This is a genomic window from Phycisphaerae bacterium (assembly GCA_035275405.1).
GTDB lineage: Bacteria > Planctomycetota > Phycisphaerae > UBA1845 > UTPLA1 > DATEMU01.
Genome location: DATEMU010000014.1, coordinates 1 through 115,343, shown reverse-complemented (window position 1 = coordinate 115,343; position 115,343 = coordinate 1). Strand labels below are relative to the sequence as shown.

Sequence of the window (115,343 nt, the reverse complement as noted above, 5' to 3'; positions counted from 1 at the left end):
ACCCGCACCCCCGGCGCTCGCCGCGTCAGGCGCACCGACACGTCGCCCACACCGCGCTCCAGCACGACGTCGATTCGTTGTGTACCGACCGGCAGATTCCGCATGTGTACACGCTGCAGGAACTCCGGCAGCGTCGGCTGATCGAATACGACCTCCCTCCGGTCTGCCCGAACGCGCAGGCCCATGCACGCCTGCAGCATCAGAAACACGGCCCCTGCCGCCCACGATTGCGGTGAGCAGGCCAGCGGATAAAGGATGGGCCCTTCGCCCCCGCGGCGTTCAAACCCGCAGAACAATTCCGGCAACCGATGCGACTCCACGAAGAGGGAAACATCGAGCATGGCGCCCAAAAGCCGAGACGCCGCCTCCGTCTGCCCATACCGCGCCAACCCTAGCGCGATCAGCGAATTGTCGTGCGGCCAGACCGATCCGTTGTGATACGACATCGGGTTGTACCGCGCCTGATCGTCCGCCAGCGTCCGCAAGCCCCATCCGCTGAACATCGGGCGATCCATCAACCGTTCGGCGATCCGCTGAGCATGCTCGGGCCGGGCGATCCCCGTAAACAAGCATTGCCCCGCATTGGACGCCGCGACTCGGCAAGGTCGCTTCTCCCCGTCCAGCGCCAACACGTACAGTCCCAGTGTGTCATCCCAAAATGTCCGACAAAACCGCTCGCGCAGTTCCTCCGCCCGCCGGCTTAAGCTCTCTGCCCGCGTCCGGCACTCCAGCGCCTCGCACATCTCAGCCGCGCGATCGAGTGCGGCATACACGTAACCTTGTTCCTCGCACAGCGCAATCGGCCCTTCCGCCAGGGTTCCATCCGCGTGAAAAATGCAATCCCCGGAGTCTTTCCAACCCTGGTTTCTCAAGCCCCCCGGAGAATGCGACGCGTACTCCACGAACCCGTCGCCATCGGCGTCGCCGAAGCGATCGATCCACTCCAGCGCCCGCTCCACGTGCGGCCACAGCCGCGCGCAAAACTCCCGATCCCCCGTCGCTCGATAGTATTCACCCGCCAATACGATAAACAACGGCGTCGAATCCACGCTCCCGTAGTAACGCCCATACGGGACCTCTCCGGTCGCCGCCATCTCTCCCCGGCGAACCTCGTGGATGATCTTTCCCGGTTCCTCGTCCAGTACATCGACCACGCGGTCTCCTTGCGTTGCCGCCAGATAGGAGAGCACCCCGCGCGCGATATTCGGATCCAGCCACATCGTCTGTAGCGCCGTCACAATCCCGTCGCGCCCGAACACCGTGCTGAACCAGGGGATGCCGGCGTACGGGTACGGCCCGTGGTTCATCTCCGTCAGCATCAGAAGCAAGTCGCTCCGCGATCGATACAGCCAGTCATTAAACTGCTCGTTCGACGTGGTGACCTCGCACGTCGCCGAGAGGTGCGACCGCATCTCTTCCACGGAGCGCGACAGCGACCGATCAAACCCCTCGTCGCGCGCTGCCCAGACCTCTGAGGCCGTGCACTGAATCTGCAACTCCAGCACCCGCTCTTCCCGCGCGCCCAACTGCACGTCAAACTCCATTCCCTCGTCCGACATGCGATCCGGCGGCGGCTCGCAGGAGACGCGCGTGAAACGCCGCACGCCGTCCAATCCCTCGTACCCCAGCGTGAGCGCATCGTCCGTCACCGCCGGAGAAGAGAGTCGCCCCCGCCGCGTCCGCTCGATCCCTCGAATCTCAAACATATCCGCGTAATCCGCCGCCATCCGCAAGGCCAGCAAAAAACTCACCGGTTGCAGACCGAAATTTCGCAACCGCAGTTGCTCGTAGCACGTCGCATCGCGGATCAGGCGCGATCGCAAAACGTGTACGCTGCCGCGCGGGATTGCCGCCGAATGGTCCCCGTTCGCGAGATCGGGGTTCATCAGGTCCGCCGTCAGGACCAGGTTGTCTTCCCCCACGTTCGAACTAAGGAGCAGCGGACGCGACGTTCCCAGGAAAAGTTCGTACCGCGAGAGATAGCGCGTCCCCTCGTGATACAGCCCCTGTTCTCCGATTCCGGCCGGCTGCACGTCGCCATACCGATCAAATACCCCGAACGTGTCGCCATGCTTGAGCACGCGCGTGCGATCGTCCGCCCGCGACGACGCGGCCAGCACGTAAAACTGCTCATCCACGAGGATGATTTCCTGCCGATCACGCCGCAGTCGTGCTGTATTCATGGAGACTGCACAGCCTCGCGTACACGTTCAGATAATCCCGCGCCATCCGCTCCGCCGTGAAATGGCCCTCGAAATAATCGCGGCAGCGCCGTCGGTCGACCCGATCCAGCCGCCGCACCGCCTTGACGGCGCCCTCAATATCCTCCACCAGGAACCCTGTCACGCCGTCGACGACCACCTCCGGCGTCGATCCCCGCCGATACGCGATCACCGGCGTCCCGCACGCCAGCGCCTCGATCATCACCAGTCCAAACGGCTCCGGCCAGTCGATCGGGAACAGCAGCGCCGCCGCGTCCCCGAGAAACTCCTCCTTTTGATCTTCTCCGATTTCCCCCACAAACTCCACGCCCGGCGTCGTCAACAACGGCGCGATCTCCTTCTCGAAATACGCCCGATCGGCGGAATCGATCTTGGCCGCCACTCGCAATTTCATTCCCACGCGCCGCGCGATCGTGATCGCCCGGTCCAGCCGTTTCTCGGGAGAAATCCGACCCAAAAACGCAAGGTACCCTCCGCTCCCGTCGCGAAATTGATACAGGTCCGGCAAACCGTGGGGCACGGTGTCCACCCAGTTCACCCACGGTAGCGGCGCCTGCTGGGCGTCGGAGATCGACACGACCGGCATCTCCGAAAATTCCCGATAGATCGGGACCAGATCGGCGATATCCAGCCGGCCATGCAGCGTCGTGACCGTCTGCGGCCCAAACCGCCGTGAGAGCGGAAAGTGCAGGTAGTCGATGTGAAAGTGAATCACGTCGAATTGAGCCGCCCGCTGAAACACCATCTCCAGCATGACGAACAGATGCGCCAACGGGTCAGCACAGCCATTCCCCAGCCGCAGCGCCTGCTCGCAGGGCGATACCAGGCGGGCCCGCGTGTTTGAATCACCGCTGGCAAACAGCGTCACCTCATGCCCCAATTCAACCAGGGCCTCCGTTAAATAGGAAACTACGCGCTCCGTCCCGCCGTACAGCTTGGGGGGAACGCTCTCAATCAACGGCGCCACCTGCGCGATCCGCATCCCGGCTCCTCGGTTATCGAGAAGTTACACAGGCTCGCGCACGGGCTACTCGCCGCGCGCACCATCATCACTATAGGAACCTCGATCGTCCGGCCCGCTGTGACTTAGAATACGTTCGCACCGATGTCGGGATGATCGCTTAGCGATCGCCCTCATCAGATGCCAACAGCCCCGAAAGGCTGCCAACCGAAAATGTGTTTCCCGAAACCATCATCCCGCCATCGTCAACTTCGATCGACCCGTTGGTGTTGAAATCCATCGAAAATGACACGAAGTCTCCCATGGCCGTGGCGTCGATGGTCAGCGTTCCCGTGGACGAAGTCGTCTGCATGATCCCCATAAAGCCGGGGGCCGTCCCTGTCAGCGTAAATTCCACAGTCTGCGTCGTCGCGTAAACGACCCGAAAATGATCCGCTGATAACGTGGACTCCATGACGGTCAGCCCGATAGATTCATTCGCCAGGCCGGTAGTCGTGTCCGCCACCCCGTCGGGGTCGGTGAATTCAGTAATCTCCGGAATGGTTTGCGTCTCGCCGACGTTAAAGGCGGTCACCGCCTGAAGTGAGAACGAGGGCTCGAAGACCCCAACGGGAAGAAGCAGCGCCACAGGCAAACCGGCTTGCGTGAATTGGATCGTGAGGCGCTGTGACACTGGAATTACCAGATCAACGTTGAGAGGGTTCGGGTTTGGCGGATCCGGTGCATTGATATGGAGAATCGACGTCACGTCACCGCCGACTTGCCCCGTCCAAAGTCCGGCCAGGGATGACGCGGGAAGCCCGGCAGTCATGTCCGGCGGACACGCCTGGCCGGAGGCCGCGACGAGCGCCGCGGCCGCGATAAACGCCGACCACTTGCCAAGAAGTCGATGGGGGTTGTTCATGGCTCGACTCGCTTTGTAGCTGAACGATCGTCCATTTCTCTAATCCGCCGCCAGCGTCCCGGAAAGACTGCCCACCGAAAATCCGTTACCCGTCGTCATGACTCCCATCGATTCAAACTCGACGGTCCCGGTGTTGTTGAAGTCCATGGAGAACACTACGTGACCGCCCGTCGCCATGGCGTCGTACGTGAGCGTTCCCGTCGAGGAAAACAACTGTGACGATGGCATGAACCCAACGGCCGTCCCGGTAGTCGAGAACATCGTCGTCGCGGCGGTGGAGTACACGACGCGGAAATGGTCGGCCGTGAGGATCGATTCCGTCACCGTCAACGTGGTGGAATTCGTTTGTTCACTGGTCACGGTATCCGTCGCGCCGGTGGGACTAGTCACCGTGGTGGTCGAAGTGATGGTTTGTGTCTCGCCGGGGTTGAACGCCGTCACCACTTGTACGTCCAACGAAGTACCAAACGCGGAATTGACGAGCGGAAGAGTCGTGGGTCGCCCGGCGGGGTCAAACACAATCTGCACTTCTCGCGTAATATGAACTGTAGATTCCGAAGTTTGTGAATTGGGATTGGGAGGATCCGGCATGTTGAGGAGCGTGTTCAACGTGACATCGCCACTGATGGATCCTGTCCAAAGCCCGGGCAGGGATCCGGCATTCGGCATCTCCGGCGGACAAGCCTGACCGGAGGCGGCAAAGAGCGCCGCAAGTACGCTCAACGCCGACCCCTTACCGACACGAGACAGCCTCTGACTCTTCATCGCTTACTCCTTCATCCGTCGGACGAGCGGACGGAGGGCCGCCCGCACTACCTTCTTTCATTCTGCGTGCTCATCCGCCTACGAACTCGCCGCAGTGTACCAATGAGGCTCCAGATGGCAAATCTGCTTCCCAGGTTCGTCGCCGCACCGACGGTCGCCTAGTTGGCCTCCAGCGTTCCCACGACACTCCCGACGACGAAGCCGTTACCCGTACGGATGCTCATATTGGAAACGTTTGTAGAGGTCCCATTGATGTTGAAATCCGCCGAGAACATCAATTGGCCATCGACCACCGTGCCGTCAAAGGCGAGTGTACCGATGGACGAAGTCGTCGACGACGACGACGGGAAATTAGGGGCCGTCCCGGTCTGGTTGAAAATCCCAACATTCGCCATCTCGTAAACGACATGAAAATGATCCATGGTCGCCGTGGACTCGACGACGGTGAAGGTCGTCGTAAAGGTGAATTCAAGGGTGTTGGTGTCCGCCGTACCGGAAGGAATCGTGTCGCTGGATGAGTTCGAGACCGTTTGCACCTCCCCGACATTAAAGACCGTCACTGATTGTTCAGAAAATGAACCGCCGAAAGCCGAAACCACCAGGGGAACCTTGACAAGCCGTAAGCTGTCATCGAACACAATCTGTACGCTCTCTACGGTTTGTGCCGTGCTCTCAGAAGTCTGATCATTGGGATTGGGTGGCAGGGGCGGAAACCTGGTGTTCCCCGTCGCCTCGCCGCTGACCGGTCCCGTCCAAACCCCGGTCAGGGACGGCACCGGAACCGGCATCTCCGGCGGGCACGCCTGACCCGATGCCGCCCACAGCGCAAGGGCAGCGCATAATCCCGACCACTTGCCCAAACAACCGTACATCCGATTTTTCATGACCTCGCTCCTTCAGTTCTGCTGGGGAACGACGCCGGTCCCCGGCAGCAGCGTCCCGCTCAAGCTCCCCACCGCAAAGCCATTGCCCGTCGAGGTGTTCCCCGACAGGGTTCGTACGGAGGTTCCGTTGTTATTGAAATCCATCGAAAACATCACCACGCCCCCGTCTGCCGTGGCCTCCACGATGAGCGTTCCGGTCGACGATTGGGCAAACTCCTGCGGATCGATCGCCGGGTCGGTGAAAGTCGTCATTTGATCCGTGATATTCGTTGTCGCGTACACCACCCGAAAATGGTCCGACGTCAGGACCGATTCTGTGACCGTCAGTGTTGTCGTGAAGGTTGTTTCGCTGGTGATAGCGTGCATTGCCCCGCTGGGAGACGTGGAATTGCTGGAAAATGAGATCGTCTGCATCTCGCCGGCGTTAAAAGCCGTGACCGGCTGCGATGAAAAAAATGAGCCGAATGCCGAAACCGCCAGCGGAAGGGTCGTCGGCAGTCCTGCGTCGTTGAACCCGATGACCAGGTTCGATGAAGTAAAGCCGGTCTGGTCGAGGGTCTGATCGTTGGTATTCGGAGGCGAGGGCGCGTCTTGGATCGTGGTGACCGTCGTCTCGCCGCCAATCACTCCGGTCCAAAGCCCTGCCAAACTCGTTGCCGAACCCGGCATCTCCGGTGGACACGCCTGTCCGGACGCCGCGATGACCGCGAGGGCGGCGCAGATTGCCGACCACTTCCCAAAGCAACGAACTTGACCATTCGTCATACTCATCTCCTCAGACAGGCTGTTACGATTCGCGGCGAATCCTACTCCGCTCTCTGTCCGCACCCAAACGCATCGGACGAGGATATGCTTGGCTCGGTTGATAGGCAAGCAAGACTGGCGATGTGGTGCTTCGATTGGAATCGGGAGCGAGTTCTCCCGGCGTAAGTGTTTTACGCCATCCGCAATACTTCATTCACCAGCTTTCGTATCCCCTCAAACACCTCCGCCGGTCCCCGCCCCAACATATACGCCGGCGTCGACACAATCTTGTGCTGCTCATCCGTCACCATCTCGGTGACCGCGCAGTCGCAGTGCTGCGCTCCCATCGCGTTGATCGCCGCCGCCGTGTCCTTATCCGTCCCGATGGTCAGCTTCGGGTGCAGATCTTTCTTCCCCACGATCCGCGACAGCAGCGCCGGCGCAATGCAGATCGCCCCGATCGGCTTTTTCGCGTCGAGCATCTCCCCCGCCAGCCGCTCCACGCCGGGATTCACTGTGCAGTTCGCCCCCTGCTCGGCGAACGTACACAGATTCTTCGCCGCCCCGAACCCGCCGGGAAAAATCAGCGCATCAATATCCGCCGCCCGCACCTCCTTGATGTCCTTGATCTCCCCCCGCGCAATCCGCGCCGACTCCACCAGCACATTCCGCCCCTCCTTCGCCGGTCGCTTCGTCACATGATCGATCACCCCCGCCTGCGCCACATCCGGCGCGCAACACACCGCCTGCGCCCCCGCCTGATCGATCGCCAGCAACGTCAGCACCGCCTCATGAATCTCCGCCCCATCCAAAAACCCGCACCCGCTCAAACACACCGCGATCTTTTTCATGGCACTCCTTCCAGGTAGCGGCCGGCGCCCCTGCCGGCCGTGAGTATTGAACTAATCATTCGAGGCCCGTGAAATCACCTGTCATGAGTCAAAAGTGTAATTCCACCACGTTCTTATCCGTCAACACATGCGTCGCATGCACCTGCTGCCCATCGTGCACCGTCCCTCCCCAGATCCGCGCCCCCTTGAGCTTCTCCGCCAGGTCCTTATGCACAAGGTGCGCCATGTCGTGAACCGTCGCTCCCACCGGCAGTATGAACGGCGCCTCTTTATCCACCGGCTTGCCCGGCTTCTTCGCATACACGCGAATCACGTTCAACAGCGCGAACAACTCCGCCATCATCCCCCCCAGCCCCTCGCCCGTCGTCGCCGAAACGGCAACCGTCTTCAAATCTTCTCCGCAGAGTTCGCGCATGCCCGCAAGATTCTCCGCCGCCTGCGCCGTGTCGCACTTGTTCGCCGCCACAACCACGCGCTTCGGAAGAGCCGCCTCCTCATCTTCCTCCAGTTCAACCGTCGCCGTCGACACCGCCCGCAATCGATGTTCGCGCAAGTACGCCAGCGGCTGTTCATACTGATCGAGCAGCTCAATCGCCGACAGATCAACGACCACCAGTACAACGTCCGCCGACCGATACGCCGCCGACATCCCCGGCGGGGCGTGCCCGGTCATCAGCGGCGGCATGTCCACCAACTGGATCGGGACATCCTCATGATGCGCCATGCCCGGCACCGCCACGTGTGTCGAATACGGAAACTCCGCGATCTCCACCTTCGCATGGGTCAATGCCCCAACGATGGAACTCTTCCCCACATTGGCAGCCCCGAGCAAGACGACCTGCCCCGCCCCTTGTCGCGGCACGTGAAAGAGGTCGTGTTGCCCTCCGCCCCCCTTGGCGTGCGGTCGCTGCGTCTCTTCCCGCGCGGCCTTGAGCTTCTGCTTGAGCGACGCCTGCAACTTCTCGCTCGCCTTATGCTTCGGCACCAGCCGCAGCATCTCCTCCAGCGCCGCCACCCGCTCCGCCGGGCTGCCCGCCGAGCGATACCGCTCCTCGGCCTTCTGATACATCGGCGACTGGTTAACGGCCATTTCGGTGCAGCTCCCTCCCAGCCATCATCATATCACCTCCCCATATCTCCCTGTGAATTCTTGCCTGACGCCTCGATTCCAGGTCTTTGTGGTTGCGTCCGGGCTCTATTATTTCTCAATTGACGACTAGCCACCGGCCGCCGGCCACCTTAGTATCTCCGCCATCGCACCCGCTCGTGTCGAGCCGGGGCCACGGTGGCAGGACGCGTGGAGCACGACCTGCCGGATGTACCCACGAATCGAGTCAACTCAAATACGGAGGACCTTGTCTATGCAAAGATTTTTCACACTTGCTCTGCTTTCAGCATCGGTGGCCTTCAGCTCCGGCTGCACCACCATGGCCAAACGCGCCTTCAAGGAAGCCAAAGGCGCCGGTTCCGACGCCGAGCCGGTACCGGGTTCCGGCGGCGGCGCCTTTGCCCAGTTTCAGGGAGTGAACATCGCCGCGCCGCGGACCGACTTGGGCGGACTCGTCAATGCCGGTTTCATGAACATCCTGCCTACCGAACTGCGGAAGCACCTGACTCAGGAGAAGGACGCCCCCTTCAAGGGCAGCGGCGCGACCCTGTCCATCGAACCGGAAGTCCGCTATTTCCATAAAGGCGGCGGCCCGTTCCCGACCAAGATCGCAGTCGTCCTCTACTGGCTCAAGGCCGACGGCGCCGACTACGGTCGCATCCAGGTCGTCACCAAGAGTGAGGCGACCGGCACGGGCGACGACGACTTGGCCGCCTCCAGTGCCAAGGAACTGGCCAGTTACCTCGCAAAGCGAAAACAGGGCAAATAGCCAATCCGTTACGGGCACTGAGCCTGACCAAATTCTTGAAAATACCGAGACAGCCCCAGGCATGCCGCTGGGGCTTCTTTTTTTGCCGACGTATACTCTTAGGAAGAGTTAGCTCGGCCCCATTCCCGCACGAGCCGAAAAAACCAAGAGACCTCCCGGCCTTTGGCCAATAGCCAAGGGCTAATGGCTCATGGCATTCGCAATGGCTGGTATCCTCCCAATCCTGTTCGGACTGCTACCGGTATTTGCCGATCCTCCCCCTGAACGCCCTGCCGATCGAAAACCCGACGCGGCGGATGCCACCTATTTCAACATCAGCTTCCAGGCCCAGGAGGCCCTCGACCGCGCCGAGCAGAACCTGCCCGCCGTGGCGGGCGCCCCCGATGCCGACTGGGCCGACGCCGCCCGCGCCTTCCACGAAATCGGTGAGAAATTCGGCGCCAGCCTGATCGCCGAGCCGGGCGCGCCGTCGCGCCTCTACATCAGTGTCCGCGAGTTCGTCAACCGCAAGATCGCCGACTGGCCGGCGGAGGGCCTCGCCGCCTACCGCGCCGCATTCGAATCCTCCGCCGCGGCCGCGCTCGCCGAACTGCAGAACCCCGCGGACATCGACGCCCGCGTCCGACTCGCCGAACGCTTCTACGCGACGAACGCCGGCGCGCAGTCGCTCGACCAGGCCGCCGAACTGGCCATGGAAAACGCCGACTTCGAAGCCGCTCGCCGCTGGTACGAGCGTCTCCTCGCCGACCATCCTGACCGCGAACAATTTGAATCGCACTGGAAAGCCAAGCTCGCCCTTTGCCTCGCGCATCAGGGCGACCTCGCCCCACTCGAAAAACTGATCGCGTCCTTGCCGCCTTCCGACAATCTGCGTGCATCGGCGCCATCTGTGGATAAATCCGTCGACTGGGCCGGCAAGTCCCAACCACTCAGCGACTTCCTCCGTTTAACACTCGACCAGTGCCGCCGCGACGGCACTCCCGACCCGGTCTCCGCTCGCCCCGAACTCCTCGGCGGCGCACCCCATCGACGCGGCCAATTCCCCACCACCGCCTCCGCCGAAGCCCGCTGGTGGCGCTTCAACGCCTTTGGCCGCCTTCTCACCGGCGAAATCGCCGAAGGCTACGAATCGCGAATCGCCCGACTCGAAGCCTACCACCGCGCCCTCACCAGCGGCCGCCTCCTCGCCTCCCAACCCGTCGCGGCCACCGAACCCTTAATCCCTCAATCCCTTAATCCCTCAATCCCTCTTATTTTCCTGCACGACGCACGCAGCGCCTGGGCCATCGACCCGCAAAACCCCGACCGGCCCGTCTGGCAATTCGATCTTTCCCAGGTCCTCCCCGCCCCCGCGCCGTGGAATGCCGAGGAATCCGCTCCCCCGCTCTACACCAGCCTCTATGCCAACGGCCGTCTCTATGTCCATTTTGAGCGCGAAATCACCGACACCGGCAGCGACCACATCACCGCCGCCTCCACGCTCGTCTGCCTCGACGCCGCCAATGGCTCACTGATCTGGCGAAACGACCTCGACGGTTTCGTCTCTCCCTTTGAGGAGGCCCGCCTCGACGGCGCGCCCATCCTTCACCGTGCCGCGCTATACGCTGTCGCCCGCCGCCGAAAACCCTTCGGCTTCGAAGCCTGCTACCTGATCCGCCTCGACCCCGCCGATGGCCGACTCGTCTGGTCCGTCCATCTCGGCGAAGCCGCGACCGGCAGCTACGGCTACTCCCGCGCCACCCTCACCTTCCCCGCCGCGCAGGGTGATCTTGTCTTTGTCCCCACCAACCTCGGTGGAGTCGCCGCCGTCTCCACTTCCACCGGTCGCGTGGCCTGGGCCCATCAATACGATTCGCGATTCGGCGCGAACGAAGGCGCCGTCTGGCCCGATACCACGACCCGACCCTTGCGCGCCTGGCATTACAACAGCGCGATGCTCTGGAAAGACGCCGTCGTCTGTATGCCACTCGATAATGACGCGATACTCGTCCTCGCGCAGGATGACGGCCGCGAACTCTTCAAGATCCCCGCCGACTCCATACATCGCCCGCAAACGCTCGTCGGACTCGCCGGAAACTGGCTCTATACCGCCGGAACGCAGGTCGTCTGCTACGACCTCGCCGCCCGGAAAATCGCCTGGCAGCGCCCCCTCGAACTCGGCCAGCTCTTCGGCCGCGGCGCGCTCACCACCACCGGTCTCTTTCTGCCGACTGACCGCAGTCTGCTCCACTACCCCCTCGACGGCGGCCCCGCCCGCCACTACCGCTGGTCGATCGAAGACGCCGGAAATCTTCTCGTCCTTCCCGACCAGATCGTTGTCGCCGCCCCGAACTCGGTCTTCGGACTCGTCGCCCGACAGGACGCCTTCGCCCGACTCGATCGACGAATGCAGGAGCGACCCGATGATCCCCTCATCGCCTTCTCCCTCGCCGAACTCGCCTTCAACACCGGCGAGTACCAGCGCGGTCTCGACGCCGTCCACTCCGCCGTCGACCGCGTCGGCGGCTTCGCCCGCCTCACCGACGAACCCCTCCGCCGCCGTTTCTTCAAAACCCTCACCCAATTCGCTACGGCTCTTCTTGAAGACGCGCCGGATGAACGCGACTCTGACGCAGCCCCCTCAATCCCTCAATCTCTTAATCCCTCAATCCCTCGCCTTCAAACCGCCGTCACCCTCCTGAAACTCGCCGGCCAATGCCCGCCCGGCCCCGCCGACCGCGCCACGCAGTGCCTTCTGCTCGCCCGCGCCCTGCTCGAATCCAATGACCAGCCCGGCGCTGTGCAGGCCTATCAAAGAATCCTCGCCGATCGCGGCCTCCGACGGCTCAAGCTCGAACTCCGTCCCGTCTTGCGGCCGCCCTGGCGCGCGCGCGACGACGACGCGGAGCGACAATCAGACGACGCCGATGGCCCCACCGTGGACCTCGCGCCCGCCGTCACCAGTTGGATCGCGAGGATCATCAAGCTCCACGGCCCCGAAGCCTACGCCGCCGTCGCGCGCCAGGCCGCCGACCGGCTCGAAATCGCCCAATCGCAAATCCAGCGCGGCGGCGCGAAGACCGATGCCTCGAACCTGCTCGAAGTCGCCGATGCCTTCCCCAACAGCCCCGCCGCGCTCGAAGCCCTTGTGACCCATGCCGACTATATGACGAAGCGCCTCGACTGGCCCGCCGCCGCCCGTTCCTACCGCCGCGCCCTGACGAGCGCGGAATCCAAAAGAGTTTCCGAAGACGACGACCCTTCGGCGCATTCTGAAATGACCTATCCCGACCTGATCCGCCGCTACGCCGACGTATTAATCGCCGCCGACCGCCCCGCCGACGCCGCCGCCTGGCTCCACCGCGGCGCCCGAGATTATCCAAATCACCGCTTCGCCTCCTCTTCCCCTCAATCCCTTAATCCCTCAATCCCTCAATCCCTCGTCTCCTTCTCCGTCTACGGCCGCCTCCGACTCGGCGATCGCGACTTCACCGATCCCGCCAACAACATTGAACTGCCGCCGATCACCGACACTTACCACCGCCTCTTCCCCGACCGCGTCTCCGTCCTCGAACCCCTCTTCCCCGACCTCCCCGACACGCGCTGGGACGCGCTGCTGACCTACGCCGGCCGTCAGGTCGAAGCTCGCCACCCCGCGACCGGTCGAAGCCTCTGGTCCAAGCCGTTTCCCAGTTCCGCCCAACCCGTCCTGGTCGGCATGGACGCGGACCGCTATGTCTTCGCCACGCCGTACCGACTCTTCGCGCTGACGCGCACCAGCGGTCAACTCGCATGGCAAGTCGGTGAGGAGCCGCCCGACGACGTCCACGCCGACCCCGAGTCGCTGCCCGCTTATGCTCAATACTTCTTGACTCCGCGCCGACTCTTCGCCGCCACGGACCGCGGCGCGCTCAACTGCACAGACGTAAAAACGGGCAATCTCGTCTGGGAAAACAAATCCGCCGGTTCTCCCTCCGGCCAGCTCCTCGCCGACGACGATTCTTGCTGCTATGGCGTCTGGCAGGGAGGCAATCATTCCATCAACGTTCTCGACGCCGCGACCGGCCGCCTCATTCGCCAACTCACGAGCGATGAAAAAGGCCCCGCCCAGTCCCTGCACTGGACCACCGACCTCGGCCCGCGCGGTCTGCTCGTCGTCCGCTCCTCGACAATCGAGCGATACGATCTCGCCTCCGCGAAGCCCGTCTGGAGGATCGCCGTCCCCGAACATTTCGTCGCCGCGACGTTGCAACTCAATGCCGATAGCCTCATCGTCAGCGCCGACGGCCGCCGCCTGACCTGTTTCGACCTCGCCGACGCCGCCGTCCGCTGGCGCTCGTCGCCCTTTGCCGGGGAAGCGGGCTCCCTCTGGTGTCGCCAGGCCGCAGGCGTGCTCTACGTCGCCTCCGACGTCGCCCTCCTCGCGTTGGACGCCGACGACGGTCACACCCTCTGGACCGCGCCTTGTCCCGCCGCCCGAGCCGTGCAGCCACCGCGCCTCCTGAAAGATCGGATCATCGTCATCACCCCGGAAGCTCCTCCGAAATCAAAAAACCGCCGCCGCGACAAAGCGCCCGAACTCGATGACGGCGAAGCCGCGCAATACCATCTCCAGGCCTTCCACCTCGACAACGGCAAACCCGCGCCGCTCGAAGGCAAGCACCCCATCGAGTCTCCGAACGCCGTCGGTCCCATCGTGACCGAGCCCATTGCCTCCTTCGGCGGTCTCTTCCTCCGCGACAACGCCCTCCTCCTTCTCGACGCCAACCGCCTCATCGGATACGTTGCGAAGAATGACGAGTGATGTGCAAATCGCGGCGTTCGTCGAACCTTCCTTCGGCGAAAACGCCTACGTCGTCTGGCGCCGCGATGCCGGGCCCTGCTGGATCATCGATCCCGGTCTGCCGCCCTCGGCGAAGGGAATACTCCGCCACATCGCCGAAAAAAAACTCCAACCCGACGCCCTCGTCCTCACCCACGGTCACGCCGATCACATCGCCGGCATTCCCGAAATCTTTCAGGCCCTCGGCCCGCTCCCCGTCTGGATCGCCGCGGAGGAAAAACAGGCCCTCACCGATCCGCGCTTCAACCTCTCCGCCGACATGGGCCTGCCCTTCGCCCCCAATGTCGAGAGCGCCCGCGACCTCGCGCCGGGCACGACGCTTGATCTCGATGACACCACCTGGCACATCCTCGACGTTGCCGGTCACTCCCCCGGCGGCCGCGCCCTTTACTGCGCGACGGCCGGGCTCGTCATCGTCGGCGACGCCCTCTTCGAAGGCTCCATCGGCCGCACCGATTTCCCCACCAGCGACCACGACACCCTCATCCGCAACATCAAGCAAAACCTCTTTACCCTCCCCGATGAAACGAAGGTCTACTCCGGCCACGGCCCCGTCACCACCATCGGCCAGGAACGCCGCTACAACCCGTACTTGCAATAGACAAAAAGATTCAAATCTGAAGTGATTGCTCACCGCGACTACTCAAACCGCAACGCCTCAATCGGATCCAGCCGGCTCGCCCGCCACGCCGGATAAAACCCGAAGAACACCCCCGTCGCGAACGCGAACCCCAGCGCAATCCCCGCGATCCAGTACGAGAACGCCGTCTCGTAGCCCTTCCACGACGTCAGGAAAAAGCTGAACCCCCATCCTCCAAACATCCCCACGATCCCGCCGAGCGTGCACAGCACAATCGCCTCGATCAGGAACTGCATCATGATCTCCCCCCCGCTCGCCCCGATCGCCATCCGCAGACCGATCTCCCGCGTCCGTTCCGTCACGCTCACCAGCATGATGTTCATGATCCCGATCCCCCCGACGATCAGCGACACGCTGGCAATCATCTTGAGCAGCCACGTAAAGGACTCGCTCGACTGCTCTTTCACCGCCGCCGACTCCGACAACGCGAAAATGCGAAAATCGTCCGGCTCCTCTTCGCTCAACTTATGCCGCTCGCGCAAGAGCCGCCGGATCTGATCCTCCGCGACCTTCGGATCCACCCCAAACGCCGCCGCCGCCAGGAGCGTCTGCGAGACCTCCGCCCCCGCGATCCGCCGCTCAAACGTCGAATACGGAAACAAAATCACATCGTCGTTGTCGCGCCCGTCGCTCTGTCCTTTCGACTCCAGCAGCCCCACAACCGTGAACCGGCTGTTCTTGACCGAAATCTCCTCGCCCACCGGATCGATCGACCCGAACAACTCCCGCGCCGTCGTCTGTCCCATCACGCACACCGGCTTCTTCGCCGTCTCGTCCGTCTCTTCCATCCGCCGCCCGGACACCACCTCCCAGCGCCGGATGTCGTGATAATTCGGATAAACCCCCTGCACCGACGCCGAATAGTTCCCGAAGCTCGACCGCACCTGCAGCGTCATGCGATTGGACGGCGTCGCCGCCCGCACCGCCGGGCATTGCTCATTGATCGCGTTCGCATCGTGCTTGGTCTGCTGGGGCTTGCTCTCCTTGTCCGCCACCCGCAGGCCCTGCGTCTGCGCCCCGAAGTTGCGGATGAACATCCAGTCGTCCCCCAGCCGGGCGATCTCGTCCTCAATCCGCATCTTCGTCGCCTGCCCCATCGCCACCAGCGTAATCACCGCTCCGACGCCAATGACGATCCCCAGCATGGACAGCGCCGTCCGCACCTTGTTCTTCCCCAGGCTGATCCACGCCTCGGCAATTAATGTCGATGGATTCATGTCACACCAGACTATGCAGCCCGCGCCTCTTCTTTCGCTATTCGCTATTCGCCATTCGTCATTTTAGTACGACCACCCACTCTTCCTAGTATGAACGTACGCCCGCCCCGCCTCCTTCGCGCTCGCCTCCACCACCTCCCCCACATAAATCACATGATCCCCCGCCTCGCATCGCCCCCGCACTCGCACCGACAACCGTGCGACCTGATCGGCAATCTCAATCCCGCACGCCACTTCCTTCACCGCCAACCCCGCAAACGCATCCTGCCCCAGCTCAAACCCCTTCCCAAAATGCCTGAACATCGCCGTCGGATCCTCCCCCAGCAAGTTGATCACGAACTCCCCCGACGCCTCAATCAACCCCTCGATCGGTCGCCCCCTCCGAATCGCCACGCTGATCATCGGCGGCTCAAACCCCGCCTGCTGCACCCACGACCCCAGCATCCCCGTGCACTTTTCCCCCGACCGCGCCGTCACAATCGCGCACCCGCTCGGTATCCGCCCCAGCGCCCGCCCCACCTGTTCCCGCATCGCCTCATCCATAAACACTCCCACCTGTCTTAGCCGCCCGCGCCTCCCTCTCCCTCTTGGAAAGAGGGCCGGGGTGAGGGTCCGAACACCACGTGCACTCTCCGCGCGCTAACTCTTCCGCAGCTTGTACACCAGTACTTCGCCTTCCTCTTCCTTCCTCCATGTCCGCAACGGCGCGTCGGCACTCTTATGCCTGCGAAAGTCCGCCAACAATGATTTCTCTATTTCTGTCGCCCGGCTCATTTCTGGATCATCCACGACCCATACCTGTGCCCTGTTCACAGGTCGCATCGCCACCGCAATCCCCTCACTGACCGGCCAACGCCGTTCCAACCCTGCGTAAAACGCCACTGGCGACCGCTGCGGTGCCGCCAACACGACATCGCCCTTCGCCGCCTGCCCCGCAATCCACGCCCCTGCCTCCCGCTGCCAATCCGCACCTTCCTTCGCCGGTCGTAAGTCATAATACGCCATCGGCCCAATCGCAATCAGAGCCGCGACCAGTAGCGGCCGGCGCCCCGTAGTGGCCGGTGCCCCTGCCGACCGTAGTCTACCCAGTGCCTCAGCCTCGCGCATGGCTCGCGCCTCACCTTTCGCTATTCGCCCTTCGCTATTCGCCATCCTTTCCGCCATCCATAGCGCCACCGCCACCAACCCCGCCGCCGCCCACGGAATGGCGAGCGCAGCCGGGATCATCAAATACCGCTCGCTCACCACCCCATACTGCATCCCCCGCGCCTGCGCCGCGATGACTTGTAGCAGCGCCGCGATCACCACCAACCGCCGCACCGCCCGGTCGCTCCGCGCCGACCCCGGCCAGAAAAACCCCACCAGCGCCAGCGTCGACAGCACATACCGCCCCGACCGGCTCCACCCCCCCAGCATCTTGATCGGTGCATCCCACCACGTCACCGGCCCTGCAACCTGAGTTCGTTGATGCACCTCTCGGTTCTTCCATTCCGCATTCTGCATTCCGCATTCCGCATTTTCCCACCATCTGCGTCCATCTGCGCCATCTGCGGATTCCGTCTCTTCCGTCCCCCAAAACAAATCCTTGATCGACTTGTTCGGCATCACCTTCCCCACGGCAATCGAATACGGCGCCACCACAATCACAAACGCCGCCACGACCACCCCCACCCGCGCCACTCGCCGCGAAAGCACCACCCGCGCCGCCGGCCACAGCAAACAAACCACGACGGCCGCCACCGCCCCCAGCGCCTCCTGCCGCATCCAATACGCCAGGCCACAAACCGCCCCGCAAGCAACCAGCGACCTCCATCTCGTCCTCTGTGCCTCTGTGCCTCTGTGGTTCAGATTTTCTTCGATTCGCCGGTTCGTTTGGCCCATCGCCCGAACCCCCAGCAGCAACCCGCCCAAATACAACGCCAAATGCGGCGCATCCGACAACACATCACTCGACACCGAAACGAGCTGCGGCCAGAACGCCGCCAACAGCGCCGCCACCAATGCGGTCCGCGCATCAAACAACCGCCGCGTCAGCAAATAAATCAGTCCAACGACCGCAACGCCCCCCAGCACCGCAATAATCTGCCCGCAAACCTCCCACGAAACTGCCGCGTTCTCGGAAATCGACCGACCAATCAACGAATGCAACCCCAACAGCAAAATCGAATACCCCGGCTGCTTCGTCTGCCCCCGCAACTGCACCAGCGGCTCAACCGCCAGCTTCTCCGCATACTCAACGAAAAACACGCCATCCCGGCTGATGCACGGCAGCCGCGCAGCCCCCTGCACCATCACCGCCGCCCCGACGATCATGCATAGCGCAAGCATCCCGCGCCGCCACCCCGCGCCCGTCTCCACGCGATCCGGTTCCGCATTCCGCATTCCGAATTCCGAATTCCGCATTTGAACTGATCCTACCCACACCACCGCGCGCCATCCACCACGCGACCGGTGCTTTGGCGATTCGGTGACCTGACTTTTTTTTATTTTTCTTCATTCCCCTAACCCCCGACCCGGTCGCAACATGACCGGTTTTCCTGGGAAAAACGCAAATCCGCGCCTTGCCTTCCCCGACCGCGCGCCTATTCTCGAAATGCATTGCGGGCTGTCCGCGGCGCCAGATCAGAACCACGCCCGCGAGGGCGTGTCGAGTGGCGCTCGAATGTCGCGTGGCCTGGCGATCGCAAGAAAGGGCCGCACCCTGACAAAGTAGGTCAGGCCGATTCCGGTGTGCCGGGAGAGACCTGCTATCAAGGCTGCGAAGAAAGTCTGCGCACAGGACCAGAGAAAAGGAGGACCCCATGGATCCGTCGACCCAACCCAACGACCAACAGCAACAGGACCGCGCCCTGCTCGACGATTTCCAGCGCGAACTGGTGATTGAGATGCGCCAGCGCCTGAAGGCCGGCAATCTCGACAACGCCGATCTCTGCAAGTTCGCCGACAAGTGCGCCGTATTTCAAAAAATCGCCAACGACCGTGACAAAACCGCCATCGCCCGCGATCGGCAGGTCGACGGTCGTGAGCGGCTGGCCGTTTCGCGCGAACGGGTGCTCGTCTCCCACCAGCGCGTGTCCGCCATGTACCACATCGCCCGCGCCCGCAATGACACGCAGCTCGAAATCGCCCAGCTCCGCGCCGAGGCCGCCAAGTCGAAGCATCGCCCCGACCATCCGCAAAGGGACGAAGACGACCCCCTCGCCCCCTTCGGTCGCAAAAAGGATGGCACGCCCTACACCGAAGCGGAGTTCGACCAGTCCCTCAACGAGGCCATTCGCGGCATCTGGGGCCTGAAGCCCATTAATCCGAAGTCCTACATGCCCTGGGAAATGAAACGCGCCCCCGACGGCACCCTCGTCGCCCCCGATGATCCCGCCGTCACACAGATCCGAGCCCCGAGCGCCAGTCGCAAATCGGCCGTGGCGAACGATGGGTCCGACAACGAAGTATCACCCGATTCGGCTTGCCGTTTGGCGGATTGTTCATCACCAGACGAGCCGATTCCGCGCGAACCTTGCCCCTCGCGATCGGATTTCGCTATTCGCCATTCGCCATTCGCTATTGAACCCGCTACGACTGGCTCTTCTTCCAGTCGCTCAGAAACCGCTCCAGCCCGATATCCGTCAGAGGATGGTTGAGCAGTTGCTTGAACACCCCGTACGGCATGGTCCCGATGTCCGCCCCCGCCTTCGCCGCCTGCACGACGTGCAGCGGATGGCGCAGGCTCGCCGCCAGGATCTCGGTCTTGAAGTTGTAGTTGTCGTAAATGCAGCGGATCTCGTCGATGAGGGCCATGCCGTCATGCCCGATGTCATCCAACCGCCCGAGAAACGGCGAGCAGAACGTCGCCCCGACCTTCGCGACGATCAGCGCCTGCGTCGGCTGGAAGATCAGCGTACAGTTCACCTTGATCCCCTCGGCGACGCAGATCTTGAGCGCCTTGACGCCCTCCGGAATCGTCGGCAGCTTCACGATGATGTTCGGCGCGATCTTCACCAGCTCCCGCGCCTCTTTCATCATCCCGTCGCACTGCGTGGACACGACCTCCGCCGACACCGGCCCGGGGATGATCTCGCAGATCTGCTTGACGAGCGTCTTGAAGTCCTTGCCCTCCTTGGCCACAAGGCTTGGATTCGTCGTGATCCCATCCACAATCCCCAGCGCCGCCCCCGCCTTGATCTCGTCCAGATTCGCCGTATCCAGGAAGAACTTCATGACGCCTATCCTTCTACTTTCGTCATTCGTAATTCGTAATTCGACATTCGCCCTACGCCGTCTGCCCCAACGTCGCCAGTTCGCGCTCGACATCCTCCGCGCTCAGCGCCTCCCCCCGGTTCAGCCGCGCGACAATCTCCGCCACCCGCCGCTTGCCCTCCTCCTTGCGCCCGTCCCCCAGGAACCCGTCGAAAAAATGCTCCCCCGCCATCGCCCGGTTGATCTCCCGCTCCTTGTTGTGCTCGTCCAGCTCCGTGAAATACACGACGCGATACTGCCGCGCGTAATCCGCCTCGCGGTAGATCTCAAACATCGTCCGATCGCTCGCCGTCGCCATGCCAATAGGTTAGTCCGAATGACGGGCTCGAACAAGCGCAGACCACTCCCCTCGGCTCTCTGCTCTCTGTGCCTCTGTGGTGATTATCTGCGGTCTTGGCGTTTCGACTCTTCAGCCGCGATACTGGCTGCGGATGATGTCGCTCGCCTGATTGCTCGGCAGGTCCAGCGCCCCCAGCGCCTGCGAGGCCGCCGTCCGCAGGACGAGGTCCTTCTCGTTCTTGGTGAACTCGATCAGCCGCGCGACCAGATCCGTCTCCCCAAGCAGATTGGCGTTGCGCCGGCCGGACTCGGCCAGCGCCGCGAACTTCGCCACCCGCTCCGCCTGCGCGTGGGCCGCGTTGAACGCCGCCTCACCCAGCGCCGCCTGCGCGTCGGCGCTCGACGCCAGCGACAGCACATTCGCACTGCGAACCCGCAGGGCCTCCGACGGGCTGCCCAGCGCGGTGATCAGCGCCGGCGTCGCCCGCGAAATGTCGTAGACCTTCGTGTTGCTCAGGCCGATCATTCGCAGCACGTCCGCCGCCTGCAGCGCCAACCCCATCGACATATCCCGCGACAGCGGGCTCATGCCCAGCGCCTGCGCCGCCCGCCCCACGCGGGCCAGCACCTGCTGATTGATCTTCTCCGCGTCCCCGAGCTGCGTCACTTCCGTCGGCAGGATCTCCACGCCCGCCCCGGCCCGGCTCGCCGCAATCGCCCGGTTCATTTGTCCTTCCTTGGCGACGATCAGAATCGGCGTCGTCACCGTCGGCAGGTCCTTCCGCAGCGACTGAACCGTCTGCACCGCATCGGGCTCCGTCATGTCGCTGGCCAGCAGGATCAGATCAAACGACGAAAGATTGGCCTTCAGCCCATGCTCGCGGGCTTTGTTGTAGTCCGCGCCGACCGCCGACTCGAAACCCAGGCCGGTCAGGATCGCCGCGAAGGCATTGCCGCTGGAAGCGTCGGGATCGACGACCAGCGCCGACTGCCGGCCCGATTGGGCCAGCGCCTCGGCCAGCACCGGCACGACGTTGTCCGCGCCCTGGAAGCTCGTGGTCGGAAGCGCGCGCCCCAGGGCCAGCGCCGCCTTGATCCGCACCTGTTTGCTGGGGAAGGCCAGCGTCTGTACGAGCGGTTGCTTGATATCTTCCGCGCCAACCAGGCTCGGTGCGCCCGCCGTCTCCGACAGCGCCGCGATCGCGCCCAGCGCCACGCCCGCATCGCGGTCCTTGAACGCCTGTTGCAAGACGAGGTGGTTGTACTTCGGACCCGCCGCCCGCGCAAAGTAGATCGAGCGCGGATACCCTTCCGGTCGCGTGCCATCCTTGGCGGCCAGTTCGTCGGGCAGTTCGCTTTCGACGTTCAGGCCGAGCTTGGCTTCGCGCCGGAAATTGGCCGCGATCCACAGGGCCGTCGAGTCCGTATTGTCCGGATGGGCAAGGAGCGCCTCTTCGCAGGACCGCATGGCCATGATGTCGTTGAAGATCGGCGCCGGCACTTCGATCAGCCGCAATTCGCCCTCGCGCAAGTACCAGATGTTCGCGGTGTCGCGCCGCGCATCGGCCCGCAGCGATTCGATGTTGTTGTAATAATTGGCCGCCAACTCGTGGAAGAGTTGCGAGCGATTGCCGGACGTATCCCCCAGCGTCGCCATCGCCTGCTTCGCCGCGGCGCGAGTCTCGGCGGTCGCCTTGGAGTCGTCGGCCACCTTGGCCAGATATGGCAGCGGTTGGCGATAGCCGATCTGCGCGGCCGCCGCGATCAGGACCTGCCGCGTGATATTGTCTTCCATCTCCAGCGCAATGCACAGCGGATTCAAGGCCGCCCGGCCGATCTGCGGCAGGAGTTGGATGACCGCCGGGTGCAACGAGCGCTTGTCGGGGTTCTGAAGAATCTGAATCAGGTGCGGGACTGCGTACTCGCCCGATTCCTTCAGGCGGCTCGCGGCGTTAAAGGCCACGCGCGGCGGACCGGCGAGCTTGGCGACGTTGGACGCGATCTCATACGGATCCATCCGCAGCATCTCCTCGCCGCGGCCCAGGATTTCGAGAAAGCGCTTGGCGGATGCACCCACTTCCGCGTTCGAGATCAGCTTGATAAGGATCGCGTGACGATTTTGGTTGGCCCGCGCCAGTTCCAGCAGCGCGACCGGATCGGGGTTCGATTCGTCGAGGGCCTTGAAGTTCGCGTCGGCGTAGGCAAAGCGGCCGATCGCCGCGAAGTGCCAGCCATCCTCCGCAAGCGTCTTCTGTTTGCGGCCTGCCAGGACCTTTTCCATGATCGCCTTGACGGCGGCGGGCGCATCCTCGCTCTTGGCCCACGCCTCCAAGCGCAGCGAGCCGGTCCGATCGGCCATCAGCGCCAATCGAAGCTCCGAGAGGTTCATGGCGGCGACCGCCTCAAAGCCCTTGGCGGCAGCGTCCTTCTCATCGCGCTCCAGCGACCGACTGGCGCCCTGCCATTCGGTCCATGCCTGCTCGCTCTGACCGACCATGTCCTCGGTCAGTTCCTGCCCCATGACAGGAGTAGTAATGATGAAGGCCGTGCTCAGAAGGAGCGCGGCGACAACGCGATGCGCGAAGCTGAATCGGACCAACATGACAATACCTCCGCTGATCTTCTTCGGACGGACGGCGTGACGACTAGCCTTTGTGGCACCGGCAATCCTGCCGGTGCATCGCTTAGGCTGGTAGCGTATGTTTCCAGGACCCCACCCGGTCCTGCAACTCGGCGGGCGCCGGCGGTCTTCGACCACCGGCGCGAACAAGCGCCCGAAGCATCTTATTATACAGAACTTAAGGGGCTAATCAAGCGGAGAGGGTGCTCGTCGACGAGAACCGTAACTCCTAGTCCTAGAACGTTTAGCTTAGGGTCGTGGCAAGCAAATCTCTCAACGCGGCCGGCGCTTTGGGGCGCACAGCGCTTTGGCGAGCGCGGCGAGGTGGGCGGGGGTGGCGCCGCGGCGGCCGGCGAGGATGTTCGCACCGGCGGCGACGACGGTCTTGGCGCGGGCGGCGAAGTCTTCAGGGGATTCGGGGTAGACGGCGCGGTTATCGATGAGTTGCGGGTGACCGGCGTCGAGGGCGCACCAGATCGGAATGTCGGGCGCGGATTGGCGGAGGAGGGCGACGACTTTTGCGGCCGAATCGGGGGACTGACCGTCGCAGCCGAGGGCGAGGAGTCCAGAGGGATTGGCAGGCAGGGACGCCTGCCCCACTTGGGACACCTGCCCCACTGGCTCCATCAGCGCTGCGCACATTTGCGGGACACTCACGCCGAGCGTGGTTTCGGTCTGGTCGGGGCCGGCGTCGAAGGCCATCGTGGCGATGACGGGCAGGATGGTCGCGCGGGCGGCGCGGACCGCGATTTGCAAGGCGGCGAGTTCGGCGAAGCCGCGGAGGACGAGGGCGTCGACGCCGCCATCGGCGAGGGAGCGAGCCTGGGCTTCGTAGGCGGCGGCAAGGTCTGATTCGGATATCTCGTCGAGCATCCGCAATTGCTGGACCGGTCCGATCGCGCCGAAGACGTAACGGCCCTTCGCAGGGAATTCCGCGACGGCCTGGCGACAAACCTCCGCGCCGCGGCGGCAGATCTCGGCGGCGCGCTCGGATGTCAGGCCTTCTGTTTTCGGTCGTTGCGGCTGCGCGAGGACATTGGCGCTTTCCGTCATCGTTACGAGGACGTCGATGCCGGCATCCAAAAAGGCGTCAGCGATATCGCGAACGGCGTCGGGCTTCTCCAGATTGGCGAGTTCGCAGAAATCGGGTCGATCCCAGCCGCGGGCGACAAGCTCGGCGCGCGTGTCACCGGCGGCGATGAGAACGCGATGACGAAGGGCGGGGAATTCGAGAGGCATGGGGGCATTGTAACCAATGACGAATTACGAATGACGAATGACAAAAGCGCGCAGCCTCTTTCCGGACGCAGCGTTATAGGGTTTGGAGAGGCGACCAGGCGCTGCCGGTCCCATGATTATTGAGCCGAGGGGGCAGGAGGAATAAATAACCGTAGGCGCTGGATTTTTCAGCGCCGTCTACCGAATAGTAGTAGAGCGGCTGGCCCTTTTGGAGGCGAGCCGGTGGAAGTGCACCTGGAGAAATTCCCATGCACGCCCGCCGGATCTCCGGAGAGGAAAGCGCCCGCCGACCTCTTTTACCCTTTGTTTTCCGTACTCTTTTCACGACCCCGACCGGCACCCGGCGCGGACGCCGAGTTCATCGGGAGTATCTCGATGCGGTACTCGTCGTCGGCGCGATCGCCCTGCTTCTGGGGTTCGTGACCGGCTGCGGGACGACGCTGCTGCCGACCGACGAGAGCGCCAAGCGGGCGCCGCTGACGAACGGCGAGGTCGCGCCGGTGCAGAGCCCGGTCTATGAGGATGGCAACGACAACAGCGAGTTCACGTCGGCGCAACCGGCGACGCTGCCGGCCGACGGTGAGATCGTGATCGAAGGCGCGATCGAGGTGGACGGCGATATCGATGTCTACACGCTGGGGCCGGCGTCGGCGGGCGATGTCGTCGTCGCGGACGTCACCGGCAACGGCGGCCTGAACGCCGTCGCGGCGCTGTTCAACGGCGAGTCGGAGTTGATTGACGCGAACAACGATCGGTCGTACTACGCGGGAAACCTCAACCCGTTTATCAGTCAGACGATTCGCCAGGATTCGCCGAATCTCTACCTCGGCGTTGCCGCATCCACGGCGACCCACTTCGCGTCCTCTGGCGCACCCACGGGTTCGTACAGCATCCGACTCAGCCGGCGACCGGCCGGGACGGTCAATCCGCCGCGGCCGCAGTTGGTGTGGCTGGACTTCGAGGGCGGGGAGAGCGTGCAGATCGCGTGGGAGCCGGTGGTGGTGATGAACACCTTCAGCGCGGAGGCGATGTCGAGCCGCTACGCGGGGCAGACGGACTACATCATCGATCGGCTGATCGCGCAGATGCGGCAGGACCTCGCGCCGTACAACGTGACGCTGCTGGACAGCAAGCACCACACGCGGCCGACCGAGGCGCACTCGCGGCTGTTCTTCGGGAATTACAACGCCAGCTATCTGGGTCTGGCGGACAGTGTAGACACCGGCAACAACATGCTGACGCAGGAGGCGATCATTTACTCGGAAGACCTGGCGATGTTCGAGAGCCTCGAGCCGACGGTGGACGAGGCGGCGCAGGCGCTGGCGAACATTGCGGCGCACGAGCTGGGGCATTTGCTGGGCCTGGAACATACCTCGGAATCGGGCGACCTGATGGCGACGGCGTCGTCGGCGCGGCAGGTGCTGGAAGTCGACGCGGAGTATCGGCGGGCGCGGCTGGAGCCGACGATCTTCCCGGTCGGCTGGCAGAGCAGCGGGGCATTGCTGCTGCTCAACCTCGGGCGGAGCGCGGCCAACAATGGCCGATGGATGCTGGACGACCTGATCCCGGCGAGCAACCTGGGCCCGATGCGCGACGCGCAGGGGATACCGGATATACCTTTCTCAATGTGCGGGAAGTGCACGGGGGAAGGGTGCCGGTAGTCGTCTACTCCGTAAAGGAAGAAGACTTATCCGCAGATGACGCAGATGGACACAGATGGGAAGAGTGGATCATGCGTTTGTATTCGAGGCGCGGACCTCCAAAGTTTACGAGCAGTCCGAGGGGATACCCTGTGGCCTTAAGGTAGTTCAGAAGTTGAGCCTGTTCCGGGCCGCGGATCTCCTTTAACGCCTTGACTTCCACAATGATCTCATCGTAACAAACGAAATCGGCCTTGTATCTGCGCGCAAGAACCCGGTCCTTATATCTTACATTCAATTCGACTTCGCGCAAGTAAGGCACGCCTCGCAATGATAGTTCAATCGCCAACGCCTCTTGGTATGCAGCTTCCAAGAAGCCTGAACCGAGGTGGTTATGCACCTCGATCGCGGCGCCGATAACCGCGTGTGTACGAGGATCCTTATCTGTGTTCATCTGCGTCATCTGCGGATGATATTTCTTCGGCTTCAGTAGGAGAAGCGGAGGGGTTCGAGGAAGCGGGCGGCGAGGCCGTAGTGGGAGTGGGCGGCGCCGCGGCGGTCGTCGAGGGGAGTGACGCGAAGGATTTCGAGCTGCACGGTGGCGCGACCGGGGTATGGCGAGACACCTTCGGCGGCGGGGATGGAGAGTTCGGCCTCCACGCGGTCGCCGGGCTGGAAGTCGGAACGATCCAATTCGAGATAGAGACCACCGGAGCTGATGTTGCGGGTGAGGGTTCGGACGATCACGTCGCCGTCTTCGCGAGCGTGGCGGAATTCGACCGGCAGACCGATCTCGAGGCGCTGGTCGCGGCGGCGCTCGGCAGCGGGATCGGTGATGGATTTCGTCGCGGGATTCACCAGGTGTCCATTCCTATTATCGCGGGCGTCCATGGGCCGACGTCCCTGCCCTGCAACGACAGTGCCACGTCTCGACATCACAGGCGGCGTGGGTAATTCTAACTTCGTCGTCGTCATATTCTTATCTGCAATGGAGGCCCGATCCAGGCGCAGGTTCGGCCCCTGCCTTGATGTTGTTATTTCGCCACGTCCGGGTGTGTTTTCGGCACGTGGGACCGGCCACTTGCGTTAGGAAGGCGGGGCGATCGCGATCAGGGCTCGGCGGGAGCCTCGCCCTCCCTAGGTGAGGCCGGCGCGGTAGGCGATCTGGACGAGTTCGGCGACGGAATTGGCGCGGACCTTGGCCATGACGTGGGCGCGGTGGACCTCGATGGTCTTCTGGCTGAGGCCGAGTTCCTCGGCGATGGACTTGTTGGACATTCCTCCGGCGACCTTGATCATGACGGTGCGCTCGCGGGGCGAAAGCGCCTGGAGGCGCTGGAGCAAGTCGGCGTTCTCCGCCTTCTTCGCGCGGTTGTTCCTGTCGTGATCCAGGGCCAGGTTGATCTGGTCCAGGAGCACCTGGTCGCTGAAGGGCTTTTCCAGAAAGTCGAACGCGCCGGCCTTGAGGGCGCGGACGGCCATGGGAACATCGCCGTGGGCGGTGAGGATGATGACGGGAATATCGATGCACTGCGCGTTGAGGCGTTCCTGCAGATCGAGACCGCTCATGCCGGGCATGCGGACGTCAAGCAGGAGGCAACCGGGGGTATCCGGTTGAAAGGCGTCGAGAAATTCCTGGGCGGAAGCATAGGAGACGAGGTGGAGGCCGACGGATTCGGCGAGCCAGCGCAGGGAATCGCGGATACCGCGATCATCGTCGACGAGGAAGACGGTGGGCGCAGAAGGGACATTTCGAGCCGATTTTCTGTCGATCGTGTCCATGGCCCATTGGACCCTATACTATCCGACCCCGCCTATAGGATACATCCGCTTCTTCGATTTGCAAAGCCATTCATGCGGATTCCGCGTTGATGTTCAAGACCGATCGGGCCTGGGTAAACACGCACGGATCGAATCCAAGCGCTTGTTTGAGGAGCAGGTCCTGATGCGCCCAGGAGGGGTCGGCGGCGATGCGAGCGTACGTTTCGGCGTCCATGAGCCGGCGGAAGGAGCGCAGCATGACAGGTATGGGGAAGTCGGTGGCGAACAGGAGCTTTTTATGGACGGCCTTGTTGGCGGCCAGGCGCTTGAGCCAGGGGGTGCGGCCGAAGGCGGCGAGAGCGGAGATGTCGGCGTAGATTGGGGCGTCGGCGAATTCGCCGAGGAGCGCCTCGATGAGTCGGCGATGACCGTCGGCGCTTTGGAAGATGAAGGAGGGCGTGGCAGCGTGGGCGACGATGACCGTGGGCATCTCGCCGTCGGCGCGGAGGCGGCGGAGGACGTCGAGCATCGGGCCGGGGTGTTCGAACTCCATGTGCTGGCGGGCGAGAGACATCTCGCCGCCGTAGTGGATGAGCATGGGCATCTTCAGGCGCGCGGCAGCGCGGAGGAAGGCGACGGTGCGCGGGTCTTCGGCGCGGATGTTCTGATGGATAGGAAGCCACTTGATCAGGACTGCGCCGGCGGCGGAGAGTTCTTCGAGCATCGACGCAGCATCGCGGTCGCCTTCGGTTCGGTACGGATGAAGCGAGGCGCCGAACAGATAGCGGTCCGGGCGAGCCATGCACAGCGCGCGAACAAGCGTGTTGGAGACGTAGAGGTCGCTGCCGACCTGACCGCGACGCTGCGAAGGGCCGAGGACGCGACCGGCGTCGGCGTGATATTCGTCGAAGGCGAGAAGGACGAAGCGATCGATGCCCGGCGCAGCGGACCAGTGGCGGTCGTAGACTTTTTCGAGGAGGGCGTCGAATTCGTCTCCGGCTTTGAGTCCGCGCGGAATTCCGAGCCAGCGGCGGATGAAGAACCAGGCGAAGCGGCTGAGGAGGCGCGGAGAGAGGTAGCTGTCGAAGCCCGGAGCGCCCGGGGCGCCGTTTTTTTCGAAGGTGAAGCGGGGGAGGGCGGGGTCGATGCGGCGGGCGGAGTAGCCGACGTGGCAGTGGACGTCGATGACCATGGGGGAAGCATAAATGCGGAAGTGGGAATGCGGAATGCGGAAGTAGAAGCTCACGCAGAGGCGCGGAGGCGCAGAGATGAAAGAAAAGAGTGCGGGTCGGTGGTATAACCGAACCGATGGGGACGAGTGAATACGACTTGGTGGTAGTCGGGTCGGGGTTTGGGGGGTCGGTTTGCGCGATGCGGGCGGCGGAGGCGGGGATGCGGGTCTGCGTGCTGGAGCGCGGCCCGCGGCTGACGCCGGGCTTGCGCGAGGAGATGGCGGAGGGACGGCGAGCGATCCTGTATGAGCGCCGAGGGACGGGGATTGTGGAAAAGGCGCGGGTGCGCGGACTCATGGCGGTCGTGGGCTCGGCCGTGGGAGGCGGGTCGCAGCTTTATACGGCGGTGACGATCCCGGCGGCGGACGAGGCGTTCGCGGAGGGTTGGCCGAGCGGGATGAGCGCGGCGGGGATGCGACCGTACTACGAGCGCGTGCAGGAGGTGATCGCGCCGACGGTTTCGCCGACGGAACTGGCGCGGACGCAGGCGCTGGAGGCGGCGGGGCGGACCATGGGAGCTGGCGTGACGCGGCTGCCGGTGGCGATCGATTGGCCGGCGGATGCGAAGGCGATGCACGCGACGCCGGGGCCGCTGCCGGTTCGGCGGGAGGCGATGACGTGGCTGGGCGGCGGGACGGCGACGCGGAAGCGGACGCTGGACAAGACCTATCTGGCGCGGGCGGAGGCGGCAGGTGCGGAAGTGCGCGAGCTACATGAGGCGACGGGCATTGCCCCGCGTGAGGAAGGGTACGCGGTTCAATACAGTCATTATGTAGACGGGACCGTGCGCGAGGGGGCGGTGGCCGGGCGGCGGGTGGTGCTGGCGGCGGGGACGCTGGGGACGGTGCGGCTGCTCTTTGCGTGTCGAGATGTGGCGAAGACGCTGCCGCGGATCAGCGGGGCGCTGGGGGAGCGGTTTTATACCAATGGGGATTTTGGCGGGCTTATCATTGGGACGAGGGAAGACGTGCCGCGCGATTCGGGGCCGCCGGTGACGGCGTGGGTGGATTGGTGGAAGGAAGACCGGTTGTACGTGATGGAGACGGGACTTTTGCCGGCGCTGCCGCGCTTGTTCGCAAAAATGCTCGGGTTATGGAGCGGGGCGGAGAAGGCGGCGGTGTGGTCGTTCGGGGTGATGGGGTATGGGGAGCGACCGGCGCGGCTGGTGTTGGATAGGGGCGAGCGGCTGACGCATGTGGGCGGTGGATCGGCGAAGGACGTGTTTCACGTGCGGACGGTCGCGCGGATGCGGGAGTTGGCGGCGGCACTGGGCGGAAAGCTGATCTTGCAGCCCACGGGGCTGGCGCCGCCGGGGCGGGTGACGGTGCATCCGTTGGGCGCGGCGGCGATGGCAGACTCGCCGGAGCGCGGGGTGGTGGATGCGTACGGCGAGGTGTTCGGGCATCCGGGGTTGTATGTGGCCGACGGGAGCATTCTGCCGACGCCGATCGGGCGGGCGCCGTCGATGACGATTGCGGCGCTGGCGGAGAGGGTGGCGGAAGAAATGGCGAATAGATGAAGAGGACGTGAATGGACAGGACTTACAAGATTTACAGGATTGCGGATTGCGGATTTCACCACAGAGGCAGAGAGAACACCGAGGACGGGGACGAATATTTGAAATCAGAGATCGATCGTTTCTCGGGGCCTTTGTGGCTCTGTGGTGCACGGATTTGCGGATGGTGGATTTGAATGCAAGAACGGCGTCCAGCCTTGACCGAGAGATTCCCGCGATTAGCGGAGCGCGTGCCGTGGACCGCGATCGGGCAGTGGCCGACGCCGGTTTATGAGGCGAAGAAGTTCGCATCGCGCCATGGGCTCAAGGCGCTGTATGTAAAGCGCGAAGATCTGTCGCATCCGGTGATGGCGGGGAACAAGGTGCGCGGGCTGGAGTTCCTCTTGGGCGAGGCGCGGCGGCGCGGGGCGCGGACGATTGTCACGTTCAGTGCGGAAGGGAGCCATCATATCTGCAAGACCGCGTGGCATGCGCGGCAGTTGGGGATCGACACAGTCGCGGTGGTCGTGCCGCAGGCGGAGGCGCCGTATGTGCGGGAGAATGTGCGCGTCGCAGAGTCCGTCGGGGCGCGGTATGTGGGAGCGAATTATGCGACGGTCGTGCCGAAGGTGATCGCGGAGTTACTTTCGCGGCGGAACCGGCGCGAGGGGCGGCGACCGTACTATGTGCCGCCGGGGGGGACGAGCCCCTTGGCGTGTCTGGGGCATGTGGGGGCGGCGCTGGAACTCAAGCGGCAGGTGGAGGCGGGGGAATTGCCCGAGCCGGATTATCTGTACGTCGCGCTGGGGAGCCTGGGGACGGCGGCGGGGCTGGCGGTCGGATTGAAGCTCGCGGGGCTGCGGACACAGTTGGTGGGCGTCGTGGTGTCGTATCGCTGGTATTGCACGCGGGGGCGATGGGCGCGGATGGCGCGGCGGGTGAATCGGTTGATGCGGCGGATGGATGAGTCGGTGCCGCGAGTGGCGATTCGCGCGGCGGAGTTGCGGACGGTTGGTACGGCGCTGGGCGCGGGGTATGCGCGGGCGACGCCGGAGGCGACGGCGCTGGCGGCGGAGTTTGGCGATCTGGAGGGAATTGCGCTCGACCAGACATACACGGCGAAGGCGCTGCATGGGGCGATGCAGTTCATTGCGCGCGGCGGGTGGGAGGAGCGCGTGCATCTCTTCTGGCATACGTATCAGGGGTGGAAGGCGGGGGGAGAATTGCGAATGGCGAATGGCGAATAGCGAATAGCGAAAGAAGAACAGAAATCCGCAGATGGCGCAGATGCGCACAGATGGGGGAGAAGTCAGAACATCAAAACGAGTCCGGGGCCGATTGCTCGGCGCTTACCAGATGCTGGGTATTAGACGCCAGCGGACGCGGCGGGCGTAGGTGGGGAAGCCTTCGAGGTGATCGTGGAGGAAGCGGTCTTCGAGGATGGTGCGGCGGAGGATGATTGCGGTGAAAAGTAGCATGGGGACGAGAGACCACCAGGAGCCGAGGGCGACGGGGCTGGTGAGCGCCTGCACGAGGGCGGCGGCGTAGCCGGGGTGGCGGACGACGCGGTAGGGGCCGGTTTCGATCAGGTGGTGACCGCGCTCGGATTGGAGGCGGACGACGGGGGAGAAGAAGCGGTTGGCGAACATCGCGCGGGCGAGAACGACGGCGGCGAGGGCGTTGATCGTCAGAGCGATGATTTGGGCCGGCAGCGGGATTGCGGACCAGTGGTAGCGCCCGACGTCGAGGCCGGCGAGGAGGAGGTGGGCGAAGAGGGCGAGCTGCATCACGAACACGCCGAGGCGATCGCGACCGCCGGGGCCGGGACGGAGGCGTTCGCGGAGGAGATCGGGGTCGATTCCGAGCGTGATGGCGAGGCATTGGACGGCCCACACGGCGAGTGCGGCCCAGAAGATGGGGACGTCGAGGCGACCGGCGGAGCCGAAGAGGAGCGCGGCGGTGATGGCGGTCAGGAGGAGGGTGGAGGCGACGGCGATGAGGATTTGTTTGGCGGGGGTCATGTATGGTCGGGCAATGAGGCCCGATGTCATCGAGATTAACCGGCGGGTGTCGGGGGGCAACGGCCGGAGGTGCTTATTACGTCGTGGCGGGAATTAAACGGATGTCAAGGCGGCGATGGAGGGCCTTGGCGATGCGCTGGAGCATCGTGAGGGAGTGACCGTTGTAGTCGGCGTTTTCGAGACGGGCGATGACCGGCTGCTTGGTTCCGGCCAAATCGGCAAGCTGTCGCTGCGTCAGACCGGCTCTGGTGCGGGCCTCGTAGAGCATTTCGGCGACCTGGGCATGGAGCGTTGCCTGCGCGACCATTTCGCGGACGCGGCGATCGCGGCCGGTGATGCGGTCGATGATGCGGAGGGCATCAGCGGTTTTGCGACGGGCGGGCCGTTTCCTGGTATGTGTGTTTCTTCGGGTTCGCTTCATATAACTCTCGACGCCGGATCGCTCGTTCGATGTCGGCGATCGGCACTTTGTCTTCCTTGGTCAGGGCGTGGGCAAGGATCGCCACGTTTCGACCGTGGAAGAAATACAATATCCGATAGTTGACTCGGCCTCGCTTGGCGCGCAACTCATAGATCTTGTCCCTCAAGTAATCGGCTGTCGGCCGACGAAGTTCGTGCCCGGCGGCGGCCAGGCGGTGTATCGTCGCAACGCAGTTTGAGTAGGCGACGGCGTCGCGTTTACGAAGGTCCGTAAGCCAATCGACGACCGGGGCGTGCCCCTTGTCGTCCTGGTAAAAGAGCACCTGCGTTTGAGGCAAACCCACTACTCCGGATTATAACAATATTGTGATTGGCGGTCAAGTCACGTTTTAGGCGGTGTACCCGATGAGTCCGTGGCCCGCAATTCCCCCGACAAAGGCGGGTGGGTCGAGGCTAAGGTGTTCGTGGGATTTCCGCATTCGGGGCAACGGCCGGTAGTGTTGCCGGTGAGGTTGTAGTTGCAGTGGCGGCACGATGGGGTTTCCAATTCGAGGCGGCGGGTTTGGTGATGGGCGAAGAGGACGAGCGGAACCGTTATTGCGGCGCCTCCAACTATCACGCCTACGAATCCGAACCAATTGTCCCATGTGACGCTGTGGAATCCGGAAAACTGAACACTCATAGTTGCCGGCAACCTCGAAAACGAACTATTGTTCAAGATGATGAGCAGCATGAATGCGTTCGCTGCCCTCATTAACATGTGGGACGCGGCGTACGACCAAGTCCACAACCGAAGACCCGACGATCCGCGCCAGAGTTGAACGCCACCCACTATGCCGATGACGGCGTCCACGAGTCGCAAGATGGAGACGATTGGCCAGAGCGTGTCCCACGAAAGAGCGCGCCAGCCAGGGTGCTGAAGGTTGACGCCCGTGAGCCCCTTGCCAAAGTACCCAGTGACGACCGAGTGGAGCGAGGCCACTCCCATCATGAAAAGCCACCATGCGAGCAAGGGGCGCCAACGGTCGCAATCCGGCATATTGCGGAGGACAAGCCAGATCATCAGTGATGGAATCGCTATTTGCCAGAGTAGTGCCAGACTATTGAAGAGAAAAGAGTAAGGATCTCGCGAGCCAAGTCTTGAAAAGAAAGATTCAAAGCCTGCTAATAAGAGAAGAACGAACTTCATCACCGTGGCCAAGAGGACGATCAGTGCGGACCGCTTCAGGCTCCCCCATTGAAACCATAGGCAAGCACCGAAAATCACAAAAACAACATACGTCAACTGGAACCAGATTGTGGATAGCAGGTGAAGGAAGGCCCACGAAGACTTCCATTCGTACTCATTCAAATAGAACCGAATTGAAGTCAATTGGTTGTGGGAAGACAATAAAATATCGAGCGGCAGCCACACGATCGCTATGCCTCCGACGAACAGGCAATAGCCGGCGATGAGCGACACCCAGGCTTCGCGTGGCGGACGAGGGCAGGCGAGGGTGGGGTTCGCGGTGGCAGGTTTTGACTCTGTCGTTGTGGTCATGGCGCGGCCTCAGGGGTTGCGTGACCGCATTCGGGGCAGCGGCCGGTGGTGTTGCCGGTGAGGTTGTAGCCGCACTTGCGGCAGTGACGGGCTGTGCGCCATAAGTGGTGACGGCGGCGGCGAATGAACCATAGCGATGGAAAGATGCCGAACAGGACCACCAACAACGCCAAGGGAAAACGAAGTACGGTGACGCCAATTGGAGGCTCGTTGTGGTTGAAGTAGAAGCCCAAGGTGGAGCGATTCACAGCAATGCGATTTGCGTAGCGGATGCCGCCCTGACGTAGTGCGTCGATATGGCGTAACCAGGCCCGGATTTCGAACTCAGCATCCTTAAAATCGACGATTGCGAATTGATCATCAAAGGGATCAGGGGTTTGCTTGGAGCGGGCGACCGCTTCTTCAAACTTGGCTTTTCGGCGTCGTTGTTTTCGAACCTCCGCCAAGGCGAGTTCGATGTCCTGAATGTATGAGAAGCCGTTGACCTTGATCGCGCCGGACTTGGAATTCTTGTGCGGGTCAAGGCGAGCAAAGCAGATCGTGACGCCGGCGTCCCAGGCTTGAGCGGTCAGCAAACTCGTTTCCGACCAGGAAGCATCGACATCGGTTGCGTGGTAACAGGACCAAACGAGAAGAGCAAGAGACGCGATGGCACCCATGAATGCGACCAAGGCGACCCATTTTTCGCGTTGGGGGCGAGCGCGAATGATGTTCGGGTTGTCAGCGGCAGGTTGTAACTCTGTCGTCGTGATCATGGAGCAGCCTCAGGCGTGGGAACTGCGTTTCCACATTCGGGGCAGCGGCCGGTGGTGTTGCCAGTAAGGTTGTAGCCGCATTTGCGACAGAAGCCGGGCAGGCGGCGGGTTCGGTCGCGGTAGATGAGGAGGGCGGCGAGTAAAAGCAAAGCGAGTAACGGCATCCAAAGAGGGATATCAACCCATCGAAATTGCGTACCTCTTATGATTTTACGCGAATAACTCGGCGCATTTGCAAAGTGGAGCGCTCGTGGAATACGCCGGAGAGACCATCCTGTAGTGCTAAATCCCTGGTGAAAGATACGATCCGCGGGATCGGCGTCGACGATCGACAGGGCGCGCAACGCGCCAGAGTTAACCGCGAACGAGTAATACTTACTGTTCCAAGCGAACAACCATACCGTGCTTGCCGCGTACAAGCACAGCAGGCCGAGGATCGCGACGCCCGTTGCGATGCGTACGGGTTTGTTACGTCTCCTGATTCTCTTGGGCGGGGGAGGGTTCGCTGCAAGCCATTCGGGTACGGGCGTTCCGCATTCGGGGCAGCGCCAATCGCAGCTTCCGCGGAAATCGTAACGGCATGTTCGGCACTGGCCCGGCAACGCAGGTCGATCGAGCCAGGCACACCATACGGTGAAGAGTAGCCCTGCAACGCCGAGGACCCAGAATGGAATTACGAGAGTATCAGTAGTGGCGGGACCTGCGACGATCCCAGAAATCTGCGTATGCCCGGGATGATGGTATTGATGATATCCTGGGAGAACGGCGCCGAAGAGTTCGTCGAAGGGACGGCGTTCCCTCAAGCCACCCAGCGTAAAACCTTTCGATTCTCGACGGGCAAGTTCGACCGGGCGCGCCAGGTCGGCCGAATCAAACGCAGCGGGCGAGCAAGTGGCGAGTTCGTTTCGTACGTCGCCCGTGATCCGCATCAAATCCAGGCGCCCGGCGACCAGGCCGATGATGTACTGGTCCCCCGCGTAATAGAGCCAGGCGGTCATGGAGAAGGCCCAGGCGGCGAGGAAGAGCGCGAGGAGAGAGGCGCTGGTCCATTTGAGGGTCTTGCGGAGGCGGCGGTGTGTTCTCATAGATGAAAGCGGGCTCCTTGTTAATGTAGTCGGAGCGGGCGGGGGTGCGCAACGGGTGGTTTAAGTAAAGCCGAACCGGCCTTGCGGCCGGCGTTCTGAAAGGGCCGGCTGCGACTGGCGGGCAGGGACGCCCGCCCCACTGCTGGTCAGCCCGCTCCGCTGAGGCGGACGGCGGTTTGGATGAGGGCGAGGTGGGAGTAGGCCTGGGGGAAGTTGCCGAGGGCGATTTTGTTTTCGGGGTCGTATTCCTCGGCGAGGAGACCGGTGGGGCCGGCGAGGCGGCAGAAGTTTTCGAAGAGGGCGTGGGCCTCGTCGCGGCGGCCGAGGGCAATGTACGCGTCGGCCAGCCAGAGGGTGCAGAGGTTGAAGGCGCCTTCGACGCCGGGCAGACCGTCGTCGGTGCGGTAGCGGTAGACGGCGGAGTCGACGAGGAGTTCGCGTTCGATGTGCGCGACGGTGGAGAGGAAGCGCGGGTCGGTCGCGGGGAGGAGACCGGCGAGGGCGATGGAGAGGGTGGCAGCGTTGGCGTCGGCGCTGCCGTAGGTCCCGCAGAAGGCGCGGGTGTCTTCGTTCCAGCCTTGCGTGAGGACGTCGTCGGCGATTTCCTTGCGCAGGGCCTCCCACTCGGGCTTGCGGCGGCCGAGGTAACGGGCGATGGCGAGTCCGCGGTCGACGGTCTGCCAGCACATGACCTTGGAGTGGATATGATGGCGGCGGGGGAGGCGGACTTCCCAGATGCCGTGGTCGGGCTCGCGCCAACGTTCGGCGACGGCGGAGACCATGATATTTACAAGATGCCAGTGCTCGGAGGAGAGGGCCGCGCCGTGCTCGGCGAGCTGCGCGATGAGGTCGGCAATCGGCCCACAGACGTCGAGCTGGACCTGTTGTGCGGCGGCGTTGCCCACGCGGACAGGGCGGCTGCCGCGATAGCCGGCGAGTTCAGGGATGTCGGCCTCGGAGCCGAGGTGACCGCCGGAGACGGTGTAGACGGGGCGCAAGAGCGCGCCGGGCTCGTAGCCTTCGAGGATTCCGATGACCCAGTCGAGGAACTTTGTGCCGGGGCCGATGTTGCCGAGCTGGACGAGGGCGGCGGCGGCCATGGCGGCGTCGCGCGGCCAGCAGTAGCGATAGTCCCAGTTGCGGATACCGCCGGCGTGTTCGGGAAGGCTGGTCGTGGCGGCGGCGGCGATCGCGCCGGTCGGGCCATAGGTCAGGGCCTTGAGGACGAGGGCGCTGCGGCGGACGAGATCGGGCTGCAGGGAAGGCAGTGTGAGGCTCCCGGCCCAACCGCTCCAGGAGCGCTCGGTCTGGGCGCGGCGGTTGGGTTCGGCGACGGAAGAGGGCGCGAGGCTGCCGGTTCCATAACGGAGTTCAAGTACCAGCGGCTGATCGGAGAGTTCGACGATGGCAGTGGCGGTGTGATGAGCGCCGTCGTCCTCGATCTTCCAGTTGACGCCCGGGGCGCGGAGGACGATGGGGTCGACGACGCCTTCGATGATGAGGCCGTCTTCGGCGACGCTGAGGTGCGTGGGTATACGCCCGAAGTCGAGGCGGGGGGCGAAGCGGATCAAGACTTGAGGCTTGGGTCCAGAGGCTTGAGGCTCAATCACACGCAGCAGGTCGGTGCGACCGGCGCGTTGGAAGGCGCGACCAGCGGAGGTGTCCATGTAGTCGGTGACGGTGAAGTGAGGCCACTCGGTTCGGAGGATGAAGGTGTCGCCGAGATAGAGGGATTGAGGGATTGAGGGATTAAGGGATTGAGGGGCGGGGCGAATGTCGAAGTAGCCGGCGTGGGGGCCGCCGAGGAGTTCGGCGAAGAGGGCCGGGGAGTCGATGCGCGGGAGGCAGAGCCAAACGATGCGACCGCCCGGCGCGACGACGGCGACGGTGCGCTGGTCGGAGAGGATGGAGTGCTGCACGATGGGGACGGCCTCGGCGCCGGCGAGCCAGGCGGCGCGGGCTTCGGCCAGTTGGGCGAGGGTGCGGGCGACGTCGTTGGAGTCGTCGATGCGGAAGCGGGCCAGGGTTTCGCCGGGCCCGACCTTGACGCCCACATCGAAGCCGCGAAGGACGCCGAACGCGTCCTCATCCGTCACGTCGTCGCCGATGAAGATGGCGGCGGTGGCGCCGAGGCGCTGGCGGACGCGCTCCAGAGCGGCGCCTTTATTCGTCTCGACGACGCTGAGTTCGACGACTTTTTTCCCGTGGCGGACGTGCACGCCGGGCCGGTGCGCCGAGCCGTCGAGGATCGTCCGAACGGTCTCGGCGGCGCGTGCTTCGTCGGCGTTGCGGTAATGGAAGGCGAGGGACGAGGGTTTAGTCTCCAGCATCGCGCCGGGCAGGGCGCCGGCCAGCGATTGAAGCTCACTCTTCAGGGAGTCCAGCAACGCGGCCGCGTCATCGGCGAGTCCGAGGGCGAAGCTGGGATCGAACTCGCTGCCGTGGGAGCCGATAAGGTGCAATTCACCGACCTCATTGGTTTTCTGGGCAAGGTCGGCGAGGGCGCGGCCGGAGATAACGGCGACGTGGGTTTGGGGGAGACCGGCGAGGTAGCGGAGGGCGACGGCAGTCTCGCGATTCATCTCGGCGCGGGCGGGATCGTCGACGATGGGGGCGACGGTTCCGTCAAAGTCGGTGGCGACGAGGAGGACGGAGGCGCGGGCGAGGTCGGCGATGCGGGCGGTCAGGGAGTCGGGTGCGTCGGACACGGTGATGAAACGTCAAAAAGTCAAAAAATCAAACGAAGAAGATTCACCACAGAGGCTCAGAGGCACGGAGACGATAGATTGGGACAATAACAAATACATTTCAGCATCTCGTCGCGGCTCCCGCCTTGGTCCCCGCTCCCTCTAAGCCTCTGTGGTGAAAACCCTCCCGATACCGATCTTACACTCCATTGGCCATCGCTCGGAACCTCGCCGACAGGGGTTCGAGGCCACGGTGGAGCTTGTCGCTCCCCACTGACTCAGCGGGGGTTAAATCGAGCTTCATATTGCCGGATTCGTGGATGCCACAGGCGGCGAGGAAGCGGTTCACCCACCAGTACACGTCCTGTTGTTCGGCGATTCGGCGGAGGCGGCGCATGCCGGGGCGGCGTTGTTTAAGGTTCATCGTGGCGGCGCGGTGGACGGCATCGGCGACGCGATCGAGGTCGTAGGGGTTGACGAGGACGGCGTCGGCCTTGAACTGGATGGCGGCGCCGGCGAATTCGCTGAGGATGAGGACCCCGTCGCCTTCCACCTGGCAGGCGCAATATTCCTTGGCGACGAGGTTCATGCCGTCCTTGAGCGGGGTGATCAGGGCCATGTCCGCGACGCGATAATAGGCGACGAGTTCCTCGCGATCGATGCTGCGAAACACATGATGGATGGGTACCCAGCCGGGCTGGGTCAGTTCGCCGTTGATCTGGGAGACGAGGCGCTCGATCTCGCCCTTGAGTTCCTGATACTCGGGGACGGACTCGCGGCTGGGGACGACGACCTGGAGGAGGGCGATCTTGCGATGCAGCTCGGGGTAGCGGACGAGGGCGAGGCGAAAGGCCTTGAGTCGATCCGGGATGCCTTTGGTGTAGTCGAGCCGATCGACGGCGAGGACGATCTGCGTCCTGGCCCCGGGCGATTGTCCAGGAGCCAACGATTCACCGGGGGTCAATTGCGCGCGCAGCTCTGTGACGCGCTGGGTGACGGCGGGACTGGCGGCGAGGTCGGCGAATTCGCGGTAGTCGATTCCGATGGGAAAGACGCCGACGTGGGTCAGGTGCCTGGAGTATTCGAGACTGACGACGGCGCGGCGCGAACGGCGATGGGCCTCGGGAAGAAGTTTGCGGATGCAGTCGAAGAAATTGTCGCGATCGCGCGGGGTCTGGAAGCCGAGGGTGTCGTATTGCAGCAATCCGGTGAGGATATCGGTGCGCCAGGGGAGCTTGCAGAAGATGTCGGGCGGGGGAAAGGGGATGTGCAGGAAGAACCCGAGCTTGTTGGAGAAACCGCGGCCGCGGAGGCAGCGGCCCAATCCCATCAAGTGGTAGTCCTGGACCCAGATGAGGTCGTCCTTGCGGACATGCTCGGCCACGGAATCGGCAAACTTTTTCTCGACGGCCTGGTAGGCGGTCCAGTACTCCGGGACGAAATTGCAGCGCGATTGCAGGTCGTGGAAGAGCGGCCAGATGATCTCATTGGAGAATCCCTGGTAAAAGTCTTTTTCTTCCTGCGGAGTAAGGTAGACGGGCTCGACCGTAAAGCCGAGGCGCTGACCGATTTTCTCGAAGCAAGACGGCGAAGGGGTGGACTCCACAGGCAACGAACCGGGCCAGCCGATCCACAGACCCTTCCAGCGGCGAAGGACCGGAGTCAGAGCGCTGACCAGACCGCCCGCACCGAGATTGCCGTTCCATCCGGATTCGCCCTGATCGAGGACGACGGGGAGCCGGTTGGAAACGACAACGAGCCGCATGACATTGCTCCGTTCAAATCCCGGCCCTGGAAAAAAGCGATACCCGATATATTTTAGGCATGGCGGCAACGCGGGATTGATCCTATTTAGCCCGATTGTGCTTGGAGGGCAAGCGCGGGCAGAAAATAGACGCATACGCACTTGTCCCTATCTGTATTGAGAGTGATGCCGAAACACTGTGCCTCTATCCATTGCCCGTAGCGGGCCGCGGCGGTAGAAGAACGCGGGGCGCGGCGTCGGCGGTCGATGTCACGGGTTGAGTTGTCGTCGGGAGGTCCAGGATGAAAACGAAAAATCACAGACGAGTGGGGTTCGTTGCCGGATTGCTGGGGGTGCTGGGCGCGGCGGGGCTGGCTGCGGCGCTGGATGACGAGAAGGTGCCGCTGGACCAGGTCCCGGCGGCGGCGCGGCGGGCGCTGGAGATGCAGGCGGGCGGGGCGAAGTTCACGGAGATCGAGCGCGAGGTCGAGCACGGCGTGACGGTGTACGAGGCGGAGTGGATGGATCATGGGACGGAGCATGAGGCGAGCGTATCGGCCGACGGGGAATTGCTGGAGGTGGAGGAGAACGTGCCGATGGACAAAGCCCCCGCGGCAGTTCGCGAGGCGATCGGCAAACATTTCGGCGCCGGGACCAAAGTCGTCATCGAGAAGACGACGGTCGTCTACTATGAAGTGGAGGCGAAGGTCGACGGCAAGGAGAAGGAGCTTTACTTCTCGCCGACGGGGCGGCTGCACGGCGAGGAAAGCGACGACGGAGGCGATGGCGACGAGGTTGATGACGATTAAGACCGCCATCGACCTGCGAAAATGGGCCGCGACGTGAAGCGTTGTTCATGACGCGATCCGCTGAAATGGACCTGCCCACGCTCGATGAGCCGTGTCCGCTCTGCGATCATCGTCCTGCAGGGCTGCTGCATCGAACCGCGGGGCGGAGCTTTTGGCGATGCGGAAACTGTGCGCTGATTTTTGTCCCGGCGAAGGAGCGACCGGACGCCGCGGCGGAAAAGGCCCGCTACGACCTGCACGAGAACGATCCGGAGGACCCGCGGTATCAGCGATTTCTCGCGCCGCTGTGTGAGGCGATCGTGCGGGCGACGCGGCCGGGCGCCCAGGGGCTCGATTTTGGCTGCGGCCCGGGGCCGGCGCTGGCGGCGATGCTGCGTCGCGCGGGCCGGGAGGTATCGCTCTTCGATCCCTACTACGCGGTGGAGGAGGAGGTGTGGCGCCGCCGTTATGATTTCGTTGCGGCCTCCGAGGTCTTTGAGCATCTCCATCAGCCGCGTCGGGAACTGGAACGCATTTTTGGCGTACTGCGGGCCGGAGGGGTGCTGGGGATCATGACGTGCATGGCCCCGGACTCGGCGGACGCTTTCGCGGCATGGCATTACCGCCGCGACCCCACGCATGTTTGCTTTTACAGCCGACCGGTGTTCGCGTACATCGCGGCGAGGTGGGGCGCCGCCGTGGACTTTCCGGCCGACCATGTGGTGCTGCTCACCCGAAGCGAACGCTGAGGAGAGCGGAGGCGAGCAGTCTGTCGTCGAAAGGGCACGCGACATGCGATACGTCGTCGGCTTGATGTTGGTGGCTTTTTTTCTGACCGGCGTGGGCCTGTTTGTCGCGGGGGTGCGCGGACTTCTCCACCGGTTCGCGGCGCGCGGCCGTCTCCGGTCCGCCGAAGGCGAGATCATCCGGATCGAAAAGCGTCAGGAAATTACAGACAATGAAATGCGGAGGTCGGCCGAGTACCACTACCCGGAGATCAAGTTCAATCCTGAGGAGGGCGGCGAAACGATCTTCCTTTCCGAAATCGGCGCTGGCGCGCGGGCCTTGCGCTACACCGTCGGCCAGAAGATCGCCGTGCTCTACGACCCCGACGGCAAGATTCCGCCCATGATCGACTCATGGGCGGGCATCTGGGGGCCGTACCTGGTTCGCACGATCGCCGGCCCGGCCTTCATCTTCGCGGCCGGACTCATCTACTGGGCGTTCGGAAACAAGATTATGGGGAAGTAGCACGTCGCAATTCATTGCGCACCCTCGACCGAAAACAACGTGCCTACGGAGCGGACAAGGCAGTACGCATAACTCTTCCCGTCGTCGGAGAAGTCGACACCGCCAGACGCTATAGCCCCGATCATGTTGTTGGGTGCGATTTCGCGGAACCGTGTTCTCTGGCCGGTCTCAAGATCTGCGTTCTCGACGCGGCCGGGCATCTCCCACGCATGCATGGCAAGCAGCGATCTGCCGTCCGGTCTGAAGCCAAGGATCACATCTTCACGTTCGAGCCCCGCGACCGGCGTTGGTGAGCGCACCGCGAGCCCTGCGGCGGGAGGCATCATTGATCCTGCCCACGTTCATTGAAGCACTGCGACGACAAAGTCAGCGATGTCCAAGCCGTCGCAGGTTTGGTCGCCGTTCATATCTGCCTGCTCGATGACGCAGCCGGGCGGTGAGGTGTAGCCAGTCGGGTCCAGCAGGGCGTCAATAAAGAGGGGCAAGTCGTTGGCCGTGTCCACATCGCCGTCGCAGTTCATGTCGCCCGGATATATCGGCGGGGGATCGATCAAGTATCGCAGGATGTTGGGCAGGCGGAGCGCCCAGTAATATTCGTTGTGCGTGTGGCCCTGAGCCTCCACGGAGAGGAAATCTTCGCCTTCAACAAACCCCTGGCTGACCGCGATGTCACGCATCGCCTGTAGATTGGCGAGTCCAGATTCAAGCGTTCCCATGTCCTGATAGAAGTGCGTCAGGGTTTCGGGCTTCGACCCGGCGGCTGCATAGTTGAGCATCGCCTGATTCGCCCACCAGTAAGAGGGAGACACTCCCGCGATACGACCCCAGACACCATCGTATGCATACCCTGCATACACGGTGATCAACCCTCCCAACGACGAGCCCGCCATGTAAGTGTTCGCAGGCCCCGTCCGGGTCCGATAGCGCTGGTCCACTTCCGGGATCAGCACGTCTCGAATCGCCTGGAGGTAGACATCGCCGCCGCCGCCGCATCCCTGAGAAGCGCTGAACCACGGCGTGTATTCGTTGCACCGGGCGGCACTGTTCTCAATCCCGACCACAATAATCGGCTCGATCTCGCGGTTGCCGATGAGCAATTCGCAGGTTTCGTCCACTCGCCATTCGCCTGCGAAGCTGGTGAACTGGTCGAAAAGATTCTGTCCGTCATGCATGTACAGTACGGGATAGCGGGCGGTGCTCTGGAAGTAATCGGGAGGCAGATAGACCCAGCAACGACGGCCCGCAAGGAACGGGGCGTACACAAACGACTCAACGTGGCCGGTGATGGTTGATGGCGGTATGTCAGCCCAATTTGCGACGACGTGGTTGATCGTCTCGGTACCCTGGGGCGTGTAGGTCCGATTGGGGATTTCCTCGCCGTTGGGGCCCTTCTCGACCGTCTGCCAGTTGCCTCGGGTGAATTTGTATTGGATCGGGTTGCCATCCGGCAGGCTCAGCGTGATCTGCCATCTGCCATCTGGTTGCTCGGTCAGCGCGTATGCGGGATTGCCGGGATTCCAGCCTTGGAAGTTTCCGGCAATGTAGATCACGTCGCTCACCGGGGTCGATGCTGGAACCTCCACCCGGAAGGTCGTTGTGGCGCCACTCGCGACGGCCACGTTCAAAAACCAAATCAGAAGGCAGGCGGTAGACGAGCGAAGGTATGGAAATCCGCTCACAGTCTGACTCCGGGAAAAAAAGCGCTTACACACGACTTTGGTGATTCTATCGCGCTCGGTCACCCGCCCCAATGGAAGTCGTGAATTCCTGGCGGTTTACTGGCGGTTCGGAGAGACAAATATCGCCACAAAAGGGCTTATGGCGATCAGAAGGGATCGATTTTCCTCCCTGGTTCGACCCAACGAGGATTGGTCGTTGTTCGTAATCGACTGACTAGCTTGGGTTAACAGCGGGCGATGGGATTCGAACCCACGACGTCCAGCTTGGGAACCGCCCCCGCCGGAGCCTGAAACGCGCAAGCAACGATACCAACGCGGTTTGTAAATTGCAAGGTTTGCGAGTTGTGTTGTGATTTGTGCCAGTTTGGGTCGCTTTGCGCGGTGGAGACCGCGCGAAACCGCGCAAGTTGCTCGTCGTAGCGACTTTTGCGTTCAATGATCACTATCGAGATCGCGATCTCGCTGATCCAATCGCCACGCCTTAAAACTGATGGTCTCGATGCGGCGTGCGCGGCCCTTTCCGTTCGTCACGAATTTCTTCTCGCCAGCGGCTTTGGAAACGCGGCTCTTCGCCTTCTCTAGGGTCAGTTCTGGTATGTCTTTCATGAGGAGTTCGGCAGCATGGGTGACAGTAAACCAGTCCCTTTTGTCGTCGGCCAAAAGCACAGGAGCTTTGGCGTCCTGTGGAGCCCGAGTCGGCAGCGTGCCTGGCTGTTGTAGAGTATTTATCGCGTCGTGCGTTGACTCGATGAGGTTGGCTAACCCTTCACATGCCCTTGCGTATCGCTCAATTGTTTGCAACCCGCTGTATGGCAGTATCCCCACACGAGAAAACAATTGGCAAACAGCTCCTGCCTTTTGTGCGGCGCTATCATAGTGCACTCTATTTAGGGTCGGCCCGGCGGTTGGCATCAGTTCTGGCCCGGCAGCGGCGATGAACAAGTCCCGACTAGTTAGGTTCTCGGCGATTGCATCATTAAGCTCCGGCCAGCTTGGAAGCCATCCATTTCGATATGCCTCAATCATTAGTTCGCCGGCGTTACTCAGGAGTTTCCAATAATCAAGTTCAACCCATACAAACATCTCATGCTGACCAATTGGAGGGGTTGGCACCTCGCGGAACGAGGCAGCGATCTTGCGTAACGAGATTACGGTTGTTGTAGGATCGTGACTGTCGGACACTGTGCACCGTTAAAGAGAAATCTCATGCGGATCTCGCAGATGCTCTTACTCACCGTTCTGCAGCATACTCTTGGCGCATCTCGCATTCGGCCTACTCATCCCAATCGTTTGGTCGGCAGTGTTCGCAAGGCGTTCGAGGTTCGTTTTCGGAGGGGAGGCGGTGAGCAAGGGTATGCATGATTCCACCCTCGATGCCCGCGAGCAACGTGCAATCTGGACGGTGATAGGTATTTTCGCCCTTGATCATCGCGAAACCGATCCGCGTTAGGTCGAGGTCCACGCGGAGCGCTGCATGTGGGTTATGCAGGCCAATGTCCGCAGAATATCGAGCAGTCGCGAGGACGGTGATCGTGTCAGCGTCGGGAATCTTCGTCGGGTCGCTCTCGGATTGTGCTTGACGCAGTACCTCGTCGTGTGTCGCCTTGTGGGGATTAGTGATGTCGAAATTGAGCCTTACGTCGGTGCTTTCCATAATCTTCCCGTAGAAAGCAAGCCCATCCACAATCACGACCGATGAAGGATCGATATACGGAAACCGTAGCAGATGGCACCCCTCCCAGTCACCGATGTGGTTGTCTCCAAGATTGCGGCGGCTTGGCAGTCGCCATCCACGCTGGCCAAAGATTGCCTCAAGGAGGCGGTGCTCGTGTGGTAGGAACACAAGGATCGGATTCTTCGTTGTCCTCCTCGACCTCGCAATTGCATCGCGCACCGCGTCTGCAAGTTCAGCGAGCCTGTGGATTGTGGTCGTCGGTGTGGCAATCCGTTCAGCCGCGTGGGTGACCCGCGTATTCTCACGCTCTTGGATGCTTCTGGCGATGAGGGGTGCGAATTCCATCGGATGTTCCCGGCAGCGCACAACCGAATCCTTCTGTAGCCACACGCCGTATTGGATACGCGGCAGGAACCACGCCCGCGATTCAGCTTGAAGGCCTCCTAGCTTCGCAAGTGTGCTTCGCAGCCCATAATCATTCTCCAGCTCCTTGGCGTTCTCCGCGTGGAGCCGGACGCGATGCTCGTCAAGTAGGGGGGCCGCAACCACGGCGGCGAGGCGGTCGAGCTTGAACAGCCGGAGCCGCTCCGCGAACAGGGCAACGACGGCATTGACAGTCTCATCGCGATTCTCGTCCGCGATGTTGAGCAACTCCTTCCGCACGGAATCGTTGGCGAGGATCGAATCGGCTACTTGCTTGACTTCATCGGGGGACTTGTGCCGAAATGGTGGACAGGCGCCCATCGCATCCGGCGCTTCGTACTTGGGTGACGACGGGCGAGCCAGCATCAGCGCCATGAATCCGCGTTCGATCCATGCGTCGGAGACTCCATACGCTATTGTAACGCCTGCGCGCCCAACTGAGGGGCTTGTCCATCGAGTCACGCCGAACGGATCGTCCGGAGGCCGACCCGTGAACGGCTTGCTGCGAACGGTTTCCCAAAGCCGCAGCAGATGCTCGCGCGATCCGAGGTCGGCGGCGCACCGTTGGAACACAGCTTTGGCGGCGTCGGTGCGTTCGCTCCTAGTCTCAACGAGGTGAAGGCACCACCCTGCCGTGATGAGCGTGGCATAGCTCATGACGTCGCTTGCTTCGCGCAGCTCCGGCGGAACGTTCGACTCCTCGTGTGGAACAGCAAATCGCCTCCCTGTGTGTTCATCCCACCGGAACAGCCGATCCTGGAAGTTCACGGCGTCCTTTGTGCGACCCGCTTCTAGCCCGGCTCGCATGAGTTCCAGCCGCCAAGCAAGATCGACCATCAGGACGGGCATCTGCGATGCGATCGTTGGAGGATCAGATCGCCACGAGGAATGGGCGTATTCGAACTGGGCACCGAGGGACATGAGAACCACATTATCGAGGTAGTCGCCTACATAGTCGGCAAGCTCCGTTCCCTCGATGGCCTGGTAGTAGACGGCGACAATAATCTCACCTGCGCGGTGATACAGCCCCGGATGCAAGTGCTGAACGGCCAGATCCATCATCCGGCAGGAAAAGGTGAGAAGAGCGGATACCTTTTCACGATCACCGGATGCCACGGAGTGCTGAGCCATATTGAAGAAGTTGAACCCAGCGAGAAAGTCAGGCAGGCGCTCGCGGTGCATCGAGAACTGTCCGGCCACGGCATCCGCGCGAGCCAGCCCGCGCTTCACGAGCGCCTCTTGAATCTCAAGCCCGCGTTCCAATTGCTCTGAGGAGTCGTGCCTCGAATAGCTCACAAGCACATCCTCGAATCGGGAGAGAACATCGACGACATCGCGCCTTCGCGCCGACCCGAGGCGAAAGACGGCTCGCAAATTTTTCCGTATCACCTCGACAACTTCCTCGCCGGGCGCGACGACATCCTGTTTCCGACGACCCTGGTCATCTCGGCTCGGCGACAGCACCAGCGCGACTGTGTTGTCGACCACATCGCCGGGGCCGATACATAGCTTTGCGTCGTGGTCGGGGCATACCGACCGGATGTGATCGCCCAGTAACCTCAGCGCCGTGAGGTTCACGTCCACGACGGAGCCACGGCCATCCAGACTCAGCTTGACCGGAGCGACCGGATCGACGCTAGTGAAGCCGCCGACCGTGGAATACCTCATCCCTGCGTCTTCGACAGCCTCCTCGAACACTTTGCGTTGCCGTGCGTGGTGGATGTCTTCGTCCAGCGCCCGGTCGTACTCCCAAGTGAGGCTCGGCGTCAACAACATTACGAAGTCGTCTGAAACGCTAGTCGTCATCCGGTGGAGCAGCCACAAAACGAGCCACAACACTAACAGCACAAGAGGCACATCCAGAATCGCCATCGGCACTGCTGCGCGAGGCAGGCCGAGCGGGCATATCAAGGACACAACTACATTGGCCGCAACGACACCAAGAGTGAAGGCGGCGATGGGAATCAGCCCCTCGCGTCGGCGCAGGTAGCGAACGAGAAACGCGGCCTTGTCGAGCTTCTCACCGTGGTACTGAATGCCAAACACGATGACAGCGAACAGGATTCCGGCTGCGCCGCCCACCACCTCGGCAGTCGTGACCAGCGTTCCGGCAAGGTCGGACAAGTGATCGGAAGTCGCACCGTCGGCAAATGCCGCGCCGATCGCTGCCGATAGTCCGACACACAGCACGAACACACTGGCACCGAGGACTGAACTTCGCTCTATCGTGTGCAGGGCGTGAAGACGACGATGGAAGCGCTCTGCGGCGGTAGTTCGCACTGCCCTTTGCCGACGAAAGCGGATATCCCGAAGCGAGTCGGTGCACGACGATAGCCATTCCGTTCGGTCCAGAAGGGGACGCGCCGCAGTTCGCCATGCACATCTCAGGCGTGACCATGCTGGTACGCTGGTGTCGCGCAGCGCCGCCCAGACCTCTGGGAGCCTCTCTCGGAAGTCCGGCCAGCGTTCATAGATCGCACGAAACTGTTTCACCTTTCAACTAGCTCGGATTGTGCCCATGCACTGTATGGCTCGCAAGACGTTTCGTTTTCAGTCCAGGCTCCCTCTCCATAGGACAGGATTCCTGCTGCAATCTATTCCGCACGCTTTTTCTCCCACCGCGCTCGATACGCGGGAGCGCCCCTGGATTGCAGTTGCCCTGCGCACCACAGACGGGAATGCACGGCGATTACCCGTCATCCAACTCAATGCCGACAGCTTTGGCCATCGCACAAACCGCCTCGTACTCGCCGTTGGCTGGGGCGCGGACGATGAACTCGTGCCCGTCGAACGTGTCCACGGCGTCGACGCAAATCATCAAGAGCCCAAGCGTGAAATCGCAGTAGAACGCACGGCCGGTGTTGTAGCCGAAGCTCCGGATAGCCAACTCCTCTTTTGTCTTGGTGATCGTGACGCGTCCGCACATGCACTTTTTGTAGGTAAAGAGGCCAGCCGGTGTTCGGTATCATACCACCGTGGCCAAAACCGTGGACCCCGACAAACTCCGCAGACGCCGGCGGCTATGCCTGGCCGGTCTGGCGTTCTGCGCCTTGTTGGCGATGGGGAGCCTACTCAGCTTCTGGACGGCCCCGGCCTACATGGGGGCCAAGAGGCAGGTCTTTTTCATCGGCGGGGGGCTGCTGATCCAGGGCGCGCCCGCGCCGATCCACATGGGCTTCCGGCTGGCGGACGCGGACATCCCCGACCGAGGCGTTGTTACCCGAGTGATATACTGGTTCCGTCTGCCGCAACGAATGAGTGCCGGGGCGCTGTTCATACCCTTCGGACTCCCGACGGTCTTCCTCACGGTTGTTTTCGTGTTTCTGGAATGGTTCTGGTCGAGGCGTCCGCCACCCTGGATGTGCCCGAAGTGCGAGTACGACCTATGCGGGGCGGATCACGTTGTCTGCTCGGAGTGCGGGACACCGGTCGTCCTTGAAACCCCGATCGACTCATGAGCCGAGATTCCCAAACCTATCCGGTGGCTTTCCCCCGTCCGCGATGCGGCTTTGACTGTCGAGCCCAGGCCAAGGCGAGGGCGTACCCCTCCTGTTGTTACTGAAACGTCTCTTGCCCTCGGCCGCTTCTCGGGGTAATTTCTCTCGCTCAGCGCCGAAACTCGCCACCAATTCTGGAGGCAGCACGTGCCAAAAGACTATATCAGATTTTTTGACCATTTGTATTCCCACAGCGGCTCTCTCCGCAAACTCGTCGGAGCCGATGCGGATGAATTTGTGAAGTTGCTGCGAGAGCAGCCCAATGTGACTGGCCACAAGCTCGGGGTCGATTTCGAGAAATATCTGATCAAGCTGATTCGCTTCGGCTTGAAGGTTACCCCCATCAGACCATATTTCTCCGACTTTCTTAAACGACAAAAACTGGTCAGTACCATATCCAAGGGCACTCGAATCGTTCTCACCAGGCAGCCATCAAAAATCAAACTTTCCAAGACACATGTAAAGGAAATTCATCGTGCATTGAAGGTCGCCCGAAATGTTGCGGCGCAGATCCAACCGCCGAAGTCCAGATCACTGCGCCCTTCCATTAAGATGCACCCACTGCGCCCTTCCATTAAGATACACGAGGAATCTCGTGTGTTCGGCGCAAGGGAAATTGGCGGTAGTTTTATTGACGTCGATGAATTGCTCAGCAGACGTGACGGAATTGCTGCTGCTGATGCCATCTTCAAGTGGCCTAAGAGCCGTGAGATCCTCGTCACCGGGCACACTCTTCAGGGCGAGTCGGCGCAAGTGTTCAACTGGGGAAGGGAATATAAGCTTCGATTCGGGATCGGGACGCCGCTCGTCGTCAACCTGGCTAGAGGAAATATCGCGATCAAAGATGTTCCCAGTGGCGGCTTGAAGACGCTCTGGGTCATCACGTCAGCCGATGTCGAGTTCATTTCGACGCCGACGACCTTAGAGCCTAGGAAGATCTGTAACACTTGGACGACGGAATTCGAATTGCTCATTCCGGAAGAGGGGAACACCGAGACGAAAGAGGTCGCGTTTCGTGCTGGCGTCACACCTGGTAAGGTGCATCTGACGATTTACGCTGTCGCCGTAAATGGCGCTCGCGAAATCTATCGAGAAGTGTCGGTGGGATTGAGAAATGGGCCGAAAGTCACGGCAGATGAAATCGCAAAGACGATTCTGCACACACATCTCAGAACGACACACGAATGGACGACGCCGCCCGAGCACATTCAGGTGACGATCAGCAATGGTACAGCTTACATCACGACGAAGGGGTTCCTCGTTGAAAAGTACGAGTTTCAAGAGTCCTTCAAAGGGTTTGATACCATGGTGGCGGGTACGATTCAGAACGTCCGAAACGCTCTCGAACAATTCCGAGAGGCGCATGGAGATTATTTGAATGATCTCGATCACTTCGACATTCTCGGCCGGCTTTCGAAGCGCGGAAAATGGGAGCCACATTACGCTCGTGGCAACGGTTGGCAACCGCTCCCGGAAGAAGCCGACGCCGCCCACAAGAAGTCGTTCGACGAAGTCCTCAAATCCAAAGAATGGCAGGCCCTGGCCAGCGCGGGATACAGACTTTTTGAATCCTGCTTTGACAAACAGTCGAAACTCCGGATACTGCTGGCAAAACTTAAGCCTGGTAGCAGAATCGATTTTCACTGGACCAGTCAAGGCGGCGCCGGCTGGGTGGCACACGTCCCGTGGGCGCTGATGTACACTGAGCCGGTGGACGTAATGCGTAAGACGTTCGCGAATCCGGAAAACTTTCTGGGTCTGCGATTCCGCATTGGCACGCATTCCTGGCCCGTCAACAACGGCTCCGTCATTCTCGGCGGCATGGATTCGGTCCATTCAGTGAATCTACTTTATTGGGGAGACAAGGCCGATGACGAGGTCGCGGTCGAATCCGGATGGCAGGCCGGCGAGTACAAAAAACTGAAGCGATCACAACTCTTCCCCGATCGAACCCAACCGGACTTCAAACGCCAGATTATGGGCGCACTGGACTCACCGGGGCCCTCTCCCGTCGGCGTCTTGTATTTCTATTGTCATTGCAGCGTAGGAAACGGCGCTCAGCCGGTTCTGCGCTTTGGGAACACCTCCAAAGTTGAAGACACTCTTGGGATAGCCGATCTTTCCCAGGCCGAAATTACGGATGCACCACTCGTCTTCGCGAATGCATGCACGACTGTGCAGGCCGATCCTCATATGGCCAGCGAACTAGAGGACTCCTTTTTCCAACGCGGCATTCGAGCCTTCATTGGCACCGAAACAAAAGTGCCGATCAAACTTGCAAGCAAGTTCGCGTGGCTGTACTTTCGTTTCTTGTACCGCATCGTTGATGAAAAGCCGATGGCGGCCGGAGAGGCGCTCACCCAGGCACGCATGTTCCTGTGGACCCAATACAAGAATATTGGTGGGTTGTTCTACAGCATGACCAATCAATACGAGTTGTATCTCGCGTCCGAGGAGGAAGTGACTGCGTTGCGAAACTAAGGAGGACAAGATGGGCCGTTCGCTTACTCTACTCGAAGAATATCTGGTTGCAGACTACGAGAGACGGATCAGTCTCTTGAAGGATACGAAGACGAAGGCTGCAGTCGAGAAGTGGATGGGCCCCGCCGCTTTCCGCGAATTGATGGGCCAGCTCCCTGATACGCATTATCTCAGCGCCGGACCGAAGAATATCGTCTTCGCGCCGGGAATAATGGGCAGCACGCTTCAAAGCATTGGATTGGGCGGTGTCTGGTGGATCGATATCGCGCAGGCCCGCGACAAGCTTGACCAGCTCCGGTTGAAAGATGACGGTACAGGCGATGTCGACGAGCTTGCTGAGATCATGCCTGGCGCCGTGGATCTGTCCTATGAGCCGTTCCGCCGGGCGCTGGCGTCCGCCGGTATCTTTGGCGGGAGCGTTCAATTCCCGTACGACTGGCGCAAGTCATTGCGGGCATCGGCCGACGCCATGCGCGACGTGATTCTTAAGACCCATGCCGATTATGGAAAAAAGGTGCACTTGGTCGGTCATAGCATGGGTGGGCTTATGATTCGCACCGCGCTCATGATCCACGGGCAGCAGCTTTGGCCGAAGATCGACAAGATTGTTTACATCGGTACGCCGCACTTCGGCTCGCCCTCGATTGCCGGGTATCTCAAGAACCACCTCTGGGGCTGGGAGCAGCTTGCCATCGTGGGGATGTTTCTAAGCCGCGAGACATTCCGCACGATGCGAGGCGCGCTAAGCCTGCTGCCGGCGCCCGCAGGCGTCTATCCCGGAACACGAAATGGAGAGAAACATCCCTGCGCAAATTTTGACCTTTACAAGGCGAGTGATTGGAAGCTAGAGATAAAGGCCGACGCGACCGTGCGTTTACAAGTTATTCTCGATGAGGTTCGTCAATTTTATACCGACCTGTACAACTGGCACGACGATCTTCTGCAGGAATACAAGGACAAGATGCTGATGATCGCAGGCGTCGGCCAGGATGGCTTGTTCCGGCTTGAGTTCGATACGATCCTGTGGGGCAGTTGGGAACGCACGAAGAAAATCACCGCACGTCAGAAGTGCGACGTGAATTACGAAGGCGATGGAAGAGTTCCGCTCGCTTCGGCGCAGATCGAAGACGTAACGACCCGCTACGTCGAGGGCGAACACGGCGGATTGCCGAATATTCCGGCAGTCGCGCAGGACGTTCTGGCCTGGCTTACTGGAGGCAATCTGAATTTGTCGACGACGTGCCAAGACGCGCTCGGAGGTCATCTTTCCGCGGTGGACCTAGCGCTTCAATCGCCTCTCTTAAGTGGAAGCGGCGTTCCGAACCGCTTTCGCGATTTGCCCGAATACGAAAACCCAACGCCTGATTTTCGAAAGAAGATTGAGAAGGATCTCGACGATGGAAAGATTCCGCAGATCAACCTAGTCAAAATCCTTTGAAGCCGATGTCTATGTATTAATGCGCCAAGTTGATGCTACGCAGCGAAGGCTGAGGTTAGATTCTTAGCGATGGTCTCGAACAAAGGTGTGTGCCTTTGGCCCCTTCCTCCGAACCCAACCCCCTCATAACCCGACGGCCCGAACGGGCCAGAGACTCAGAGGCTTTTGACGCGATCGGGGCGGCGGTGGGCCGGATCGCACCCTAAAAAGGGTCGCGCGCGACCTTCGCCGAGACCCATTGCGCCCCGCGATCGCTGTAAACCTTTGCCCCACTTTGCGTAAAAACGCCAACGGCCCGAAAGTCTCCGTCCGGGCGTGGTGCGTTAATTATTTGTGGGTCCGCCAGTTTCGCTACCGACCGCCAACTAGAGGGAACCACACCGTCCTCGAACAACGGGCCCGCGCGCAACAGAGACACTTTTCGAGTCCGGTTCCCTCCTGCGAACCCAACCCCATCGGGTTATGAGGCGCGAGTCACGCTCAACTGGATCGACCGCAGCTTATCGTCTGGGATGGTGCGGGGCACGATCACGGGCGTTAGTCAATAAAACGTCTGGCATTAATGGCGGCGGCGGGTGAGGCAGAAGGCGAGGGACGCGAGGGCGAGCAGCGCCGAGGCGGGCTCGGGAATGACGGCGCGGTAGGCTTCGATGAGTCCGTTAGGGTTGTAGGCGTCGCCAACGATCGTATTTCCATCATTCGAGATTGCATATGCGCTGATTAGATTCCAACCCGTAAGGTTGAGCTCGAAATCGGCTTCCAGCATTTGCTTAAGGTCACGAATGCCGTTGGCTCCGTCCCAAAGTACTGCCCGGAACTCAATTCGCCGGCTGTACCCGACGATCCTCGAACCGTCGGCTGAGGCGGCCTGCGCCGCACTCTCGGTGTCGCCAGGTAGATAGCCGAGCATTTCGTAGCCACTGCCTTCTTGCCATGCGAATGCATCCAGATCGCCAACCGGTTTGCGGGTCCATCCGACCACGGTGGCTCCATCCGCCGAAACGTCTTCAGCGATGCCTGAGATGGCGCCATTGGGGGGAAGACCAAGATTCTGGAAACCCATCTGGGCGCTCCAGCGAAAAGGGCGGCGAGGAGTCCCGACAGATCCGACAATGACGTTCCCATCATCAGAAACTCCTGTGGCGCTCGAGTCGGCGATTCCAAGACTCATCATCCCGTCTTGCGGGGTCCAGCGAAACGCCTGATCGCCGATCTGAGAGTGGCTGTATCCCACGATGGTCGATCCGTCCGCAGAGACATCGGCGGCTGAGCTCGAATTCCAGCCGCCGGGCAGAAAGCCGAGACCAGTCATGCCAGTGGCCTGAGTCCATCGCATGGCTTCTTCGAATGAACCGGAAAGGACCGATCTGCCCGACCCGACGATCGTCAATCCGTCGGCAGAAACCGAGATCGCCTGGCTGTTGAAATCGCCGCCGGGCAGGTCGCCGAGGCTGACCATGCCGGCCGCCTCTGTCCAGCGGAAGGCTTCGCCGCGTCCGTTGACGGTGGAGTTGCGGGAACGGCCAACAACGACGGAGCCGTCGCCGGAGACGCCGAATGCGACGCTTGGCGACCCTTGGGGGTGAAGGTAGCCGAGGCCCATGAAGCTGGGAGTAGCGGCGGCTGAGGCCATCGATACGACCGCAATCGCTAGCGTGCCCGAGACGCAAACGCGACCGATCCCATTGGAGTCAAACGGCAGCGTCAAGTGATCCCCTCTAGCCTGCGGCAGTTCCGCCCCATGTTGAACCATACCCTAGCATGATACGCTATTTCCAATTCTCAGCCCAGCAGTAAGGTCCCAAAACGTAGCCTGATCGACCGCTCGGTCCAATAGAAGGACATCCACCCGCTTGCGCCCGAGCAATCCGACGAGTTGTCGCCGGCAAATACATGATTTTCCCCGCCGGGCAGGTCGCTGAGGCCGACCACCCTTGTCGCCTGCGTCCAACAGAAGGCTTCGTCGGCAGCATTGCCAGTCGAATTCCGGCTGCGACCGACAACGACAGAACCGTCAGCGGAGACGCCGAAGGCGGCACTCGGCGACCCTTGGCGGTAAAGGTAGCCGAGGTCCATGAAGCTGGGGGTTGAAGCGGCAGCGGTCGTTGAAGAAGCGATCAGTACTATTCAGGCTACCATAACTTTAGCGTGCCCTGGACGCAGTTGAATGGGGAACACTACCAGCTCCCCGATATCCACAACTCCAACATCGATCGACCACGTCGCGAGGGCGTGGTCGACTGCTTTAGAGCGTATCGCAGAATCACGCTCCTCCTAACCTGGCGGAGACATCCTCCTCCGGCCCCAATTCCACAATTGTCCGTGCAGAATGACGATCAAGTACCAAAGGACTGGAATCTCCGGCCGATCTCGTACGAGGATTCCCCATACGTGCGTGATCTGAAAAACCAGAGCTTCGCCCTCAGGCCACAAGAGCGCATAAAACGAGATTCTTACGAAAACCACCGCCAGGCTGAATACCAATCCTCCAAGAAACACTAGCCGAATGCGTGAGGGGCAAGTCTTGACAAGGGCCGCGCACGCGATGAGCGACGCAGGCTCCGCTAATGACAATAGGTAGTAGAGCTTCGCCGTGGACAGGAGATCGCGGAATGCTTGTCCGTTTAGGGATTCTGGCCAAAAGACGAGGGCGTTGGATGCGAGACGGAAGCCACCCAGGACAAGGCTAGCGAAAATCACAAGTGAGGTCCACTGGTCGAGACCGGAACTCAGACCAACTCCAGAATAATCCAGCGGTTTCGCCAGTCCTGATCTATTGTTCAGCGTCGCCATCGTCTTCGCAACTTGCTCAATTCACCACCAACACGCACTTCATACCGACAAGCACCTCTTATCCCGACCGCCGCTAAAGGGCCGAATGAAAAGTGCTGACCACTCCCATAGCCACGAAAAAAACGCGAAGCTCGTCCATTGGAGGATGCATTACATTGCTCTTGCAATGAAGTGTGCAACAAGGCGCATCAGACTGCATGTTTATTCATCGTCATGGATGTCGATGACACCACATCCGTATTCAAAACCTACTATGCTGCAGGCGGCGTTTGCATTCGGCCCGCTACACCCACTCGACTTAGTTGAAGCATAACATCCACGTTCGGCGCACTGACATCTGTCGGACTTCTTCTGGAGTACCCTACATTTTGGTTGGTTCCAATATGCCTCAAATTCTGAGGCTGCGCGGTTTTGACAATTCTGTGCGTTGTCGTTGGTTCCGGGCGGCCTCTTGCCGGTCTTCATGAGCCGACACTTTTGGAATGCATGGTAGAGCTCATGCCCAACCGTATTGCTGTCAATCGTCTTCAAAGGATTGATCAGGACAATCCCTGTCTCCGGATTGAATGCGGCGGGGCCGTTTAGCGAAAGGTCGCATACTGGGGGCCCAGGAGGTTCGCACCCCAAATCTTTGATGCCTTTGAGAATCTCTTTAACTATAGGATCATTGAGGCCAGATGCATAATCAGCCTTGGCCTTTTCGCACGCGCGGTTCAATAGAGCAAAAACTGGGCGGAGAAGGCCGCATACTCGTAATCCGAGCGGGTCTAGCTTATTTGCTGGGTCATTTGAGCCAAAGCGGGTCACCAAAAAATCCGCGAATTCGGCAAGCGGATCCCTACTCATCCACCGCCCGGTAGTCGGCTTGTAACTGCGATAGCCGTAGTAGTAGAAATCGTCGCTTGCCACAGCCGCCTCGAGGTCACTTTCGCAGTACTTCGTGCTGAACCGGAATGGGTTCTGCGCCGAATACGTCCCCGTGGCAACAAGCGCATTCCCGTAGGCGTCGTATTCGTACTTCGCCGCGAGCGACCCGTCGGCGATATCAACAAGCTGCCCGACGTTGCCGTTCGCATCGCCGAAGTAAATTAATTGCTTGTCGTCGGTCGTGGAACTTGTGCCCAGCGTGTCCTCGACGGCGAGAAGGCCGCCAATCCCGCCGGCGCCCTGCCGCGTGCCGGAAAGGTCCAGGCCCCAGGTGAACCGCCGCAGCGGCGTATTGTCCGGCGAGCCGTTAGCATCGAGGTCGCGGCCCTCCAGCTCCACGACCATGTTCCAGCCGTCGTAGATGTAGCGGACATCCTGCGTCGGGCTGCCCCAGGATCCGCTCGACCAAGTGTACATTTGCCGGCGAATCCGCCGGTTCATGTGGTCGTACTGGAACAAGACTTTCTTATTGCCTTCTACCGGACTGGATGCCGGCATCACTTCCTTCAGCCGGTTCTCGCCGTCCCAGACGTAGGCCCACTGCCCGTCGCCGAGCATGTTGCCGTCGAAGTCGTACGCAAACGACTGCGTCGGGCTCGGGCAGTTCTGCGCGTCATCGAGCGACGTGTAGGCGTTCACGTTACTGGAGCAGTAGTGCACCGTCGGATCGCTCCCCGTCGTGCTCGTCAGTCGGTTGCCGATCGGATCATAGGTGTACCCGCGGTTGCGGGCGGTGATCGGGTTGCCGGCCGGCGGGACCGTTGCCCCTTGGCGGGCTTCGGCGGCCAGAAGTTCGTTCCGAGTATTGTAGCTGTAGATGTCCCCATGATCGCCGACCGTGTCTGAGAACGCCGGACCGGTCCGGGTGACGCTCGTCCGGCGACCGAGGTTGTCGTTGGCGTAGGCGTATTTCGAGACCATGTTCGGATTCCACCGATTCTCGACCGCCGTGACGAGGTCGCGGTGCTGCTCGTATTCACGGATGGCCACGGCGAGGAAAGTGTCGAAATCCCCTACGAAATATGTCCGGTCGATTAGATCGCTGTTCGCCACGTAAAGATAAGCGGCGCCGCCTGCTGGCAGTCCGGGACCGTAAACTCTGTGCGGCCTGCCCTGTTCATCATAGGTCCAGCTTGTCGCGTAATGCGAGTCCAGGTCTTCGTTCAGACCCACGGTGAGGCCCTTATATCGTCCCTTCATCGTGAGTGCCTGGGGGTCAGTCTGGTCCTCATATTGGTAGCTGATCGTGAGCGGCGGGCTGCCGTGCAAGTGTTCACGATCGAGTTGAAGATCGGGCCGATAGTAGTAGTCGTGATAGCCCCAGACGTCGAAGGTATTGGTCTTTCGGCCCAATCGATCGTACCAAAAGAAAGTTGACGGTGTCGTTGTTGGGTTGTACGTGATACTCTCAAGTTCCCCCGTCGCCGGAGAAAATGAGTACGTCGTCTTCGCCGGGGCTTGAACCGTGTTCCGAGCCCAGATACGAGTCAGAAGGGCACCGCTAGTGGTGTACGTGTACGTCACTTGCTTGCCGTCCGCGTAGGTCTTGCTGGTAACAAGGCCAGCTGCGGCGTCATAGGCCCAGGTCGTCGTGTCAGCAGGTGCGCCGGAGCCTGGCCAAGTGGGGCTCGTCCAGTTCACGGTGTCGATCCGGTAGGTCTTCAGTTTCGTCCGTTCTGCCGTCGCGGAGTCGTATTCCAATTCAACAGGCTGCGGCACCTCACCCCAGACGTTTGTGATCTGGCCGCGGGGGTTGTAGGTGTAGTAAGTTTTTTTGCCGGCCGGGTTGGTAACCGATGCTAATCGGCCCGTACCGTCGTAGGTGTAGATGGTCGAATTGTTCGCCGCATCCGCTACCGACATGACCTGGCCGGTAGTCGGATGGTAAGTCGTAGTCGAAGTTCCAGTCCGGGGATCGATGGTCGTTGTGCGGCGGCCAAGTCCGTCGTATTCGTAACGGTAAGTGAGGTCCGAGGTTGTCCGCGTCGATTGGACCAGTCCGTTTCTTGTGACAGTTTCAGCGGAGACTGTTGAGGCGGGCGATTGCGTCGCCTCCGTGACGCGTTTGTCGCTTCGGACGATCGTCCGCGCCGAAGTGGTCACGTTGTCGTGGATGTCAATGGACTCGGTCCGGTCGACGCCGTCAGTCGAGAACTGGCGGCGCGACGTGTTGGTCCGCGTCCGCTGCGAGCTGCCATCCGTTGCATAGACGTAAGTTTTTGTCTCCAGCCACCAAGAGCCGCTGGCCAGAACAAACCGAGATTCAGTATCGGACACCCGGTCTTGCTCAGCCGGGTCTAGCGAATCATCGTAGTCACGATTCGCCCCGGACTGGACGACAGAACCCAATTCGTCATAAGCGTAAAAAACATCGGCTGCGCCAGTAGTAATGAATTCGGCCGAGCGCAGTCCCTCTCCATTAATGAAGGTCCCCTCGATTACATCGTAAGTCCAGTCATCAATCGGTCCAATTTTTCCGCCGCCTCCTCCACCGCCGCCCGGGCGGATGTTGCTGGACTTGCGGCGGTAGAGTTGACTACTCGTGTTGTAGTAGTATTGGGTTTGGTTGACGCTCCCAACCATCATACTTGTCGGTTCCGGCCTTTCCTCATGGCTGCGTCGGCTGACCATGTCGATCCACAGCTTGTGCCAACGGACACTGTGGCCGGTGCGGATGATTGTCCAGAGAACTCCTCGCGCCAGGTTCGCACCTTCCACCCCGTACTCGTAAGTGCGTCCCACCACCCCGGTGCCGCTGACGCTCTTGATCCTCCCGTCACGGTAGTATTCGGTGATCTCGGTCCCGCCGCCTGGATAGGTCACCTCTACTCTGCGGCCGCCTCCCGCGGCTTGGCAATAGGCGAAGTTGGTTTGTAGGCCTGCATCATCGGTGGTCCTCGTCACTCGGCCGGCCAAATCAAAGATGGTGTGATAATCTTGAGAAACGCTGGCTCCAGCGCTCGTCACGTCCGTGACCCGGCCCATCACGTCGATCGTCCGCATCGTCACAATGTCCTGCTGCGCAAGGTACGATCCATTCGCGCCCACACCTTTCTTCGTAATGGTCGTGACTCGGCCGAGCACGTCCGGAGGGCCGTACTCCGTTCGGATGCCGGTCTCATCCGTCATCGACTCAAGGCTGCAGCAGTTCCAGGTGTAGTCGACCTGGCTGGTGTCGGACCGGAGGATGTTCGTCACGTGTCCGTCGGCGTCAACGGTTCGAAGCGTCCATTCCAACGGCTGGGCGGCGTTGAACGCGCTGCCGGCGTAAACGAGTGTCGCGGAATAGACGAGGACGTGGTTCTTGTTAGTGATCGAAATATTCCGAGTTGACTGGTCGGCAAGGAAGGTCACTGCGCCACCGCTCAGGTAGCCGTGATCGACGGTCGATTGAGTAAAGGTGCCGGTCGTCGAATTAGGCGTGAAGGTACGGGTTGCTGGATTGAAGTCACCAAGTTCCTCTGCGTGCAGGTCAAGCCGGCTGTCGGGGAACTGCACGCTGTACAGCTTCAGCCGGGCAGTGTCGCGGAATCTCCATATCGTGCGGAGGTTCTCCTGGTCACCGTAGCCCATCGAGTTCGTCTCGGTCGCGCGCTCTTGGATCGTGACCTGGAGGACGGTCTGGTCCGGCAGGGTTTCGGTCTTATAGGCGCGGAATGCCTTAGAGACTACCGCGCCCTTGGCGAGCTTAGTGATGATCCTTGGGCGACGATCAACGAATCCTTGAGGGATGACATCGGCAGGATCGACGGGTGTGTAGAGGTATTGAGTTTCTCGGTAAAGCGTCTGGCCGACAGAGGGTAGCGACGCTGGGAACGATTCGTCAAGCCAGGAACTCACGATCCTGGTGGGACGGCCATTGCTGTCGTAGTCATACCACGCCCATGAGCCGTTCTGGTACTGGATGGATTTGACCCGCTTGAAGCGGCCGAGGTCCGCGGGATCGGTGTAGAACGCCCGCGTCGTGGTGAGGTTTGCGTTGTCCGGGCCCGCGCCGGGATCGATGATCCTGGTGACCCAGACCTTGCCTTCGTCCTCTTCGAGTCCAAATGGAGCCGCGTAGGTCTCGTCCACACGATACAAAACGACACCACTCGGATTCTCCACAGAGTATTGACGCACATTGCCAGTCGTCCAGTACACTTTTTCGACGCGCACGTCGGTTTGGTCCGGGTTCTTAATGCGAAGGTCCCAGTTGTTCGCGCCGCCCGTGTTCCTGTACTCGTAGTGGCCCTTGACAGAGCCGTTGGTTTTGCGCGTAACCAGGAGCGTAAATGGGGCGCCCAACGTCTTGACGACATTCCACTCTGCGAATGCAGAAGCGCCGATGTTAGGAACAAAAAGTCCCCCCTGCTGCTCGGCCTGAACATCTTCACGGCGATAGAACTTGATCGTATACTGGTCTTGGTTGGGGTCGTTAGGCGGCGGAGGCACGACATCCGCCAGGGCTTCGTGGACCAACACCTGCCGGATAGTCCCTTCCGGCTGTTCGACGACGGTGATTCCGGGCCGCCTGACGATGTAGTAGAGGCTCTTCGGTTTCGCCAAATCGGGATCGTCTGCAGTTTCCGCAAAGAGCCTGAGCGCACCGACAGACCGGCCATCTGCATCCTTGCCGAGATTGAAGCCGATGTCGATGGCGCCGTTACGTATACTTCCGGAACCAGCTCCGCATCGACCGCCCGCACAGCCGCCGGAGTCGCCTCCTATCCTTACGCGAATGTCCTTGAAGTACCAGCCTCCGGGAGGCGCGGGAACCTGCGGATCATCCGCCTTGATCGTGGCCCGAACGACAATAAACCCTGACTGTGAGCCTGGCGTGATTGTTCCATCCTGATCGACCGAGGCGCCCAAACTGTCGCCAAGGATTTTGTATTCGACTTCGGCCGTTGGGGCCACATTGGAGAGCGTCACTTTCGTGGTCTGAGGACTGCCATCGGCGCTGCCCCCGCAGCCCTTTTCCGCCTCAAACGGATGGTCACCATCGCCGCCGGCTCCGCCGCTACCGCCCTCGCCGGAACCACCGCCTCCACCGCCACCATCTTCCCCGCCCCCTCCTCCACCGCCATCATCTTCTCCACCAACGCTCCCTCCTCCGCCTCCACCGCCACCACCTGTTCCACCTTCGCCCCCACCGCCCCCAGGTTCATCCGGGATCTCTTCTTCTGGGTCCTCAACGGTAACATCCTTAGAGTCATTTGCAGATTCGCTGGCACCGCATCTGCAATTATCAACTGCGAGCAGCGCTACTTGGTAGGTCCCGGGAAACCAAGGCGTAAAGGAATAGTCGGTGCACGTTCCGGATGCGCCACCGTTGGGTCCCACCCAAGTATGGATGCAACCGCACACAGGAGGGTCTTGCGGGCATTGGCAGTCGGGTTTAGGCGTAGCGGTGCAGGGAGACGGAAACGGCTGCACATGGTCACATTGTGTGTCTGTATCCCCTGAACTGCCAATATAGCTCCCCAGTTGGCCTATCATCAACGAAGTAGGCCCCGAAATGCTCGCAAACATCGCACCATCGTTAGTGCAAGGACATGCCTCGGTCCATTCTGGCGGGCATTGTGCGCTTAGCCGATCACTACTTGAGAACAGCATTAGGAGGGCAATACCTGCGACAAACTGGACGACGGATCGGTTCCTGGAGGGTCCTAATGACATCTTCGCACTCCGATTAATTGCTGAACCAGAGAATTCGGTTTCACGGCGTTCACTTGCAAGAGACGTACCCAGCTTTTGGGTCCAGGCAGATCGGCGCGACGCGCAGCTGGCGTGGATAGAAACTATTCCTGCATTGGCTAAGGGCCGCTTGTTCATCTTCGATCCTCCCCTGCTGAACTTGCTCTGCTATTGATCAAGGAGTGCTCTCGGCCCGCCCGAGATGTTCGGCATCGTACCGAATGAGGACGCTTGAAATCAATCGCTTGTTCAGGGTTTTTGTGAGTGGAAACCTAACAAGAAAAGAATTCACAGCCCCGCTCCATTCGCCCCCGAAGGTCAAATGCGTTGCCCGCCAGCACTAATGGGCGGTTAGGGTTTTCCCTATTTGAGGGACGCGCGGAAAAAGTGGACCGCTCCGGATTCGTAGGTGGGCCGCGGCAATTGTCAACCATCCGTCCGACGCCAATGCGCGCTGTGGTGCGGAAGGGCCCGCAACATAAGAATGAGTATCAGACGTGCGTGGTCAAACCTCATGGAAACGGCGACGGCGCAGCCGACGACGCAGTGCATGGTGCTCTCGGGATTCCAAAGGCGGCCGGCGAGGAGTTATTGATTCAGCATCTCATCGGCGATGCACTGCACGTCAGAACCGTCGACGAGGCAGTCGTTATTGCAGTCGCGAAGCGGTCGGCCGTTGGGCTCGACGGGCAGGCCTGGTGGCGTGTTGGGGCACACGTCGCACGCATCACCTGCGCCGTCGCCATCGGCGTCTTCCTGGCCGGGGTTCGCGGTGAGCGGACAGTTGTCTGTGGCATCGTCCCAACCATCACCGTCGCAGTCTGGCGGAATGAGAAAGACGTAGGCGGCGCCGGAAGATACGGCGCTGTTGTTGGCCTGGTCGCCGTTCACGCCCGTGGCGCTGCTGTCCTCGAAAGGCGCCCCGATCACCACTGTGTCGCCGGAGACGGCTACAAAATGACCAAAATAATCGAACGCATCCGTATTTGAAGCTTTTAGGTAGGCCCGCTGAAACCATGTTGTGCCGAAACGGGAGAATACGTATGCCGCGCCGGAAATTGTTGAACTGTTGTCGGCCTGGTTTCCATTTACGCCGGTGGCGTTGCTGGCTTCGAAGATCGCCGCGACAACCACCGTGTCGCCCGACACCGCCACCGTCCGGCCAAAAGCATCCCCCGCGTCGGTATTCGATGCCTTTAGGTAGGCCTGCTGGCTCCAGGTTGTGCCGCTGCGGACGAAGACATATGCCGCGCCGGAAGCAACGGCACTGTCGTCGGCTTGGTTGCAGCCCACACTCGTGCCGCTACTGTCCTCATTAACTGCTCCGACCGCCACCGTGTCGCCCGACACCGCTACCGAGATTCCAAACCGGTCATCCGCTCCGGTATTCGACGGCTTGAGGTAGGCCTGCTGACTCCAAGTCGTACCACTACGGACAAAGACGTGCGCCGCGCCGGAATCAACAGCACTATTGTCGGTCTGGTTACTATTCACTCCCGTGGCGTTGCTGTCTTCTAGCCACGCCCCGACCGCGACCGTGTCGCTCGATACGGCCACGGAAGAGCCGAAGTTGTCCCCGACATCGGTGTTCGACGCTTTGAGGTAGGCTTGCTGGCTCCAGGTCGTCCCGCTGCGGACAAAGATGTATGCCGCGCCGGCATTTGAAGCGCTGTTGTCGCTCTCGTCGCCATTCACGCCCGTGGCATTGCTGTCTTCTTGAAGCGCCCCGACTATCACTGTGTCGCCACTCGCCACGACGGAGTGGCCGAATAAGTCGCTCGCACCGGTGTTGGACGCCTTAAGGTAGGCCTGCTGGCTCCAGGTCGTCCCGTTGCGGACGAAGACGTAGGCCGCGCCCGAATCAGCGGCACTGTTGTCGGCCTGGTTGCCATCCACGCCCGTGGCGTTGCTGTCCTCCTGCCATGCCCCGACCACCACGGTGGCATCCGAGACGGCCACCGAGTATCCAAACTCATCGCTCGCACCGGTGTTCGACGCCTTGAGATAGGCCTGCTGGCTCCAGGTCGTCCCGCTGCGGACAAAAACATAGGCCGCGCCGGCGGCTGAAAGAGTGTTGTCAGCCTGGTTGCCGTTCACGCCCGTGGCGCTACTGCGCTCTCGGTATGCGCCAACCACCACGGTGTCACCCGACACGGCTACCGAGTTGCCGAATAAGTCCCCCACCCCGGTGTTCGAGGCCTTGAGGTAGGCCTGCTGGGCGATGGGATCGATGGTGAGGGGATAGACCGCCTCTCGCTCGTCCACGACGATCGAGAGAATGTCGAATGACGAATTACGAATTACAAAAGGACTGCCGGAAGCAGGCGTTGCACGTTCCTGCTCGAACCATGCGGGCAGCGTCCTACCTGTGGCGTCGAAGACGGTCAGGCCGGTGTAGTTCACGACCGCTGCGCCGTTCTTGTCGATGAACGTCACCCCGCGCCCTTCGCTACTGATCTGCGGGCAAAGGTTCCCGCGCACGGCCAGCGTGAAGCGCAGCTCCCCCACGCCGCCGTCGGGCCGCTGATGCACCGTGTAGCCGTGCTCCAGGCCGCGCTGGTCGTTGACGTACCATTCCGTCAGGTACTCGTCCCACTCATACACGACGCGTTGTCCGGAAGCGTCGGCGCAGATTGGCGTCTCGACCGTCCGCTGAGAGCCTCCGAATCCGAAGCTCACCAGCTCCAACCCCCAAGACCATTGACCGGCATCCGGCGTTGTGACGAAGCCGCGGCCGTCAAACCGAGTCCGCCAATGCTGGCCGGGGTTGCGCGCCTGATAGCCGCCCTCGACGGCGAATGCCGAGTGACAATTCGCGTCGTATGCCGCGCGGATGTCCGACCAGTCCGAGGCCGAGAGACCGTCCGGGACTTGACTTTGAGCGCCGGCTGAATCAACGAATAGCGCGGTTCCAACGACGCCCAGGAATACGGCCAATTTCATGGCGAGTCCTCCTCTGGTCACCGGCAGTCAAGCGACAACTCCATCATACCGGTTGACACCCCCTCCGCGCCTAGTGCTTTCGACTCCCGATTCAAACCTTGTGATTCGCACTTTTCGGCCGCGGGTCGAGCGCTTGGCTTGCCCTCCAAATCCTGGTTTCAAAGCAACTTACACTACTGTTCATGAAATGCGAGGAAGAATGGGAGCGCGGAGCAATCTGCTCGGTGTACTTTTTTTTAGTCAGGTCGGCATATCAGTATCCAGCCGTATCATTGCCCGGCGCTGCTAAATCTCCGCGAACGTAACCCGCCGCCGCTTGGAACGGGAGATCTTCATCTCCGGCAGTTCGACGCCCTGGATGGACGCGGCGACGGCGCAACCGACGACTCCGCCCAGCTAATCGTCGATGTTCCGGTAGTTCGAGATGCGCATGGGGATGGGGCTGATTAGGTCCGCGCCGTCGTTGAGCTTCGCCTCTGTCGAAACAAATACCCTGAACAATAATTTATCTGCGCGCTCGCGCAACAGTTTCGTTGACGAATTATAATTGGTTGTGGCCTTATGCCGGAGAAGATCCCTTGCCACGCGAAAGAGAGATTGGTGGAACCGACGCCGCTCAGTACGAAAGTGCTGTCCTGGTGCAGCTTCGAAGCCAACTCCAGGCAGAATCCAGCGACAGCCGCAAGCTTCTCGCCTCGCCCACGGATAACCCCATCTGTTCAATCGAGTCGGACGATTCTCTTCCCGGCCTCGTCGTCGTATGGCGAAACTACGCGAACAGCCGGCAACTGCGTTTCGTTCACGAGTACCTCCTGCAACTTATCGAAAAGAACGCCATCAGCAAGGTTCTTTGCGACGACACGGCCCTTCGGACCATCGCCTCCGATGACCAGTCCTGGATCATTCAGGATTGGATACCCCGTGCGATTAGGGCTGGGCTTCGGGCCGGTGCCCATACGGCGTCTTCCGCGCACTTCGCAGCGGTAGCGGTGAATGCGCTCGCCTCCGCTGCGCCCGATGGGATTGCGTTGAGGGTATTTGAGACCACGGCAGAGGCTCGAAAATGGCTTCAGGACTACAAGGCCATCTTAAAACCAGACACTCCGATCATCTTGATTGTTGACGACTACGAGGACACACGAAACGTGCTCGCTCACCTGTTGAGACGTGAAGGCTACGACGCCGTCACTGCACCCGGTCCCGCGGAGGCGTTGGCGTTTCTCGAAAAGACCAAGCCGTCGCTCGTGATCACTGACTTCGCGATGCTCCAGACGAATGGGTTGATGTTCTTCGCTCAGATCCGAAAGGACACGCGCCTTCGCGATGTCCCGGTGATCATGTATAGCGCCAACGACGTGGCCGAAAAAGCGGCTAGGCAAGCGGGCATCGATGCTTACGTTCAGAAAGCCTCGATGGACTGGGAAACCCTCCAGCGAGAGGTTCTCCGGCTCGCCGGACCGGGCAGGTTGGGAAAGTCGTTGCCCGACGTTCCGCCCGCGCGCGCGAAGGATGTTGGTTAGTGCTCGGTGGTCGCGTTCCTTTTCGATACCGGTGTTACGCGATTCTAGGGAGATACCATGATCTGGGTGGTAACCAATCATCAGGACACAAGGCGGTCGCTGGCGCCGCTGATCGCCGCCAAGGGATACCAAGTCACGGAGTTCGACTGCGGGGAGGAGGTGCTCAAGCGGGTTCGCTTTCAAACGCCCACACTCATTATCATCGACTGCGGAGTCTCCGGCAGCTTCGACATGCTGAAGGCCATTCGCGGCGAAGCCCGATCGCGAGCCATCCCTGTCGTCATGTTCAGCATCGACGATCAGATTCTTAAGGACCAGGCCCTCCTGTCCGGAGCGGACGCGTACGTGCCGAAGGGTTCGCTGGATTGGGCGGAACTGCTCATCGAGGTCGTCCGCTTTGCCGGGCCCCCGACCGGCTCAAGTACCGTTTGAGCCTTGCCTTGCCTATCGTTGAGGGGACAAGCCGCCGTCGTAACCTCGCGGGTTCTTTGATGCTCTTTCAATCACCGCGCAAGCGTCCCCCCGCTCTCGGGCCGGAGAGTTAGAGAAAGGAGGCTCTCTTGGGGGGACAGCAACAGTGTGACACGAGGCCCATCCCAAGTCAATTTGTTTATTGGCGGGCCGAAACCCTCCCACATGTGTGTCGCCATCGCCCGCTCCTCCCTTTCCCGCCGCGCCCCATCTCCGTAAAGGTGACCCGCCGGAACTTCCGCTGGTAGTGTTGCATCTCCGGCAGCTCGACGCCTTGCAGGGACGCGGCGACGGCGTCAACGAGCGTTTGGTGTCAGACGCGGCGTGAAAACGCTGCCCAGAAGCAATATCGAGCGGTAACTTTCACTGCTGCGCGTCATAGTTGTTGCCATCAACCGTCAAAGCCAAATCGGCGACATATATTGGTTGCAGCGGTTGATGCCCCGATTAGAATCAGGGCGCGATGAGCAGATTCCAGCCATCCTGGCGAAAACTCTGGACGCGGGTCGTTGTAGTGATCGCGACGTTGGCCCTCCTGACGAGACCCCGGCTTCCGATCCCGGACGTCGGCGGAACTGGAGCAGGCGATCGAGTCCTGGTCACACACGCCGGCCCCGCCGACATGCTTGCGATCACTCCCTCGAAATCAAGTTCCGTCGGTGATTTCCGCGACCGACAATGCTATCAACCGGTCGTCCCACTGGCGGCATCGTACGATGCGGTCCTAGACCTGCACCTCGTCATGGCCGACGGCGAGCCGCGCCACGCCTTCACAGGCACACTCGACCGGCGTGTCACGCTCTGCCGCTGGTTGATTTGATTCGCGCCGTTCATTTCTCCCTGTCCAATTTTATCCTTCGGAAAAATCGTGAATGCGTGCCCGGCCCTGCGCACCGGGTTCGCGTCTCGCCGGCGCGCAGCATTGAGAGATTACAGAGCGATGAGCAAATCGAACCCTGCAACATTAGAGCGGGCGCTTGCCCAAGTCCGTGACTTGCTGGACCAAGATAAGCCAGGCGACGCGATCAACCTGATTATGCGATTTGGGGCCAAAAATGCGGAGATACGCAACGCATATGGCGTGTGCCTCATGCGGCTCGGCGAGTTCGCCAAAGCCCTTGAGGTATACCGCGGTCTGTGTATTAGCCAAGGTGTTTCCCTAAAGCCCGATGCCCCGGTCGTGCATTTGATCAACTACGCGACGGTGCTACTGCTTCTACAGAATGTTGCGGGATGCATCGATATCCTTCGGCAAATTCCGGCGTCTTCTCATATTGGGGCGACGCGCGTTCAATCGGCAGTCGATCGATGGCGTCGGTCACTGCGATGGTGGCAGCGGTTGGGCTGGCTTGGCGGTATCGAGCCCAATGTAGCGATCCACTTGGACTATCCTCCAGGAGTACTGGCGTAGGCCGTTTAGCTCTCGAACGATTCGTATGCCGATGCGAGGTTGCTGATAATGCACGATCTTTCCCTGATCACGACGATCGCGGCGGCGTTCACCGCGGCGTGGCTGCTGGGCCTGCTTACCCAGTGGCTACGGCTCTCGCCGATTGTGGGCTATCTCCTGGCCGGCGTCCTGATTGGGCCTCACACCCCCGGCTTCGTGGGCGACGTTCACCTCGCGCAGCAACTGGCCGAAGTCGGGGTCATCCTGTTGATGTTCGGCGTCGGCCTCCATTTCCATCTGAAGGATCTCCTGGCGGTGAAGGGTGTCGCGATCCCCGGGGCGATCGGACAGAGTCTGGTCGCGACGGCATTGGCTATCGCCGTGTTTGCGGCGTTTGATCTTCCCATCAAGACCGGAGCCGTAATTGGGATGGCTATGGCCGTGGCCAGCACGGTCGTTTTGATGCGGGTTCTCATGGATGCCGACGCGCTCAATTCTCCCCAAGGGCATGTCGCAGTTGGATGGCTCATTGTGGAGGACATCTTCACGGTCATTCTGCTGGTCCTGATTCCCGTCCTTGGTCAAAGTAGCGAGAGCGCTGCAGTTGAGGGCGGAGCGATCGCCGCTTCAGCGACAGGGTCTTCGCTGTGGCGGACGCTTGGCGTAGCGATGCTGAAGCTCGGAGCGCTGGTGGCGATAGTAATGCTGGCCGGCTACCGCATTGTCCCCGGGGTGCTGGTGCGGGTGGCAAAGCTCCGTTCACGCGAGTTGTTCACCCTCACAGTCCTCGTGTTTTCCATCGCCGTTGCCGCCGGCTCGTACTTCTTCTTCGGGGCGTCGATGGCCCTGGGTGCCTTCCTCGCCGGCATGGTGGTGGCGCAATCGCCCGTGAGCCACCAGGCTGCGGCAGACGCGCTTCCCCTGCGGGATGCGTTCGCGGTTCTGTTCTTCGTCTCGGTCGGAATGCTCTTCGATCCGGCGTTTCTGATTCAGAAGCCGTTGATGGTCGCCGCAGCGTTGGGAATCATCCTGCTGGCAAAGCCCGCGGCGGCTCTCGTTATCGTGGCGCTACTGGGCCATTCAGCACGGACCGCCCTCACCGTGGCGATCGGTCTGGCTCAAATCGGGGAGTTCTCGTTCATCCTGTCGGACTTGGCGCGCCGCCACGGGTTAATGACCGAGGCGGGGCACAACGTCCTGGTCGCCGCCGCGATCATCTCGATCACACTGAACCCGCTGCTGTTTCGGTCACTGCCGAAGGCAGAGTCGTGGCTGCGAAAGCGCCCCCGCTTGTGGAGGCTGATGAACAACCGAGCGGAGCGGCGAGTACTCAGCATCAACAAGGCAGCCTCCAACGTGGTGGCGCGTGCTTCCCGGGACCATCAGCGACTTGCCATCGTTGTCGGCTACGGTCCGGTCGGCCGATCCGTTCATCGATTGTTGCAGGAAGCCAAGCTTTCCACGGTCGTCGTCGATCTCAACATGGACACCGTGTCAGCGCTAAACGCCGAGGGCCAGACCGCCATATTCGGGGATGCATCCAACGAGAGCATCCTGGATCAAGCCGGCGTGCGGCGGGCGTCGCACCTGGTGCTGACACTTCCTCATTCGTCGGACCGGGTGGCTGTGGTAACTGCAGCCCGAAACTTCAATACAAACGTCCGCATCCTGGTACGGGCCCGGTATCTTCGGGAACGAGAAGACCTGGAGCGCGCCGGCGCAAGTGCGGCAGTCTTCGAAGAGGCGGAGGCCGCTGTGGCGCTCGCGCGCCTCGTTCTCGCGGACACTGGTATGCACCGTGAGGCGGCGGACCGAAAGATCAAGGACCTTCGGCTCCGACTCATTATGGAGAACATCTCCAACATCAGCTCCCAGCGCGTGGGAAGCGTCATGGTTCCGTGGCCTCGCGTCCGATGGTTGCCGGCATCCGCAGACATTAACGCCGTGCTCGCGCAAGTCGCACAAGAGCGATTTTCCCGGTGGCCGGTGGTCGAACCCCAGACGGGGCGAGCGACCGGATACCTGCTCACGAAAGACTTGATCGCGCACGCGTCGAATTCCGACTGGTCGCGGATGCTTCGCCCCCTAAAAGCCATCCGCCCGGACGAAAGCATCGAATCCACTTTGACGGGCATGCAGGCAGAGGGCGCGACCGTGTATGTGGTGGAAGATGGAGATCGTCCGGTTGGATTGATTACCCTGGAGGACATTCTCGAACAGGTCGTTGGCCAAATTGAGGACGAATATCCGCACGAAGCCAGGGTTTCCTTGGCGGACGCCGTGGCCAACGGCGGAATCGTGTTGGAGTTGGTGGCCAAGACGCGCGAGCAATGTATTCGTGAACTCGTCGAAGCGATTCCCCGCAACAAGCTTCCCTCCGAGGTTACCAAGTTGCAGATCGTCAACCTCACCTTGGCGCGCGAGGAGGAGCTTTCCACGGATCTCGGGAACGGGATCGCGATTCCTCACGCGCGCTGTCCGAAGCTTGCCGCCCCGCTTGTCGTCTTCGGTCGCTCGACCGAAGGTGTCGTGTTTTCGCCAGCGGCGCAAGAGCTGGTGCGCCTTTTGTTTCTGCTCGTCACTCCGGCTGAGCAACCCGAGGCTCAACTGGCATTGCTGGGACAGTTGGCGAAAATCGCGGCCACGGATGCGAGCCGCGACGCGCTTCTCCACGCTGCTAATCCCGGCGAGGTGGTGAGAATTCTGCGCGGTGAATCGGGCGGCGAGTCGGGTGAACTTCACCTCCCATAGCTCGACACCTAGATCGAGATCGCCACGGCCCAGTCGGCGGCGAAGCGATCGAGGCCATAGTGGCCCAGGCGTCGCCCGGAGAAAATCACCTCAGACTATGCGACGACGCCTTCCGACGTGTTGCTTAAGACATCTGCGACTCGTTGGTCGGCGGCCTGGCTGAATCCCCGTTTAGGATCCTGTGTCGCATCTCCGCGTAGCTGACGCGCCGAAACTTCCGCTTGTAGAGCTTCATCTCCGCCAGCTCGACGCCCTGGATGGAGGCGGCGACGGCGCAGCCGACGACGCCATCCAGCCAGTGATTGTCACTACCATCCACGCGGAGCTTCCATTCCTCGACGGTCCGGCCCCGGCCTTCGGTGGGTACGCGGTACTCGCTGGTCAGGTGCTCGGCCAACAGGCGGTGAAGTTCGGGCTTGCGGCCGAAGAGCGTCAGCGAACCTGGATCGCCCTTGGCCACGGCAAGGCGCGATTGAATGAAACTCTTCCAGAAATTGGTGTCGAAGATCACGTACCGACAAATCCGCTTAGACGTGGCGGGGATGCGCCAATTCAGGCCTATCCGGTCTCCGGGCTGCTTCTGGTAGTCGGTGAAGGGAAGGCTGGCGGCCCCGACGTAGCGCCCATAGCTGGGTACAACCACGTGGGCGTACTTACTCTGCCGACAGAATTGATAGACCGTATGGGTCATCGGCCCCCAGCCGGCATCGATCAGGCAGCGATCGATGCGGGCGATGGTCCCATCCTCGCGCAGCCACTCTCGGCCAATCGTCGCCTCGGTCAATCTTTCCAGCCCCGCCACGATGGCCGCCTCCTGACCAGCCCCGGGCATGGCCTGGGCCAGGGTCCGCTGGACTTCACGCAGCGCGAAGTAGGACCGCTTCTGATCCGGCTCGGTGCCATAGTCGACCACGTAGCCGGTGAAGTCCTGCCCCCAGGCGACGACCATGTAGAAGAGCGCCTTGCCCTGGACATCGACGAACATCGTGAGGCTCGTGGCCTCCTTCGGAATAATCCCGCGCTTCAGGCCATTGCCCTTGGCGGCGATCTGGTCGGCGGTGAGCAGATCGACGTCGACTTGGCCTTCCGGCAAGGGTTCATTTTGATATTCCGCGAAGAAGGCCTCCTCTTTTAGGTCGATGCGGAGGTTCCAGGCATGCTGAAGGGCCGACAGCTCCTCGGCCTTGTGGCGGTGCGCCCAGGCGATGACGGCCCCTTTATCCATCGCCTCGCGGTGCTTCGCATAGTAGGCGTTGCAGGCCTCGGCGATCTTCCCCAGTTGTCCGCCGCAGGACCGCTGGGTGTCACGCCGCAGGGCCACGTACTTGGCCCACAGCTCCTCGTTCTTCGGCCAGGCATAGACCATTTTGGTCCGCTGGCCATTCCATTGGGGGTTCTTCTCGGGGTCCAAGAGCCGATCGGCCAGGTCGTCCGGTTGGATGACGGTGCAGGGCAGTAACACGGCGATGGAAGCGCCCGGACCGGCCAATCCCATGATGTCGCCGTTGATGATCTTTTCGCGATGGTGACATTGGGTGGGGCTGTGCGCCGATTCCCTCGTCTGCGGATCATCCACGATGCACAGGGACGGGCGCAGCGTCCTGCCGTCACGCATTTTGTAATTTAGGCCGCGGATCTGGCCGGTGAGACCGGTCGTCTCGATGATGGCGCCGGCCGCCTTGCTGCCGGGAATGGAGGGCAGCACGATCCGCTTGGCGGTGAACTCCATGTGGATGTACTCGCCCTGATAGAGCAGCCGCCGCTGGTTGATGCCTTCCAGCCTACGAATGGGCAGACAGACCTCCGGAAAGTCTTCCAACAAGAGATCGTTGTGTTCCAGCTCGGTGCGGAGGTTCTTGACCCGCTCGACCGCATGGCCTTCATCCGGCCCGATGATGGCCACGAAGGGGCGATGGCCGTACAGCATCGCCCAGAGTGCGGCGGTCTCGACCAGGACGGTCTTGCCGCCGCCGCGGGGAAGCGCAATGGCGAACTGTCCGCCCTCCAGGACCACGACCTGGATGAGGCCGATGACTTTGTGATGGTCGTCCGACCAGGGCAGGCAGAAGGTCTTGGGGAAATACTGCTCGCAGAAGTACCGGAAGTCGCGGGAGGCCTTCTCCTTCCGTTCGACATTCACCACGGCGGGCAGCTCACCGATGTCCCGGCCGGAGCGGGAGAGCAGGAGGTTGCGTTCGCGGGCCCGTTCCTTCTGGGCCTCGTAGCCGGTCAGGCCATCGAATTCGGGGCGGGGACGATGGCGCTCAAGGACCAGCCATGCCAGATACCGAAGCAGATCAAGCTTGGAGGAATCGCCGGCGGCGACGATCCGCAGGCCGGCCCGCTCGCGATGACGATAGAGTTGCCGTTCGCTGGTGACGGTTCCCAGCGGCGTCGAGTTGAGCAGTTGGACCAACTGCGTCGGGCGCAGACGCCGGGGATCAATCGCCACAACCGGCCATCTCCTTCACCAGCCACGCCGCGTAGTGCACGAGGTTGATCATTCCGTCGCCATTGGCCGCCGCGCCGGCGGCGATGTCGGCCTCGATCATCTCCGCCGTAATCAACTGGCCGCATCCGGCGCTGAGCAGGCGCGCCGCATCCGCCACAGACAGCGCATTGGGATTCAGCGCAGGCCTGTTAGGTTGGGTAGGCGGGCTAAGGACATGTCCTGACATCACGCCGCCTCCCGCGCCGGGGCCCTAGGCCAACGGCCGCAGCCATGCAATTCGCGCGCCTGACGGCGTCGCGTTTGGCGTAAATAACCAGAGAAGATTCTGCGAATTCCGGCCGGAATGATGGCCCCCGGGCCTTGCTTCCGGTCGCCGAACTTGCCCTCATGTGGGTGTACGCCATAGACGTACATGCAAAGGAGCAAACGATGATGACCGAGAACGCCAACCCAACCGAACGCGAAGACGACGCCCTCGACCTGATGGATTCGATGGAGATCAAGAAAATTCAGCGCCGCACGCACAGCGGTGGGGCGTGGGTGACAGGAGCGATTGCCGGACACCATTTCGAGGCGCTGGTTTTCGCCGAGCATGCCCAATCGGAATCCTACGAACTGGACGACAGCCGCATCTCGAAGTTGTGGCTGCGGCGAATCGCCGACCGCGAGGTGGTCTACAACTGGGACAGAGGCGCGGACGTCCCCGCCGCCACGCCGATCGCCCAGAAGATCGTCGACCTCCTGGCCGCGGGGCTGGCGGAATTCATCTACGGCGAATGAATGTGAACAACGCCGCGCCGCGTAGGCGCGGCAGGACCTTTTGTAAGGAGTAGATCGATGAGTACGAGCAAGAAGAACAAGACAACCAAGAAGGCCGGCGCGAAGGCGACGGCGGCGACTAATGGCAAGACGGCGAAGACCAAGGCCGCGCCCAAGCCCAAGCGCGTCAGCGCCCTGGACGCGGCCGCGCAGGTCCTGGCCAAGGCGTCCAAGCCGATGCGGGCCGGGGAGTTGATCACGGTGATGGCCGAGAAGGGCCTGTGGAAGAGCCCGGGCGGCAAGACGCCGCACGCCACGCTCTACGCCGCGATGCTGCGGGAAATCAATGACAAGGGCAAAGACGCCCGGTTCAAGAAGGTGGAACGCGGCCAGTTCGCATCGACTGGGAAGGGGGCGTAGGCGATGACGACGCGTGACCTGCAAGACCAACTGCGCGACCTGCTCGACGACGTCCTGCGCGGCCGGGACGACGCCGACGATCCCGCCAACGACTTGGCCGACCACGTCGAGGGGCTGCGGCGGATCGCCACCTACGAGGAGGTCGGCATGATGACGACGGACCCCGGGCTGGTCATCACCACCGATGACGGCCAGGAGTTCCAGGTGACCATCGTCCAAAGCCGCTGACATCACGTCCCCTTCACCAACGCCTCGCGATCTGCGGGGCGTTGCTCCGGTATTTGATAATCACTCTCGAATTCGCTGTGTATCCAATTAGAATGGGGTGTATGGAACAGCCGCCGACGCCGCGACATTCCTGTCTCAAATGTCATTTTCTGATGCGCTGGGATCGTCCCTCCACGGGGGCAGACAACAAAATGCTCGTCACACAGAAGATGCGAGAGGATCTGGAGCGTGGAGTAGGCCCGATGATGGCATGTGGGTCGAATTATCATCTGGCATGCTTTCATAATGTCTGGGACGACGCGAATCCACACGACAGTGTCGGCGCTGATTTACAATCTCGTCTCCGTGCCGAAAGAGGGGAGTCCTGCTTTTTCTATCCGTACACCCCCGGTATGTTTTTTCCGGCGGCCGCGGAACTTGAACGCCGTGAATCCGATCGACGAGAAGCGAAGAGCGATCGACGGATGGCGATGTGGGGTACTGTCATCGGATTACTTGGCGTGATTCTCGGCGCTTTGCTCACCAAACTTCTCAGTTGACGCAGATTTATCCTCGGCATTGATTTGCTTGGCCTTTGTCCCACTAAAGCCTTCAAATCTAGAAACGATTACATCACAATAGAGCGGATCGAGTTCCATCAAATACGCCTTGCGGCCGGTCTGTTCCGCCGCGATCAACGTCGAACCGCTGCCGCCGAAGAGGTCCAAAACGTTTTCGCCGGCGCGCGAGGAATACTGCATGGCGCGAATCGCCAGCTCCACCGGCTTCTCCGTCAAATGGATCATCGATTGTGGATTGACCTTCTTGATGGGCCAGACATTTCTCGCATTGTTTGGCCCATAGAACTTGTGGCCAGCGCCTTCCCGCCATCCATACCACGCGTGCTCGCAGTCGTTCATAAAATCTTTTCTGCCCAGCACCGGATGGTCCTTGACCCAAGTGATCCCCTGCGCGAAGTAAAGACCGCAGGTCGCCAACGCTCGGCAATAGTTCGCCCAATTCGCAAAGCCGCCCCAGATATAGAAGCATCCGCCCGGCACCAGCACGCGGCCAATGTTGCCGAACCATGCGAGCAGGACTTTGTCGAAATCGGCGGCCGACATAAAGTCGTTCGCCAGTACGCGGTCCTTCGCCCGCATCTTGCTCGTCGTCGGCTTCGGCTTCCCCTGCCTGGCGTCATCGAACCCTTGGAGGTGAGCCTTCTTCTTCGCTATGGCTGGAAGGGCCTTCGAACCGGCGGCGCGAGCGTTGTTCGATCGTGGCTCGACGTTGACGTTGTATGGCGGGTCGGTATTCACGAGGTGGATGGGCGCGCCGTCGAGCAATCGATCGACGTCGGCGGCGCTGGAGGAATCGCCGCAGAGTAGGCGGTGGTCGCCCAGCAGCCACAGGTTGCCGGGCTTCGTCGTGGCCGCGTCGGGTGGCGCGGGAATTTCGTCGGGATCGGTCAAACCTTGCTTCACGCCCGGGTCGAATATGACGGCCAGCTGGTCGGCGTCAAATCCAAACGACCCCCAGTCGATGTTGACGTCCTTCAACTCGGCCATCTCGATCGGGAGCAAATCAAAGTCCCACTTGGACAATGTCCCGACCTGATTATCTGCGATACGAAACGCTTTGATCTGCTCGGGCGTCAGATCCGTCGCGCGAATCGCAGGAACCTCCTTCAGCCCCAAACTCCGAGCAGCCCGGATCCGTGAATGCCCGGCAATTAAAACGCCGTCGGCGTCCAAAATAACCGGGACTTTGAACCCGAACGACTTGATCGATTGGGCCACGGCGGCGATGGCTTCCTCGCTGATGACCCGCGGGTTCTTCTGGTACTCGCGAACCGCATCGATCGGCATCATTTCAATTTGCATCGTTCGACGTCCTGTCAGCCCTGGGCTATCTCCGCCGTCGCCGGCCCCTTCGCCGTCGCCTTCGGGCGGCTTTGAACATGAACATCGCCGCTGAACCCATCGTCGCGAGGTTGAACGTAGGGGTGGCTTCGATGATCAGCTGCGGCTCGTCCAGCGTGCACTGCCTGGTGCCGGCGCCGAACTCGTAACTCCAACCCAACCCGATCGCTCCACCGGCTTGGGCCGAAGCTTGGAGGACGTCGATAACCGACGCCAGATCCGTCGCCTGTGGGCCAACGACCGGAATGTCGGCAGCGAGGGGTGTCGCGGCACCGATCGCCGCAAACAGCATGGCGTCCGATGCCGAAAGCGCTTCGTTGATCACCCCGACCTGCAGCAAGCCGCCGGCGTTGGAAATGCTGGCGATCCCCCACGCAAGGTAGGCTGATTGGATTTGAAACTGCTGGAGGGCTTCGAGGGAGAAAAAGGCGAAGGCATCGAAAAGCAATTGGCTCGAACGCCGGACCAAGATCGGCAGGGTCACATTGCGCAAGTACGAACCAAACTCGTTCGCGATGTGCCCAAAACCCGCCTCCATGGGCGACAGATTGAAGACCTCAGGGTCCATGCCCGTCACTCCGGCGACGACCGCTCATGGCTCCCACGCCGCCGCCAACTCTCGCCCTCAACGCGCCACGTTCGCCAACGTCGCGACCGGGCGGCCTGGGCGACGATCGGTACGCCGCCTCGCGCCGTGTCGCCCACGGCCCAACGGGTCGCGACGTGGGCCGACGCCTAGAACTTGCCAAGGCCGGCCCGGGCCAGATCGCACGCAACTCACGGCGGCGGCGCGGGTTGTGAAAAATCGGACAGCGCGAAAGTGTTTCTAATCCCTTGACGGTTCCCAACGCCCTCAGCGCGCAGCATCGCCGGGAAGGAACCATTGAACCCAAAGATGCCACGCTCAGGGCACTCCATGCGATCCTCCAACGCGCAGCCCATCGGCCACGCGCGGCAACGATCTTGTCTGCGGGGTTACGGGGGTTTGCGGGGATTATTCTGGTCGGTTCAATGCGCCTCGCGCGTGCGCCCGCGCGCGCGCGTGCGCCAGAGAAGCAGAAGTAACCCCGCAAACCCCGCATAGTGTTGTAAACCTTTGTCATTCAATCACTCCCGCTGCGGGGTTTCGTTTTGACAAACCCCGCAAAGTGCGGGGTTTGCGGGGTTTCGAGTGTCCGTTTCCGCATCGCGAACGGGCCGGAGCGCCCATGCGCGAACTTTGTTGTGAGCATGTTCGCCTGTATCGCACAGCTTCCGGTCATCAAAAATGCGGCCAGTCAGCCGCGAGAGTTGCTTGCCGAGCGACCGCCGCAGTGATCCATCCCCACGGTCTTTTTGAATCAAGAGGACGTCCGGTAGGTCGACTGGGTATGGCGCGTCCTCCACGAAGAAAGCCTTAAACAGCTCAGCGACAGTGACGACCTTATCCCCGAAGCGTCCCCACCACGCGTCGAATACCGCCGCCCATTGCCGATTGTCCTCGTCCTGGACTGATCGGGTCTGATCCAGGTTGTCGAGAAAGCCCTCGATACCTGCGTAGTCCATCACACTGCCGACGACGCCAGCCCACTCGTCGAAGCTGCCAAACGGTCGCATCTGTGCCCGTGGGCATCCCGCCGCGAACCACGCGCGGACGATGGTGAGCGCCGCGGACAGTAGCTCTCCACGGTTTCGGCGAACGTATTCTTCGAGATCGGCGATGCGAAACCCGCTGCGCTCCCAAGGCCGCTCGGCCTGGGCGTCCAGTCGAATCGTATAACTGCGCCGCGGCATGTCGCCCGCGACGCGGAGGTTGTTGCCGGTCGCGACCCACACCGCCTTGGAGGGCACTCGGATGGTCTCACTGCGGCCCAACACCCGGTCGGACCATTCGTGCGCCGTCAGCGCCGAGGCCAGCATCGGTGAGTCGATGGCGGTGTTGTCGGGGATGTTGTCCAGCAAAATTACCGGAGCCGAATTCATCAGAATGGAAGTGATCTTCTTTCTCCACTCGTCCTCATTTACTTTTGAAGGGACCGACTCGCTCGCGATCATCCCAACGGCGATAAAGACCAGGACCATGACGAGGAGCGTCTTTCCCGTGCCTTGCACCGGCGCATCGAAGATCGCCAAGGGGATATGTCCCCTGATGACGGCTCGCAAGAGGACGGAGAACAACACCGACAGCGCGTTGGCCTTGCTCGCCTGATCGGCGAAGGGAAAGTCGTCAATCACCGCCATGAGGATGTCGACGCACGCGTGGACTTCGTGGATGTTGGGGCACTCGGGAATTTCGGTGAGTTTCAGATCGGGGTCGGGAACGTAGAGCAGCTTTGTCTGGGCGTCGTAGCCTGGAATGACGCAAATCGATCCATCAGGCCGTACAATAGGCGCTCGGGCCAAGCCCGCGAGCGGCGAAAAGGGCCAGTGGCTTTGAACGAGGATATTTTCGGCCAGAGGCAATGGGGGCAAGACCGAGATTTGACAGACGGTGTCGCCGGATCGCTTTGAGATATAGAAGTTGGCGGTCTCGGACAGCCGACAACGCACGTGAGCCCGGTCGAGTCTCTCGATCTTCGGGATATGCTTTTCATCTTCGATGACTCGAACGAGCGAACCCGATCGCACGTACACAACCGGCGGATCGTTGAACTTGTTCATCGCGTCAATGGCGACATCGGTCAGATCGCGGAGTTGCTGGTCGGTGGTGACGATGTCCGGCAAAGCCGATTTGCAAGACGGGTTTGCACCAGCCCTCCTTTTCAGGGGAGTGTTGCGGGGAACGTATTGCGAAGTCACTTTTTCCAACGCGCGGGCGATAGTCATCTCGCCGTACGTTTGGGCGCCGTGCTGCTCGTTCCATTTTTCGCGCATCAACGCAGAGCGGCGGAAGAGGCGGTCGATCTGGGAGGAGTCCTTGGTGTAAAACGCAAGCGTGAAGACCACTGACGAGTCGGCCTCGCTCTGCGAATTGAAGTATTCACTCCAGCGTGCTGCCCAAAGGGCGGTGAATTTCTTTCCGCCTCTCCGGCTCTTCGTGGCCAGACGCAAAATCGCCTCGTCATCCAGATGACCATTGCCGGAGTAATCGGCAGTCGGGGTCGGAGGCGTAGTGGTTTTCGTGGCTGGGAAGACCAAGTCGTACACCGCGTCAAACTGGGCTTGGCGTTCATTCACATCCGTTGGTGCCTTGGGAAGTCGCTCGCCAGTTACGGTGAAAAACCTCGCTGAGTCGTACATCTCGATCTTGCCGTCTTCGTACCCGCGACTGCATCGGCCTCCTTTTTTTCTGGAACGGACGAAAACTTTGATTCCTGTGCTGGATGGACTGATCTCCGCGTAGCTGTCGAGCTGTTGGATGATGGGCAGCGCCCACGGTTTGACGTTCCCCGATGCATCGATGCATTTGTCCAAATCGACGCCGGCGAAGGGGTCGTCGGCGGAAAATACGAACCCAACGCCTGCGAGATCGCTGCAACTCTGCCACGCTGAGACGGCCTGTTCAAACGTGCCCCAAGTTGCGGGGTCGGTCGATGACGCTGGTCCGCCCTTCGTTGGGCTAATCGGGCATTTGGTTTCTTTTCCGCCGCGCTCGACGTATCTCCAGCAGACCCACTGAGCGCGCTCGCGCAAGCAGGGCGGTACAACCTGTACAAGCAAATCGGCATCCATTTCAACGCATGCGTCGGGCATCGGTGCGCTCACTCGGAAAGCAGCTCGAACGGAGCATCAAATGCCCGCCTTGGCGAGTTCCACCTCGGTTTCGTCGATCGCTGTGCGGTGATCCTGCTCGAATTGGGTTGGTGGGCGTGGTCGGCGCCTTTGGCCTGCTCTCTGTACATTTGCTGCAGCATCGCACAATTCGAAGTATCGCGCGTCGGCCTCCGCGAGGCGGCGGCCGAACTCGTCCAGCCAATGGCGCGTCGTGTAGATCATCCCGCCGATGCGCACGTGCTGGAGCCGAACCCGTTCGCCGTCACGGCCCCTGACACCGCGCCGACACCAACGCCAAACGCAGTTGGTAGATGGCCGGCCGGGCGCGATCTTGGCGACCTCGGTGAGGCTGATGTAGTCCGGAGTTGCTTGAGACTGTTCTTGCATGCAAACCTCCCACGCCCTCTTGGGCTCTGGAATATCTGCATGTCCTTTTACCGCATGTTTTGGGACGGTAACTTTGTAACCCGAGTTACCAACCCTTCAATCATGCGCAATTCACTGGAACTCTTGAATTCGGATGCGGTTACGCGGTCGAAAATAATTTGAGGAAAAAATCGAGTTACCGAAATTGGTAACTCGGTAACTCTGATTTCCTACTTGTTCCGATGGCGTACACCATTGGAACTCTTGAATTCAACATAACTTGCGCGTGAGAGTCCGAAGGACCGGGCTACCGTGAAGTTAACCCGGGTACTGGCGGCGTTTCACGGAGTTTTCACGATTAGATCGTCCGACGTCCACGCATGATCGGCTAGACCGGCTGCCATCGCCGGGGTCTTTTCGTTCAAGGCGTGGTGCGACCGGCAATAGTTGTAGTTCTTGACGAACTAGGCGAAGGCGTGGCCGTGGTTTCCGTTTTGTTTCGCTATGGGCGTTCGTCCGGCGAGTAGCGCGCACCCGATTCCACATCGGCATGAAGTCTCACAATCTCAGTCCAAGGTCGAAGCTGATGTGCGTGCATTTGGATTCTCGGACAATTGGATTAGGTCAACAGCTTCTTCGCTTTCAGGATGCGAACGTAATCAGTTCCTGAGATCGGACACCGGAAGAGGTCGCGGACTTGGCTAGAGTTATCAAGACCCAATTGCTGCTTCATACTCTTGAACAAAGAGTCATCGATCGTCTTGTGGCCCGGACTACGAGAAACAAACGTATAGAAGCCAGTATGCCTCCCATCAACCTCGTGGTGAAAGTAGCGATGCTTAGCTTGTTCTACTTCCACAAATCCCTTTTTGGAAAGCGACTTTTCGATCTCCCTTCGTTCGACCGGCATTTCATCCTCGCACGAAAGAGTTCGCGAATACTTGCTTCAGGCGAGCTCCCTCCCCGACGACCTGGTTCGGGCGTAACTTCTCGTAGTGAGAGTAAAAATACGCCACGTGCTCCTGGAAGTCTTGCAGGGCCTCTTCGACGGTCACGCCATGTGCAAACACTCGAAGCGTCTCGTTTTCAGCAAACCAATACGCGCCATCAACACGAAGATGTACTGTGACCGGTCTAGCAGCGCGTAACCGCACCGGTCCTGATTGAATATCCCACAGCACCGTAGGGGCTAACGTTGGATGGCTCGATTGCTCGACGACCATATACCCCGTCTCGGTTGGTGGATCGGGGCGCTTGATCCCAACCGAAGACTGGTATTCGGAAACGGACCAAGGTGACATCGTCGGGGCAAGACTCATTCAATCACCTCTCCGCGCATGACAGCCTCGTAGCTCTCGGAGAGTATCCCCTCGAACACTTTCTTGGTATGGGTATGGCTCTCATCAATGTATGTTCCCAGCTTTTTCGCGGTGAGCGACTCCGTCTTTGAGAAGTCGAAATCTAGTACGAAGACCTCACGAGATTCTTCCTCAGTCTTCGCGCACCGTATTCGTGTCGTAATGACGCCCGCCTTGCATCGGGATTCGAAGGCGAGGTTCGCATTCAAGAAGTCATCCGCCGACGTGGCCGGCAACGTAAGTTCCACCGTGAAGTACCGTTTCCAGGGAAGCATCGCCCCCTCTCGTAGGAACGGAATAACATTGATATACCGTAAACCCGTGCGGTTGAGCTTTTCAATCTTGTACAGCTTGCAAAACTTCTCGGCGAGCGCGAGAGCCCGCGGCCGAAACGACTCAAATCCTCCGTATTTCCGCGTCGCATAGGCAAACGTGTTGATTGCCACCATCGCCGTCTCGGTGCCATCTACCGACTTGAAGTGGTACGGCTGCATCGACATTGGTTTCCCAGGTTCCGCGTTCGGCACCCATACGTTCGGAAATTCCTTTCGGATCAGGCCGAAGAACTCGTCTCGATGGCACTCGACAGCCGGCTCGCCTGGAAAGCGAATCTCAAAGACCACCTCCGCAAGTGGCGAATTCGGATATTTAGGCGCGGCAGCCCCCGATTCTGAAGCTCGTGAACTCTTTCCTTTCTTGGCCATTAGGACTACTTTACAACACAAGCGCAGTGTTCAGGGAAGTTTAGGATCAACATCGGCTGAAGCATTTCGAGAATCCGATTGTATCCGAAATCGGCCGGGAATTACATAAACCGCCATTTATCGGGCTCAGCCCTTCGGCTTAAGGCCCAGCCGCTCGGCTTCGTCTCCTGCCGCCCTAATCTGATCAAGCAGGCTGCGCCAGTTGGCCGTCAGCCCTGCTGAGAGCGGCTTCCTCCGCCGAGTGCCGCGGCGTTGCCTATGAGCTGCGTGTCAGCCAGGGCTTATCAGTATCGTAAGCCGTTTTTCTTTTGGCGACGACGCCGTCACCCGATCTTCCTCATGATCTCGATGACTTTCGACCGGTCGCGCTCGGCATATACGGCGTCTGTAATCTGGGCGCTGGCGTGGCCGAGGGCAAGTTGGGCGGCCTCAAGGCCGAACTCACGACGCAGGGCCGTCGCAGCGTTGTGCCGGAGTTGATGGGGGTGCCAACAATGGGCTTTTCGCCATGCCATTAGGTCTTCCCAGCCGCCCTCGCTCTTCATACGCGCTTTCCATTGGAGGATATTCTCATCATCGTGTTGCGCGACGTCTTTGGGAGGCGGGAAGGCTCGCTCGCAGGCGTATCGAATGGCTCGGCAGTAGGCGCTGGTCGTGTAGTGGTCCTTTGGTTTGCGCTGCGGTTTCTCTCGCCGGTTGCTGCCTGGACGATTGCCACAAGAGAGCGGCGTTGAACGACTGGCGTGAAGGGCTGCTCGGCGATCGGCCTCTGCCTCAGCGGGGCTGAACAGAAAGGCGTTTGTCGCCCGGGTACTCAGGAATGGACGGATGACATCCTGAGCCTTTGGTCCGAAGTAGATGAGTCGATCTTTTTCACGAAAAGCATTCTTGTGAGCCTCTGGCCGATAGGTCCAGACGCTCGTCTTATCGTCCATCTCGATGTCAATCGGACGCAACCCCAGCAACTCCCCAGGCCGGGCTCCGGTCAAGAGCTGAAGATCAACGACAGCGCGAACCGGTCCGCTCAGATTCGGTCTGACGGCGTCGATCAAGTGCTGTGGCACCGGGCCGACCCTCGGATTCTCGCGGGCGCCTGATCGGCCGCGACGTAGCGGCTCTAACGTGCAGAGGGCGTGGTGGACCGATGCGGGAACAAGCTCGCGTGCGGCGCTCCACTTAAAGACGTGCCTGATTCGTTGCATCTGCGAGTTGATGTACTTCCGCGACCACGGCATACGCGGCGGATCTGCATTCTGATCGCCCCGGATCATTGCGTCGCGGAGGAGGCGGAGGTTGTTCGGGCCGAATTGCGCAGCCGGGGTGCGTCCGAAGTAATGCTTCAGAAGGCGTAGCGCCCCGACCAGTGCTTGCATGTGTTTTGGTCGATAGTAGCCCTCGGCCCACCGCCAGTATTCGAGGACCACCTTGGAGATGGGCTGTCCCGTGCCGGGGATCGTTGCATCGCCACACGAATCATGTTCGGGCCATCGGCGACCGTTGGCCTCCCACGATGCGATGACGCGGTGATAGGCCTCCCGGCTCTCCGGCGTACCGTGTTCGCCAAGCCGATAGTCACGACGCTTTCGCGTAACGCTATCGGTCAGCGTCACGAGCGCCTGCGTGCAGCCTTTGCGGTGTCGATACGAAGGAACTTTGGTACGGAATCGAAACTTTGACGACATGTGCGACCTCCCGGACGCGTTTGCGCGGTGTAAAACCGCGCGATTTGGCGTTCCAGGCCGCACTGCCGTACGCCGGCAGGTCTCCCGATCTCTTGGGGGCGGCGTTATTTACGAGTATAGCGGGCGATGGGATTCGAACCCACGACGTCCAGCTTGGGAACCACGGTCGCCCGCTACCTCGGAACCGTAACCCTTGGCAAAGTCTATACCTCGGGGAGACGCCTATTTCAACGGTCGCGCTCGATCTCGCCCCATTTCGCCAGAAAACGGCCAGTTTCGTGTAGTGTACACGTCCCGGGAGCGACGGGCCCGGTGGCTAACTTGCTCGAACGCGCGGCCGCGTGTCGGCCTCACGTGCTGCCTCACGGAGGTAAACAACGTACTTTCGACCTCGGTCGGTGATTACGAATCCCTTGCGTTGCGCGCCCTCTGGTTTAGCCACCAAGCCAAGTACCTGTAGTTGTTTCAGAGATTCTCGTGTCGCTTCCTTGGAATAGTTGGCTGCTATGATCGTGTCGACTAGTAGCATCGCGCGATTTTTGCTCTCGGCCATCGATTCAAGAATATCCTGCTCGCGCTGAGCGAGACGGATTTCCGAAAAAGGCTTTGAGACGGCGCGCATCATTTCTTCGATCAGTCCGGCCAGCACCTCGCACGCCTTCGCAAATCGTTCCGGCCCCAAAGGCGTGGACTCAGGCAATAGGCCGAGGCGCGGCAACAGGCCTCCGCTCCTGAGTGGGGAAACCTGTAACGGCTGCGTATTCAGAAACTCCACCTGATTGGCCCCAACGACCTCGATGCATAGGTTTTCCGGACACCGGACTAAAACCGCGACTCGCTTCGTTTGGGCGCCAATCGCTTTCTTTCTTGACGTATGGAAGGCAACCAGTTTCGCAAGCCCTTGCAGTTCAAGCTGGCCGGCGCGATGTGCTTGAATCACAAGCTGCCCAAACCGACCCTGCAGCTTCGAGTCGTGTAGCCACAACATTTTCGCTTCGCCTGGATCTTTTGGCCTTACTTCCTCAACCGCCAGGAAGTCTAGAGCAAGCATCTTGAATTGGTGAGCGATATCTCCGGACATGGTTTCCACTACCTCAAAGCATAACCGATCGCGGCCACGGCCGTAGCATGGTCGAAGGTTTCGGCGCGCCTACGTTGGAATTTCCGTTAAAGGGGCCGACGCACTTTCCGACCTTCGCCAACGCCATCGGCTCGAACTCAAAGGATACGATTCTCGTTGTCACCGCGCCTTCTTTCCGGAGTAACAAAGCACGCGACCACAAGGCCTGCAGACCAATCCAAGGGTGTTTTACCGCGACGGGCTCTTGGGCTCAAAAGGTATGGAAGGACGACATTAGTCAATCGCGCCATTGCGTCATAGTATTCAAACGACGCGGGCGATCGCCTTACACTCCGTACTTTGCCCGCAGTTCGTTGAGCCGGTACATGCGAACGTGAACCTCGAGCGCCGACGCATCGGCGAGTTGCCGCAACTGAGATTCTACCGCTACGTCGGCCTCCTGACTCCCATCAGAAACAACGACAACGTACAAGACCCAATTCTGAAACCGTTGCAGTTTCATTGTTGTGCAGATTTCGAGGAGATATTCAATTTGAAAAACTGGAAAGCCTTTCCCGTGATGTTCACGAATGTCGATGGCGATAAGGTCTTCTCCTCTTACTACAGCAGCGTCAAGGCGAATCCACCTATCCCCCGCGGCTACGTGAAGTTCGGTTTCGACATGACACCCAAATTCTTCCTCAAGAGCCTTGACTGCAACTATCTCCCCAACCGTAAGTTCTTGAAGGACTTCGCTGGCAGCGACAGGTCGATACTTCGTGCCAGCAGCGATGCCTTGCGCTGCCGCGGTCTCCGCGCGACTCCGCCATTCCCGGAGTATCGTTTCGGAAAAACGGGCTGTGTCGCGATCAACCAGTGCGGCACATGCGGCGCACAACCAGATCGCGTTATCGATCGAACTTCGTTGCTCCTGGGTTTTGGTAGGGTCGTATCGAGGGCCTCCCGGCGACGCCGCCGTGATGTGCGCCGCGACGCCAATATTTATGGCGCGGGCGGGGTTTGCCGCCGGGCCGCTGGTCAGCCTTTGGCACGAAGGATTCGAACAACGTAGGCCGACCCTCGCCGCCGTGCTTTGCCGAACATTCCTGTCGAAGTCATCCCGCATTGTTAGCCTTGGTTACGCTATTCGGCCCACGATCTTACAATATCCGAGATTTGAGACCACGTTATTATTTGACTAAGCAGCGCCCCGAGTTTGGAAACATGACGTTAAACGAGCCGCTCATCCTACCACGTCGTCGGTTTTGTTCGCCGGACGTCAGCACAGCCAGAGACGAGTATGGGTTCCTATCGGAACGAGAATCGCAAAATACGCTTGGCGTCGAAGACATACTTGGACAAAAGGCGACCCTAGTAGTTGCCCCTCCTTGGATGGGCAAAACCTTTCTAGCAAAGCGCCTTAGGGAACGGCTTCGAAGAGAGCAGGAGTGCCCCAACGGAGAAGGCTTTGGCAAGTATTTTTGTGCAACATTTTTTGAGGAAGGCGGGCTGAGACATCCATTTACTCCTGATTGGTGGGAATCGTGGCAAACGGGAAAGACTCGAGCTTGCTGGATCGTCGACGCGATAGATGAGGACTTTCAACGAGGCGAAAAAGCTTCGTTCACTATCCTCGAGGAAATTGAAAAGCTTACGGACTCTGCACGCGAACGCCTGTGTGCCATTTTCTTTTGCCGCGAAAACGAATTGCCCAAACAGATTCATGAAAAGCTCAGAGAAATCTATGATAGGCGGATCAACGCCGGACCTGGCATCGAACTCCTTCGTCTCGCGCCACTGACAGCATCCGCGGCCGCGGAAATCGCGGGCGACTCAGACGTTTTTCAGAAAATATGTGACCTCATCAAGGCAAACAAGCTTCATGCCGTCGCCGGTTTTCCAGCCGTCGTTGACATCCTCAAGGGCATAGGCACGCACGCCAAGCTATCCCATGCCGATATATGGCGCGCGGTGTTGGAAAGGATTCTTCGCACAAACCAAAGGGAGAGACCCCCAACCGTGTTCCCAGTTCCTCCGCGACTTGATGTTCAGTTTAGGGCAGTTTCCCGAGTCGCCGCTCTCCTAATGATGTGTGGGACAACGCGTTTTGTCACTGAGGCCGGATCGTCACACCATCCTTCCCTTGAACAGCTATTCCCGTTGAGCTTTGGCGGCTGTGAGGAAATGGTGAGGGCTGCCCAGTATGCCACCGGGTCCGGCGTATTTCGCCGATCACAAGACGGCTGGCAGTTCGCCCACCGACACGTCCAAGAGTGGTTTTCCGCATTCGGGATCTCGGATCTGAAAATAAGCCAGCTGCGGCCGTTCGTCATCGACGTGCACGGACAACCGATCCCACACCATCAGGGCGTCCATGCACTATTGATTGATACGACCGCAAATGATCAAGTCAGGGGCTGGCTCGAAGAGGTTTATGGTGGCCTTCCACCGCGGTCGGATGCCGCCCCTTGGTCATCAGAAAGAGCCACTCACGCCCTCGCCAGGTTACTTGAACTTGCAAGGGATTCGCCGTTCGGACTTTCAATCTGGGCTGACGCGCCACTGCAAAATTTCGAAGCTCCGGGGATGGACGCAGAGATTACACGGCGACTGGCCGAGAAAGCGACAGTTCACGAAAAAGATCTCCTATTGCGCGTGATAATGGCAATCCGCGCGACATGTGCGTTGGAGATTGTAGAGCGTATGGTGCTCAATCCTAGCGAGGATGATCACATTCGATGTCTTTCGGCCATAGTAATAAAGCGAATTGGCGGCCGCGCGGACGTTGCCCGGCTCGCTCAATTCGCTATCAACTTTCAGCCCACAACTCGTGATCAACGCGAGCTAAAATCCGTGCTTATCTTCGGGCTACTTGAGCAAAACGTTTGGTCACTTGAGGATGTTCTGCAGCAAGTCCCAAGGACAGACGAAAAATCGGGAACGACAAATTTGCTATGGCATGAGATACGAGAACGACTCACCGTTGATAGCGCACGCGCCATAATGACCTTAGTCGACTGGGCGTCCCCGACGGGAGGTTGGCCTTCTGGCGTTGTTGAGCAGGCAATCAATCTAATCGTGAAACAAGAAATACCAAGTGATGGAGATTATGAATTGCTGCTCCCAGCTTTGCTCGCGCGCCGCGACCAGATTGATCTAAGAATGGATCCAAAGATTCTTCGCAATTGGTTTGCAGCTAGCTCTCAGGCACGACGCTCGGCCTATCTTGCGGGTCTAGCGAAGGACCCCTCAGGCAAATCGCCGAGTTGGAGCTGGCGATCGATTTTGATGTCCGAGGACCTTGCTTGGCTTGCCGACGCTGCCGCCGCGCACGGTAGCGAAAGCCCGTGGCTCTTTACTTCATTACTAATGCTTGCGTATCACCAGGATGTTCAACGGCAGCATCGCAACAAGATTCGCGCTCTAGTAAGGCGATCGGCGGAAAAACAATTGCTGGACTTTGATAAGAATCGGAAGCAGTATGCGAGAGCGAATGACCGAATGTCGGACAACAGGAAGAAAGGACAAAAGACGCAGGTTGTGGACACCTACGACTTGGCACCCCTTGTACAGGACCGATTGGACAGCCCAAACATTACGCTGCAGCAGCAATTACACGATTTATCCTGGTTTTGCTTTTGTACGGAGTACTTTCGACCAACCAATGTAACGGGAGAGTGGGAGGGTCTGAGCGCCGACCTACAGCAACGCGTATTGACCAAGTGCCAAGAGGCCCTACGGGTATGCAAGCCGACGCCAATTCCATGTGCTGACTCGTATCCGGCCTCGATATCTTATGAAGCGGAAGCGTTCGCACGCGTAGTCCAGGGCGATGGTGAGTTTCTCGGTGAGCCGCTGATTCGTAAATGGCTGCCGGCCGCACTATTTGCTACTAGCGACTGGGCCGAGTTATTAGGGCTCTGCGCCAGAAACTCCGGGCAAGCAACTGAGGACGTCTTAGTCGAGGCAATTACACGAGACCTTAGGCGGGCCCACGTCCACATGGTGATCGCATCTAACGTTCCAAAGGAACAATGGACCGACGCCTTTGCGCTCCGAGTGGAAAATCTGGTTGTGGACGACCAAAACGATTTGTCTTCGCGCTGTGCTTTAGTTCGTGTCCTTTCACGTCATGCTCCAATTAATGGTATCCGCGTGGCTAACCAATGGTTAGCAAGGGGGTTCACCGATGATACAACACTCGAGAGAACCCTTACAGGTATAGACATTGTGCTACCATTGCAGCCTCGCGAAGCAATTACTTGCCTAGAAGCAGTCGTCGCGGCGTCAGGTCCCAATCTTCTCCTTCGCCTCGAAGCTCTCGGAAATCGGCATTGGACCGAGAAAGTCGACTTTGCGGCGTGGGATATACAGTCACTTGAACGGGTGTGCGATCTATTGCATAAATACTATCCTCCTGAAACGGATCACACTTATCCCGTGGGCCATGCCTTTACGCCAACGGCCGATCATCATATTCGAAGGTCACGATCCCAGGTTCTTTCCGTGCTGCTTCGGCGTGAATTGGCGGAAAGCGAGGGTGCATTACAACGCCTCGCTTCGACACATCCCTCAATAAGCCAAGAATGGCGACAGGACCGTAGCGAGGCAGGTGCAGCAATGGTCCTAAAGAGGATCTCGCCGCATCGTTCCACCGAAGACGAGTGGTCCGGTGTCTTGTCGCTGGATAAAGCGCTTCGACTCATGGATAATCCATACTATCGGGTCATTCGCTCATGCGAAGACCTGCAGCACGTGCTCCTTGACGAGCTTGAGGTATTGGTACGCGATATCAAAAAGCATCTTCCGCTGTTGTATGGCAAAATACAAGGACAAGCAGGGCGCAAACGGCTTAATGAAGATGCTTTGCAGGCATATCTGTTTTGCAGGCTTAATGATCGTCTACCTAATCGAGTATTGGATGTTGGCACCAAGGTTGTGTTTGTTGATAGAGAGACCTTGGGGGCGAAAAGTCAGCGACTCGACATCAAGGTACAGGCGCCGACGGTTTCGGGCACTCCAGCAACTGTCGTTATTGAAATAAAGTGGTCGGATAACGTGGCTGTACTCGACAGCCTCGCGAAACAACTGGGTGATGATTACCTTACTGCCCAGCAACTCACCCACGGAATCTACTTTGTTGGATGGAGCGGTAGGTTTCGCAAGCCCAGAAACAGCCGGCGAGTTCCCGGACCGCCAATAGACCAGCTAAGGGTCACGCTTGAACAGCGAGCTTCGGAATACCGCCTAAAAAACCCGAAAGTACAGATCTGCGTGACCGTTGTCGATTTGACATTTGCCTAGCGATAACCGTCGGTGGCAGAAGCGGCGGTCGCGGACGACGAAACAATCCGAGAGGAACGCCAACTCCTGACCGGCGCTAACGTTTTGGACGGGTCGCGAGTTACGGCGGCCAATGAAAACGGCCCGATTGGCGTGCGCCGTCAACAAAAAAGCCACCGTGGTTGACGGTGGCTTGGAAACCTCCCCGAAACCAACCGTCTCGAACTTTGGGGAGCTGCCAAAATGACCGGTTTTGGAGGCCACGCTGTTAACCGCGAGAGCGCAAAGCGACGGCGGTTTCACGTCTAACTGGGTTCAACTACTTCTTATCCAGTGTCGCCCGACATTTGACGAGCGTCTCACGGTATTCCATTAGTCGAGTACGATTAGGTGGAAATGCTTGCTCAGCCATCACAACGGCCTCCTCCAGCTGATGGAGGGCTTCGATCGACTTTCCTTCAGCAAGATAAAGGCTGGCCGACCGCCAGAGGACTCGAGCCAAAGTGGGGGAACCCTGAGGAAACAAACGGCGCAACATATCTAGCGACTCATTGAACAACTGCCTCGCCTCTGCAACCTTTCCAAAGGCATGTTGCACGCGCGCCTGACTAGCAAAAATCATCGCAATTCCGGGGTGATCGCCATGGTTGATTTGTTTGCACATCTCCAATGACCTCACTAGGAGCGGCTCGGCGTCCTTCGGGCGCCCCAAATCCAAGCGGTCATTTGCAAGATGGCACAGGCTACTTGCGACTAGGTCCCCATAACCATTGAATAATTCCTGATACATGTTAAGGGCTTGTTCGTCGAGTGGTTCGGCTTCATTTGCTCTACCCAGGAAACTACGCACCCCCGCGAGGTCGCTCAGGCTTGCGGCCACATTAATGTGGAAGCCCCTATAGAGCTGTTGGTTCATCTCCAGAGCTTCAATGAGATATGACTCGGATTCTGGTATCCGGTCCAAATCCTGAAGTACCTTCGCAAGACGGGTCAGGCTGGCTGCAACATCAGGGTGAGCCTCTACAAATAGACGCTGGCGCATTTCTAGAGCCTTGACAAAGAGCGGTTCGGCCTCTGCTGGGCGGTCATGCGATTGCCAAAACCCTGCAACGTTTGACAAGCTCATCGCTGTGTCGGGGTGGTCGCCCTCGAACAAACGTTGACGCATCCCCAAAGCCTGAAGGAAGAGAGGTTCGGCATCCGCTGAGCCCTGAGAATCCTTTACGGATCCGAGGTTGTTCAGGCTCCTCGCGATCTCAGGGTGGTCTCCAATGTATAGTCTTTGGTTCATCTCAAGGGCCAGCACGAAAAACTGTTCGGCCTCCGCCGCCCGACCCAGGGTTTGAAGTACTCCCCCAACGTTGCCTAGACTCATCGCTACAATGGAGTGGTCGCCTTTGAACAGTCGTTGATTCATCTCCAGGGCTTGGAAGTAAAGTGGTTCGGCCTCCGACGCACGATCTAGAGCACACCAAACATGCGCTAGGTTGTTAAGACTTGTCGCCACTTTGGGGTGGTCATGCTTATACAATCGCAGGTTCATCTCCAGGGCCTCCCGATTGAGGGGCTCAGCCTTAGGAGATTTGCCTAGCGTCAGCCAAACTGCCGCGACATTGTTTAAGCTCTCCGCAACCTCAGGGTGATCACGCGTGAACACTTTTTTGCGCATCTCAAGAGCCTGGAGGTAGCGCGGTTTTGCTTCAGTAGCGCGGCCCAAGGCTTCTTGATCGCGCGCGAGGTTATTCAATGCCCTTGCCGTATAAGCGTTATTGCCGCTGAACAGTGTCTTGCACATTTCAAGCGCCTGGTAGTCCAACAATTCGGCCTCACCAATACGGCCGAGTTCATGACGCACAGATGCCAAGCCAATTAGACTCGCCGCAACGTCGGGATGATTGCCCCTGAATAGGCCTTGGTTAATCTCTAATGCCTTAACAAAATGAGATTCGGCCTCCGCTGCGCGACCAAGTGCCTGGAGCACGGCTGCAAGGTTGTATTGCGCCAGAGCCACCGCGCGATGATCGTCGGAACCTTTCGATTGGGCCAACTCCATCGCTCGCGCAAAGAGGCGCTCGGCCCTTAAGATGTTTTGGCCATATTGCGATGCTGAGCGTGATCGCATGAGCGACAATGCGGCTTTGCTCACTACTGCAAAGTCGTCCTCACGTATGTCGAGGGCCTTACCGAATAGGACGGACGCTTCGTCGAATTCTTCAGTTAGCCAAGACGTGTCGCCGGTCGCGATGAAGGCGGCATAATCCTGCTCGAGACGCTGAGCCGTTTGCTGTGCAAAATATACTTTGCCTAGTTCCTTGGCCTTTGACAAGTTGCCTAACGCGTTTTCCGAACGTATCTGGTCGATAATTGAAGCATTGACGGCTAAGCGCGTGACAAGCTGACGCGCAGGTGGGGTAAGCTCAATCCGCCGCGGTGTATCATTAGCCGATCCCGCCTGAGGCGTCGACATGTGCAAGATGGCCTGGAAACGAATGGGATCATCTACTTTGACGTTGGGATCTAGGTCTACTATGAGAATCCCTATATCGAGTTGCCTTAGAATTACGCCGTCTTTCTCTTTTATGAATCCGATTTCGCGCTCGAGGATATTAAATCTCGCTATCAAACCGTCGAGCTTCTCTGAGATCGGATTGAGCGCATCGGCAAGAACCGTTTCGGCATTGACACTACACCTGATTCGATCGACGTCGCTTGCTGCGAGATTGCCAGATAAGCCGACAAACCATGCGGCCAATGCTAACGTGAGGGCGCGCGGGAGCGTCCTAGCCTTAAACCATTGGCGGGCGCAATACCACGCCATCACTGCCATCGGCAGACAGGCTACCACAATCCACCAACCTTGCTCCTGCCCGCGCGTAAACTGACAAGCCACGATGAACGCCGCCAAGAGGAGTAGCACCGCCGGAACAGTAAAACGCACGAGTATTGAGTGCGTGGGCTGCGCATCGTCGTCGTATAGAGTGTCGGCGGCCATCGCCGCAACACGCGTGACCTGGCGTCGCCGCGCCCATAGCGGAACGGCACCCGCAGAGACAGCGGGCAAGACCACAGCCCATGTTCGTGAACCGATCAGAAATGCCATCACCAGCCCAACCAAGCCAAGCGAGACCGCTAAGAGAACGGTCGTCGGTACAAAAGTACGTCGGGAATAGCTATTGTCATTCATCTCAACCATCCTACGCTCCTCCGGTGTCGCCTACGCAGACTGGTTTTTCTCCGCTGGGGGCCGAACGAGGATCTCAATATGTTCGGTCTGTCCGGTGTTTTAGGGGCCCAAATCGTTGCAATCTATTATAAGGAATCTGGTTTCTGTTGAGGCCAGGAGCCGGCCCGGTACGTCGAGGTTATTGGTGAGATCCGTCGGGGAAGAGCTCTTCTGGTCACCTCACCGACTCACCTGTAGAATAACCCTCGCTGTTTTTGAGGCCTATCAAGGGCCGATCCGGGCGAGCGGGCCATGAGCCAAGTCGTTATCGAAAACCCCGTTATTAACTCGCCGTTTAGCGAGCCGGGGCGACACTTCGATTTTACCGACGAGGGTATCACCGACAAGATCCTCGATGGTCGCCGGCCGAGCAGTTACTTCGTCCCGATCGCCCGGCCGCGTAAGAAGGGGGCCAAGCAACTCGAATTCGAGACGGAGTGGACCAAGGACCGGATCGAGGAGAATAAGCTCGTCAACCAGATCCGCGCCCGAGTCAATATGTGGCGTGAGGGCGGGTACGTCGGGGTGACGCCCACGACGAGCCGGCTGCTGACCTATTGGACGAATCCCGATCGCGAGAAGAAGCTCTTCTACTGTCAGATCGAGGCGCTGGAGACGGCGATCTACATCACCGAGGTCGCCAAAAAGTACGGCGACGCCTGGATCGAAAACACCCTCCGTGAATCCAACGACACGTCGAATCCCGGCCTGCCGCGTATGGCCTTCAAAATGGCGACCGGCTCCGGCAAGACGGTCGTCATGGCGATGCTCATGGCTTGGCATGCCCTGAATAAGCTCGCCCACCAGCAGGATGCCCGGTTCACCGATACGTTTCTGATCGTCACGCCCGGCATCACCATTCGCGATCGCCTACGCGTGCTCCTCCCCAACGACCCGCAAAATTACTACCGCCAGCGCGATATCATCTCAGCGGAGGAACTTGAACGCCTTCAACAGGCCAAGATTATCATTACAAACTTCCACGCTTTTCTGTTACGGGAAAAGTCCGAAGGCGCCAGACTGACGAAGATCATTTCCGGTCAAACCCAGACCGGCATCAATCGGGAATCACCGGACAAGATGATCCGCCGAGTATGCCGGGCGCTGGGCAACAAGAAGAACATCATCGTCATCAACGACGAGGCCCACCACTGCTATCGTCGCAAGCCCGACGGCGAAGAAGAGGGGCTTTCCGGCGAGGAGCGCAAAGAGGCTCAAAAGCGCGACGAAGAGGCCCGTGTTTGGATCTCCGGCATCGAGGCCGTGAATAAAAAACTCGGCGTTAGGGCGATCTACGACTTATCTGCCACCCCGTTCTTCCTGCGAGGCTCCGGCTACAGCGAGGGCACGCTATTCCCCTGGGTGGTGTCGGATTTTTCGCTCATCGACGCGATTGAGGCCGGCATCGTCAAAGTCCCCCGCGTCCCCGTCGCCGATGATTCGATGACCGGCGACCAGCCGACCTACCGTGACCTTTGGCTCCGCATCCGGGAACACCTGCCCAAAAAAGGCCGCAAGACCGAGGCCGTCAGCGGTGAGCCGAAGTTGCCGGTCGAGTTGCAAGGCGCGCTTCACAGTCTCTACGGTAATTACGAAAAGTATTACCGCGTTTGGGAGAACAATGCCGAGGCCCGGGCCAAGGGACTTACGCCTCCGGTGTTTATCGTCGTCTGTAACAACACCAACGTCTCCAAGCTGGTCTTTGAATACATTTCCGGCTGGGAAAAGCCCATTGGCGATCAGATAGTCGCCCAAGCTGGAGCGTTCGACATTTTTCGTAATGACGACGGCAACGGCGGCTGGTTGCACCGGCCCAACACGATCCTCGTCGATAGCGAGCAGCTCGAGTCCGGCGAGGCTATGAGCGACGAATTCAAGAAGATCGCCGCGCGCGAGGTCGAGGAATTCAAGTCCGAGTATCGCCTCCGCTTCCCTGGCCGCGACGTGGAGGCTCTGACCGACGAGGACCTCCTCCGCGAGGTCATGAACACGGTTGGTAAGACCGGCAAGCTCGGCGAGCAAGTTAAGTGCGTCGTCAGCGTTTCGATGCTTACGGAGGGTTGGGACGCCAATACCGTCACGCACGTCCTCGGCGTTCGCGCCTTCGGCACACAGCTCCTCTGCGAGCAGGTCGTCGGCCGCGCCCTCCGCCGCATGAGTTACGCCCCCAACAAAGAGGGCCGGTTCAATCCCGAATACGCCGAGGTGTACGGCGTTCCTTTCTCGTTCATCCCGTGCAGCGGCTCGACCAAGGACCCCAAGCCTGGCCCGATCCCGACGCGCGTCCGCGCCCTGGAAAACCGCATCACCTGTGAAATTACGTTTCCGCGCTTGCTCGGGTATCGCTACGACATTGCCGGGGAGCGGATCAGTGCCAAATTCTCCGAGGAGTCTCGCCTGCCGCTCAGTACGCAGATCGTGCCGACGCGGACCGACTTGGACCCCATTGTGGGCGAGCGGAGTGTCCACAAGTTGGATGACCTCCGTGACGAACGCGAAAGTACCGTCGCCTTCGTGGTCGCCCGCCGTACGCTTGAGAAGTATTTCCGCGACGACGACGGCAACTCCAAGCCGTGGCTTTTTCCGCAACTCCTTGGGATTACTCGGCGCTGGATAGACGAGTGCGTCCATGTGAAGGATAACTGTTTCAAGCAGATGCTCCTGCTCCACGAATTGACGCACGACGCGGCGGACCGCATTTACAAGGCCGTCGTCGCCTCGACCAACGGCTCGCCCGCCCTTAAACCGATCCTGCGGCCGTACGATACGGTCGGCTCGACGCGGTACGTCGATTTCGACACAACGCGCCCTGTCTTTGTCACGCGGGGGGACAAGTGCCACATCTCCCACGTCGTGGCGGACACGGAGTCATGGGAGCAGAAAATGGCGGAGGTCTTAGAGGGCGAAGACCTGCCCGTCATGCGGTACGTGAAAAACCACAATCTGGGCTTTACGATTCCCTATACCCTCAACGGTGAGGAGCGGCAGTACCATCCAGACTTTATCGCGGTGCTCGACGACGGGCACGGGCCGGACGATCCGATGAACCTCATCATCGAGGTCAGCGGCGAGGCCAAAAAGGACAAGGCCGCAAAGGTCGCCACGGCTCGGACGCTTTGGGTGCCGGCGGTCAATAATCACGGCGGATTCGGACGGTGGGCGTTTGTCGAGATTGGCGATCCATGGGATGCGATTAATTTGCTCGGCCTGTCAGTACAGAAACAAATTGCGAAGTAAAACGGTACAGCACTTATGCGATCTCAACGAAACATAATCATGTGGAGTCAATTATGCTTCCGCAATTCCCGTTTCAAGTAGCCCTTTATTGCAGTATCGCAGCTGCAGGACTGACTTTCTTTTTTCTTCGACGCCTAAAACTCCCTAATTTAGCCACCATTATTGCCCCTGCCTTCCTTGCAGGTTATATACTGCTTTCCGAGATCGAATACTCTCGCGAATCCGAGCGTTTCTTTTATCAATATGACCTTTCACCTCGTGTTTGGCATGAAATACTCCTTCCAATATTGCGCGCGCTGTCTTCGGTGGCTAATATCGCTATGGTTGCATTTGGTGTCTGGTTAGTATGGAAAATTGTTGCACCGACATCGAGAAGTGTAAGTGAATTGTCTAGGCTTGACGATGATTCTGTTCTACGCGATGCCGTCAAACGGATCATTCACTCCGACCGTTTTTTTACGGCCCTTGGCGAAGCGTTGCCGCGAGGTGCGGATGATGCGGAATATGGTCTCGATTACCTACCCTACATTATTAACAAGATCAACGATCGGAGGAGGAGATTCGCTTTCGCAACGAACTGGTTTCTTGTCCTGACGCTTCTAGTCGGGGCCGTATCAGGAGTTATCGTCACGTATTTTGGTTACCTATTGGTGAACGACGAAGCAGCAGGTGCTCCTAGAATCCTTGCCCGCATCGATGATGCACTCGGTACAGTAAATGTATCTCTCGAACGAATTCGTCCCACTGTTTACGCCGCTGCCACCCACAGCGCCGCGAGTGAGGCGCTTCGCGATTTGCAGTACCCTACTCCCAGTGTTGGCAATTCGCAGACTAAAGCTGAAATAAAGAGGGCGATTGAAGAATCGCAAACCACGCATGATTTGAAGGCGCTGAGTAATGCCTTCAGCGAAGCAGAAAAGGGGTTCAAAATCGACAACGACGACGACAGGAGGTACTTAACGTCGTTAACTGCAGTCCGCTCAGCGATTGATAGAGCCGAGGTTGCGGAGTCGGAAAGCGAGAAAGCGCTGCGCCCGACTGCAAAGGCCCTGGATGGACTAGTTCTTGAAGCGAGGCGCTCACTTGAAAATCCCGGGAGCCGGATACCCGAGCTAATAAAGCGGTTTGTCATCGCGATTGTCGTTAGCTCATTTTTTCTGGCAATTCTAAGGTACATTGCCGGAATCTACCGCAACCATTTTCTTGAGACACTTCGCGCAGAGCGCGATGATTTGGAAGTCCGGCGCTTTTATCTTGCCTATAAAGGCCTCGCCCACGGGTCAGCCGAGCGCGCTTCGGTTATCGCTGCGTTTATGGCACAGAGTCCTCGGCCACCTGGGGAGTTAAGCGACGAAAGTGCCAACGACGCCAAGGTTGCGATCGAACCAGGTCTTGCGAAGACGTTGATCGAGACGCTTAAGGACCTCGCCGAGTCACTATCGAAGAAGGCTTAAGAGGCCGTCACCATGTGGTTTGAGATTTTCGCCCAACTTGGTAGATTTGGAATCGGAGTCGCCGCGATAGGATGGCTTACCCGAACGATCGTCGTCCACTTCTTGAATAAAGATGTCGCAAAGTATAGGGTTGAACTGGGGCATGCACACGATATCGAGATGGAAAGGTTGCGAAATGATCTGCAACTTGTCGCGATCGAGCACGAGGTGAGATTCCGTTCCGTGTATGAGCGTCAGGCGATGGTTATCGCGCGTACCTATCAAAAATTGTCGGAACTGCACGCTGCTGTTGCTAACTATGCTCGTTTTCTCACGATGGGGGACGAACCGGACTTGGAAACCAAACGAAAAATAGTCTTCGGAGCAAATGACGCTTTTCGAGACTATTACTTCCCTCGCCGTATCTTTTTGCCGGCGGATACGGCGCAACGTGTGACCGACGTTTCAAACACGATCGTCACCTTGGCGAACACGTTCACTAGGCTTCAAAGGCCCGCACCGGAAAACGCCAGCCTCGATCTCGACGAGAGATTCGACGAAATCAAAGAATCGATTGATCCGGCTTTGGATGCGTTGGAAAAAGAATTCCGAACGCTCCTGGGCATGACAAGTGAACCTCAAGACCCGAAGACCAATGACGCGGACCCAATGAATGGCAGCAAAGAAACCAAATAACCTCCATGCGCCCGTAGCGTCCATCCGCCACAAGGACAAGCGCGCCAACATCCCCACCGAGGAGCTGCGCGACTTTGTGGCTGAGGATGAGAAGGCGCCAAAGACCATGCTCTACCCGCGCGATCCGTCGCTCGATCCGCAACTCGTCTGGAAGGGCAAGGATGATCAGGACGCTAAGGACCTCGCCGTACCGGTCGTTCCGATCTACGTTCAGGAGCACGTCTCGCCGCATCGGCTGATCGACGACCTGCGGAGGCGGACGGAGGACCGGAAGGCTGCCGACACGGGCGTCGGTCCACAGCTCGACCTCTTCCGCACGGACTTCAACGGGATCGGCGACGACTTCGAGGCCCGCGTCGATTTCTACAGCCAGCGCGACGACCGGCAGCGAAGCTGGTCCAACCGCATGATCCTCGGCGACTCGCTGCTGGTAATGACCAGCCTCGCCGAGAAAGAAGGTCTGAAGGGCAAGGTCCAGACAATCTACTTCGACCCGCCCTACGGCATCAAGTTTGGCTCGAACTGGCAGGTCAGCACCCGCAAACGTGACGTCAAGGATGGAAAGGCCGAGGACTGCACGCGGCAACCGGAACAGATTCGGGCCTTTCGCGACTGCTGGCGTATCGGCGTCCACTCCTACCTCGCGTACATCCGTGACATCCTCACCGTTGCTCGCGAGTTGCTCACCGAAACCGGCGGTATCTTTGTCCAAATCAGTGATGAAAACGTGCACCTTGTCCGCTGCGTGCTGGACGAGATTTTGGGGAGCGAGAACCAAATCGCAACAATCTGTGTACAGAAAACAGGCTCCACAGATCAGTTGCTCGTCCCACAGACCATCGACTACCTACTGTTCTATGCCAAGAACAAGGAGATTGTGAAGTACCGGCAGCTGTACCAAGAGCGCATGCGCGGAACCTTGGCGCTCGAGCGATACGACCAAGTCCTGGAGAAGGATGGGGCATTGCGAAGACTCACGGCCGAAGAAATCGAATCTAACGAGGTGCGGGGTGGCGGTGTCAGGGCTCAGTTGACATCCTTGTCGAGCGCTCGCCCGTTGGGCGAAGGCGACCTTCGGCAGTTCAAATTCAACGGTATTACGTACACACCGGGCGGAGGGACATTCAAGACCGACGATGCTGGGATGACGAGACTTGTTGCGGCTGGTAGAGCGAAACCCGCCGGGCAAACGTTGCGTTATCTGCGTCTCGTCGACGACTTTCCGGTCGTACCTCTGAATGACCGCTGGGATTCCGTGCAGCTGGGCACCGGGTTGATTTACGTCGTGCAAACGAGCCCGAAAGTCATCGAGCGTTGCCTCCTCATGACCACCGATCCGGGAGACCTCGTACTTGATCCGACATGCGGAAGCGGCACAACCGCATTCGTCGCCGAACAGTGGGGCCGCCGTTGGATTACAGTCGACACCAGCCGCGTCGCGCTGGCGCTGGCGCGAACGCGGCTTATGACCGCGAAATATCCCTATTATTTGCTCGCCGATTCAGCCGAGGGGGTCGCCAAGGAAGCTGAACTCTCCGGGAAGACGCCGCCGGCGCACGCGACGGAAGGCGACATCAAGAAGGGCTTCGTGTACGAGCGTGTGCCGCACGTCACGCTCAAATCTATTGCCAACAACCCGGACATCCGCGAAGGGATGAGCCGCGCCGAGATCGACGCCGCCATTGCCCGCCACGCCGATACCGAGACGCTATTCGACAAACCGTATCTGGACTTCAAGCGCATCCGCGTCTCTGGCCCGTTCACGGTCGAGAGCCTGTCGCCGCACCGCGTCCTCGCCGCCGCCGATGACAACCTCGACGGGACCGTCAGCGAGACCGAGGCCCGCAAGCAGCAGGACTTCGCCACGATGATCCTCGACAACCTCCGCAAGGCGGGCGTCCAGAACACGAAGAAGGGAGAAAGGCTTGTCTTCGAGCGGCTCGATCCGCACGCGGGCACGTGGATTCACGCGACAGGGGAGTACGCCGAAATGCCAGAGGGCGGCACCGCCCGGGGCCTCGGTCAACCTGCCGGCGAAGTCGTGATGCGGCGCGTTGCGGTCTCCATCGGCCCGGAGCATGGGACCGTCGGCCCGATGCAGGTGAAGGAGGCGGCGAAGGAGGCCGTGCAGGGCGTAGGTCACGACCTGCTGATCGTCTGCGGCTTCGCGTTTGATCCGCATGTCGCCGAGGAAGCCAAGCGCTACGGCAAGCTGACGGTGCTCGCGGCCAAGATGAACCCCGACCTCGCGATGGGGGACGAGCTGCTCAAGAAAACCGGGGCGGGCAACCTGTTTATGGTCTTCGGCGAGCCGGACATCGACCTTCAGAAGCAAAAGGATGGGACGCTCGTCGCGGAGATCCGCGGGCTGGACGTGTACGACCCGACGACCGGCGCGATTCGGTCATCGTCGACGGACGACATCGCGTGCTGGTTCATCGATACCGACTACAACGGCGAGAGCTTTTTCGTCCGCCACGCCTACTTCACTGGCGCGGCCAAGGGCGACGACGGCCCCTACGACAAACTCAAGCGCGCCCTCCGCGCCGAGATCGATGAGGCGGCGTGGTCCAGCCTCTACAGTACGACGAGCCGCCCCTTCGCCAAGCCCCAGACCGGCAAGATCGCAGTGAAGGTGATCAACCATTACGGGGATGAGGTTTTGAAGGTGTTTGAGGTGTGAGGAAGCGGGCGCTCATTAGTTTCCATGCTACGAGCGGGCTTCCGATTCCATGAACGTCAGGAAGTTGCCCTGCGCACTCAGGGCAACGCGTGATCCCATTCTTTGCCTGTACGCGGCAATCGAAGCCACAGTGCGGGCATGGGAAAGCCACCGGATAGGTTCTGTCATCTCGGCTCATGCTTCGATTGGGGTTTCGGGGACCGTCGGCGTTCCGCACTCGGGGCAGCGCGGAGCGGTTATCGCGCGCAGGTCATAGCCACATTTACGGCAGAAGCCGGGCACGCGGCGCGTTCGGTCGCGGTAAAAAAGTAAAGCGGCTAGCGCAATAAGAGGAAGCAGGGGAATCCATAGAGGAATGAAAAAAACTCGACTTGTTTGTCCACTGTCCGAGTAACTCCGATAACGGGGCCACCACGCGATTGCGGGGGGTACGTTTGCGCGCCGCAGGGACCAGTTCTCGCAATCAATTGAGTAAGGGTGGGACATGTAAACGGCATAAAAAGCGCCGCTTTCCAGACACAGGAACCAATGTCCTTTTTGTTTGGCCAAGGCGAATACTGTGAATGCCGCGTGAACGCAGACGTACGCACCAATGAGACCCAGGAGGGCGACACGCAGGGCCTTGGATCGTCTGGTTTTTGTGTTCGCGCTCATGATTTCGTCGCATTCGCTTCGAGCCATTCGGAAACCGGGGTCCCGCACTCTGGGCAGACAAAGTGATCCGCCCCGCGTAGATCGTACGCGCACTTCGGACACAGCCTCCCTTCCGGTCGCCTCGACCAAAACGAATACAAGAGGATGAACACGATCGCGGGGATGACCGTCAGGAGCCCGAACGGGATAAAAAGCGATCCGCCTCCCACTCGTTGCGGGAACGTAAACCAGCCTATGACTCGGGGGATGACGCCTCGGTCGGGGATGTCGGCGTCGGCAAGATGAAATCCGCCGTACACGGGGGCGGGCGAAGGCTGGATCAATAACCCGCCGCCAACGAAAAAGACCTGGTGCTTGACCCCCATATAAAGCGCGGTTGTCCAGAAGCTTAGCAGGCTCGCCATCGCCATGAGGGCGCAGAAGGCCAACCCGGCGAGACAGAGCCGCCGGCGTCGGCGCAGTTTAATAGGGTCTACGGTGCGAGCCACGACGGTATGATAACGGCCTATGTTCCCGCGATCATGTACGTGTGCAAGGGCGGCGACGATCGTAACGTCGATGAGTACATCGACCTCAACGGCGTCCGCCGGCACGAACTATTCAAGCGCGCGGTCCAGTCACTCATCGATCTGTCGCAGCAGAGAACGGACGAGCGGTCCGTACTGGAGAGCATCAGCAAACACATCGGCGTCTTCGGCGTGTGGGCCGTCGCGGATAAGTTGGGGTTTGAGTTCGAATCGACCGAGGTAAGGTAATCGGAAAGACGCACAGCATGTTGGGATCGTGGTCAATCGAGAGAATCCGCGAATACGTGTGGCATTTGGTCCACATGCCCTTTGTGCCCGAGTTTCGCGTTGCCGACCGACTCGCACCGTTTCCGCTGCCATTCGCGCCCTCGCCGACCGATGTGCGAGAATGGAAGGTCGAAATCGACCCCACGGGAACGAAGCTTTCCACACCGCTACCAGACAACGGCACGCTCCGCGTCGGGCTGCATCGTATCCTAATAGAAACAGGTATCGCGCTTACGCCGGCAACGTCGTCATGGGACCCAAGATCATGGTTCGCGCTCTATCGCTACGGAAGTGACTTCGCCGGAACCGAACCGAGCCTGCGATTCTACGGCGGCGTAACCGACAAGGATCCGCGTCACTCGGCAGTCGCTGCCGAGGAGGTTGCGACTGGAGTGACCTGCTATCTTCTTCGCGAGCATTTTGGGCTGGATCACATCGCCGACGTTTTTCCATGCATTCAGCGGGGTGAACTGGAATACGTTGATCCCGATTCCGAAGTCCGCCCCGACTACTTCTGCGAGGATGCGTCGGGGTTAACTGTAATTGCGGAAAGCAAAGGAACCGTCGGAACGAGAAGCGATATCACGCGGCAGATCGAGCCGAAGGGGTGGTCGCAGGTGCAAAATGTTCGACCGACAAGGCAGCCGTTGCGACAAACGTGCTCTCGTGTTGTTCTCGGGACGCATGTGTGTATCGCGGGTATTCATCCGAAGTCCGAGACGACGACCCTCATAAAGGACCCCGATGGTGAGCGACCCGAAGTCGCCGATGACGACGCCGACGAATTGCTTCGCGTCGCATATGCCAAGGCGTTTCGTTTCATGCAGCAAGATGCCTTCGCGGAGCGATTGCTGTTTCACCAGGAGTTGCCGAATATCGACGAGGAAGAACGACTTCCTTCATCTAACGGGATCCCATTCTTGCCGCTGAGCAAATCTCCGTTTGGAGACCTTGTCGGTCTCTACGGTCCAACCTTAAAGTCACTATTCGCGAATTCCAATCGATCGCTTCGTGCCTCAGTAATGAGGTCCCTGGTTGGATTTCGGCGCCAGCGATTAGAACTTTCCGGTCGCGGGTATGCGCTCCCGAACGGGGTAATTGTGCTCCACGACGTGGACGCCGTGGATTGGAGAATGTAGCGGGCCGGGCGCCGAGCCGGACTTGAACGCTCTTCAGCGGCTCATGGTTAATGCAAATCCGCCGGCGTCGGCGGAGTTTGACGGGGTCAACGATCCGAGCCGCGGCGGTATGATATCCTCAGACGTTTGGAGGGCGCGGACCGATGTTGACGGCATCACAAGTCAAAGAGTTGCGCGAATGCGTCCTCGCATCCCTCCGACGGCCCTGGCAGGGCGCTTGCGTGTACGTCGTTTGCGTTAACGGCCCACTCCAAGGGCTCCGAATCCGACTCGCGCCCCATCCACTCACGCCGACAATGATCGTCGGATGGTCGATGCACACCGACGCCGGCGCGGTCGTCGCGTACTATGTGGCGACGGGTGAGAAGGGAAAACTGCGATTCCGGGATTACCATCGCCCCGGCGCTACGGCGGGGGCGGGCTATCCAATTCTTGGAGCGTAGCCGACATGGACAACACCCGGCTTTGTTCGGTCATGCTCGACCATATCCGGAGCCTCGGATACAACACCGGCCGCGCGTTTTATTGCGACTTCCAGCTTGGCCTTCTGATGATCTGCCTGGACGCCGTGGATACTTTCGACGGGCACGAGTTCATCGTCCGGGCTCCGGCGAACGGCGAGTACGAGGCGGTCTGTGAGTTGGCGAAGGCCGTTGGAATCGGCTTGGAGGATGGGTAGAATGGACCCTTAAAAGAAGCAGAACAAACATTTTGAGGGGTTAAGAACATGCGCAAGAGATTCACCGGAATGGCTGGCGGTTTGTGCGTTCTCATTTTTTTATCATTGAGTACTGTGCGTGCTGATGCGCCTTCTTTCATGGGGCTAGGAGACTTGCCTGGGGGTACAATTGTAAGTAGCGCCTACGCGGTGTCGCCAGACGGAACGATTGTCGTCGGGCGAGCCGAATCGGCATCGGGCGCTGAGGCTTTTTGTTGGACTCAGGCAGGCGGCATGATTGGCTTGGGTGACTTATCAGGCGGCAATTTCTCCAGCATCGCATTGGATATCTCAGCTGACGGCTCTGCGATAGTTGGTCAGGGTCAGAGTCAATCCAATGGAAGTGCCGTTCGATGGGAGAAGGACGTTCTGAGCGATCTTGGAGCGTTGACTTTGAATGGCTACAGCGAAGCGTGGGGAGTGTCGGCTGACGGTTCGGTCGTCGTCGGCGCAACACAATCTCCATCCGCTGCAAATGATGAGGCTTTCCGATGGTCTCAAGTCTCGGGCATGGTTGGTCTTGGCTATCTCGCAGGCGGCACCAATCACAGCCTCGCATACGCCGTTTCTTCGAACGGATCGGTGATCGTCGGAGCTAGTGGTTTGCAGGCATTCCGCTGGGAAAACGACGTAATGGTCGGCCTAGGATTCCTAAACGACGGCTTCGAAAGCGAGGCACGTGACGTGTCGGACGATGGATCGGTGATTGTTGGGCGAAGCAACACTTTACCGAGCGGGGGTACACAAGCCTTTCGATGGGTCAATGGCATAATGACGGGGCTTGGAGGACTACCAGGTGAACCTGTCGGTAGTTCTGCGAAGGGAGTTTCCGCAGATGGATCGATTGTCGTGGGAAGCGCCGCAACTACATTGCCGGGTGGTGCGCGAGCGTTTATCTGGGACGCGGGTCATGGAATGAGGAGCGTACAGGACTTACTTGTGAATGGTTTTGGGCTAGACCTTGACGGTTGGTTCCTTCAGGAAGTCAATGACATCTCCGCAGACGGCATGACTCTTGTGGGGACTGCGCGAAACCCGCAAGGATTCTCGGAGGGTTGGATTGCACACGTTCCAGAGCCTTCAAGTGCTTGCCTGGCTTTTTTGATTCTCGCTATCGCTACTAATCAACGTCGCGTGAATCACCCGCAACGGGTTTGGAATAAGCCCAAGGTAGTCTCGAACGGCCTTTTCCTGCTCCGCATTAGCGCGCTGTAGACACGGCAAACCGAATCCACGGCTCACGAAGCCACTCGCAGCCGATCGTCGCCTCAGTCAATCTTTCCAGCCCGGCATAGATGGCCGCCTCCTGGCCGGCCCCGGGCATCGGGCCGGATGAAGCCTTCGCAGCAGGATGGCCGGGCACTGCGACGATACATGCGCCGGCGGGTCCATCGAGCGAACCATCACCTGGCTGACGAACTTCCGCCGGGTTGCGACCCGTCACGACCGCAACCTCAGAACACACAAGGCGTTCGTTCACGTGGCCTGTATACTCAATATAATACGACAGTTTTGAAACCGGTTTTAGTCTCTTCTGCAAAGCTTGCTTGCCGATGGAGAACTCGTTGGACAAAAAGTCGTATGGATCTCCTGAGTTTTTTTTCGCAGCGCACTCTGGTCAACAAACCCTTGTGAGCACTTGAATTGCACGAATTAGAGTCGACGATCGGTACGGCTTATGATGTGTCACGAATCGCAATTTATTCCAGCCCATTCTATTTTTTAACAGGCACTATCTTGTCCGCTTTGGAACGCTGCTCACACTTGCCGGCTTCTAGAATCCTGCTTAGCGGGCTCCTCACAACGGAACCACCAATATAAGCAGCCGCCTGCTCTGGGGAAAGTGGACTATCGCCCCTTAGGGGGTTAATGTTCTGAGCAAAAATGAACACTTGCCATTCACCAAACACTGGTTTATGCCGTTCGCTTAGCTGACCGGCCGCACGTAGCAGGTCGAAGATTCCAGAAAAGATGCCGTCTCCGGCAGCAGGGTCGCGGCCCAGCCCATTGTCTTCAAGTAATACGAGAAATGCATCACCGTCAACGCCCGGGGACCGCAAGAGAGCAAATACGTACAATTCATCGCCTGCGTAAAGTGCGCCACCGGACTTCGATAACGAAGCATTAATGTAGAATTGGTCGGTTCTTAAGACAACTTCAGCTGGCGTATCGACATTCAAGGAGTGGACAAAATCTGTATTCTGCTGAATTTCGGATACGAGTGTGCTTGTGTATATCTTCTTATCAGTTTGTCGGCGATAGATCCATTTTACGCCCATTTTATATGGACCGGAGCTTGGCATTCCTAATCCAGCTCCAGTTGGCTGGTCAAGGCCGAACTCGAAGTCAACTGTTACATCCTCTCCAAGGGTTAGTTCGGAGGGCGATTCGGGTGGCGTTATCTCTTGTCCGCGGCGGAATGGATCTTGCTCATCTGCGCAGCCAACCCTAATAGCACCGGCAGTAATCGCCGAGAGTACGCCTGCGACTGTAAAGTATTCCTTAGCACTAGCGGTCGGCGTTGGATTGCATATCTTCAGGTTTGGATCGGAGGAACCGAACTCTCCATCCACTTGAATAGAGGCCTTGCCTTTCCCTAGTGCGGCGGCGACCGCGGCCGCAATGCCACACACAATTGCGACAATCCAGGCGACGACTTTCCACCAAGGGTCATCGAATGCCAATGGACCGTACTGCCCCCTGTATGGAATTGTGGGGACGAGCTTCATCGAAAAACGTGTCGGAATCCATGGGCCAGATTCGTAGGGAGATTTGGGATCTTCGGGGTCCGCCTGACCGCGACGAGCAGATCCGATAACTGAGTGTATCGCGAGTTCCATCGCGCCGCCATCGGCCTCGCACCGGAAGACCTCGTGCATGCGGTCAAAGCTTGTCCGCGTGACAAAGATAGTCTTGATCATGCGTTTCGGCTCGCATCCCTGCAACTTGGCAATGAAAGAAATGCGTTTTTTCCCAGCGCTAGCATTCCGGAAATTGGCCGCCCAATGGATCTGGCATGACGCACCAGGTGTAAGCGATGGAATCACATGCGTTTGCAAGTCGACGTAAATGGAAGGGTCGTCGATGCCTTCGACGTATATAGTACTCCCCGAGAGCACGTCAGGGCCGGTGTTTACCAGACGGCAGGTAATATTTAGTTCAAAAATTGCAGTGTCAAAAATACCGTCAGGCAGCATTATGCTTGTAATTGGTTCGATCGCGAACGGGCGTCGCGGAATGTCAACCGGAGCAACTAGCATGATGGCACCTATGTTATCAGGATGTATGTATATCCGCCGACGACGACGCCCGCGACTGTCTCTATTATGTCAACGGGACTATATCCGGCCTTTGACTTGAGGGCCCGTGCTCGAAGGTAAAGCACCATTGAATCTGATGGGTCCATTTGAACATCTAACGTGTTGGGTCCCAAATCGTTTGGGCTACAGGTTGGAGCGGAACCCAGACCAAACTCAAGTGCGCTCGCACTGGCTCTTGGTTCGGAAACGCCGAGCGAAACTAGAAGCTCTTCCGACAGCGACTGATCCCTGATTTGTGTCCTGATGCGCACTTGCGAATGAGGAGGGTCTGATGGACGGGTAGCTACAAAGATGGGTAGTGAAGCGTAAGGAACGTCGCTCGTAACTTCGGGGAGGAATGCCGGATTAACATTTCTTTGTGCGACTTGCGGATCTTCTCCAACATGGAACTCATCCGTCGAGGGGTAACGGAGCGGTGCATCGGGGTGATCGACCTCAGCGACGATGCAGCAGTGCCCACCGATAAGTAAGGGTGGCTCCCAATGGGTAAGGCATAAGATTTCATAATGTTCCCCTGGTTCCAAGTCTACAACGGAAGTCCCGACATGTTTGACGGTCGATCTTCGCGGTGCCGTATGTGGTGGAGACACGTAAAAGCGGACTTGAGCACCTTGCACGGCGATTCCGCGCCGATGCCACACGCGCGCCCACACATAGTTTGGCAGACCCGCGATGGGGCGATTCGGGCTGGCAAGCGGATCGGAGCCGGGCACGACCCAGATATCGGGCCCGAGCCATTTGGCGCCGCCGCCCGTTCGAATCTCTAGTGCCGCGCGTGGTTCGGGGCTAATTCTTGATGTCATGGTCCTTCGTCCGAGTTATCCAATGCAATTCAATTAGACAAACTAGCCAAGTAGCGCCGCGGTCAGCGAAAATTTATCATACACACTACAACTACGCCTACAGTCGAGATTTTTTGCTGCTGGCGAACATTTGTGGGGAATTCTTGTCGGGGAGACGGCCGCCCGGGAACACAAGTCCTTGGTTTTCAACGTCCTAGGCCGACGCCAGCCGAGCTAACTGCAAAGTATGGGCGATTCCGCCCCCCAAGTCCACATTTTGTTTTCCGCTGCGCAAATGTATTTTTCCAATTCCTTTTCGCGCATACCCCGGGGCCCTGAGAACACCAAAAGGGGGCTGGGGCTGCCAGTCAAATGGCCTAAGGGGTTTTCCCTATTCTCTTAGGGTGCCGCCCGCCGCACCTCCTCCCGCCGCCGCCGCATCTCCGCGAAGGATACCCGCCGGCGATTGGGCTGGGAGATCTTCATCTCCAGCGGCTCGACGCCCTGGATGGAGGCAGCCACGGCGCAGCCGACGACGCCGTCCAGCCAATGGCTGGCGCTGCCCATCGACGCGAAGCTTTCATTCCTCCACCGTCATCCCCTAACCGATTTCCCGCCTTGGAAAAATCGTACGAATAAGTAACCTATGACCATGCAATAAGGCGCGACCGACCGAGGTGCCTACATCAGACGCTGCCTGAATATTCGCCACTCGCTGGCAAAGAAGGCGGTCGGCCGCTCTTGGGCTTGTGCCACTGTCGCGGCAGGAGCGGTTCGATCTCGCTCCACGGTTTGTCGGGAACTATCGTGAATGCCATGATATCGCCTCCGCGCTATCCGAGGCAGCGCCCTATTCATCAGCGATTCATACGGTGAAACAGTTTTTTAGGATCTTAGGAAAGGAGCAGAGTGCACAACATGGCCACCAAATCTAGAACCACGCAGGCCTATGAAGCCACCGAGATCGCCAGCGTCAGCAAGGAGTTCCGCGATAGCGTGCATAAGGTTGGGAATATTGCTATCAGGTTTGAGCGGGCGAGAAAATTCTCCCTGTCGTTCTGTCACTTGAGCCCGCTGCTACTAGTAGGTTCAATCGCTATTGGGGTATCGATGCCCAGCCCCGCATTCTCCGCTGAAAAAAAATTGCTTGCCGTAACAGAGTTTGATGTTTCTGAGAGTGTGCAGGAGCCTGACTTGGGCAGGTCGATTTCAGACATGCTGATTTCGCGCTTGGAGAATCGGTATCGAATTGTGGAACGAACGCAAATCACCAAAATCCTGGCCGAACATGATCTTGTGCTCGCTGACGTAATTTCGGATGTAGGAGCACTCAAAGGCAAGAAGCTCAGCGGTATTGATTACCTGGTTGTTGGAAACGTCGCGAGAATTGAAGGGCTTTACATTTCTGCCAGGCTGCTTGAAGTGAATTCGGGAATTGTCGTGCAGTCCGCAGACGTCTACATCGCAGACAGTGGGGCGACAAGAGCTGGTGCCGACGAACTCGCAAGTGTGCTCCAGATGTCGCGCGAAGAAAAGCTTCGCCACCTTGCAACGAAAAGCCGCGACGACCTAGTGTCCTTGGCTCGCCGGTTGGGCAAGGAAAAAGAATACGACGCTGCGATGACAGCCTATCGCACCCTACTTGACTGTCGCTTTGACGAAGAGCTACAGAAAGAGCAGATTGCGCTGGAAAAAGAGAAAGTAAAAGGCACGGTTAAGGTTATTGTGCGGGGTTCCGGCTGTGTATCACATGTCATGCGAGAATATAGATCTTACCGAAAACCCATACTACTTATTGAAGACGAGTGGAGATCCGCATCTAACGAGGCCGCGAAGCGAGCAATTACAGCATTAATCGTCTATGACGGTTTCTTGTCACTACAAGCATTTTCTCTAAAGGATAAGGAGGAATGGAAGCGGTACGTTTCGGAGTACTCCCTCATTTTAGTACTCGGCTTTAGTGGTGATGGGCTATCATACAAAAATCGCACTTGCAAAAACGTACATTCCAAGTCTTATTATGCGGCCAATGGTGATGGTATCATATTTCTTGAAGAAAAACCAGACGCTCCCGCCTCGTGCAACCTTGATGTCTTTGATGAAGTAGAGAAGCGGGTTCGCGTGCGAGCGACGATCCCTGTTGTCTTCTGGACGCGGGAGTACAAGGCCGATATTTTTGATAGCATTACCCGTGATAAGATTCGGAACAACACTTGCAAAGAGGGGAAACTAGAATTAGAGATTTCCGGGCCATACACGCTGATGAAGAAGTAATAAACTTAGGGCTTCGCGCCAAATGAGACAATCGGTCGTTTTGGTCGCTCTACACAAGAACTTCGACTGCGGTTTAAAGGTTTAAGACACTCACACACGACGGATTCGATATTCACTGCGCTCGTTCCGCCGTCGTGGTCCGGTGTCCGCAATATCGGCACTCGCGCCGTTGACGCAAATTGCCACCCCAAGCGCGGTTATAGATGACCCGGAAATGCTCACAGCCGCACTTTGGGTAGCGCAGGCCGCGCTGTTTCTGAAACTTCTCTTTAGGCTTGAGAGGGTGTGGAATCATCGCCGAACCCCCTGCAGAGTAGGCAGCTTGATTCGCGGGCGCGGAGCAGGCCTTGCATCGGCGCTGAATAGGATCGCGCCTGGATCGGCGCCACGACGGCACAGCCGACGAGGCAGTCTAGCCAGTGATTGTCACTGCCATCCGCGCAGAGTTTCCATGCTTCCACCGTCCGGCTCCAGCCCTCAGGGGAGTCGCTCACCTTACTAGATGACAATGATGCCCGGCAATCCCTCGCCTTTGTCGCGCATCGCCCTCCCCAGCGCCATGACCGTGGCCACGATGCCGTCGATCCGCTCGGTGCCCTTCTTCTTGCTGGGTCTAAGTCGAGTTCCGCATTGTCGAGGAGTGGGTCACTATTCCCTTGCCATCGCCCGCCGTTCTTCGTTCATCCGCTGCATGTCCGCGAAGCTGATTCGCTTACGTACCGGCTGGTGAATCTTCATCTCCGCCAGCTCCACGCCTTGGATGGACGCGGCGACGGCGCAGCCGACCACGCCATCCAGCCAATGGTTGTCGCTGCCATCCACCCGGAGCTTCCATTCCTCGACGGTCCGGCCCCGGCCCTCGGTGGTTACGCGATACTCGCTGGTCAGATGTTCGGCCAGGAGACGGTGTAGTTCCGGCTTGCGGCCAAAGAGCGTCAGCGCGCCCGCATCGCCCTTGGCCACGGCCAGGCGCGATTGAATGAAGCTCTTCCAGAAGTTGGTGTCGAAGATCACGTAGCGGCAGACGCGCCTGCTGGTCCCGGGTATACGCCAATTCAAACCTATCCTATCTCCCAGCTGCTTTTTGTACTCGGTGAAAGGATGGCTGGCGGCCCCGACGTAGCGCCCGTGGCTGGGCATCAGGACGTTGGCGTATTTGCTCTGCCGGCAGAATTGGTAGATCACCTGGGTCATCGGCCCCCAGTTGGCATCGATGATGCAGCGGTCAATCCGCGCAATCGTCCCGTCCTCGCGCACACACTCCCGACCAATCGTCGCGTCGGTCAATCGCTCCAGACCGGCATAGATCGCCGCTTCTTGGCCGCCTCCCGGCATGGCCTGGGCCAGGGTCCGCTGGATATCCCGCAGCGCGAAATACTGCCGCTTCTGATCGGGCTCCGTGCCATAGTCGACGATGTAGCCGGTGAAGTCCTGCCCCCAGGCGACGACCATGTAGAAGAGCGCCTTGCCCTGGACATCGACGAACATCGTGAGGCTCGTGGCCTCCTTGGGAATTATCCCGCGTTTCATCCTGTTGACCTTGGCGGCGATCTGGTCGGCGGTGAGCAGATCGACGTCGACCTCGTCTTCGGGCAGCGGCTCATTCTGATACTCGGCGCAGAACGCCGCCTCGCCCCGGCCCAGCCGCAGGTTCATGGCATGCTGGAGGGCCGACAATTCGCCAGGCTCGTAGCGCTGCGGCCAGGAGACGACCGCGCCCTCATCCATCGCCGCGCGGTGGGCGCTGTAAAACTCCGTCGCCGCGGCGAGGCCTTTTTCCGTCCGCATGCCCTCCTTCCACAACTCCCCGTACTTGGACCAGAGTTTCTCGTTCGTGGGGAAGGCATAGACCATTTTTGTCCTCTCCCCCTGCCATTGCGGGTGCAGATCCCGGTTGAGGATGCGGTCGGCCAGGTCATCCGGCCGCACGACGGTCAGGGTCATGAGGCCGGCGATCTTCTTGCCGGGACCGGCCAGACCCAGGATGGCCCCGGCGAGGATGCGCTCTCGCGTGGCGCACTGGGAGGGTGACTTCGCCGATTCATCCGTCTGCGGGTCATCGATCAGGACCAGGGAGGGCCGAATCGCCGCGCCATCCACCCGCTTGTGTTTCATCCCG

Annotated in this window: 89 protein-coding genes (1 of these 89 running past the window's edge); 34 read left to right on the top strand and 55 right to left on the bottom strand. The window is 59.9% G+C overall.

The annotated features are described in order from the left end of the window. The 8 genes from VJZ71_16965 to VJZ71_16930 all read right to left on the bottom strand — a co-directional run. Window positions 1–2,183, bottom strand: the 5' portion of a protein-coding gene (locus VJZ71_16965) for an amylo-alpha-1,6-glucosidase (protein ID HKQ49768.1). Its footprint begins 16 nt before the window's first position; 2,183 of the gene's 2,199 nt are visible here — the first part of the coding sequence; the start codon lies at window positions 2,181–2,183; its stop codon lies off the left edge, out of view. Next, window positions 2,158–3,204 (bottom strand): glycosyltransferase family 4 protein, encoded by a 1,047-nt coding sequence (locus VJZ71_16960; protein ID HKQ49767.1) that lies wholly within the window; start codon window positions 3,202–3,204, stop codon window positions 2,158–2,160. Before VJZ71_16960 ends, VJZ71_16965 begins: the two co-directional genes overlap by 26 nt. A 139-nt stretch (window positions 3,205–3,343) precedes the next feature. Further along, window positions 3,344–4,087 carry a hypothetical protein gene (locus tag VJZ71_16955; protein HKQ49766.1) on the bottom strand — a complete coding sequence of 248 codons (744 nt, stop codon included), beginning with the start codon at window positions 4,085–4,087 and terminating at the stop codon, window positions 3,344–3,346. Window positions 4,088–4,126: 39 nt separating this feature from the next. Beyond that, a complete protein-coding gene (locus tag VJZ71_16950) occupies window positions 4,127–4,852 on the bottom strand; it encodes a hypothetical protein (protein HKQ49765.1) in 726 nt (241 codons plus the stop codon). 158 nt (window positions 4,853–5,010) lie between these two features. Beyond that, the gene (locus VJZ71_16945) at window positions 5,011–5,736 is read right to left on the bottom strand and encodes a hypothetical protein (protein HKQ49764.1); all 726 of its coding nucleotides are present in this window, start codon (window positions 5,734–5,736) and stop codon (window positions 5,011–5,013) included. Window positions 5,737–5,748: 12 nt separating this feature from the next. After that, window positions 5,749–6,501, bottom strand: coding sequence for a hypothetical protein (locus VJZ71_16940; GenBank protein HKQ49763.1), 753 nt, complete (start codon window positions 6,499–6,501; stop codon window positions 5,749–5,751). A 170-nt stretch (window positions 6,502–6,671) separates the two neighbouring features. Next, window positions 6,672–7,331 carry an isoprenoid biosynthesis glyoxalase ElbB gene (gene elbB, locus VJZ71_16935; protein HKQ49762.1) on the bottom strand — a complete coding sequence of 220 codons (660 nt, stop codon included), beginning with the start codon at window positions 7,329–7,331 and terminating at the stop codon, window positions 6,672–6,674. A gap of 88 nt (window positions 7,332–7,419) precedes the next feature. Next, a complete protein-coding gene (locus tag VJZ71_16930) occupies window positions 7,420–8,421 on the bottom strand; it encodes a GTPase (protein ID HKQ49761.1) in 1,002 nt (333 codons plus the stop codon). A gap of 271 nt (window positions 8,422–8,692) precedes the next feature. On the opposite strand from VJZ71_16930, the gene VJZ71_16925 reads away from it, so the two are divergent. From VJZ71_16925 to VJZ71_16915, 3 genes are all read left to right on the top strand, one after another. Next, entirely contained in the window at window positions 8,693–9,208 is a 516-nt protein-coding gene (locus tag VJZ71_16925; protein ID HKQ49760.1) for a hypothetical protein, read from the top strand. 190 nt (window positions 9,209–9,398) lie between these two features. Beyond that, entirely contained in the window at window positions 9,399–13,991 is a 4,593-nt protein-coding gene (locus VJZ71_16920; GenBank protein ID HKQ49759.1) for a PQQ-binding-like beta-propeller repeat protein, read from the top strand. After that, complete coding sequence (locus tag VJZ71_16915) at window positions 13,981–14,631, top strand: MBL fold metallo-hydrolase (GenBank protein HKQ49758.1); 651 nt, start codon at window positions 13,981–13,983, stop codon at window positions 14,629–14,631. The genes VJZ71_16920 and VJZ71_16915 overlap by 11 nt, the downstream gene beginning before the upstream one ends. A 38-nt stretch (window positions 14,632–14,669) precedes the next feature. Here VJZ71_16915 and VJZ71_16910 read toward each other — a convergent pair whose 3' ends face one another. The 3 genes from VJZ71_16910 to VJZ71_16900 all read right to left on the bottom strand — a co-directional run bounded on the left by VJZ71_16910 (window position 14,670) and on the right by VJZ71_16900 (window position 18,290). Continuing rightward, window positions 14,670–15,887: an ABC transporter permease gene (locus tag VJZ71_16910; protein ID HKQ49757.1), complete on the bottom strand. Its 1,218-nt coding sequence runs from the start codon at window positions 15,885–15,887 to the stop codon at window positions 14,670–14,672. Window positions 15,888–15,950: 63 nt separating this feature from the next. Beyond that, window positions 15,951–16,430: a flavin reductase family protein gene (locus VJZ71_16905; protein HKQ49756.1), complete on the bottom strand. Its 480-nt coding sequence runs from the start codon at window positions 16,428–16,430 to the stop codon at window positions 15,951–15,953. A 96-nt stretch (window positions 16,431–16,526) separates the two neighbouring features. Then, entirely contained in the window at window positions 16,527–18,290 is a 1,764-nt protein-coding gene (locus VJZ71_16900) for a glycosyltransferase family 39 protein (protein ID HKQ49755.1), read from the bottom strand. 398 nt (window positions 18,291–18,688) lie between these two features. On the opposite strand from VJZ71_16900, the gene VJZ71_16895 reads away from it, so the two are divergent. Continuing rightward, window positions 18,689–19,525, top strand: a complete 837-nt coding sequence (locus VJZ71_16895) for a hypothetical protein (GenBank protein HKQ49754.1) — start codon at window positions 18,689–18,691, stop codon at window positions 19,523–19,525. Here the strand turns inward: VJZ71_16895 and fsa are convergent. From fsa to VJZ71_16875, 4 genes are all read right to left on the bottom strand, one after another. Beyond that, a complete protein-coding gene (gene fsa / locus VJZ71_16890; protein ID HKQ49753.1) occupies window positions 19,458–20,102 on the bottom strand; it encodes a fructose-6-phosphate aldolase in 645 nt (214 codons plus the stop codon). The genes VJZ71_16895 and fsa overlap by 68 nt on opposite strands. A 52-nt stretch (window positions 20,103–20,154) precedes the next feature. Further along, entirely contained in the window at window positions 20,155–20,415 is a 261-nt protein-coding gene (locus tag VJZ71_16885) for a hypothetical protein (protein ID HKQ49752.1), read from the bottom strand. Between the two features lie 135 nt (window positions 20,416–20,550). Then, a complete protein-coding gene (locus VJZ71_16880) occupies window positions 20,551–23,022 on the bottom strand; it encodes a response regulator (protein HKQ49751.1) in 2,472 nt (823 codons plus the stop codon). Between the two features lie 291 nt (window positions 23,023–23,313). After that, window positions 23,314–24,279: a homocysteine S-methyltransferase family protein gene (locus VJZ71_16875; GenBank protein ID HKQ49750.1), complete on the bottom strand. Its 966-nt coding sequence runs from the start codon at window positions 24,277–24,279 to the stop codon at window positions 23,314–23,316. Between the two features lie 248 nt (window positions 24,280–24,527). Here VJZ71_16875 and VJZ71_16870 point away from each other — a divergent pair, with 248 nt between their 5' ends. Further along, the gene (locus tag VJZ71_16870) at window positions 24,528–25,940 is read left to right on the top strand and encodes a matrixin family metalloprotease (GenBank protein ID HKQ49749.1); all 1,413 of its coding nucleotides are present in this window, start codon (window positions 24,528–24,530) and stop codon (window positions 25,938–25,940) included. A gap of 4 nt (window positions 25,941–25,944) precedes the next feature. On the opposite strand, the gene VJZ71_16865 is transcribed toward VJZ71_16870, so the two are convergent. The 4 genes from VJZ71_16865 to VJZ71_16850 form a co-directional block, all read right to left on the bottom strand. Continuing rightward, on the bottom strand, window positions 25,945–26,382 hold the full coding sequence (locus tag VJZ71_16865) for a GxxExxY protein (GenBank protein HKQ49748.1): 438 nt from the start codon (window positions 26,380–26,382) through the stop codon (window positions 25,945–25,947). A 23-nt stretch (window positions 26,383–26,405) separates the two neighbouring features. Continuing rightward, a complete protein-coding gene (locus tag VJZ71_16860) occupies window positions 26,406–26,810 on the bottom strand; it encodes a PilZ domain-containing protein (GenBank protein HKQ49747.1) in 405 nt (134 codons plus the stop codon). Between the two features lie 246 nt (window positions 26,811–27,056). Continuing rightward, window positions 27,057–27,701, bottom strand: coding sequence for a response regulator transcription factor (locus VJZ71_16855; protein HKQ49746.1), 645 nt, complete (start codon window positions 27,699–27,701; stop codon window positions 27,057–27,059). Window positions 27,702–27,771: 70 nt separating this feature from the next. Continuing rightward, window positions 27,772–28,926 (bottom strand): amidohydrolase family protein, encoded by a 1,155-nt coding sequence (locus tag VJZ71_16850; GenBank protein HKQ49745.1) that lies wholly within the window; start codon window positions 28,924–28,926, stop codon window positions 27,772–27,774. 62 nt (window positions 28,927–28,988) lie between these two features. On the opposite strand from VJZ71_16850, the gene VJZ71_16845 reads away from it, so the two are divergent. Both VJZ71_16845 and VJZ71_16840 read left to right on the top strand, forming a co-directional pair. Continuing rightward, entirely contained in the window at window positions 28,989–30,431 is a 1,443-nt protein-coding gene (locus VJZ71_16845) for an FAD-dependent oxidoreductase (protein ID HKQ49744.1), read from the top strand. Between the two features lie 194 nt (window positions 30,432–30,625). After that, window positions 30,626–31,654, top strand: a complete 1,029-nt coding sequence (locus VJZ71_16840) for a pyridoxal-phosphate dependent enzyme (protein ID HKQ49743.1) — start codon at window positions 30,626–30,628, stop codon at window positions 31,652–31,654. A 102-nt stretch (window positions 31,655–31,756) separates the two neighbouring features. Here the strand turns inward: VJZ71_16840 and VJZ71_16835 are convergent, their stop codons facing one another. The 8 genes from VJZ71_16835 to VJZ71_16800 all read right to left on the bottom strand — a co-directional run bounded on the left by VJZ71_16835 (window position 31,757) and on the right by VJZ71_16800 (window position 40,680). Further along, window positions 31,757–32,458, bottom strand: a complete 702-nt coding sequence (locus tag VJZ71_16835; GenBank protein HKQ49742.1) for an isoprenylcysteine carboxylmethyltransferase family protein — start codon at window positions 32,456–32,458, stop codon at window positions 31,757–31,759. A 46-nt stretch (window positions 32,459–32,504) separates the two neighbouring features. Further along, window positions 32,505–32,735 carry a helix-turn-helix transcriptional regulator gene (locus VJZ71_16830; GenBank protein HKQ49741.1) on the bottom strand — a complete coding sequence of 77 codons (231 nt, stop codon included), beginning with the start codon at window positions 32,733–32,735 and terminating at the stop codon, window positions 32,505–32,507. 52 nt (window positions 32,736–32,787) lie between these two features. Continuing rightward, window positions 32,788–33,186: a type II toxin-antitoxin system RelE/ParE family toxin gene (locus VJZ71_16825; protein ID HKQ49740.1), complete on the bottom strand. Its 399-nt coding sequence runs from the start codon at window positions 33,184–33,186 to the stop codon at window positions 32,788–32,790. 44 nt (window positions 33,187–33,230) lie between these two features. Then, entirely contained in the window at window positions 33,231–34,388 is a 1,158-nt protein-coding gene (locus VJZ71_16820; GenBank protein HKQ49739.1) for a hypothetical protein, read from the bottom strand. Then, a complete protein-coding gene (locus VJZ71_16815) occupies window positions 34,385–35,143 on the bottom strand; it encodes a hypothetical protein (GenBank protein ID HKQ49738.1) in 759 nt (252 codons plus the stop codon). Before VJZ71_16815 ends, VJZ71_16820 begins: the two co-directional genes overlap by 4 nt. Further along, window positions 35,140–36,141 (bottom strand): hypothetical protein, encoded by a 1,002-nt coding sequence (locus VJZ71_16810; protein HKQ49737.1) that lies wholly within the window; start codon window positions 36,139–36,141, stop codon window positions 35,140–35,142. The genes VJZ71_16815 and VJZ71_16810 overlap by 4 nt, the downstream gene beginning before the upstream one ends. A 233-nt stretch (window positions 36,142–36,374) precedes the next feature. After that, window positions 36,375–38,936: a trehalose-phosphatase gene (gene otsB, locus VJZ71_16805; GenBank protein ID HKQ49736.1), complete on the bottom strand. Its 2,562-nt coding sequence runs from the start codon at window positions 38,934–38,936 to the stop codon at window positions 36,375–36,377. Window positions 38,937–39,114: 178 nt separating this feature from the next. Next, entirely contained in the window at window positions 39,115–40,680 is a 1,566-nt protein-coding gene (locus VJZ71_16800; protein HKQ49735.1) for a trehalose-6-phosphate synthase, read from the bottom strand. Window positions 40,681–40,961: 281 nt separating this feature from the next. Between VJZ71_16800 and VJZ71_16795 the strand changes: the two genes are divergently transcribed. From VJZ71_16795 to VJZ71_16785, 3 genes are read left to right on the top strand one after another with little or no spacing between them, the layout of a single operon-like run. Further along, the gene (locus tag VJZ71_16795; GenBank protein HKQ49734.1) at window positions 40,962–41,468 is read left to right on the top strand and encodes a PepSY-like domain-containing protein; all 507 of its coding nucleotides are present in this window, start codon (window positions 40,962–40,964) and stop codon (window positions 41,466–41,468) included. Between the two features lie 47 nt (window positions 41,469–41,515). Further along, a complete protein-coding gene (locus VJZ71_16790) occupies window positions 41,516–42,196 on the top strand; it encodes a class I SAM-dependent methyltransferase (GenBank protein ID HKQ49733.1) in 681 nt (226 codons plus the stop codon). 43 nt (window positions 42,197–42,239) lie between these two features. Continuing rightward, entirely contained in the window at window positions 42,240–42,698 is a 459-nt protein-coding gene (locus VJZ71_16785; GenBank protein ID HKQ49732.1) for a DUF3592 domain-containing protein, read from the top strand. A gap of 11 nt (window positions 42,699–42,709) precedes the next feature. On the opposite strand, the gene VJZ71_16780 is transcribed toward VJZ71_16785, so the two are convergent. From VJZ71_16780 to VJZ71_16760, 5 genes are all read right to left on the bottom strand, one after another. Continuing rightward, window positions 42,710–43,024, bottom strand: coding sequence for a hypothetical protein (locus VJZ71_16780; protein ID HKQ49731.1), 315 nt, complete (start codon window positions 43,022–43,024; stop codon window positions 42,710–42,712). 15 nt (window positions 43,025–43,039) lie between these two features. Further along, complete coding sequence (locus VJZ71_16775; protein HKQ49730.1) at window positions 43,040–44,377, bottom strand: alpha/beta hydrolase-fold protein; 1,338 nt, start codon at window positions 44,375–44,377, stop codon at window positions 43,040–43,042. Between the two features lie 432 nt (window positions 44,378–44,809). Further along, the gene (locus VJZ71_16770) at window positions 44,810–45,559 is read right to left on the bottom strand and encodes a hypothetical protein (protein ID HKQ49729.1); all 750 of its coding nucleotides are present in this window, start codon (window positions 45,557–45,559) and stop codon (window positions 44,810–44,812) included. A 91-nt stretch (window positions 45,560–45,650) separates the two neighbouring features. Continuing rightward, window positions 45,651–48,671, bottom strand: coding sequence for a hypothetical protein (locus tag VJZ71_16765; GenBank protein HKQ49728.1), 3,021 nt, complete (start codon window positions 48,669–48,671; stop codon window positions 45,651–45,653). A 493-nt stretch (window positions 48,672–49,164) separates the two neighbouring features. Next, window positions 49,165–49,401, bottom strand: coding sequence for a hypothetical protein (locus VJZ71_16760; protein HKQ49727.1), 237 nt, complete (start codon window positions 49,399–49,401; stop codon window positions 49,165–49,167). A gap of 49 nt (window positions 49,402–49,450) precedes the next feature. Between VJZ71_16760 and VJZ71_16755 the strand changes: the two genes are divergently transcribed. From VJZ71_16755 to VJZ71_16745, 3 genes are all read left to right on the top strand, one after another. Next, complete coding sequence (locus VJZ71_16755) at window positions 49,451–49,933, top strand: hypothetical protein (GenBank protein ID HKQ49726.1); 483 nt, start codon at window positions 49,451–49,453, stop codon at window positions 49,931–49,933. Between the two features lie 186 nt (window positions 49,934–50,119). Further along, window positions 50,120–52,453, top strand: a complete 2,334-nt coding sequence (locus VJZ71_16750; GenBank protein HKQ49725.1) for a CHAT domain-containing protein — start codon at window positions 50,120–50,122, stop codon at window positions 52,451–52,453. A 10-nt stretch (window positions 52,454–52,463) separates the two neighbouring features. Further along, a complete protein-coding gene (locus tag VJZ71_16745) occupies window positions 52,464–53,891 on the top strand; it encodes an alpha/beta fold hydrolase (GenBank protein HKQ49724.1) in 1,428 nt (475 codons plus the stop codon). Window positions 53,892–54,450: 559 nt separating this feature from the next. On the opposite strand, the gene VJZ71_16740 is transcribed toward VJZ71_16745, so the two are convergent. The 5 genes from VJZ71_16740 to VJZ71_16720 all read right to left on the bottom strand — a co-directional run bounded on the left by VJZ71_16740 (window position 54,451) and on the right by VJZ71_16720 (window position 66,233). Beyond that, window positions 54,451–55,524 carry a PEP-CTERM sorting domain-containing protein gene (locus VJZ71_16740; protein HKQ49723.1) on the bottom strand — a complete coding sequence of 358 codons (1,074 nt, stop codon included), beginning with the start codon at window positions 55,522–55,524 and terminating at the stop codon, window positions 54,451–54,453. 149 nt (window positions 55,525–55,673) lie between these two features. After that, window positions 55,674–55,967, bottom strand: a complete 294-nt coding sequence (locus VJZ71_16735; protein HKQ49722.1) for a hypothetical protein — start codon at window positions 55,965–55,967, stop codon at window positions 55,674–55,676. A gap of 918 nt (window positions 55,968–56,885) precedes the next feature. After that, window positions 56,886–62,525, bottom strand: a complete 5,640-nt coding sequence (locus tag VJZ71_16730; protein HKQ49721.1) for an RHS repeat-associated core domain-containing protein — start codon at window positions 62,523–62,525, stop codon at window positions 56,886–56,888. Continuing rightward, window positions 62,522–62,788 (bottom strand): hypothetical protein, encoded by a 267-nt coding sequence (locus VJZ71_16725; protein ID HKQ49720.1) that lies wholly within the window; start codon window positions 62,786–62,788, stop codon window positions 62,522–62,524. The genes VJZ71_16730 and VJZ71_16725 overlap by 4 nt, the downstream gene beginning before the upstream one ends. A 1,090-nt stretch (window positions 62,789–63,878) precedes the next feature. Next, the gene (locus VJZ71_16720) at window positions 63,879–66,233 is read right to left on the bottom strand and encodes an FG-GAP repeat protein (protein ID HKQ49719.1); all 2,355 of its coding nucleotides are present in this window, start codon (window positions 66,231–66,233) and stop codon (window positions 63,879–63,881) included. A gap of 578 nt (window positions 66,234–66,811) precedes the next feature. Here VJZ71_16720 and VJZ71_16715 point away from each other — a divergent pair. The 5 genes from VJZ71_16715 to VJZ71_16695 all read left to right on the top strand — a co-directional run bounded on the left by VJZ71_16715 (window position 66,812) and on the right by VJZ71_16695 (window position 72,365). Continuing rightward, window positions 66,812–67,753 carry a response regulator gene (locus VJZ71_16715; protein ID HKQ49718.1) on the top strand — a complete coding sequence of 314 codons (942 nt, stop codon included), beginning with the start codon at window positions 66,812–66,814 and terminating at the stop codon, window positions 67,751–67,753. A gap of 57 nt (window positions 67,754–67,810) precedes the next feature. Continuing rightward, window positions 67,811–68,185 (top strand): response regulator, encoded by a 375-nt coding sequence (locus VJZ71_16710; GenBank protein ID HKQ49717.1) that lies wholly within the window; start codon window positions 67,811–67,813, stop codon window positions 68,183–68,185. A gap of 502 nt (window positions 68,186–68,687) precedes the next feature. Next, window positions 68,688–69,044 carry a hypothetical protein gene (locus VJZ71_16705; GenBank protein HKQ49716.1) on the top strand — a complete coding sequence of 119 codons (357 nt, stop codon included), beginning with the start codon at window positions 68,688–68,690 and terminating at the stop codon, window positions 69,042–69,044. Between the two features lie 120 nt (window positions 69,045–69,164). Continuing rightward, on the top strand, window positions 69,165–69,635 hold the full coding sequence (locus tag VJZ71_16700; protein HKQ49715.1) for a hypothetical protein: 471 nt from the start codon (window positions 69,165–69,167) through the stop codon (window positions 69,633–69,635). Between the two features lie 48 nt (window positions 69,636–69,683). Next, entirely contained in the window at window positions 69,684–72,365 is a 2,682-nt protein-coding gene (locus VJZ71_16695) for a cation:proton antiporter (GenBank protein ID HKQ49714.1), read from the top strand. Window positions 72,366–72,489: 124 nt separating this feature from the next. On the opposite strand, the gene VJZ71_16690 is transcribed toward VJZ71_16695, so the two are convergent. Together VJZ71_16690 and VJZ71_16685 are read right to left on the bottom strand one after the other, a co-directional pair. Beyond that, window positions 72,490–74,817 carry a terminase gpA endonuclease subunit gene (locus VJZ71_16690; protein HKQ49713.1) on the bottom strand — a complete coding sequence of 776 codons (2,328 nt, stop codon included), beginning with the start codon at window positions 74,815–74,817 and terminating at the stop codon, window positions 72,490–72,492. After that, a complete protein-coding gene (locus VJZ71_16685) occupies window positions 74,807–75,043 on the bottom strand; it encodes a hypothetical protein (GenBank protein ID HKQ49712.1) in 237 nt (78 codons plus the stop codon). Before VJZ71_16685 ends, VJZ71_16690 begins: the two co-directional genes overlap by 11 nt. A 203-nt stretch (window positions 75,044–75,246) precedes the next feature. On the opposite strand from VJZ71_16685, the gene VJZ71_16680 reads away from it, so the two are divergent. The 4 genes from VJZ71_16680 (at window position 75,247) to VJZ71_16665 (ending at window position 76,763) form a co-directional block, all read left to right on the top strand. Continuing rightward, a complete protein-coding gene (locus VJZ71_16680) occupies window positions 75,247–75,597 on the top strand; it encodes a hypothetical protein (GenBank protein ID HKQ49711.1) in 351 nt (116 codons plus the stop codon). 57 nt (window positions 75,598–75,654) lie between these two features. Next, window positions 75,655–75,996, top strand: a complete 342-nt coding sequence (locus VJZ71_16675) for a winged helix-turn-helix domain-containing protein (GenBank protein ID HKQ49710.1) — start codon at window positions 75,655–75,657, stop codon at window positions 75,994–75,996. 3 nt (window positions 75,997–75,999) lie between these two features. Beyond that, window positions 76,000–76,224: a hypothetical protein gene (locus VJZ71_16670; protein HKQ49709.1), complete on the top strand. Its 225-nt coding sequence runs from the start codon at window positions 76,000–76,002 to the stop codon at window positions 76,222–76,224. Between the two features lie 101 nt (window positions 76,225–76,325). After that, a complete protein-coding gene (locus tag VJZ71_16665; GenBank protein HKQ49708.1) occupies window positions 76,326–76,763 on the top strand; it encodes a hypothetical protein in 438 nt (145 codons plus the stop codon). Here the strand turns inward: VJZ71_16665 and VJZ71_16660 are convergent. The 8 genes from VJZ71_16660 to VJZ71_16625 all read right to left on the bottom strand — a co-directional run bounded on the left by VJZ71_16660 (window position 76,716) and on the right by VJZ71_16625 (window position 87,009). Further along, window positions 76,716–78,086, bottom strand: coding sequence for a DNA modification methylase (locus tag VJZ71_16660; GenBank protein ID HKQ49707.1), 1,371 nt, complete (start codon window positions 78,084–78,086; stop codon window positions 76,716–76,718). The two genes, VJZ71_16665 and VJZ71_16660, sit on opposite strands and share 48 nt — an antisense overlap. A 25-nt stretch (window positions 78,087–78,111) precedes the next feature. Next, the gene (locus VJZ71_16655) at window positions 78,112–78,693 is read right to left on the bottom strand and encodes a hypothetical protein (protein ID HKQ49706.1); all 582 of its coding nucleotides are present in this window, start codon (window positions 78,691–78,693) and stop codon (window positions 78,112–78,114) included. A 539-nt stretch (window positions 78,694–79,232) separates the two neighbouring features. Next, the gene (locus tag VJZ71_16650; protein ID HKQ49705.1) at window positions 79,233–81,797 is read right to left on the bottom strand and encodes a hypothetical protein; all 2,565 of its coding nucleotides are present in this window, start codon (window positions 81,795–81,797) and stop codon (window positions 79,233–79,235) included. 36 nt (window positions 81,798–81,833) lie between these two features. Beyond that, window positions 81,834–82,205: a hypothetical protein gene (locus VJZ71_16645; GenBank protein ID HKQ49704.1), complete on the bottom strand. Its 372-nt coding sequence runs from the start codon at window positions 82,203–82,205 to the stop codon at window positions 81,834–81,836. An 890-nt stretch (window positions 82,206–83,095) separates the two neighbouring features. Then, window positions 83,096–83,503 (bottom strand): hypothetical protein, encoded by a 408-nt coding sequence (locus tag VJZ71_16640; protein ID HKQ49703.1) that lies wholly within the window; start codon window positions 83,501–83,503, stop codon window positions 83,096–83,098. Next, on the bottom strand, window positions 83,500–84,246 hold the full coding sequence (locus VJZ71_16635; protein ID HKQ49702.1) for a TIGR04255 family protein: 747 nt from the start codon (window positions 84,244–84,246) through the stop codon (window positions 83,500–83,502). The genes VJZ71_16640 and VJZ71_16635 overlap by 4 nt, the downstream gene beginning before the upstream one ends. 323 nt (window positions 84,247–84,569) lie before the next feature. Then, window positions 84,570–85,928: a site-specific integrase gene (locus VJZ71_16630; protein HKQ49701.1), complete on the bottom strand. Its 1,359-nt coding sequence runs from the start codon at window positions 85,926–85,928 to the stop codon at window positions 84,570–84,572. 316 nt (window positions 85,929–86,244) lie between these two features. Next, the gene (locus VJZ71_16625) at window positions 86,245–87,009 is read right to left on the bottom strand and encodes a hypothetical protein (GenBank protein ID HKQ49700.1); all 765 of its coding nucleotides are present in this window, start codon (window positions 87,007–87,009) and stop codon (window positions 86,245–86,247) included. A 373-nt stretch (window positions 87,010–87,382) separates the two neighbouring features. Here VJZ71_16625 and VJZ71_16620 point away from each other — a divergent pair, with 373 nt between their 5' ends. Both VJZ71_16620 and VJZ71_16615 read left to right on the top strand, forming a co-directional pair. Further along, window positions 87,383–88,060: a hypothetical protein gene (locus VJZ71_16620; protein ID HKQ49699.1), complete on the top strand. Its 678-nt coding sequence runs from the start codon at window positions 87,383–87,385 to the stop codon at window positions 88,058–88,060. Window positions 88,061–88,212: 152 nt separating this feature from the next. Beyond that, entirely contained in the window at window positions 88,213–92,292 is a 4,080-nt protein-coding gene (locus tag VJZ71_16615; protein ID HKQ49698.1) for a hypothetical protein, read from the top strand. Between the two features lie 298 nt (window positions 92,293–92,590). Here the strand turns inward: VJZ71_16615 and VJZ71_16610 are convergent, their stop codons facing one another. Continuing rightward, on the bottom strand, window positions 92,591–95,464 hold the full coding sequence (locus VJZ71_16610) for a tetratricopeptide repeat protein (GenBank protein ID HKQ49697.1): 2,874 nt from the start codon (window positions 95,462–95,464) through the stop codon (window positions 92,591–92,593). A 282-nt stretch (window positions 95,465–95,746) separates the two neighbouring features. Between VJZ71_16610 and VJZ71_16605 the strand changes: the two genes are divergently transcribed. The 4 genes from VJZ71_16605 to VJZ71_16590 are packed head-to-tail and all read left to right on the top strand — an operon-like array spanning window position 95,747 to window position 103,543. Next, window positions 95,747–98,731 (top strand): DEAD/DEAH box helicase family protein, encoded by a 2,985-nt coding sequence (locus VJZ71_16605; protein ID HKQ49696.1) that lies wholly within the window; start codon window positions 95,747–95,749, stop codon window positions 98,729–98,731. 53 nt (window positions 98,732–98,784) lie between these two features. Next, the gene (locus VJZ71_16600) at window positions 98,785–100,185 is read left to right on the top strand and encodes a hypothetical protein (GenBank protein ID HKQ49695.1); all 1,401 of its coding nucleotides are present in this window, start codon (window positions 98,785–98,787) and stop codon (window positions 100,183–100,185) included. 12 nt (window positions 100,186–100,197) lie between these two features. Next, window positions 100,198–100,860: a hypothetical protein gene (locus VJZ71_16595; GenBank protein ID HKQ49694.1), complete on the top strand. Its 663-nt coding sequence runs from the start codon at window positions 100,198–100,200 to the stop codon at window positions 100,858–100,860. After that, window positions 100,838–103,543 (top strand): site-specific DNA-methyltransferase, encoded by a 2,706-nt coding sequence (locus VJZ71_16590; GenBank protein ID HKQ49693.1) that lies wholly within the window; start codon window positions 100,838–100,840, stop codon window positions 103,541–103,543. Before VJZ71_16595 ends, VJZ71_16590 begins: the two co-directional genes overlap by 23 nt. Before the next feature lie 650 nt (window positions 103,544–104,193). Here the strand turns inward: VJZ71_16590 and VJZ71_16585 are convergent. Beyond that, on the bottom strand, window positions 104,194–104,685 hold the full coding sequence (locus tag VJZ71_16585) for a hypothetical protein (GenBank protein ID HKQ49692.1): 492 nt from the start codon (window positions 104,683–104,685) through the stop codon (window positions 104,194–104,196). 6 nt (window positions 104,686–104,691) lie between these two features. Here VJZ71_16585 and VJZ71_16580 point away from each other — a divergent pair, with 6 nt between their 5' ends. The 5 genes from VJZ71_16580 to VJZ71_16560 all read left to right on the top strand — a co-directional run bounded on the left by VJZ71_16580 (window position 104,692) and on the right by VJZ71_16560 (window position 108,063). Next, on the top strand, window positions 104,692–104,952 hold the full coding sequence (locus VJZ71_16580; protein ID HKQ49691.1) for a hypothetical protein: 261 nt from the start codon (window positions 104,692–104,694) through the stop codon (window positions 104,950–104,952). 74 nt (window positions 104,953–105,026) lie between these two features. Beyond that, window positions 105,027–106,130, top strand: a complete 1,104-nt coding sequence (locus VJZ71_16575; GenBank protein HKQ49690.1) for a hypothetical protein — start codon at window positions 105,027–105,029, stop codon at window positions 106,128–106,130. A gap of 314 nt (window positions 106,131–106,444) precedes the next feature. Further along, window positions 106,445–106,573: a hypothetical protein gene (locus tag VJZ71_16570; protein ID HKQ49689.1), complete on the top strand. Its 129-nt coding sequence runs from the start codon at window positions 106,445–106,447 to the stop codon at window positions 106,571–106,573. Between the two features lie 5 nt (window positions 106,574–106,578). Further along, window positions 106,579–106,809 (top strand): hypothetical protein, encoded by a 231-nt coding sequence (locus VJZ71_16565; protein HKQ49688.1) that lies wholly within the window; start codon window positions 106,579–106,581, stop codon window positions 106,807–106,809. 48 nt (window positions 106,810–106,857) lie between these two features. After that, window positions 106,858–108,063, top strand: coding sequence for a PEP-CTERM sorting domain-containing protein (locus VJZ71_16560; protein HKQ49687.1), 1,206 nt, complete (start codon window positions 106,858–106,860; stop codon window positions 108,061–108,063). On the opposite strand, the gene VJZ71_16555 is transcribed toward VJZ71_16560, so the two are convergent. The 4 genes from VJZ71_16555 to VJZ71_16540 form a co-directional block, all read right to left on the bottom strand. Beyond that, the gene (locus VJZ71_16555) at window positions 108,050–108,421 is read right to left on the bottom strand and encodes a hypothetical protein (protein ID HKQ49686.1); all 372 of its coding nucleotides are present in this window, start codon (window positions 108,419–108,421) and stop codon (window positions 108,050–108,052) included. The two genes, VJZ71_16560 and VJZ71_16555, sit on opposite strands and share 14 nt — an antisense overlap. Window positions 108,422–108,563: 142 nt before the next feature. Beyond that, window positions 108,564–110,108 carry a hypothetical protein gene (locus VJZ71_16550; protein HKQ49685.1) on the bottom strand — a complete coding sequence of 515 codons (1,545 nt, stop codon included), beginning with the start codon at window positions 110,106–110,108 and terminating at the stop codon, window positions 108,564–108,566. A 1,241-nt stretch (window positions 110,109–111,349) separates the two neighbouring features. Continuing rightward, complete coding sequence (locus tag VJZ71_16545; protein HKQ49684.1) at window positions 111,350–111,517, bottom strand: hypothetical protein; 168 nt, start codon at window positions 111,515–111,517, stop codon at window positions 111,350–111,352. A gap of 119 nt (window positions 111,518–111,636) precedes the next feature. Further along, window positions 111,637–111,768, bottom strand: a complete 132-nt coding sequence (locus VJZ71_16540) for a hypothetical protein (protein HKQ49683.1) — start codon at window positions 111,766–111,768, stop codon at window positions 111,637–111,639. Window positions 111,769–111,868: 100 nt separating this feature from the next. Here VJZ71_16540 and VJZ71_16535 point away from each other — a divergent pair, with 100 nt between their 5' ends. Further along, the gene (locus tag VJZ71_16535) at window positions 111,869–113,224 is read left to right on the top strand and encodes a FlgO family outer membrane protein (protein HKQ49682.1); all 1,356 of its coding nucleotides are present in this window, start codon (window positions 111,869–111,871) and stop codon (window positions 113,222–113,224) included. Window positions 113,225–113,493: 269 nt separating this feature from the next. Here the strand turns inward: VJZ71_16535 and VJZ71_16530 are convergent, their stop codons facing one another. Both VJZ71_16530 and VJZ71_16525 read right to left on the bottom strand, forming a co-directional pair. Continuing rightward, window positions 113,494–113,685 (bottom strand): hypothetical protein, encoded by a 192-nt coding sequence (locus VJZ71_16530; GenBank protein HKQ49681.1) that lies wholly within the window; start codon window positions 113,683–113,685, stop codon window positions 113,494–113,496. A 187-nt stretch (window positions 113,686–113,872) separates the two neighbouring features. After that, window positions 113,873–115,343, bottom strand: a 1,471-nt coding sequence (locus VJZ71_16525; protein HKQ49680.1) for a terminase gpA endonuclease subunit, incomplete at its 5' end; no start/stop codon positions are given.

Coding starts and splice junctions, on each gene's coding strand:
- VJZ71_16960 (HKQ49767.1), bottom strand. CDS start 3,204: ATGCGGATCGCGCAGGTGGCGCCGTTGATTGAGAGCGTTCCCCCCAAG.
- VJZ71_16955 (HKQ49766.1), bottom strand. CDS start 4,087: ATGAACAACCCCCATCGACTTCTTGGCAAGTGGTCGGCGTTTATCGCG.
- VJZ71_16950 (HKQ49765.1), bottom strand. CDS start 4,852: ATGAAGAGTCAGAGGCTGTCTCGTGTCGGTAAGGGGTCGGCGTTGAGC.
- VJZ71_16945 (HKQ49764.1), bottom strand. CDS start 5,736: ATGAAAAATCGGATGTACGGTTGTTTGGGCAAGTGGTCGGGATTATGC.
- VJZ71_16940 (HKQ49763.1), bottom strand. CDS start 6,501: ATGACGAATGGTCAAGTTCGTTGCTTTGGGAAGTGGTCGGCAATCTGC.
- elbB (HKQ49762.1), bottom strand. CDS start 7,331: ATGAAAAAGATCGCGGTGTGTTTGAGCGGGTGCGGGTTTTTGGATGGG.
- VJZ71_16930 (HKQ49761.1), bottom strand. CDS start 8,421: ATGGCCGTTAACCAGTCGCCGATGTATCAGAAGGCCGAGGAGCGGTAT.
- VJZ71_16925 (HKQ49760.1), top strand. CDS start 8,693: ATGCAAAGATTTTTCACACTTGCTCTGCTTTCAGCATCGGTGGCCTTC.
- VJZ71_16920 (HKQ49759.1), top strand. CDS start 9,399: ATGGCATTCGCAATGGCTGGTATCCTCCCAATCCTGTTCGGACTGCTA.
- VJZ71_16915 (HKQ49758.1), top strand. CDS start 13,981: ATGACGAGTGATGTGCAAATCGCGGCGTTCGTCGAACCTTCCTTCGGC.
- VJZ71_16910 (HKQ49757.1), bottom strand. CDS start 15,887: ATGAATCCATCGACATTAATTGCCGAGGCGTGGATCAGCCTGGGGAAG.
- VJZ71_16905 (HKQ49756.1), bottom strand. CDS start 16,430: ATGGATGAGGCGATGCGGGAACAGGTGGGGCGGGCGCTGGGGCGGATA.
- VJZ71_16900 (HKQ49755.1), bottom strand. CDS start 18,290: ATGCGGAATTCGGAATTCGGAATGCGGAATGCGGAACCGGATCGCGTG.
- VJZ71_16895 (HKQ49754.1), top strand. CDS start 18,689: ATGGATCCGTCGACCCAACCCAACGACCAACAGCAACAGGACCGCGCC.
- fsa (HKQ49753.1), bottom strand. CDS start 20,102: ATGAAGTTCTTCCTGGATACGGCGAATCTGGACGAGATCAAGGCGGGG.
- VJZ71_16885 (HKQ49752.1), bottom strand. CDS start 20,415: ATGTTTGAGATCTACCGCGAGGCGGATTACGCGCGGCAGTATCGCGTC.
- VJZ71_16880 (HKQ49751.1), bottom strand. CDS start 23,022: ATGTTGGTCCGATTCAGCTTCGCGCATCGCGTTGTCGCCGCGCTCCTT.
- VJZ71_16875 (HKQ49750.1), bottom strand. CDS start 24,279: ATGCCTCTCGAATTCCCCGCCCTTCGTCATCGCGTTCTCATCGCCGCC.
- VJZ71_16870 (HKQ49749.1), top strand. CDS start 24,528: ATGCACGCCCGCCGGATCTCCGGAGAGGAAAGCGCCCGCCGACCTCTT.
- VJZ71_16865 (HKQ49748.1), bottom strand. CDS start 26,382: ATGACGCAGATGAACACAGATAAGGATCCTCGTACACACGCGGTTATC.
- VJZ71_16860 (HKQ49747.1), bottom strand. CDS start 26,810: ATGGACGCCCGCGATAATAGGAATGGACACCTGGTGAATCCCGCGACG.
- VJZ71_16855 (HKQ49746.1), bottom strand. CDS start 27,701: ATGGACACGATCGACAGAAAATCGGCTCGAAATGTCCCTTCTGCGCCC.
- VJZ71_16845 (HKQ49744.1), top strand. CDS start 28,989: ATGGGGACGAGTGAATACGACTTGGTGGTAGTCGGGTCGGGGTTTGGG.
- VJZ71_16835 (HKQ49742.1), bottom strand. CDS start 32,458: ATGACATCGGGCCTCATTGCCCGACCATACATGACCCCCGCCAAACAA.
- VJZ71_16830 (HKQ49741.1), bottom strand. CDS start 32,735: ATGGTCGCGCAGGCAACGCTCCATGCCCAGGTCGCCGAAATGCTCTAC.
- VJZ71_16820 (HKQ49739.1), bottom strand. CDS start 34,388: ATGACCACAACGACAGAGTCAAAACCTGCCACCGCGAACCCCACCCTC.
- VJZ71_16815 (HKQ49738.1), bottom strand. CDS start 35,143: ATGATCACGACGACAGAGTTACAACCTGCCGCTGACAACCCGAACATC.
- VJZ71_16810 (HKQ49737.1), bottom strand. CDS start 36,141: ATGACCGCCTGGCTCTATTACGCGGGGGACCAGTACATCATCGGCCTG.
- VJZ71_16800 (HKQ49735.1), bottom strand. CDS start 40,680: ATGCGGCTCGTTGTCGTTTCCAACCGGCTCCCCGTCGTCCTCGATCAG.
- VJZ71_16795 (HKQ49734.1), top strand. CDS start 40,962: ATGAAAACGAAAAATCACAGACGAGTGGGGTTCGTTGCCGGATTGCTG.
- VJZ71_16790 (HKQ49733.1), top strand. CDS start 41,516: ATGACGCGATCCGCTGAAATGGACCTGCCCACGCTCGATGAGCCGTGT.
- VJZ71_16785 (HKQ49732.1), top strand. CDS start 42,240: ATGCGATACGTCGTCGGCTTGATGTTGGTGGCTTTTTTTCTGACCGGC.
- VJZ71_16780 (HKQ49731.1), bottom strand. CDS start 43,024: ATGATGCCTCCCGCCGCAGGGCTCGCGGTGCGCTCACCAACGCCGGTC.
- VJZ71_16760 (HKQ49727.1), bottom strand. CDS start 49,401: ATGTGCGGACGCGTCACGATCACCAAGACAAAAGAGGAGTTGGCTATC.
- VJZ71_16745 (HKQ49724.1), top strand. CDS start 52,464: ATGGGCCGTTCGCTTACTCTACTCGAAGAATATCTGGTTGCAGACTAC.
- VJZ71_16740 (HKQ49723.1), bottom strand. CDS start 55,524: ATGGCCTCAGCCGCCGCTACTCCCAGCTTCATGGGCCTCGGCTACCTT.
- VJZ71_16735 (HKQ49722.1), bottom strand. CDS start 55,967: ATGGACCTCGGCTACCTTTACCGCCAAGGGTCGCCGAGTGCCGCCTTC.
- VJZ71_16720 (HKQ49719.1), bottom strand. CDS start 66,233: ATGAAATTGGCCGTATTCCTGGGCGTCGTTGGAACCGCGCTATTCGTT.
- VJZ71_16710 (HKQ49717.1), top strand. CDS start 67,811: ATGATCTGGGTGGTAACCAATCATCAGGACACAAGGCGGTCGCTGGCG.
- VJZ71_16705 (HKQ49716.1), top strand. CDS start 68,688: ATGAGCAGATTCCAGCCATCCTGGCGAAAACTCTGGACGCGGGTCGTT.
- VJZ71_16700 (HKQ49715.1), top strand. CDS start 69,165: ATGAGCAAATCGAACCCTGCAACATTAGAGCGGGCGCTTGCCCAAGTC.
- VJZ71_16695 (HKQ49714.1), top strand. CDS start 69,684: ATGCACGATCTTTCCCTGATCACGACGATCGCGGCGGCGTTCACCGCG.
- VJZ71_16685 (HKQ49712.1), bottom strand. CDS start 75,043: ATGTCAGGACATGTCCTTAGCCCGCCTACCCAACCTAACAGGCCTGCG.
- VJZ71_16680 (HKQ49711.1), top strand. CDS start 75,247: ATGATGACCGAGAACGCCAACCCAACCGAACGCGAAGACGACGCCCTC.
- VJZ71_16675 (HKQ49710.1), top strand. CDS start 75,655: ATGAGTACGAGCAAGAAGAACAAGACAACCAAGAAGGCCGGCGCGAAG.
- VJZ71_16670 (HKQ49709.1), top strand. CDS start 76,000: ATGACGACGCGTGACCTGCAAGACCAACTGCGCGACCTGCTCGACGAC.
- VJZ71_16665 (HKQ49708.1), top strand. CDS start 76,326: ATGGAACAGCCGCCGACGCCGCGACATTCCTGTCTCAAATGTCATTTT.
- VJZ71_16660 (HKQ49707.1), bottom strand. CDS start 78,086: ATGCAAATTGAAATGATGCCGATCGATGCGGTTCGCGAGTACCAGAAG.
- VJZ71_16655 (HKQ49706.1), bottom strand. CDS start 78,693: ATGGACCCTGAGGTCTTCAATCTGTCGCCCATGGAGGCGGGTTTTGGG.
- VJZ71_16650 (HKQ49705.1), bottom strand. CDS start 81,797: ATGCCCGACGCATGCGTTGAAATGGATGCCGATTTGCTTGTACAGGTT.
- VJZ71_16645 (HKQ49704.1), bottom strand. CDS start 82,205: ATGCAAGAACAGTCTCAAGCAACTCCGGACTACATCAGCCTCACCGAG.
- VJZ71_16640 (HKQ49703.1), bottom strand. CDS start 83,503: ATGAGTCTTGCCCCGACGATGTCACCTTGGTCCGTTTCCGAATACCAG.
- VJZ71_16635 (HKQ49702.1), bottom strand. CDS start 84,246: ATGGCCAAGAAAGGAAAGAGTTCACGAGCTTCAGAATCGGGGGCTGCC.
- VJZ71_16630 (HKQ49701.1), bottom strand. CDS start 85,928: ATGTCGTCAAAGTTTCGATTCCGTACCAAAGTTCCTTCGTATCGACAC.
- VJZ71_16625 (HKQ49700.1), bottom strand. CDS start 87,009: ATGTCCGGAGATATCGCTCACCAATTCAAGATGCTTGCTCTAGACTTC.
- VJZ71_16615 (HKQ49698.1), top strand. CDS start 88,213: ATGACGTTAAACGAGCCGCTCATCCTACCACGTCGTCGGTTTTGTTCG.
- VJZ71_16610 (HKQ49697.1), bottom strand. CDS start 95,464: ATGGTTGAGATGAATGACAATAGCTATTCCCGACGTACTTTTGTACCG.
- VJZ71_16605 (HKQ49696.1), top strand. CDS start 95,747: ATGAGCCAAGTCGTTATCGAAAACCCCGTTATTAACTCGCCGTTTAGC.
- VJZ71_16600 (HKQ49695.1), top strand. CDS start 98,785: ATGCTTCCGCAATTCCCGTTTCAAGTAGCCCTTTATTGCAGTATCGCA.
- VJZ71_16595 (HKQ49694.1), top strand. CDS start 100,198: ATGTGGTTTGAGATTTTCGCCCAACTTGGTAGATTTGGAATCGGAGTC.
- VJZ71_16590 (HKQ49693.1), top strand. CDS start 100,838: ATGGCAGCAAAGAAACCAAATAACCTCCATGCGCCCGTAGCGTCCATC.
- VJZ71_16580 (HKQ49691.1), top strand. CDS start 104,692: ATGATAACGGCCTATGTTCCCGCGATCATGTACGTGTGCAAGGGCGGC.
- VJZ71_16575 (HKQ49690.1), top strand. CDS start 105,027: ATGCCCTTTGTGCCCGAGTTTCGCGTTGCCGACCGACTCGCACCGTTT.
- VJZ71_16570 (HKQ49689.1), top strand. CDS start 106,445: ATGCACACCGACGCCGGCGCGGTCGTCGCGTACTATGTGGCGACGGGT.
- VJZ71_16565 (HKQ49688.1), top strand. CDS start 106,579: ATGGACAACACCCGGCTTTGTTCGGTCATGCTCGACCATATCCGGAGC.
- VJZ71_16560 (HKQ49687.1), top strand. CDS start 106,858: ATGCGCAAGAGATTCACCGGAATGGCTGGCGGTTTGTGCGTTCTCATT.
- VJZ71_16550 (HKQ49685.1), bottom strand. CDS start 110,108: ATGCTAGTTGCTCCGGTTGACATTCCGCGACGCCCGTTCGCGATCGAA.
- VJZ71_16545 (HKQ49684.1), bottom strand. CDS start 111,517: ATGGGCAGCGCCAGCCATTGGCTGGACGGCGTCGTCGGCTGCGCCGTG.
- VJZ71_16540 (HKQ49683.1), bottom strand. CDS start 111,768: ATGGCATTCACGATAGTTCCCGACAAACCGTGGAGCGAGATCGAACCG.
- VJZ71_16535 (HKQ49682.1), top strand. CDS start 111,869: ATGGCCACCAAATCTAGAACCACGCAGGCCTATGAAGCCACCGAGATC.